The sequence below is a fragment of the Scytonema sp. PCC 10023 genome (assembly GCF_963920835.1).
Lineage (GTDB): Bacteria > Cyanobacteriota > Cyanobacteriia > Cyanobacteriales > Nostocaceae > Kalymmatonema.
The window spans coordinates 1-115,343 of record NZ_CAWUDP010000012.1 but is presented as its reverse complement, the minus strand read 5'-3'; the positions used below and the strand labels follow the sequence as shown (position 1 = coordinate 115,343).

The following is a 115,343-nucleotide window of genomic DNA, read 5'->3' as shown; positions in this document are numbered from 1 at the left end:
TTGTTAGTCATCCACCACATTGTCTGTGATGGCTGGTCAATACAAGTGCTTAACCAAGAATTAGCAGTACTGTACGAAGCTTTCTGTGCTGAAAAATCTTCCCCGCTTTCAGAACTGCCCATTCAATACGCAGACTATTCCATCTGGCAGCATCAGTGGTTGCAAGGTGAGCGAGAAAAAACTCAACTTTCTTATTGGAAGCAACAATTGGCAGATGCTCCAACCACTTCAGTGCCTACAGACCGTCAGCGTCCCCCAGTACAAAGCTTCCAAGGAGCGGCTAGCTTTTTTAAGCTATCACCACGCTTGACCCAAATGCTAAGGTCTTTAAGCAACCAGCAAGGGATCACTCTGTTTATGACCTTGTTAGCGGCATTTCAAGTACAGTTGTACCGCTATACAAGTCAAGAAGACATTTGCATTGGCTCCCCAATAGCTAATCGCAACTATGCTGAGGTTGAACGGTTAATCGGCTTTTTTGTCAATACCCTTGTACTGCGTACTGACCTTTCTGGAAACCCAAGCTTCTTGCAATTGCTGAATCGAGTGCGTGAAGTATGTGTAGGAGCTTATGCTCATGCTGACTTACCTTTTGAGCGACTGGTAGGAGAATTACACCCTGAGCGGAATCTCAGTCATACACCCTTGTTTCAAGTCATGTTTGCTTTGCAGGAAGATACCAAAAAAGATTTGGTATTACCTGGTTTAACTCTCAAATGGCTTCAAAACTATAACAAAACAGCTAAATTTGATTTAACGCTATATGTGGTAGATGCAAAGCCAGAACTTTGGGGGTGGTGGGAGTACAATACTGACTTGTTTGATGCTGCCACTATTGACCGAATGATAGGGCATTTTACTAATTTGTTAGAGGGTATTGTCAGCCATCCAGAGAAGCGTTTATCAGATTTGCCACTATTAACAGAACCTGAACGCCAGACTCTGTTAGTTAAGTGGAATGATACTGCTACTAATTACCCTCAGGATAAATGCATCCATGAATTGTTTGAAGCGCAAGTAGAAAAAACACCGGATGCTGTAGCGGTAGTTTTTGAGGAAGAACAACTTACTTATCGGGAACTGAACGTCAGAGCAAATCAACTAGCGCACCATTTGCAAGCTTTAGGTGTCAAACCAGAGGTACTCGTAGGTATTTGTGTAGATCGCTCCTTAGATATGGTCATCGGACTATTAGCCATCCTCAAAGCAGGTGGCGCATATGTACCGTTAGATGCCAGCTACCCGCAAGAGCGGTTGGCATTTATACTAAAAGATGCCCAAGTATCAGTGTTGCTGACTCAAGCCTCCCTCATGGAGGCAATGCCCCAACACACAGCCAAAGTCCTGTGTTTAGATACTGAATGGCAGCTAATTGCCCAACAAAGCCACGAAAATTTATTCTGCCAGCTAACTCCTGACAACCTGGCTTATGTCATCTATACCTCTGGTTCTACAGGCAAACCCAAAGGTGTACAAATTCCCCACGGCGCTTTGAGCAACTTCTTACAAGCTATGCGCCAAACGCCAGGGTTAACCGAGCAAGATACTTTGCTAGCAGTTACCACCATATCCTTTGATATAGCTGCGTTGGAACTGTTCCTACCGCTCATAGTAGGTGCTCGTTTGGTAGTTACCAGCCGGGAAGTAGCCTCAGACGGAGTGCAGCTGTCAGCGAAATTAACTGACTCAAAGGCTACAGTCATCCAAGCTACACCAGCTACTTGGCAGTTACTTTTGGCAGCAGGCTGGGCTGGCAATCATTCGTTAAAAGTCCTGTGTGGAGGAGAGGCTTTACCAGGGCACTTAGCAAATCAGTTACTTGACCGATGTGGCAGCTTGTGGAATATGTATGGTCCTACTGAAACCACCATTTGGTCAGCAGCCAGTCAGGTAGCAACTGTTAACAGCATTGTACCAATTAGTCAGGCGATCGCTAATACACAACTTTATATCCTAGACCAATATAATCAGTTAGTTCCTGTCGGTGTCGCAGGCGAACTGTGTATCGGTGGCAAAGGACTGGCGCGAGGTTATCTTAACCGCCCAGAATTGACCGCAGAAAAATTTATCCCCAACCCCTTTAGCGATCAATCAGCAGCCCGTCTGTACAAGACAGGAGATAAGGCACGCTACCTGCCCAATGGAGAAATTGAGTTCATTGGTAGGATTGACTACCAAGTAAAAATACGTGGTTTCCGCATCGAACTAGGAGAAATTGAAGCACTCATTAGCCAACATCCAGCAGTGCGAGCAACTGTAGTTGTTGCTTGCTCTTCACCAGCAGATGGTCAAAGTTTAGTAGCTTATGTAGTTCCACACACAGACCAAACACTAGTCATTTCTGAACTGCGGGGCTTTTTAGAGTCAAAGTTACCAAACTACATGGTGCCGACAGCTTTTGTCATCCTAGAGGCACTACCACTGACACCTAATGGTAAGGTTGATCGCAAAGCGCTGCCAACACCTAGTAAAACACAGCTACCTGAATCATCTTTTGTACCTCCTTCCACACCAATTGAGGAGATGCTAGCTACTATCTGGGCACAGGTACTTGATATAGAAAAAATCAGCATTCATGATAACTTCTTTGAAGTGGGTGGACAGTCCCTAGTAGCAACTCGTCTGATTTCTCAAATCCGACAAGTCTTTCAGGTAGAGCTTCCCTTACGTCGCGTATTTGAAAAACCAACAATAGCTGGGCTGGCTAAAGACATTGAAAAAGCTACCAAGATAAGCTTAGGAGCTGAAACAACAGACATTGAGCGAATTTCACGATCGCAAGTGTTACCCCTATCCTTTGCCCAGCAACGGTTATGGTTCATGTTTCACTTAGATCCCAACAGCTCCTTCTACAACATTCCTGCGGCTGTTCGCCTACAGGGAAAATTAAATGTAGCGGCACTACAACAAAGTTTCAACGAAATTCTGCGGCGTCACGAAGCATTGCGAACCAATTTTCAAGCAGTGGAAGGGCAAGCGATCGCAGTTATCTCGCAAGCAACACCGCTCGTATTGCCCCTACTCGATTTGAGTGAATTAGCTTCAAATCAACAGGAAGATAAAGTTAGACAATTAGCATTAGCAGAAGCACAACAACCTTTTGATCTCAACAGTGACCTCTTGCTGCGGGTGAAACTACTGCGGCTGAGTCAAGAAGAACATATAATGCTATTTACGATGCACCACATTGTCTCTGACGGTTGGTCAATCGGTGTGGTGGTGCGGGAGTTAGCGACACTTTATCAAGCCTTTTGCGATCAGCAGCTCTCACCCTTAAATGAATTGCCTGTCCAATATGTAGACTTTGCAGCTTGGCAACGACAATGGCTGCAAGGAGAAGTGCTACAGTCACAAATATCTTATTGGCGAAAGCATTTAGAAGATGCGCCAAAAGTATTGGAGTTACCCACCGACCATCCAAGACCAGCGATTCAGACGTACCGAGGTGCGACTTATTCATTTGAGCTATCTCCAGAGTTATCTGTAGCCTTGAATAAACTCAGCCAGCAGCAAGGAAGCACTTTGTTTATGACCCTGCTGGCAGCTTTCCAAACCCTGCTATGGCGCTACACCAGCAGTGAAGATATTGTAGTCGGTTCCCCCATCGCTAATCGCAATCGAGCGGAAATAGAAGGGTTAATTGGTTGTTTTGTCAATACTTTGGTTCTGCGAACTAATTTAGCGGGTAATCCTACCTTTGAGGAGCTACTCACTCGTGTGCGGGAAGTGGCATTAGGAGCTTACGCACATCAGGATGTGCCTTTTGAAGTATTGGTAGAAGAACTACAACCACAGCGAGAGTTGAGCTACACACCACTATTTCAAGTGATGTTTGTGCTTCAGAATGCACCAATGTCTGCGTTAGAACTGCCTGGTTTGACTTTAAGTTCCTTGGCAATTGACAGTGGTAGTGCCAAATTTGATTTGACCCTAGATATGGCAGAAACAGCACAGGGACTATTTGGCACTTTAGAGTACAATACCGATTTATTTGAGGCAAGCACCATCAAGCGGATGGCAGGGCATTTGCAGTCCTTGCTTCAAGAAATTGTGGCAAATCCCCACCGGAGACTTTCCGAGTTACCACTGTTAACAGAATCTGAACAACGCCAGTTGTTAGTGGAATGGAATAATACGCAAACAGAGTATCCACAAGAAAACTGCATCCACGAGTGGTTTGAAGCGCAAGTGGAGAAAACACCCGACGCAATAGCAGTGGTATTTGAAGATTCTCTGTTGACCTATTGTGAACTCAACCAACGAGCAAATCAACTTGCACACTACTTACGCACTTTGGGAGTAAAACCAGAAGTATTAGTGGGAATTTGTGTAGAGCGATCGCTCGATATGGTCATCGGGTTATTAGCCATCCTCAAAGCGGGTGGTGCATATGTACCGTTGGATCCTGGTTACCCCAAAGAACGCTTGGCTTATATGTTAGAAGACTCGCAACCAAGCGTCTTATTAACACAACAGCACCTATTAAAGAATCTACCAACCCACAAAGCTAAAGTAGTTTGTCTAGACAGCAACTGGGAAATTATCGCCCAACACAGTAGAGAAAACCCTGTTAGCCACCTCACCTGTGATAACCTCGCCTACCTCATCTACACCTCCGGCTCTACAGGGAAACCAAAAGGAGCGATGAATACCCACAAGGGAATCTGCAATCGCTTACTGTGGATGCAAGACACATACCAATTAACAGCAAGCGACCGAGTTTTACAGAAAACTCCCTTCAGTTTCGACGTGTCAGTCTGGGAATTTTTCTGGCCATTGATTACAGGTGCGCGTTTAGTAGTAGCGCAACCAGAAGGACATCGAGACCCCAACTATTTAGTCCAAGTCATTACACAGCAGCAAATAACCACCATCCATTTTGTGCCTTCAATGCTGCAAGTGTTTTTAGAAGCTGAAAATCTGGAAACTTGTAACAGTCTTGTGCGCGTGATAGTCAGTGGTGAAGCGTTACCAGTGCAACTGCAAAAACGCTTCTTTAACCGGCTCAACGCCCAACTGCACAATCTCTATGGTCCCACGGAAGCCGCCGTAGATGTCACATTTTGGGAGTGCAAAAATTCATGCAGTACCCAAGAATATAGCATCTATCAAAAGACAGTTCCGATTGGTCATCCAATTGCTAATATCCAAATTTATCTGCTTGATGAGTATTTAAATCCTGTCCCTATGGGTGTAACGGGCGAAGTATATATTGGTGGTGTAGGAGTGGGTCGAGGCTACTTAAACCGCCCTGACTTGACAGCAGAAAAATTCATACCTAATCCCTTCAGCGATAAACCAGCAGCGCGTCTGTATAAAACAGGAGATAAAGCACGTTATCTGCCGAATGGAGAGATAGAGTATATTGGTCGTACCGACCATCAGGTGAAAGTCCGTGGTTTCCGGATTGAACTGTCTGAGATTGAAGCATCTATTAGCCAACATCCAGCAGTACGAGAAACTGTAGTTGTAGTACGCTCAGATTCAGAAGATTCTCAACGAATAGTCGCCTATGTAGTCGCTTATACAGACAAAAGACTGATAATTACTGAGCTACGCAGCTTCCTAGAGTCAAAGTTGCCAAGCTACATGGTGCCAGCAACTTTTGTCACCCTTGAAGCACTACCACTCACGCCTAATGGTAAGCTTGATCGCAAAGCGCTGCCTGCACCTGATACCGCACGTCCCGAATTAGAGGCGCTTTATCAGCCACCCCAAACTGAAGTGGAAAAAACGATTGCTGATATTTGGCAAGAAGTTCTTCATGTGGAAGACGTAGGAATTCATGATAACTTCTTTGAACTCGGTGGTCATTCATTGCTTTTGCTTCAAATTCATAGCAAATTACGTGAAGTATTTAAGAGAGATTTATCTGTCCTCGACTTATTTAGATATCCGACCATAAGCTCTTTAACAGATTATTTTAATCAAGTCAAAAATCAACAACCATCTTCTTCTATGACAGAGATTGTCACTGAAAAAATTGCAGATGGTAAAGCTCAACAAAGAAAGCGTCTGCAAAAAATGAAATCTATTGAAAATATTTAAGGATTAAGTAAAATTATGAGTATTCCAGCAGCATCTACTTCTACAAATGGTTCAGAAATAGCAATTATCGGCTTAGCTGGGCGTTTTCCAGGAGCTAAAAACATTGAGGAATTTTGGGAAAATCTCCAAAATGGAATAGAATCAATTTCTTTTTTCAGTGATGAAGAACTGTTGTCGTCAGGAATAAGTTCATCTCTATTAAAAGATCCGAACTATGTAAAAGCAAATGCTATATTAGAAGACGCAGAATTATTTGATGCTTCATTTTTTGGCTTTAATCCCAGAGAAGCAGAAATCACTGATCCACAACACCGAATTTTCCTAGAGTGTGCTTGCGAAGCTCTGGAAAATGCTGGATACGATTCACAAACTTATAAAGGTGCTATTGGTGTTTATGGTGGCTCTAGTCTGAGCAGCTACTTACTTAATATTTATCTAAATCAAAATATCAGAAACTCTATTGATTCTCAGCAACTCACACTAGCAGCAAATAAAGATTTCCTAACCACGCGCGTTTCTTACAAACTTAATTTAGAAGGTCCCAGTTATGCCGTCCAAACTGCCTGCTCAACTTCATTAGTAGCTGTTCACTTAGCTTGCCAAAGTTTGCTGAATGGTGAATGTGATATGGCTTTAGCTGGTGGAGTTGCCATCAATGCGACAAGAAAAACTGGATATATGTACACAGAAGGGGGAATAGCCTCTCCTGACGGACATTGTCGCGCCTTTGATGCTAGGGCAAAGGGATCTGTGGGTGGTGAAGGTGTAGGCATTGTGGTGTTGAAGCGATTAGAAGATGCTTTGAGCGATCGCGATACAATTCATGCTGTCATCAAAGGTTCGGCTATCAATAACGATGGTTCCTTCAAAGTTAGCTACACAGCACCCCGTATCGATACCCAAGCAAAAGTCATTAGAACGGCTCAAGCAATAGCCGAAGTAGAACCTGAGACAATTACTTACATAGAAGCTCATGGTACAGGAACAGCCTTAGGAGATCCGATTGAAATTGCCGCCTTAACACAAGCTTTTCAAGCAAGTACTCAAAAGAAAGGATTCTGCGCCATTGGTTCCGTCAAAACCAACATTGGGCATTTGGACACTGCGGCTGGTGTGACGGGATTAATCAAAACCGTCCTTGCACTAAAACACAAACAAATACCTCCAAGCTTACACTTTGAGCAGCCAAATCCTGAAATTGACTTTGCCAATAGTCCTTTCTACGTCAATACCAAACTTTCTCAATGGGAAACAAATGGCACTCCCCGACGTGCAGGAGTCAGTTCCTTTGGACTTGGGGGAACCAATGCCCATGTAATTCTTGAAGAAGCCCCGGCGGAGGAGCAGGGGAGCAGGAGAGCGGGGGAGCAGGGGAGAAAATATCATCTTTTAGTTCTTTCTACCAAAACGGAATCGGCGCTAGAAAAGGCGACAACGAATTTAGCTAATTATTTCCGAGAACATCCCGATTTAGACCTCGCCGATGCAGCTTACACATTGCTCTTTGGGCGAAGAGTTTTCGAGCATCGGTGTGCAATTGTCTGTCGAAATATTCAAGATGCTGTCAACGCACTTGTTGAGCCAAAGCGAGTTCTCACCAGTACTCAGAAAGCTCAGGAACGCCCTGTTGCCTTCATGTTTTCTGGACTAGGAACTCATTACGTCAACATGGCTTTTGAGCTTTACCAAACTGAGCCAACATTTCGCGCCTGTGTTGACCAATGCTGTGAACTCCTTAAACCCCACCTTAGTCTTGATTTACGAGATGTTTTGTATCCCAAGAGAAATACTAAGGGTGTAAATCAGCAACAACAAAATACTTCCTCTGCTGGGTTCGACTTGCGAAAAATGTTAGGTCGGGAAACGGAACCAGCAGATGTAGAGACGTTGCATGCAACGTCTCTACTGAATCAAACTGTTTTTACCCAACCAGCTTTGTTCGTCATTGAATACGCTTTAGCTCAATTGTGGATGTCGTGGGGAATTCGTCCTACGGCAATGATTGGCTACAGCATTGGTGAATATGTAGCGGCGACTTTAGCGGAGGTCTTGTCTCTGGAAGACGCTTTAACTTTGGTAGCTAAAAGAGCGCAAATGATTCAAGAACTGCCAGAAGGGGCAATGCTGGCGGTTGGGCTTTCCGAGGAGGAAATACAGCCCCTCCTCAATGAAAAAATTTCCATGTCTGCAATCAACGGCTCATCCTTATGTGTGATTGCAGGTTTCACAGATGCTGTCGAGGCATTGGAACGACAATTGAGTCAAAAGGGTATAGTTGGGAAGCGTTTACAGAGTTCTCATGCTTTTCATTCTGTCATGATGGAGGCGATCGCTCCTACCTTAGACGATTTAGTCAAAACATTCAGCCTCAAACCACCGAAAATTCCGTATTTGTCCAACGTCACGGGAACTTGGATTACAGCAGAGCAAGCAACAGATCCCAGTTATTGGGTGAAGCACCTGTGCCAAACAGTACGCTTTGCTTCCGGAGTGCAACAATTATGGAAAAAAGACAATCCCATCTTACTAGAAGTTGGTCCTGGTCAAGCATTGAGTAGTTTTGCACAGCAATGTATAGAAAGTGACGATACCAAAACAGTGATGCTCTCCTCCCTGCGGCATTCCTATGAGCAGCAGTCAGATGTCGCATTTTTACTGAACACATTGGGTCGCCTTTGGCTGGCAGGGGTAAAAGTAGACTGGTTGAGTTTTTATGCGAATGAGCGACTTCATCGCATCCCTCTACCGACGTATCCTTTTGAGCGCCAACGTTACTGGATTGAGGCAAACCCTGAAGCTGCTTTGGCTACGCCCTCACAACAAACATTACATAAAAAATCAAATATTGCGGACTGGTTTTATATCCCCTCCTGGAAACGCTCTTCACACGTAACATCAAAATCAGAACAAAAGTTGTGTTGGTTAGTCTTTATTGATACTGTTGGAGTTGGTTCACAAGTTGCTAAACAGCTGGAATTACAGGGGCATGATGTCATCACTGTGACGCTTGGAGAGCAGTTTACCCAGCTAGGTGAGCGTTGTTACGCAATTAATCCACAAGCAAGCAGTGACTATGATACCTTGCTCAAAGAACTTGACTCATTGGATTTCAACCCAAATGCGATCGCCCATTTTTGGAGTCTTATCCCAAACCAACAGGGAGAATCTCCTCATCAGTTGTTTAAAGAATGTCAGAATTTAGGTTTTTATAGTCTGCTTTTCCTGGCACAGGGATTGGGAAAACAAGAAGTTACCGATAATCTCCAAATTTTGGTAGTGACCAACAATGTGCAGGAGGTAAACGGTGATGAAAAGTTGTGCCCGGAAAAAGCACCTGTTATGGGAATTTCTAAGGTGATCCCCCAGGAGTATCCCAACATCACCTGTCGTAACATTGATGTTGTCATTCCGGAATCAGGGACACCCCAAGAAAATCAACTCATAGACCAACTTTTAGCAGAACTCACTCAAACGGCATCTGAAAAGATGGTAGCCTACCGTGGCAAACACCGATGGGTGCAAACTTTTGAACCAATACAACTTGAGGAGCCAGATGAGGAAAAAATTCCCATCAGGGACGGAGGAGTATACTTAATTACTGGTGGTCTGGGAGATGTTGGCTTGGTACTGGCAGAATATCTAGCCCAAACAGCGCGTGCTAAGCTAATTCTCACAGGGCGTTCTGGTCTGCCTGCAAAACAAGAGTGGTCTCAATGGCTAGCGACTCATGATGAGAACGATGATATCAGTCGCAAAATCAAGAAAGTGCAAGCATTAGAAGCATTAGGTGCTGAGGTGCTAATTTGCCGCGCCGATGTTGCTAATCTCGAACAAATGCAAACAGTAATGACTCAAGCTTCAGAGCGCTTTGGTCAGGTTCATGGTGTCATCCATGCAGCAGGGATAAAGCTGTTTTGCAGTGTTCAACAGATAAGTAAAACTGAGTGTGAAAGTCAATTAAGCCCAACAGGCTATGGATTATTTGTATTAGAAAATATCTTACAAGGAAAAGAGCTTGATTTCTGCGTAATAATATCCTCATTAGCATCTGTTTTGGGGGTACTGGGCATGGCTGCCTATCCAGCAGCGCACATATTCACTGATGCTTTTGTACACAAACATAACCAAACAAGCCTTGTTCGCTGGTTAAGTATCAATTATGGCGATTGGATAACTCAGGAATCTTCGGAATTGGTGACCGTGCCCAAAGGTGCGGACTCAATGATGACACGACAGGAAGGTCTGGAAGCTTTTAAACGCGCCTTATCTACAGGTATGACTCAAGTAGTTACATCAACTGTAGATTTGCAAGCCAGCATTAAAAGATGGGTTAAGCTTGAATTTAGTAAAAGCTCTCAACTTCAAGAAAAAGCTAGTTCCTCTTCTTTTTACTCCAGACCCAATTTAGATAATGCCTATGTTGCTCCTAGAAATGAGGTAGAGCAAACCATTGCCAATATCTGGCAAGAGCTCCTTGGTATTAAGCAAGTAGGCATTCACGATAGCTTTTTCGAGTTGGGTGGGGATTCGGTTCTGGGCATCCAAGTGAGTGCTAGAGCTGCTAAAGCAGGTTTTCGGTTGACTCCTCAGCAATTGTTTGAGCACCAGACAATTGCCGAACTGGCAAAGGTGGTAAGCACAACCCAAGTTGTCCAGGCTGAACAAGGCTTAGTCACTGGTCCGGTACCTCTTACGCCTGCCCAGCACCAGTTCTTTGAATTGAATCAACCAGAACCGCATTACTGGAACCAGGCAGTCTTATTAGAGGTACTGCAATTTCTAGATCTAGGTTTGTTAGAGCAAGCGTTGCAGCAATTATTAATACACCACGATGCACTTCGTCTTCGGTTCACACTCTCTGAGTCTGGCTGGCAGCAGGTCAACACTAGTCCCCAAGAAGTGGTGCCGTTTATACACATAGATTTGTCGGCATTGTCATCCGAGGCTCAAATAACTGCTATGGAGGTAACGGCCGCCAAAATACAAGCCAGTTTGAACCTCTCAGAAGGACCGATTGTGCGCTTTGCCCTTTTTGAACTGGGTGCCAACAAGTCAAACCGCTTGCTAATCGTCATCCACCACTTAGGAGTAGATCCCGGCTCTTGGCGAGTCTTATTAGAAGATCTCCAGACTGCTTATCAGCAGCTCAGTCAGGGTAAGGCAATTCAGCTTCTACAAAAGACAACCTCCTTTAAGCAGTGGTCTTTCCGGTTACAGGAATACGCTCGCTCAGAAAAGTTGCACAAAGAGCAAAAATACTGGCTGAGCGAACGTCACAAGCAGGTTTCTCGTCTACCGATGGATAATCCTGAGGGTATAAACACTGTAGCATCAGATCAAATTGTATCAGTAGCGCTCAGCGAAAAAGAGACTCAAGCGCTGCTTCGGGAGGTTCCAGGAGTCTATCGAACTAATACACAAGAGGTTCTGTTGACTGCCCTTGTACAGGCTTTTACACAATGGACAAGCGTGAACTTGTTACTGGTTGATCTCGACGAAAATGGGCGAGAGGTAAGTACAAGTGGTATAAATGATGTAGATATATCAAGGACAATAGGTTGGATCACGACTACCTATCCTGTACTTTTAGATTTGGAAAAAGCTGACAATCCTGGCGATGCATTGAAAGTCGTCAAAGAACAACTTCGTTGCATTTCTAATAAAGGCATTGACTATGGAGTATTACGCTACCTCAGTCAGGATACGGTAGTGAGTGAGAAAATTCGGTCACTTCCCCAAGCAGAGGTAATGTTTCTCTACCTTGGTCAGCTTGGTAAAAGCTTGCCTCAGGATTCTTTGTTCAAATGGACGGAAGAATCACCTGGACCGACAGCTAGTCCCCAAGCAATTCGGCCTTATCTGTTACAAATAACTGCGTCGGTTACTGAAGGTCAATTGCGACTGGATTGGCACTATAGCAAGAATATCCATCAACGTAACACAATAGAAAAATTATCTAACAATTTTGTAAAAGCACTCTTATCTCTCATCGCCCATTGTCAGTCCACCGAAGCAGGAAACTACACACCTTCAGACTTTGTGGCAGCCAACATAAATCAAGAAAATTTGACTAAGTTGCTGGCTCAGGTTGGTCAATCAGGCAGGAAGAATTTCTCATGAAACAAAATAATATTGAAGATATCTACGAACTTTCACCGATGCAGCAGGGTATGCTTTTCCACAAACTTGCTGCACCCAATTCGGTGGTGTATTTCGAGCAGGTTTGCTTCACCTTGCAAACTCAGCTTGATGTCTCAGCCTTCCAGAAAGCTTGGCAGCGAGTTTTAGATCGCCATCCAATTTTGCGTACCTCCTTCTACTGGGAGGATCTTGATAAGCCCTATCAAGTAGTGTATAACCAAGTAGAGTTGCCGTGTGTATTCCAAGACTGGCGAAAATTATCCTTGCAAGAGCAACAAAAGCACCTAAAAGCTTTTTTAAAAGCAGATGGCGATCGCGGCTTTGAACTTTCCCAAGCTCCTCTCATCCGCCTAACATTGATTCAGGTAGCGGATGACACTTATGAATTTGTCTTCAGTTTTCACCACATCCTGATGGAAACGTGGTCTATCAGCTGGCTGTGGAAGGAATTTTATGAATTTTATCAAGCCTTTTGTCAAGGTAAAGATTTGTATTTAGAACGTCCGCGTCCCTACAGAGAATATATTGCTTGGCTACAACAACAAGACTTGCATAAGGCAGAAGCTTACTGGCGACAGAAGCTTAAAGGATTCACTGTACCGACACCAATTGTGGTGGGTAAGGATTCAGCTAGCTTCTTTAGTCAAGAAAAAGAATATGATAGACAACAGATTCAGGTGTCAGCATCTCTGACAGCCGCCCTAAAATCTTTTGCACGCAAGCATCAACTGACCTTAAACATCCTACTTAAAGGAGCTTGGGCTTTGCTGCTCAGCTATTACAGTGGAGAGTCAGATGTAGTTTTTGGAGCCACATCTTCAGGTCGACCTGCTGAACTGCTGGAGGCAGAGTCTATGGTCGGACTCTTTATCAACACATTGCCGCTACGAGTACAAGTGGAAAATCATGCTTTCCTTCTGCCTTGGCTAAAAAAGCTTCAAGCCCAAGAAGTTGAAATGCGTCAGTATGAATACAGTCCGCTGCTTGTGATCCAACAATGGAGTGAGATACCCCGTGGTCTGCCACTATTCGATAGCATTGTAGTTTTTGATAATGAATTGGTAGATTACAATCAAGCAGAGCTTGCTCAAAGCATAGGAGCCGTCGAATCTCAGTTATTGCGCGAATCTCGGTTATTATTTGACTGGACAAACTACCCTCTTACTGTGAAGGTAGCACCTAAATCAGATTTATTGAATTTGTCTATTTCCTATGATACCCGACGCTTTGACAGGGCTACTATTAGTCGAATATTAGGTCATTTAGAGACGTTGCTGGAAGGCATTGTTAGCAATCCACAGTATCGTTTGTTGGAGTTACCGTTGTTGACAGAGTCTGAGCGGCATCAATTGTTGGTAGAGTGGAATCAAACTCAGGTAGAGTATCCCCAACAGTGCATTCATCAGTTATTTGAAGCTCAGGTTGAGAGTACACCCGATGCTGTAGCTGTAGTATTTGAAGATGAGCAATTAACTTACTGTGAACTGAACGCCAGAGCAAATCAACTAGCACACTACCTACGAAAGCTGGGAGTAAAACCAGAGGTATTGGTGGGGATTTGTGTAGAGCGATCGCTCTCTATGATAATTGGACTATTAGCTATCCTCAAAGTAGGTGGTGCATATGTACCACTAGACCCTAGCTATCCCAAAGAACGCTTGGCTTATATGTTAGAAGACTTTCAACCAGGCGTATTGTTAACACAACAGCATTTAGTAGAAAGTCTACCATCTAACAAAGCTAAAGTCATTTGCATCGATAGCAACTGGCAACTAATCGCCGATGAAAACACAGAAAATCCTGCGTGCAACATCACAGTCGATAACCTTGCTTACGTCATCTACACCTCCGGCTCTACAGGGAAACCAAAAGGTGCAATGAACACCCATCGGGGAATCTGCAATCGCTTATTGTGGATGCAAGACGCTTACCAATTAACAGCAACAGATAGTGTTTTGCAGAAAACTCCTTTCAGTTTCGACGTGTCAGTCTGGGAATTTTTCTGGACGTTGATGACTGGTGCGCGTTTAGTTGTCGCTCAACCAGAAAGACATCAAGATCCTAACTATCTAGTCAACTTAATTTTACAGGAGCAAATTACAACCTTACATTTTGTACCATCGATGCTGCAAGCGTTTCTGGAAGCAGAAGGGTTAGAAAAATGTCAGTCTCTGGTGCGGGTGATGGCAAGTGGTGAGGCATTGCCATCTCAACTTCAACAACGCTTCTTGAATCGACTTAATGCCCAACTGCACAATCTCTATGGTCCAACAGAAGCTGCTGTAGATGTCACTTTTTGGCAGTGTAAAGATAGTGTTATCAATCAAAAGACAGTACCTATTGGTCGCCCAATTGCAAATATCCAAATTTATCTGCTTGATAAATATCTAAACCCTGTTCCTGTAGGTGTGACGGGTGAAGTTTATATTGGTGGTGTGGGAGTCGGTAGAGGTTACTTAAACCGTCCCGACTTGACAGCAGAGAAATTTATTCCCAACCCCTTTAGCAAAGAAGGTGTGCGTTTCTACAAAACAGGAGACCTAGCACGCTATCTGCCGAATGGGGAGATAGAGTACATTGGTCGCATTGACTATCAAGTAAAAGTCCGTGGTTTCCGTATTGAACTGGGAGAAATTGAAGCAATTATCAGCCAGCACCCAGCAGTACGAGAAACTGTAGTTGTAGTACTCTCAGATTCAGTAGATTCTCAACGAATAGTCGCTTATGTAGTCCCATCTGAGCAAACACTGGTCATTCCTGAACTACGGAACTTCCTGGAGTTGAAGTTACCAAACTACATGATACCAGCAACTTTTGTCACACTGGAAGCACTACCACTGACATCTAATGGTAAGGTTGATCGCAAAGCGCTGCCTGCACCTGATACTGCACGACCGGAATTAGAGGCGCTTTATCAGCCACCTCAAACTGAGGTGGAAAAAACTATTGCTGATATTTGGCAAGAAATACTCCAAGTTGAAAATGTAGGAATCCATGATAACTTCTTTGAACTCGGTGGTCATTCATTACTCTTAGTTCAAGTTCATAGTAAATTGCAAAAAACATTTCAGCGAGACTTCTCTATGATTGAAATGTTTCAGTATCCTACTATCAGCCACTTAGCTAGATATCTTAATCAGGAGTCAAGCGAGCAACAATTTATTACACAACACTCAGATCGCCCAGAAAGCAGAACAGCTTCAGTACAGCGCCGAAAACAAGTAAGAAAAGAATACCGATCAGCACAAAAAGGTGTTTCATCGACCTAAGGCGATTGTAGAAAGCAAAGTGATTCAAGGATACGAGATGACATTAAGTAAACAAGAAATGCCAAACAAAAATTACTTTCTTGAAACTGAGCAAACATTACATTACAATATTGAACAACAAGTGATGCAACTGTTTGCTACATCGAGTCAACCAACATCTCTTGAGAAAGAAATCGATGAAATTATTAATGATTTTTCTCAATCATTTTTAAGCACGTTTGATGCCAATACCAACATTGATTTAGATTCTTTGTTAGACAAATTTTCTGATAGTCAAATACCTGTTCAACCTACTGATTTTGAAAGTTATTTAAAATACTTAGGTGATCATGTTGTTGCTCATTCAATACATACATCTTCGCCACGATTTATTGGTCACATGACCTCGGCGCTTCCTTCGTTTGTGCGCCCTCTAGCTAAACTGATGACAGCAATGAATCAAAACGCTGTTAAAATAGAGACTGCTAAAGCCTTGAGCTTCTGCGAACGTGAGGCTTTAGCAATGTTACATCGACAAATTTATGATTTTCCTGATAATTTCTACACTCAACATATTCAAAACAATCAGAGTACACTAGGAATTTTAGTTTCTGGTGGTACAACAGCAAATATCACAGCACTTTGGTGTGCCCGAAATACATCATTAGGACCAAAAAATGAGTTTTTAGGCATAGAAAAAGAAGGTTTAACCGCAGCCCTAAATTTCTACGGCTACAAAGGAGCAGTTGTGATAGGCTCTGAATTGATGCACTTTTCTTTTGATAAAGCTGCGGATTTGATGGGCATTAGCACCCAGAATTTGATTAGAGTTCCCGTTGACTTGAACAATCGAGTTAACATACAGACGCTACGCCAAGTTGTTGCCCAATGCCGTAAGCAAAACCTACATATTATAGCCATTGTTGGCATTGCTGGAACCACAGATTCTGGTAGTGTTGATTCGCTAGAAAATATTGCGGATATTGCCCAAGAGAATAATATATATTTTCATGTAGATGCCGCTTGGGGTGGTCCAGTTATGTTTTCCGAAAAACATCGGCACAAGCTTGCTGGCATCGAACGAGCTGATTCAGTGACCATTGATGGACATAAACAATTATATCTACCAATGGGCATTGGTATGGTCTTCTTCCGCGACCCGCATATGGCTTCTTCAATTGAAAAACACGCAAGCTATACCATGCGTAAGGGGTCATTTGATTTAGGCAAACGTGCTTTAGAAGGTTCTCGTCCAGGCATGGCTTTATTTTTACATGCTGGTCTAAAGCTCATTGGGCTTAAGGGATATGAGTTTTTGATTGATGAAGGAATCCGGAAAACCCAATACATGGCTGCTCGTATTTCGGCGATGCCTGAATTTGAATTGCTAGCAGAACCTGATACTAATTTGCTAATTTATCGCTATATTCCAGTGGAGTTTAGAGGGCTTGTTGCTAAAAAGCAGTTGACAGAAATAGATAATGAAATCATTAATAATTTTAATGAAAAATTACAGAAGATACAGCGCCAAATTGGTCGCACTTTTATCTCACGAACGACAAAAACAATTATCAATCTGGATAAAGAAATTCCTATAATTGCCATGCGTGCAGTGATTGCTAATCCATTAACGACTGAAGAAGATATTGATGCAGTTTTAAATGATCAAATTCAAATTGCTTCGGAAATTTCAATGGAGAGCATGGAGAGCATTTCACTTTCGTAAAAAGCCCCGTAAAACCTCACGCCAACCTTACTAAGGAGAGGGAGCATAAATCTTGTTTCCCCCCTTGTTATATCAAGTCCGTCTAATTCTTATCACAATACGGTTCAATTAAGCATTATTGTAGTATCTGTAGGGTGGGCAATGTCCATTATATCTGGGTTATATCTGAGTTTTTGTGAGCATTGCCCACCCTACGTGTCTTTCTAAGTATCTTTAAAAAATCAAATAGGAATCCTATATTCTAGAAAGCTGATAATAAAGTTTTGCCTTATGGACATAGCAAATAATTTGATTAATAGCTTAAATGAACAAGACGAAATTGCTATTATTGGTATGGCAGGTCGTTTTCCTGGAGCGAATAAAGTTGATATTTTTTGGCAAAATCTGCGGGATGGCGTAGAGTCAATTTCTTTTCTCACAGATGAGGAATTAGTATCTGCTGGGGTAAATCCAGCATTGCTGAATGATCCCAGTTATGTGAAAGCAAGCGGTGTATTAGAAGATATAGAGTTATTTGACGCTTCATTTTTTAGCTTTTCTCCCAGAGAAGCGGAAATTATAGACCCACAACACCGTCTTTTTATGGAATGTGTTTGGGAAGCACTAGAAAATGCTGGCTACAATTCTGAAACTTATAGCGGTCAAATTGGTATTTTTGCGGGTGTTGCTGCAAGTACTTATCTGCTTTCAAACTTATATACCAATCAGGATTTTCTGGACTCAGTAGACAAATACCAAATTTTTATTGGGAACGACAAGGATTTCTTACCCACGCAAGTTTCTTACAAATTAAACTTGAGAGGACCAAGTATTAATGTACAGACTGCCTGCTCCACATCATTAGTGAGTGTCCATTTAGCCTGCCAAAGTTTAATGAATGGTGAAAGCGATATTGCTTTAGCAGGCGGTGTTTCTGTTGCAGTGCCACAAAAAACTGGTTACCAGTATCAACAAGGAGGAATTCTTTCTCCTGATGGTCATTGTCGAGCTTTTGACGCTCAAGCAAAAGGAACTATTGGTGGTAATGGTTTAGGTGTAGTCGTCTTGAAAAGATTAGAGGATGCCATTGCTGATGGGGACACTATTCATGCAGTCATCAAAGGTTCTGCTGTTAATAACGATGGTTCTTTAAAGATTGGATACACAGCTCCCAGTGTTGATGGTCAAAGAGAGGTGATTTTAGAAGCGATCGCTTTAGCTGGAGTAGAACCTGAGACTATCACATATATAGAAGCACATGGTACAGGAACCGAATTAGGAGACCCAATAGAAATCAAGGCTCTCACACAAGCTTTTCGCGCTAGCACAAATAAAAAAAACTTTTGCGCTATTGGTTCAGTAAAAACCAATGTTGGGCATTTGAATACAGCAGCGGGTGTGACAGGATTAATTAAAACAGTCCTTGCATTAAAACATAAACAAATTCCTCCTAGTTTGCACTTTCAGGAGCCAAATCCACAAATAGATTTCGCCAATAGTCCTTTTTATGTAAATACCACAATATCAGAATGGAAAAGTAACGGGATGCCTAAGAGAGCAGGTGTCAGTTCTTTGGGGATTGGCGGGACTAACGCCCATGTTATCTTGGAAGAGGCTCCTGTTATTGAACCTTCTGGCACTTCCCGCCCCTGGCAATTGCTTCTACTGTCAGCCAAAACCAGCACAGCCCTAGAAACTGCAACAGCGCAACTGCACACTCACCTGCAGCAACATCCCGATATTCCCCTACCTGATGTCGCCCATACGCTACAAGTGGGTCGTTGCGCTTTTGACCACCGTCGCATGGTAGTTTGTCAAGACCAAGAGGATGCAGTCAAAGCACTGACTTCCCTAGACTCGCAACGTGTTTTGACTTACTACCACAAGCCAAGCCATTGTCCAGTCATCTTCATGTTTTCAGGACAAGGGGCGCAGTATGTAAACATGGGGCGGGAACTGTATGAAGTCGAACCAACATTTAAAAAACACGTAGATACTTGTGCCGAGATTTTACAACCTCACCTCGGTCTTGATATCCGCTCCTTACTTTATCCAGACTCTCAACACACCGAAGCTGCTACCCAAAAACTACAACAAACAGCCCTCACCCAGCCAGCATTATTTGTCATTGAGTACGCCCTAGCTCAGTTACTCATAGAATGGGGAGTATGTCCAGAAGCAATGATTGGTCATAGCATTGGGGAATATGTAGCAGCAACCATTGCAGGTGTGTTCTCCCTGGAAGATGCCCTATTGATTGTGGCAACAAGAGGACAACTGATGCAACAATTACCCCCAGGGAGTATGCTTGCAGTTCCACTTCCAGAAAAAGATGTGCAGTTGCTGTTGGATGCACAGACGTTATACAAAAATTATCTAGAAATAGGAGCAATTAACAGCCCATCTTCTTGCGTCGTGTCTGGTACAAACGAGGTGATCGCAGCACTACAAAACCAATTATCTTCACAAGGAATTGAATGTCGTCTGTTACACACATCCCATGCCTTTCATTCTGTGATGATGGAACCTATTTTGGAACGATTTGTGCAGGTTGTAAAAAAAGTTAAATTGAATCCACCGCGCATTCGCTTTATTTCCAATGTCACGGGAAGTTGGATTACAGATGAACAAGCGACAAACCCCAGCTACTGGAGTCAACATTTGCGTCAAACTGTGAGATTTTCAGATGGTATATCTCAACTCTTGAGGCAGTTTGAAGGTGTTTTTCTGGAGGTGGGACCCGGACGAACTTTAAGCACATTAACCACACAACATTTAGAGAAAAATGCTAAACAGCAAGTGTTGACTTCGTTACGCCATGTTAAAGAACAGCAATCAGATGTTGCTTGGTTGTTGCAAACATTAGGTCGATTGTGGCTTTCTGGTGTAGAAATAGATTGGTCAGGATTTTATACCCACGAGCAGCGTCATCGTCTACCTTTGCCTAGCTATCCCTTTGAGCGACAAAGATACTGGATTGAACCTCAAAAGCCAGGACAAGGACAAAATGGCGATTGCCCAAGGGGCAGTGGCAAAGCCAATCGCACTCCAGCATCATTGGTTAAAAAAACTGATATAGCTGACTGGTTTTATATTCCTTTTTGGAAGCCTTCTTTACCTCCAGTACAACTCGAACATCAAGAATTAGTCTCTCAAAAATCCAGCATTCTGGTGTTTGTTGATGATTATGGTTTAGGTGTCAATTTGGTAAGACGACTAGAAAAACAAAACCAGGATGTGACTACCGTAAAAGTTGGTGAAAAGTTTGCTGTACTAGACGATTATCAATATGCTATCAATCCTGAAAATAATCAGGATTACAATGCCTTAATTAAGGAGCTTATCACACAACAAAAGTTGCCAAAAACCATTGTTCATTTGTGGGGTGTCACACCTATCAGTGACAAAGACTTAGAACTTGAAGAAGTTGAGAAAACCCAAGCTACAGGGTTTTATAGTTTGCTATTTCTTGCCCAAACTTTGGGAAGACAGGAAACTGCTGATGATTTTCAAATCACAGTCATTTCTAACAATCTACAGTCAGTGACAGGAACGGAAGTGCTTTGTCCAGAAAAAGCCACTTTGCTCGGACCAATTAAAGTTATACCCCAAGAATATTCAAATATTAATTGTCGTAGTATTGATGTTATACTTCCCCCAAGCGGAAGTTGGCAAGAACAAAAACTTGTAGAAAAATTACTGGCAGAACTGACAATTTATGATTCTGAAAAGCTAATTGCTTATCGAGGCTTGAATCGCTGGGTACAGAGTTTTGAACCAGTGCGTTTTGATAAAGCTAAAACAGAAAAACCTCGACTCAGGGAAAGAGGAGTCTATTTAATTACAGGTGGACTCGGTGGTATCGGACTTGTTTTGGCAGAATACTTGGCTCGAACTGTGCAAGCAAAACTACTGTTGGTAGGACGTTCCGCTTTGCCAAAAAAAGACGAGTGGGAACAATGGCTCGCCACTCATGATGAGACTAATAGCACTAGCCGCAAAATTTGCAAAGTCCAAGAACTTGAACAGTTGGGTGCAGAAGTTTTGGTGGTCAGTGCTGATGTGAGCAACATCGAACAAATGCAAAATGTGATTGCTCAAGCTCAAGAAGAATTTGGTCACCTAAATGGTGTGATCCATGCTGCTGGAATTCTTGAAGGCAAGTCTTTTGGAACTATTGAAAAAATAAGTAAAACTGATTGTGAGCAGCAATTTCAATCAAAAATACATGGACTCTTAGTATTAGAAAAGGTTTTGCAAAACAAAAAGCTTGATTTTTGTTTATTGCTATCTTCTTTATCGTCTGTGTTAGGAGGATTAGGATTTGTTGCCTACTCAGCAGCCAATATATTTATGGATGCTTTTGTGCATCAACATAATCAGAGCCATCCTGTCTTATGGACAAGCGTAAGCTGGGATGGTTGGCAACTTGAAAAAGAAAATAAACAAAGTACATCTGTAGGCGCAAGTGTGGCTGAATTAGCTATTCAGCCGGAAGAAGGAGTAAAAGCTTTTCAAAGGATTTTAAATTCTAGTGAATTCAATCATGTAGTTGTCTCAACTGGGGAAATTCAAGCTAGAATTGACCAATGGATTAAGCTTGAATCCTTTCAACAAGAAGCAGAAAGTCAACAAGCAAAGTTATTACTACACTCCAGACCTGATTTACAAAATCCCTACGTTACTCCCAGAAACGAAATTGAGCAAAAGCTTGCTAATATCTGGCAAGAAATTCTTGGAATAAAAAATGTAGGTCTTTATGATAATTTTTTTGAATTAGGAGGAGATTCTCTACTAATCATTCAGATTCGCAGTAAAATTCTAAAAAGATTAAACAAAAATTTATCAATCGCTGACCTATTTGAATATTCAACCATAAGTACCTTGGCTGAATATATTGGTGGAAAGCAGATTGAAGAACCAATATTTCAACAAGCTGATGAACGTGCCAGCAGAAAAGAAGCGGCTATGCAGGAAAAACGACAATTAATGAAGCAAAGGAGGAAGGTAAATGGATAATCAACAAATCCACGATTCCATTAAAGGCATAGCCGTCATTGGTATGGTTGGTCGTTTCCCAGGAGCCAAAAGTGTTGATGAATTTTGGGCGAACTTGTGCAAGGGGCAAGAGTCAATTTCTTTCTTCAGTGATGAAGAATTAAAGGCTTCAGGCGTAGACTCAGACACGCTGAGTAATCCTCATTATGTAAAAGCTGGTGCTCGATTATCAGATATTGAAATCTTTGACGCTTCTTTCTTTGACTTTTCGCCAAGGGAAGCTGAAATCATAGATCCTCAACACCGCATTCTTCTTGAATGTGCTTGGGAAGCATTGGAAAATGCTGGTTATAACCCCAGTTCAGGCAAAGGTTTGACTGGTGTTTATGTGGGAACTAATATGAGTAACTACTTTCTGAGCAATCTAAGTTCCCACCCTGAACTCATCCAATCGATGGGTCTTGCAATTATATATAACAATAGTCAAGACTTTGCAGCCACACGAGTTTCGTATAAATTGAACCTGAAGGGGCCGAGCATTAACGTTCAGACTTCCTGCTCCACATCATTGGTAGCTGTTCACTCAGCCTGTCAAGGATTGCTAAATTACGAGTGCGATATGGCTTTGGCAGGTGGTATTTGCATAGAATCTCTGCAAAAGCAAGGCTATTTCTATCAAGAAGGGAGTATTACTTCTCCTGATGGTCATTGTCGCGCCTTTGATGCCAGTTCCCAAGGAACTATTTTCGGGGATGGAGTAGGTCTTGTCGTCCTCAAGAGATTAGAGGATGCCTTAGCAGATGGTGACTGCATTCATGCAGTGATTAAAGGTTCGGCTATCAATAACGATGGTGCGGCTAAGGTGGGTTATACGGCTCCTAGTGTGAGTGGTCAAGCTGAGGTGATTGCTGAGGCTCAGGCGATCGCCTCTGTTGCTCCTGAAACCATCACTTACATCGAAACTCACGGAACCGGTACAGCCTTAGGAGACCCGATTGAAATTAGTGCCCTGAAAAAGGTGTTTGCAGCCCGCACCACACAAAAGGGATTTTGTGCGATTGCATCAGTAAAAACCAATGTTGGGCATTTGAATACAGCAGCGGGTGTGACAGGATTAATTAAAACAGTCCTTGCACTCAAACATAAACAAATACCTCCCAGCTTACACTTTGAACATCCTAATCCTGAGATAGATTTCGCCAATAGTCCCTTTTACGTTAATACTAAATTATCGGAGTGGGAAAGCAACGGTACACCTAAGAGAGCAGGTGTAAGTTCTTTTGGCATTGGCGGGACTAACGCCCATGTCATCTTAGAAGAGACTCCAGTAGAGACGCGCCATGGCTCGCCTCTACACTCGCGTCCTTGGCAATTGTTGCTGCTTTCAGCCAAAACCAGCACAGCCCTAGAAACTGCAACAGCGCAACTACGGGCTCACCTCCAGCAAAATCCCGATATTCCCCTACCTGATGTCGCCCATACCCTACAAGTGGGTCGTTGCGCTTTTGACCATCGGCGCATGGTACTTTGCCAACACCAAGAGGATGCGGTGAAAGTATTAACTTCCCTTGACCCACAACGTGTTTTGACTTACCACCGCAAGCCAAGCCATTGTCCAGTCATCTTCATGTTTTCAGGACAAGGCTCACAATATGCAAACATGGGGCGGGAACTGTATGAAGTCGAACCAACATTTAAAAAACATGTAGATACTTGTGCTGACATTCTTCAGCCTCACCTCGGTCTTGATATCCGCTCCTTACTTTATCCCAGGGAACAACAAATTGAAACTGCGTCTTCCCAATTACAACAAACAGCCCTGACACAACCAGCGTTATTTGTCATCGAGTATGCCCTAGCTCAGTTATTGATAGAATGGGGAGTACATCCAGAAGCAATGATTGGTCATAGCATTGGGGAATATGTAGCAGCAACCATTGCAGGTGTATTTTCTCTAGAAGATGCCTTAGAAATTGTGGCAACAAGAGGACAACTGATGCAACAAGTACCCCAAGGAAGTATGCTTGCAGTTCCACTTCCAGAAAAAGATGTGCAGTTGCTGTTGGATGCACAGACGTTCCATGGAACGTCTCTACAAATAGCAGTCATTAACAGCCCATGTTCTTGCGTAGTGTCTGGTACAAACGAGGCGATCGCAGCACTACAAAACCAATTCTCTTCCCAAGGGATTGAATGTCGTCTGCTACATACATCCCATGCCTTTCATTCACAGATGATGTCACCTATCTTGGAACCATTTGTGCAGGCTGTGAAAAAAGTGAAGCTCAGACCACCGCGCCTACGCTTTATTTCCAATGTCACGGGAAGTTGGATTACAGATGAACAAGCGACAAATCCCAGCTACTGGAGTCAACATTTGCGTCAAACTGTGAGATTTTCAGATGGTATATCTCAACTCTTGAGGCAGTTTGAAGGTGTTTTTCTGGAGGTGGGACCCGGACGAACTTTAAGTACATTAACGACACAGCATTTAGAGAAAAATGCTAAACAACAGGTATTAACTTCGTTACGCCATGTTAAAGAACAACAATCAGATGTTGCTTGGTTGTTACAAACATTAGGTCGATTGTGGCTTTCTGGTGTTGAAATAGATTGGTCAGGATTTTATACGAAAGAGCGGCGTCATCGTCTACCTTTGCCTACCTATCCCTTTGAGCGACAAAGATACTGGATTGATGCTAAATCCTCATCACCTTCAAGTAGTCAGCCAGCAACATTAGATAATAAACAAGATATTGCTGACTGGTTCTATATTCCTTCATGGAAACGCTCTTTGCTGCCTCATTCATCTTTTTCTCAAATAGAATTGACACAGGAACCCTGGCTGGTTTTTGTTGATGAATTTGGAGTGGGTAAAAAATTAATTAATGCATTGAAAAATCAAGGTAAAAATGTCATTATAATTAAGCAGGGAGAGCGGTTTAGTCAACTCAGTGAGGGGATTTATACAATTAATCCATGGACACCGGAAGACTATGATGCCTTGTTCCAAGAACTTATGTCATCGGGTCAACATCTCCAAAACATTGCTTATTTATGGAGCGTAAATCATCTTGGAAATCGTCCACGAGAAAATTATTTAGAATTCAACAGTTTACTGTTTTTAACACAAAGCTTTAGTAAACTGACAACTAACCAAAATTTACAGATTTGGATTATATCTAATAATACTCAACAAGTCAATGGCAATGAAAAACTAGACCCAGAGAAAGCGGTAGTCTTAGGTTTATGTAAAGTCATTCCTCAAGAGTATCCTAATATTACCTGTCGGAGTGTTGATATTAATTTAACGAATCGTCAAGATGCTGAGGATACAAAGGGAGGAGAAGGAGAGGATTACAGTATCATAATTGACCAACTTTTGGATGAGCTCACCGCTGTATCTTCAGACTTGGTCCTTGCTTATCGCGATCGCTACCGTTGGGTACAAACATTTGAGCCACTTCCCTTAGAGTCAGTCGTTGAAGAAAAAACACCGTTGAGAAAACAGGGTGTTTATCTATTTCCTGGTGGATTAGAAAGTCTTGGAGTTGTACTTGCAGAATATTTAGCAAAAACTTTACAAGCAAAACTGATATTTATTGAAGATTCTGCTTTTCCTGAAAAAGATGACTATTCACAATGGCTTGAAACTCACACCCAAGAAGATGAAGTGAGCCGCAAAATCCAAAAACTGCAAGCATTGAGTGAGTTGGGTGCAGAAATTTTGGTGGTGCGTGCAGATACAACTAACTATGAACAAATGCACCAAAGCCTTGCACCTGAAAATATTGGTCAAATTCATGGGGTTATTTATTCCAGTGGGATAAAGCGTGAAAATATATTTAGTTCCATCCCAGAAATTGATAAAATAGAATTCGAGAATTTCTTGGAGTGGCAACGCTGTAAGATTACTGTATTAGAACAAGTCTTACACAAGAGAAAGTTAGATTTATGTGTCGTCTTTTCTTCTTTATCTTCCATTTTAGGAGGATTTGGCTTAGGCTTATATGCAGCAGCGAATCATTTCATAGATACCTTTACTAATCGGCACAACCAAACCTACTCTTTGCCGTGGTACACTATAAACTGGGATAAATTACAACTGAATGTAACCCAAGAACAAAAAACATTTGGGCAAACATCTGCACTGGAATTAGCCATTACTCCAAAAGAAGCTGTAGAAGTATTTAAACGGATATTCTCTTTAAAGTCAGGAACTCAGCTTATTGTTTCTACAGTAGACATCAATGCTAGAAAGAAGCATATATTTAACTTCGACTCTTTAGCTTCAAAATCTTCCAATCAATTAGATTCATCGTCACGCCACTCCAGACCTAATCTTAGTAATTCCTATGTTGCTCCGACAAATGAGTTAGAAAAACAAGTGACGGAAATATGGCAAGAGGTACTTGGAATTGCAGAAGTTGGTATTTACGACAACTTCTATGAGTTAGGAGGAGATTCCCTCATTGCAACTCAACTCGTTTCTCGATTGCGAGCAAAATTTCCTGTAGACCTACCACTGCGCGACCTTTTATTGCAAGCCATGATACCAGTTAAACAGGCAGAAATGATTGAGCAACTTATGTTGGAAAAAATTGAAGAATTATCTGAGGAAGAGGTGGAAGCTCTTTTAAAGAATCATGCAGATATTGGTGTGGAAACATTAGAAGCTAAGGAACATTTAAAATCAATATATCAGTGAAGCATTTCTGAATCAGTATTGTTTCTATAAACAACTTGTGAGGGAAAAAATGCAAGTAATTCAATGAGAGAAATATCAACAATTTGTTGTTGGGTTTGTATACCTTTTTAAAAGGTAGTAAAAAATAACATTCTTCTTAGCTTTCTAAATTACTTAATTTGAAACCTTTACTTAGGAGTAGGAAAACAAACTTATGTTTTTAGCCACTTATCCCCCAAATTATGAGTCTTTTGCTCGGATGCAAAACGAACTCAAGACTTCAGATCAAGTTACAGTAGAATTTATAATACCCGCTTTAGAGCAATTAATGTTACGACACATCTCTAAGGAAGCGCGTATTCTTGACCTTGGTTGTGGTACTGGGCAGTTAGTACAACAACTTCATATTAGAGGGTATCAGACGACAGGACTTGATGCCTCTAAAGAACTGTTAGAGTATGCCCGAAAAAACGCACCTGAGAGTGAATTTATCCTTAGTGATGTACGTGAGTTTGAGCTACCACCCATCTTTGATGGTGTTTTTTCAAAAGATGTTTTACTCTTTATCCTAAATATTGAAGAATTGACAGCCGTCTTCCAAAACGTCTACGCAGCAATGCGAGATAATGGACTCTTCGTGTTCACAATACCACTAACAGATTGGTTACACGAAATTGCTCCACCAATTTTCGACCATGTTAATGTTAATGACAAATGTGCCTTGATTGAAATCTTCTACTATAAACCAGAAGAAATGATGTGGGAAATTAAAGTCACCGGATTTGAATTAATAGAAAATATTTGGAAGCGTTCAGATACTACTTGGCTAAGAAGAGATTTCTTTTTAACAGAAGTGCAGTCGGGTTTAGAGAAAGTCGGCTTTACAGACATTAGTCACTATAATCTCAAAGATTTTGGAGCTGACGAAAGTGCAGGTATGGCTTGCTTTGTTTGTCGAAAACCATCCCTGACACAATAGTATAATTGCAGAGTTAGTAGCTCAATCAAAATTGATGGTCTTTTATGATTGAGCTTGTCGCTTAATAAGTTTTTGTCAAATATTAGGGGTGTAAGGGGGTAAGGGGATAGGGGATGTAATTAGTGCTTGCTCGTACCACCACTAATACTAGACCACCAAATCGTAGATTTGCGAATGTCGGATGTAGCTAAAAAACTAGAAAATAGTAACTATTAATATTTTATTAGAAATGGATAAACAATACTCTAATTTATCACCTGCGAAAAAAGCACTTCTAGAAAAATGGAAGGGAGGAAAGTTTCAAGCTGACACTATTCCTAAGCGTCAAGTCTCGAGGAATATTCCCTTATCTTTTTCACAACAGAGGCTGTGGTTTATTGATCAGCTTTACCACGGGAGTTCCTTTTACAATATTCCAATTGCTTTTCATATAAAAGGACAGCTTAATATTATAGCTATTCAGCAAAGTCTGAATGAAATTCTCAAGCGACACGAAGTTTGGCGCACAAGTTTTAAGCTTGTAAATGGAGAGCCAGTACAGGATATTGCACCCCAAGTTACTTGGAATTTACCCATTATTAATCTTGAGCATTTGTCTGGTAAAGATTGGGAATCTGAGGTTAAACAACTTGTAGCGGAGGAAGCAAAAAAACCCTTTAATTTAGCTAAAGGACTTTTAGTCAGAGCAACTTTACTGCGCTTGAGTCAAGAAGAACACGTTTTGCTTGTCACCATGCACCACATTATCACGGATGGATGGTCTTGTGGTGTGTTCTTGCGGGAGTTGTCAACGCTGTATGCTGCTTTCTCTACAAATCAACCTTCTGGCTTACCAGAACTGCCCATTCAGTATGCAGATTTTGCAGTTTGGCAACGCGATCGCATCCAAGGTGAGTTCCTAGCAACCCAATTAAATTATTGGAAGCAACAACTCAAGGGTGAGCTACCTGTACTACAATTACCTACAGACCGTCCCCGACCTGCGATCGCTACTTTCACTGGTGCCAAGCAATACTTTACATTCTCAAAAGCCCTGACTGATGCACTCAGACAATTAAGCCAGCGAGAAGACACTACTCTATTTATGAGTTTGCTGGCAGCATTTAACATATTACTGTATCGATACACAGACCAAGAAGACATTTTAATTGGTTCTCCAATTGCAAACCGAAACCGAGCCGAATTAGAAGGGATGCTGGGTTTGTTTGTTAACACTTTGGTGTTACGCAATAACCTTAGTGGTAATCCCAGCTTCCGCGAACTTCTACATCGAGTACGTGAGGTAACTCTCGATGCTTATGCACATCAAGATTTACCTTTCGAGATGCTTGTAGAAGAATTGCAGCCGGAACGAGACTTAAGTCGAAACCCACTTTATGAAGTCATGTTTGCCCTGCAAAACAGCCCAGTGTCTGTGCAGGAAGTTTCTGGTTTAACTTTGCGTACTTTGGAGTTTGATAGCGGTACAGCTCAACTAGATATTTTCTTGTCGATGTCTGAATCGCAAGAGGGATTAACAGGGTGTTTGGAGTACAGCACAGATATTTTTGATTCAACAACGATTACCCAATTTATTAACAAGTTCCAGACTTTGTTGGAAAATATCGTTGCTAATCCAGAGCAGCGTATCTGTGAATTGTCACTTTTAACTGCTTCTGAACAAGAACAACTCATATTTAAGTTGAATCAAACTCTTGCAGATTATCCTCAAGATGCATCTCTGCATCAATTATTTGAGCAACAGGTTCAACTCACACCTGATTTAAACGCATTAATTCATCAGTCTGAAGAACTGACTTATCGTCAACTTAATCACAGAGTTAATCAGCTTGCACATTATTTACAAAAACAGGGTGTAACAAAAGAAACCGTGGTTGCTATATGTCTGGAACGATCCGTAGACATGGTGGTGGGAATTTTAGCTGTCCTCAAAGCTGACGGAGCCTATATTCCTCTTGACCCAAGTTATCCAGTTGAGCGTCTGAGCTTTATGCTCTCTGATTCTCAAGCATCGCTGTTAATTACCAAGCAAGAAATATTAGAAAAGCTATCATTATCTTCGGCTAAAACCGTTTGCTTAGATATCCACAAAGACAATATTGCTCAAGAAAGTCAAGAAAACCCCATTAGCACGTCAAAAGCTGATAATCTTGCCTATATTATCTACACTTCTGGCTCAACTGGAACTCCTAAAGGCGTTCTTGGCACTCATCGCGGTACAGTCAATGGCTTACACTGGTTATGGAAAACCTATCCTTTCACCCAAGGAGAAGTTTGTTGTCAGAAAACAGCTATTAGCTTTGTAGATTCTGTTTGGGAAATTTTTGCTCCTTTACTTGGGGGAATTCCTACTGTAATTATTAATAATGCAACTCTACTAGACCCGCAGTTATTTATAGAAGCTTTGGCGCATCACAAAGTAACCCGTATTATACTTGTACCCTCACTACTACGCCTACTTCTAGATAATTACAGTCATCTGACTAAGAAACTAACGCAGCTAAAACTTTGGATAACTAGCGGAGAAGCACTGTCTGTTAAGTTAGCTCAAACTTTCCGAGAATTGATACCCTCAGCAAAACTCATCAACCTTTACGGCTCATCGGAAGTTTCCGCCAACGCCACTTACTACGACACCAGTTTATTACAAAACCAAGCAAACAGTGTTCCCATCGGTCGTCCTATTAACAATACTCAGGTTTATGTATTGAACCGCCATTTACAACTAACGCCTGTAGGAGTTATCGGTGAACTTTATGTTGGTGGTGATGGATTGGCAAGAGGTTATTTACGTCGTCCTGAATTGACTCAAGAAAAATTTATTGATAACCCCTTTATTCCAGGAACTAAACTTTACAAAACAGGTGACTTAGTACGTTATCTCAATGATGGTAATCTTGAGTATTTAGGTCGCCGTGATGACCAAGTCAAAATTCGTGGCTTCCGAGTGGAATTGGGTGAAATTGCAACTGCGATCGCACAACATCCAGATGTGCAAGAATCTGTTGTCATTGTCAGCGACGATGCTCAAAAAAATCAGCGTTTGGTTGCCTATGTCGTCACAGAGAAACAGGACATAGCTGCACAACTGTTGCCCTATTTGCAACAAAAACTGCCTAATTATATGCTACCATCTGCCTTTGTGGTATTGGATGAACTCCCAATAACACCTAATGGCAAAGTAGACAAGCGTGCCCTTCCAACTGATGAAGTTATTCGCTCAAATACGACTCAATCCTTCGTCGCTCCTCGTAACTTTACAGAATTATCATTAGTAAAACTTTGGGAAAATCTGCTGAATACTAGCCCTATAGGGGTAACAGATAACTTCTTTGACTTGGGTGGACACTCATTTTTAGCTGTACGTTTAATGGCTCAACTTCAAGACCGATTTGGGCATAACCTTACCCTATCTACTCTTTTTGAAAATCCAACAATTGAAAAACTAGCGACCATTGTCAGTCAGCCATCCCGCACAAGTTCTAATTCTCCTCTAGTCGCAATTAACTCTTCTGGTTCCAAAATACCTTTCTTCTGTATGCATGGCGCTGGTGGAAATATTAGCCCATACTTTAATTTGTCCAAGAGACTTGGTGAAGATTATCCACTTTATGCTTTGGAACATACCCTAGACCAAGAGAAGCCTGAAACGTTATCAGTAGAGGAGACAGCTAACCGCTACCTGCAAGAAATTCGTAAAGTACAACCAAATGGTCCTTATCTTTTAGGAGGACATTGCTACGGCGGTGTACTAGCCTTTGAAATGGCGCAACAATTACAAAGGCAGGGGCAAAAAGTAGGTTTATTGGTTGTCATCGATGCCATATTATCAGAAACATATATTGAACCTACAGATTCTGACGATGCAAAATTTTTACTTCGTATAGCTGAATCAATGAAAACCGATAATAATATAGACTTGTCACTACCTTTTGAGGAACTTCGAGATTTGCCATTAAATGAGCAACTTAATTTGATTAATAAAAAAGCAAACTTCATCTTTAGCGATGCAGAAATTAAAGATTTTCTTCGTTATTACAAACGTTTCAAAGTTCATGTCCAAGCCATGCGAAATTATGTTCCAGAGGTTTATCCTGACTCAATGACTCTGTTCCGAGCTAACGAGGAGATTATTCATGACTTTGAAAGCCCGGAATTTCATACTGATGACCTCTTGCTAGGTTGGGGTAAATATTTTAGTCAACCGATTCAAGTCATTGAAATTCCAGGGGATCATTTCTCAATTTTCGTTGAACCGAATATTCAGGAATTAGCTAGGCATTTGAGAATTTGTATCGATAATGCGGTGTGCGATGTAAATAAATAATGGGAGTAAATAAAGACTCATGAAACTACCCCCAGGACCGAAAACACCCTCATGGCTACTAAATCTGCAATTTGAGGCTGATCCCTTTGGCTATATGGATGGTATTTCCAAACGTTATGGTGATATTGTTACTGTAATGTTGAATTCTACACCAGTAGTTTATGTCAGTAATCCTTTAGGAATAAAGGAAATTTTCACAAATACAAAGGAAATTGCAGCTAGGGGTGAGTTAAACCAAGATTTCGCTTTGATGACAGGAAATCAAGGAGTTCTTCAACTTAATGGCTTAGTTCACAAAAATCGACGTAAGCTTTTAATGCAAGGTTTTCATGGAGCGCGCATGCAAGCCTGTGGACGACGTATCTGCGAACTCACAGAAAAAATCATGAGTCAACAGGTGGTTGGAAAATCTTTTGTTGCATACCCTACCATTGAAGATATCACCTTGCGAGTGGGTGTAGAGGTCGTCTTAGGCTTACATGAAGGAGAGCTTTATAATAAAATCAAGCATCTATTTGCTTCTATAATCAAATATCCTCAATCTCCTCTATTTCAACTCGTCACAAAACTTCCCTTTGGACAACGGGATTTAGGTCGATGGAGTCCAAGAGGATATATGCTTCACCTCCGGCGAGAACTTTTTCAATTGCTGTACACTGAAGTTCAAGAACGTCGCAAGCAAGCAGGTTCCTCACACACAGACATCCTCTGCGACCTTATATTTGCTCATGATGAAACAGGTGAACCATTAAGCGATGAAGAAGTGCGCGACCTCCTATTATCGCCCATATTCGCAGCTCAAGATGCTTCAGGAACTGCTCTAGCCTGGTCATTATACTGGATTCACCGTTTGCCTGCTGTGCGATCGCGACTGCTTGAGGAACTCGATAGCCTTGGTGAAAACCCAGACCCTATGAGTATTGTCGCACTACCCTACCTAAGCGCTGTTTGTAACGAAGCTTTGCGAATTTACCCAACTCAGTTGTTTACATTTCCTAGGTTGGTAGAATCGACCGTTGAGGTGATGGGCTACGAGTTGAGTCCGGGTACAGTACTCATTGGCAATATTTATTCTACGCACCAGCGTGAAGATTTATACCCACACCCCAAAGAATTTAATCCAGAACGCTTTTTAGAAAAACAATTCTCTCCCTACGAATTTTTCCCCTTTGGCGGCGGTTCTCGTGTGTGTATTGGCGGAGCTTTTGCCTTATTTGAAATGAAGCTTGTATTAGCAACTATTCTTTCACGTTATCAATTAGAACTAGTCAGTCAGCGCCCTGAACGTCCCAAGTTTGGAGGTCTGATTTGTTACCCAGCAAGTGGTGTAAAGATGATGATGCATAGTCGGCGTCAGCATCAAGGACAATCGCAGCCATTGGTTGTGGGTTCAATTTAATCTCTAGAATTTTTTTCATTGCTTTCTGTTGATACTGGAGTAGTAATATCTATGACGCTACCCCCAAAAGTGAAAACACCCACTTGGCTGCTAAAGCTGCAGCTTAAGAATGATCCGCTTGCCTGTATGGATGCTATTTACAAACGCTACGGTGACATTGTAACTGTAATGTCTGGTTCTACACCAGTTGTTTACGTCAGCAACCCTTCAGGAATAAAGCAGATTTTCAGTAATACCAAAGAAATTACAGATTCTGGTATATTTTTCCGAGATTCGACCTTGACAGTAGGACAGCAAGGAATCCTTCAAATTGATGGCTTGGTTCACAAACATCGTCGTCCCCTTTTAATGAAGGCGTACCACGGAGAGCGGATGAACGCAAGTGGGCAACTTATTTGCAAACTAACGGAAAAAATTATTAGTCAACAAGCTATTGGAAAAACTTTCACTGCCTATGAAATTGTATTAAAAATTATCTTGCAGGTAGCGATAGAGGTTGTGATAGGCTTACGAGAAGGAGAGCGTTATGAAAAAATCAAGCGTCTATTTACCTCTTTGATTAAATATGAAGAATCTCCCCTGTTTGATCTTCTTGTTAAAGAATTTTCTTTTGCACAACTAGATTTAGGTCGATGGAGTTCGCAGGGATACCGTAATTACCTTTATAAAGAAATATTTCATTTTTTGTACAATGAAGTCCAAGAACGCCGGAAGCAAGCAGATTTTTCACGCACTGATATGCTCTCTGATCTTATATTTGCTTGTGATGAAACAGGTAAACCATTAAACGATGAAGAGGTACGTGACCTGCTATTTTTGCCTATATTTGCAAGTAGGGATGGTGCAGCACATTCGCTTACTTGGTGTTTATATTGGATTCACCGTTTAAGAGATATTCGCGAGCGACTCCTTGAAGAACTTGACAGTCTTGGTAAAAATCCAGACCCTATGAATATTGTCGCATTACCTTACCTTAGTGCTGTTTGTAACGAATCTTTACGAATTCATTCAAGTCCAATGTTTATGTTATCGAGATTAGTAGAGTCTCCGGTAGAGATGATGGGCTATGAGTTAATTCCGGGTACAGTACTCATTGGTAATATTTATTCAACACATCAACGTGAAGATTTATATCCAGAGCCAAAACAATTTAAGCCAGAGCGCTTTCTAGAAAAAAAATTCTCCCCTTATGAATTTCTACCCTTCGGTGGCGGTGCTCGTAATTGCATTGCAGCACCTTTTGCTATATTTCAAATGAAGCTTGTGTTAGCAACAATTCTTTCAAACTATAAATTAGCGCTGGTTAACAAACGACCAGAACGACAAAAGCGTTTTGATGACCAGTGTCACCCAAAGAGCGGTGTAAAGATGGTTACCTATGGTCGGCGTCAACATTAAGGGCAGTGGTAGTCAGTTATTTCTTGCTTGTTTTAGCCATTAGATTTAGTTTTTCGTTCAGTTGATACACCATATTTCTCAATTTACCCTTTTCGATATAAAAACATATTTCATTATGGAGGAAGTAGGTATGACTAAGAGTAATAAAGGCGCTGTCGTCATTACAGGAACATCCACAGGTCTCGGTCGAGCAACCGCGCTTTCACTTGACAAGCAAGGGTATCGCGTTTTTGCCGGAGTCCGCACAGAGAAAGACGCTGAGTCGCTAAAGCAGTCTGCATCTGGTGATTTAACACCCATTATCATGGACATTACAAAAGCGGAACAAATTAAATCTGCTTCGGAATTTGTTTCACTAGCGATTGGTGATGAAGGATTATTCGCATTAATTAATAATGCATATGCCGGGGTAGATGGACCATTAGAATGTATTCCGATAGATGATATCAGATGGAATTTTGAAGTAAATGTTATCGCTCAAATTGCTGTCACACAAGCATTCATACCAATGCTACGAAAAGCCAAAGGTCGAATTATCAATATCAGTGCGATTTGCGGTAGATTAGCTCTACCGTATAGAGGACTCTTATCTGCTTCAAAATTTGCGCTTGAGGCAATTACAGATTCTTTACGTATGGAATTACGTTCTAGTGGAATTGAGGTTCTTTCTATCTTACCAGCGGGAATAGTGACCCCAGAACAGGCTGACAAAGTAGAAATAGGCTACCAGAAAACATTAGCCAATATGTCACCCGAAGCGAAAGCTATATATGGCAAGAATTACAAAATATATATGCAAGCATCTGTAGAGGGAAATCGCAGCAAAGGTTTATCACCTGAAAAAGTGACAAATGTGATTTTGGAGGCTTTGGAAGCTCGCAAACCTAAAAGACAATATTTTGTCACACAATCATCATGGCAACTGAGGCTTTTTGCTCTATGTAAAAGGTTGCTTCCTTATCAGTATTTTTACGATCATTTTTATTTTGGTGAAATGCGAAAAGGAATGGGATTGGATTAATAATTTATCGTCCTTTAGTCATGATGTTCAAAAAGCTATAATTTTGGCAAAAGTTTAGAAAAATAATTGATAAAGCCTTGCTCCTTTATTCTCTAACATTAGCTTAAAATTATAGCCATCAAATATATAGTAGGTATTCTACTAAGGAAATTATGATGAGTTTGTAGTAAACACTAAAGTACTCTGGAAAGAGATAATTTTTTTGCTACAAACTATAAAAATTTTCTTGTAAAATTAATTGATTTCGTAAGCTTTTCAGCCATTATTTACACCCATACTGATAAAAGAATAATTAGTATGTAGCAGAGATAGTAAATATGCAAACTCAACATACTCACGAACTCCTCACAACAGACTGTCATTTTTGCTCATTGGTTTCTAAAGCTAATGGAGAAGACCCAATTGGTACAGCAGGTACTTACGACCATTGGTTAATTATGGAAATTCCACAACCATGGCCGCAAGAAATCTTTCAGGAAAACCCAACTATCAAATCATTGATGGGTTTATTCCAAGAGTTAATTTTTAAGCACGGGGTCAAGTTGAAACCGATGCTAATTGCTCCCGACCGAGAGTACTCTCATCCTGGCTCAACCCGTTTGTTGTACTACTATCGCCCTGCAAATTTGTTTTCTCAGTTTGAGAAACAGGAGTTTGTTGTTCCAGAAAACGAAGCCGCTGCTCTGGTGACAGCAATATTCAAGCAGTTAATGCAACAACCCAACGATTTATCGAAATTTCAACAGTATCAGCAACAAACCAGTCATATCCGCGAACTTATGGTTTGCACCCATGCTCAAGTTGACCTTGCCTGTGGTAGATTTGGAACTCCCCTATATCGTCGGTTACGCAAAGAATATGCGCCTGCTTCCAATGGAAAGTTAAGAGTGTGGCAAACAACTCACTTTGGCGGACATCAGTTTGCCCCCACTCTCACTGACTTACCCCAAGGATGTTTATGGGGACATTTAGAGCCAGATGTATTGGATTTACTGGTAAACAGAAATGGTTCAATCTCTGGTTTGCGTCAATTTTACCGAGGATGGGCGGGTTTAACCAAGTTTGAGCAAATTGTTGAGCGCGAAATTTGGATGCAGGTGGGCTGGACTTGGCTTGATTATTTGAAAGCTGGGGAAGTTTTGGCACAACAGAAAGTTAGTGAAGAAGATGATGCTAATTGGGCGGAAGTACGTATTGATTATACTGTTCCAGATGGCAGTGTATCAGGTGCCTATGAAGCCAGAGTAGAAGTCTGTGGTGAAGTCATGAGTGCATTGAACTCAGCAAAAGAGATGGAGTTAGAAGCAGTAAAGCAGTATCACGTTAGCCGTTTAGTTAAGGTTGAGTAAACAGTAACGATCCGAAAACTAAAAAATGACTTCACAAAAACAATCTCAAATCACAAATGAAATTCTTCAAGGTAATCTTGTTAAACTGATGTTCAAGTTATCAATTCCCAGTACTCTGGGGATACTGATGCTTAGTTTAAACACTTTTATTGATGCTTTATTTGCAGGACGATTCATTGGTGAAACTGCTTTTGCTGGTATCTCACTTTCACTACCACTTACAGGTATAGTAAATGGATTTGCTCTCTTAATTGGGGTAGGTTCCGCTTCCGTTCTCAGTCGAGCTATTGGTTCTGGAGATATCAAAACTCAGTCCAAAATATTTGGGACTTTAACGGTCATGAGCATTGTAATCTCCTTTTTTATCACAATTCTTGGTTACAGATTTGGTGAAGAATTAATTGTATTCATGGGAGGAAGTGGTGAAGTTGCCTCAGGAGGTGCAGAATATTTTAAGACTTATATACTGGGTTCAGTATTTTTGATAATAGCGCAAGCTTGTAGCGAAGTTATCAAATCAGAAGGAAAAATGAGACTATTTACCATATTTGGCTGTATTTTTGTCATTGTTAACATTTTCTTAAATTTCATATTTATTATTGTCTTCCATTGGGAAACACATGGAATTGCCCTCGCTACAGTTTTTGGAATGATTGTTTATAGTATTGTTAACTTAGCTTATTTCCTTGCTGGCAAAAGTTCTATTCCAGTTAAGCCTAAAAAATTAGCCATAGCAATAGATTTACTACCTGCTATTTTATCAGTAGGAATATCAGCGCTATTTTATCCTATTATGGTATTGGTTCAAGATTTTGTAGTTTTTAATTCAATTTCTTATTACGGAACAAATAATGATATTGCTTTCTTTGGAGCAACTGGAAAGGTTTCTTCACTTGTGTATATCCCCATCATTGGTTTTGCACAAGCATTACAACCTATAATTGGAATGAATTATGGTGCAAAAAATTATAGGAGGCTCAAAAAAGCATACTTAACTTTTGCAGTTTTTGCAACTCTTTTATTAATATTAATTTGGCTGCCTCTACAATTATCTCCAAGGACATTTTTGGGTTTAATTCTGCCAGGTATTAATTTTACAGAAGATGATGTACTAAATTTTAGAATTATCAGCATATTAATACCGATCTGGCCTTTAGCATTCTTTAGCAATACTCTCTTTCAATCTATAGGCAAAGGTAAAACTGTGTTAGTAGTACTTTTGTTAAGAAGTATAGTTTTAAATGTGCCAATGGTGCTATTTTTTTCTAGGATGTCAGGTGTAAGGGGCATATATTATGGAACGACTTTTGCCGATATTATATTTATGTTAATTGTATTTGTATTAACAGCTTTAGAATTTAAGTATTTCAATTCGCTCAAAGTCGAATCATACAAATAATAAAATTTTTCTAAAAATAAGCTTTCATTATTTTGAATTTTATCTTTTCATAAAAATGATGATAAATTTGCAAAAAAAGAAAATGAAAAACTTTTCAAAGAGGTGACAATATGGCAACAATGGCAAAGTATTGCAAAGCATACTCACTTAAAAAATTACGTCAATTTGACCAATGGATGGAGAATTTAGAAAATACTAGAAAAGAAAAGCAACAGCTAGATGGCAAGGAAGTTGAAGTTAAGAGGGTGTTAACGGACGATGATTTTCTATATTTACAAGAAAACTACATAGTTACAGATGGGATTTTTAAGGACGAGAATATCATTTTTGATAATGTAACACCTGAATGGAAAGAGTTTTGCCAAAAGACCCTTGCATTTGAGATTCCCGTATATGAAGCTGTACAAGTACAAGGATCGGTAAATCAAGACAAAAGTCATTCTTAATGAGGAGACAATTTTATGAACGAGTTAGTGCAACGATTGTCAGAAGGAGAATATCCAGTTGAAGCAAGTTTGAGACCAGAAAAAACAGCTACTGCATTAAAAGACTGTATTGACCGAGGATATGTTCATATCAAATTTACAAACACTAAAGGGGGTACTGATTTAGGTGTAAGACTCGATCCAGAAGCATCTAATTTTAATGAAGCTGACTTTGAGCATCAAACAGGGAAAGTTCATTTGGTTGGTAACTTAACACTAAACTATGTAAAAGTTAGATGTATTGCAGATATTGACCTGATGACTTTAAACGGTAAGGGACATTTAGAGCCAGTAGAACAATGACATTTGTCCCAGTTATTAATGGAGTGCAAATATGTATCAAGACGACAAAGAAGACACGACAATTTACAAAGTTGTAGTTAATCACGAAGAACAATATTCCATTTGGCCATTAGACCGCGAAAATCCTCTTGGTTGGAAAGATACTGGAAAAAATGGACCCAAACAAGAATGTTTAGATTACATCAAAGAAGTCTGGACTGACATGAGACCGCTTAGTCTCCGGAAAAAGATGCAGGAAACAGCTGGCAACATGCAGTAAGCAACTGTGCGTTGAAATTGTGTAGTTGGTGGGTTTTTTATGTCCACTTCACGCAGGGTCAGCGCATCTTAACAATCATTGACAAAAAGATGAGCCTTAACTTTGCTGAAAAATAAAATGCTTCTATCACTCGATAAAAGCAAACTTTTAATGGAGGAAAAGAAAAGTGACTAATTTGCAAGAATATCAAGAATACAAGGTATCTCTCCAAAATCATAGAGTAGCATTGTCTAAGTCGGATAAGGTAAAGATAAAAATATTTTTTTTGCTACTCAAATTATTAAATATTTTGTTTCCAAAAGGTCATGTCCATAGATTTGAAAAGTCTCTAAAATTTTATTTGGGGCTGATAGATATAAACATTGATGATTGGAATACACAACAAAAACCAGCGTTGTTTTTCTATCTCGGTCTTCCTTCTAAACCTTGGTATGAACCTAATGATTACGACGGTTTAAAAATAGTGAGAAATATCCTTGAAGAAGGTGCTAAAGACATAAAAAGTGAGTATTTAATGAATCTCCCTAATAAAAGTAATTTCTTAACTACAGGCTTTGAACCAAGTGATGATCCTTCAAGTTATGAAAACATTACTGACATTAAACTACCTGCCTCTTACACAAAAGATGACTGGTTAGGAGTTATATTGTGGATTGATGGTAAATTTACTCAAAAAGCCAGAGATTTATTTCCAAAAACTGTAAATATTTTGTCTAAGCTGAAATCTTTTATGGATCCTTTTGAAGAGGCTACAATTTATGTTTTAAAGCCAGGAGCTTTCTTACCTCCACACCATGATGCTGCAAATACTTATATTGGCTGTCATTTGGGATTAATAATTCCAGAAAATTGCGGATTTAGCGTTGGAAGTGAAACGCGGAGTTGGACTGAAGGGAAAACTTTATTTTTCGATCAGAGCATTGAGCATGAAGTCTGGAATAGAAGTCAGGAAGAACGAGTAGTTTTGTCACTGCAATTACGTCATCCAGAATTGTCAAAATTTGAAAATTTTTTATACGATCTTTTTCGTAAGTCGCTGTGATTTTCCTAGTTCTTCGGTTATTTTTATGCAAAACTTGGTTCAAAATCATTCAGAGGGTGTTTGAAAAGTCGGTAAGTTTGTAAAAAAACCCAATACTTCTTCTTTGACATGTTTGTGCATTTGATTGCGTACCGCCTCTTCAATTCCTGCAAAGCTTGTTAATCTTTCCGGTGATGTGTCTTCGTACAGTATTTTTGCGATCACCTGAATATGTTCTTGAAGAGCTTGCTTTTGTTCTGGTATGATGGGTAGGTAAATACACTCGTCTTACTTAGACTGGCTGATTTTTGCTCTCTTTGCAAAAAACTGGGATGCTCTCATTTCAGTTTAGAATAACAGGTACTGAAGAACCATTAATTTTTCCTCAAACTAAATAAGATTAATGTTAAAACAACTAGCTAACAGCAGTTTGCGAAATTTCTTGATTATATGGCTAGGTCAACTTGTTTCTGGAATTGGTAGTGTAACAACCGCCATTGCTTTGGAAATCTGGGCATGGTCAATTACTGGTAAAGCAACAGCTCTCACGCTAGTAGCTTTCTTTGGTTTACTTCCCAGTATTCTTATTACGCCTATTAGTGGTGTAATTGTAGACCGTTTTAATCGGAAACTATTGATGATGCTCGGTGACACTGTTGCCGTCCTCACAACAATTGTTCTCCTCTTTTTATATATCAATGAAGACTTACAAATTAGGCATCTTTATGTGGCAGCAGCTTTAGTCGGTACTTCGGGTCAATTTCAATCTCTGGCATATGACGCATCAGTTCCATTAATGATACCCAAGCAATACTATGCTCGTGCTAGTAGTCTTCAATTCTTGTACAGTCATAGTATAATTATCATCGCACCTGCTTTAGCAGGATTTTTTTATAATTTAATTGGACTAATTGGTATTTGGTTAATTGATATTTCCACTTTTTTAGTCGCCATTTTTACTCTCTTTTTTATACCGATACCCCAGCCAGTGCAAACAGAAGAAAACCAGGAAAACTTTTGGCAAGATGTCGGGTATGGATTTCGTTATTTAAATACTCATAAAAGTCTTCTTTTACTGTTAGTCGTTAACTTCTTACTTACATTTACCGATGACCTCGCAGGTTCACTTTCTCTACCAATGATTCTCGCACGCACTGGCGGTGATACTTTAGTGCTGGGTAGCATAATCACAGCAGCAGGTTGTGGTGGTGTAATAGGAGTATTAATTGTTAATAAATGGGGAGGTTTTAAAAATAAAATTAAGGTGATATTACTTGGCATTATAGGTGTCGGTTTGCCTAAAATAGTATTTGGTTTAGGTCGAACTATGTGGTTATGGATTCCTCCACAATTTTTATGTTCTTTGAGTTTTAGCATTAGTGGTAGCGTAAATAATGCGATTTGGTTGGCTAAAGTTGCTCCCAATCTACAAGGACGGGTTTTTGCTGCACGGTCTTTGCTGTTGCAATTAGCTTCAGCAGCTGCGGCTTTGATTGCCGGACCATTAGCAGATAATGTCTTTATACCTGCATTTAGTCAGGGAGGTAGCCTTGTGGGTATTTTGGGAGGTATATTTGGGACTGGTGCTGGTGCGGGAATTGCGATGTTGTACGTAATTAGCGCGGTTTGTATGTTTTTGGTCGGATTGGTTGGGTTTAATGTTCCATTGCTACGAAATTTGGAAAAGAATGTACCTGACCATGATGAGGTTGCGGTTTAGTCCATATTTGATAGTTATCGGAGATGTCTAGTAGAACAATGACATTTGTCCCAGTTATTAATGGAGTGCAAATATGTATCAAGACGACAAAGAAGACACGACAATTTACAAAGTTGTAGTTAATCACGAAGAACAATATTCCATTTGGCCATTAGACCGCGAAAATCCTCTTGGTTGGAAAGATACTGGAAAAAATGGACCCAAACAAGAATGTTTAGATTACTTCAAAGAAGTCTGGACTGACATGAGACCGCTTAGTCTCCGGAAAAAAATGCAGGAAACAGCTGGCAACATGCAGTAAGCAACTGTGCGTTGAAATTGTGTACTTAGTGGGTTTTTTATGCCTACTTCAGGTTCATACAAGCATTTTTCTGCTTCTGCAATTTCAAGTTTCTTTAGCTTAGTAACGCTTGTTAAAAATGGAGAATTTCTATGGTAGAGTCCTCAGTTTCTCAATCACGAGTATGGTTTATCACTGGTTGCTCAAGGGGCTTAGGTCGAGCATTAGCAGAAACAGTGCTTGAGCGGGGCGAGACTGTGGTGCTAACAGCACGGAATCCACAGCAGGTAGAAGATTTAGCAACAAAGTTTCCAGGTCGTACATTAGCAGTACAACTTGATGTAACGAAACCCGAAGAGGTACGGAAAGCAGTGAAACAGGCAATTGCTAACTTTGGACGCATTGATGTACTTGTCAACAATGCCGCATGTGAAGTTGCGGGGGTCATTGAAGAAGTCAGCGATGAGGCTGTTCGCCGTGAGTTTGAAACAAACTTTTTTGGTGTTTTGGAAACACTACGAGCAGTACTACCTCATATGCGGCAGCAACGTAGCGGACACATTCTTAATATTTCATCAATTGCTTGCTTTAGCGCTAATCCTGGCGGAGGAATTTATTCCAGTAGCAAATTTGCGATAGAAGGACTTTCCGGATCACTAGCCAACGAAGTTGCACCTTTCGGCATAAAAGTCACAATAGTTGAACCTGGTGCATTCCGTACAGATTTTCTCACCCGTTCTTATGTCTTAACTGAAAGCAAAATTGAAGACTATAAGCCATTAATTGATAAAATACGTCAGGCAGTGTGTGATGAAGTTGGCACCCAAGAAGGTGACCCCAAGAAAGCTGCTCTAGCAATGATTAAAGTGGTTGATAGTGATAACCCACCAATTAGATTAGCGCTAGGAGCAGATACAGTTGAAACTATTAGTTACGCATTGGAGTTTATTAAAAGAGACCTAGATGCTTGGAGGGAAGTCTCTGTAAATACTGCGTTTGAGGAAGTTGTAGCAGATAAAACTCAAGTTGCTACTTTAGGTTAGACTGCACTCAAAAATAGAGGTTTGTTGCAACAGCTGGAGATACTTAGGCTGATAGACGGGGCATATAAATTGTCGAGAGCTTAAACTCCAGCACTAACGAACCGTAAACACCCCTCCAAAAAGTGCTATTTAGAACTCGGAGTATGAAAACTATACACCAAGTTAACTCGTGGGTTACTTGTCCTAAACCCAATCCTCATGCTTCCTTGAGACTATTTTGTTTTCCTTACGCAGGTGGTAGCTCTTTAATTTTTCGTACATGGGTAAATAGTCTACCTAAAAGTCTTGAAGTTTGCCCCGTAGAACTTCCTGGACGCTTAACGCAGATGAAGTCACCTCCATTTACGCGAATGGAACCTCTAGTTAGTGCGATCGCCCCTATTCTTCTACCATATTTAGACAAACCATTCGCCTTGTTTGGTCACAGCATGGGTGCGCTTGTCAGCTTTGAACTTACCCGTTTACTCCGTAGAGAATATGATATCAGTCCAATCCATCTGTTTATATCCGGTCGTCGCGCTCCTCAAATTCCTGATCCAGATCCACCCATCCACGCTTTAAGCGAACCTGAATTCATAGAAGAGCTGCGCCGCCTCAACGGGACTCCCAAAGCAGTACTAGAGAATGCCGAACTCATGCAGTTACTGATCCCTATCCTGCGGGCAGATTTTGCCGTTCTTGAAACTTATGTTTATAGTCCTGCACCCACTTTAAATGTTCCCATCACTGCCTTTGGTGGCTTACAGGATTCAGAAGTCAGTAGCTCGGAACTCCAAGCTTGGCAAGAGCAAACAAATGCTGTTTTCTCTCGGCAGATGTTTTCTGGAGACCATTTCTTTCTGCACTCAGCGAAATCACTCCTGTTACAGTCTCTTTCTCAAGAACTAAACCGGATTACGAGTGAATTTAAGTTGTAAATCTTAATAATTCGACAAATATGTCCCAATGGTTATCAGATATCCCATGACTGGGGACAATAAAGTTGAGACAGTGTACTATACCTTAGTAGAGCAAGGCGCAGAAAAAGGGCAAGTCTTTATCAACCAAACACAGTACTTTGAAGGCGTACCTTTGGAAGTTTGGAACTTTCGTTTGGGAGGTTATCAGATTTGTCACAAGTGGCTGCAATCTCACCAAGGTTCTTACCTTTCTCATAAAGAAATTCAGCAATATCAGCGCGTTATTCTAATATTAAAAGAAATCATCGAGTTAATGGTAGAAATTGAGACAGCCATTCAATTTACCCAACAGAAGAACAGGAGAATTTTTGAAAAATTACAAGTCATAATTGCAGAACAATTAGGTATTGAGCAGAACCAAGTCAGCCTAACTTCAAGTTTTAGGAAGAACTTAGGGGCAGATTCATTAGATATGTTGGAACTGGTTGTGGTTTTGGAGAAAATTTACAACATTGAAATTAGTGATGAAATCATTAAGGAGATTTCGACTGTACAAAAACTTGTCAATTATATTAGTCAGAAAATGACTTCTTCAGAGTGTGCTTCTTAAATGTTTATTTTCTTCTTATTAGGGAGCATACCAAATGTGTAAAATTATTTTATTTTGTAGTGCGGACTGGACAGCCCGCTTCGGCAATAAACTAGGGAGCCAAATGCTTACAATACCATCTTTTTTGCAAAATTGTCAGACTTCCTCTGAATTATGAGCTATTTATATAAAACTTTAAAGCGTAAATCATTCCGACTTTTACCATTTGTACTTAGTCTTGTCTTTGCTCTAGTTCTGGGGTGCTATAGTTCTGCACAAATGGCAAAATCCACTGAGATACTGTGGGATACATATGGTATACCACATATCTATGGTAAGGATACTCAAAGTGCTTTCCAAGCATTCGGTTGGGCGCAAATGCAAAGTCACGGTAATCTGCTTTTACGTCTATACGGTCAAGCACGTGGACGTGCTGCCGAATACTGGGGAGAAAAATATTTAGAATCAGACCGTTGGGTTCAGACAATGGGAGTTCCAGAACGTGCTCGTTCTTGGTACAAGGAACAGAACCCAACTTTTCGTAACTATCTTGATGCTTTTGCTGCTGGAATTAATGCCTATGCTCAGGAGCATAGAGAAAAGCTTGACGATGAAGTAGAAGTTGTGTTGCCAGTGAAGGCAGAAGATGTTCTGGCTCATCTACATCGAGTCCTACATTTTACTTTTGTTGTTAACCCACAGCAGGTTGCAGGTGTCGCCAAGAAAGAATCAAAAGCAGGGTCTAATGGTTGGGCGATCGCACCCTCTCGTTCTGCAAGTGGCAAAGCAATGCTACTTGCGAACCCCCATTTGCCTTGGTCAGATTTATTTCTGTGGTACGAAGCTCAAGTTACCGCACCAGGTATTGATGCTTATGGAGCAGCACTCGTTGGCATTCCCGTATTGGCGATCGCCTTTAACGACAATTTGGGTTGGACTCACACTGTCAACACTTTCGATGGCTGGGATACTTATGCACTGCAATTAGTTGACAAAGGTTATCGTTTTGATGGCAAAGTTCGTCCCTTTGAGACGAGAACCCTTTCCTTGAAAGTCAAGCAAAAAGATGGCACACTGCGGACAGAACCCTTAGTCATCAAACGTTCTATTCACGGACCTGTCGTGACAGAGAAAGATGGTCAAGCTGTAGCACTACGTGTTGTTGGTCTAGATCGACCTGGTGTATTGGAGCAGTGGTGGGATATGGCGCGCTCGCAAAACCTGAAACAATTTGAAACCGCTCTCCAACGCTTGCAACTCCCGATGTTTACAGTAATGTACGCAGATAAAGACGGGCACATCATGCACCTATTCAACGGTCAAGTTCCCGTGCGACAACAAGGAGATTTTAAATACTGGCAAGGGATTATTCCTGGTGACAGTTCTAAAACACTATGGACGAAAATCCATGCCTATCAAGATTTGCCACGCATCGTTGACCCAAAAAGCGGTTGGTTGCAAAATGCCAATGACCCACCTTGGACAACAACATTTCCCACCACCATCAAACCAGATAATTACCCGCCTTACATGGCACCGCGTTTCATGGATTTCCGAGCGCAGCGTTCTGCAAGAATGCTAGATGAGGATGAAAAAATTTCTTTGAATGAAATGATTGAGTACAAACATTCAACACGCATGGAATTTGCTGACCGTATCCTGGATGATTTGATTCCAGCTGCACACAAGTCTGGAAATGAATTAGCAATTCGTGCAGCGAATGTGTTGGAAACATGGGATAAACAAGCAAATGCAGAGAGTCGGGGAGCAGTATTATTTGCTCTTTGGGCACAAGAAATGGATTTTGATACAGCCTTTAGTCAACCTTGGACAGAAGACTCACCGCGTACTACACCCGATGGATTCGCTAATCCTCAAAGTGCTGTGACGGCATTGGAAGCGGCAGCAGTTAAGGTAGAAAAGGCTTATGGTCAGCTAGATGTCCCTTGGGGAAAGGTTTTCCGGTTGAAGCATGAGAATGTGGATTTACCTGCCAATGGTGGCGATGGAGACCTTGGAATCTTCCGTGTTCTCAATTTTGCTCCTTCAGAAAAAGGACATTTCTTACCTGTCGCAGGTGATTCTTATGTTGCTGCGATTGAATTTTCTCAGCCAGTGAAGGCTATGGCACTGACTAGTTATGGTAATTCCTCTCAACCGGGTTCAGCCCATACTGTAGACCAGTTACCACTGTTTGCGCGTAAAGAGCTGCGTCCAGTTTGGCGATCGCAAGACGATATTACAGCCCATTTGGAGGAGCGCAAAGTCTTTTAAACGAGTTATCAGTCCTGACGGCGTATGGTGGGGGATGCGCGACCCGCCACCAACGCATAAAAGTCCAATTGGTAGGGGACGCGCGACCCAAGAATTTAACTGATAACTGTTTACTGTTCACTGTTCACTGTTAAAAACGAGTGCCATCTGTCTGTTAGCTTTTGATACGTGCAATCTCGGAGTACATATGATTTAATGTATCGCAGGTTGAACAAATATATTCAGCATAATGCTTCATGCGGCGTGATTCGATTTTTTACAAACTATTTCAACAATCTCCCACTTTACTATTTGAACTATTGACAAATCCGCCAGCTAATGCAGATGCTTATCGATTTGATTCGGTAGCTGTCAAAGAACCTAAGTTTGAAATTGATGGGGTATTTTTACCGCCAGAACATGAAGGCGCAGGAGTTGTATATTTCTGTGAAGTCCAATTCCAGAAAGATGAACAGCTTTACGAAAGAGTATTTGCGGAATCCTTGTTATATTTCTATCGCAATCGTGCTAGATTCAGCGACTGGCAAGCAGTGATAATTTACCCGTCACGTAGTATTGAACAAAGCGATATTAATCCTTATAGAACACTGCTCAACGGGAACCAAGTGCATCGGGTGTATTTAGATGAATTGGGGGATATTCGCCAATTACCTATATGGGTAGCACTGATGGTACTAACTACGGTAGAAGAAAGCCAAGCACCAGAAGAAGCAAGGTATTTGTTAACCAGAACTCGTCAAGAAGTCCCATCAGCAGCGAGTCGCGCCATAATAGAGGTGATCACGACAATCATGGTGTACAGGTTTGAACAGTTGAGTCGAGTGGAAGTAGAGTCTATGCTAGGAATAACGCTAAAAGAAACGAGAGTTTACCGAGAAATCAAGGAAGAAGGACGCGAAGAAGGACGCGAAGAAGGACGAGAGGTAATGGCGAATGCAATTTCTCGACAATTGACTAAGCGTCTTGGACAACTTTCTGAACAAATACGCTCATCAATTTCTAGTTTACCTCTGTCTGCTCTGGAAGATTTGAGCGAAACACTCTTAGATTTTACCTGTTTGGCTGATTTACAGGCTTGGTTGGAAGCGCGAATCAATTAATCTACTGGCTTTCAGGAGACTGACACAGCGACAGCCAGAACATGAAATCGCTTTTCATAGGACTAAACCCCAGACTGCACACGCCACAAACTGGCATAAATCCCATCAAGCGCTAGTAAATCCTCGTGCTTGCCCTGCTCAACAATTTGACCATGATCCATCACATAAATACAATGACTATGGCGAATTGTCGAAAGACGGTGAGCAATGGCTATAGTTGTGCGATTTTCGGTAATCATAGCCAAGGATTTTTGGATAGCCGCTTCAGTTTCATTATCCACCGCAGAGGTCGCCTCATCCAAAATCAGAATTGGTGGGTCTTTGAGAATAGCACGAGCGATCGCCAAGCGTTGTCTTTGTCCACCAGAAAGTTTCTGACCGCGTTCACCAACAATGGTATCGTATTCTTGCGGTAGTTGGAGAATAAATTCGTGAGCCTCGGCTAATTTGGCGGCGTGGATAATTTCTGACTGCGTAGCGTCAAAGCTGCCATAGGCAATATTTTCTGCCACCGTACCATGGAACAGAAACACATCCTGACTCACCCAACCGATACAGCGCCGCAGTTCGCCTAGTTGCAACTCTCGAATATCGATACCATCAACCAGGATTTGTCCGCCTTGGACTTCGTAAAAACGCAGCAGTAGTTTGACTAGGGTACTTTTACCAGAACCTGTTGCACCGACAATACCAATGTTTGTCCCGGATTGAATGTGCAGTGATAGATTTTTGAGGACATTGTTGCGGTCATTATAAGCAAAGGTGATATTGTCAAGATGCACTTCACCACGTACTGTTTTTAATGGTAGGGAGCGGTTCCCTGTAGGAATAGCAATCGGAGTATCCAACAATCCCATGACTCTACGGATGGAAGCCATAGCCCGCTGATACTGATCCATGATCGAACTCAAAGTGGCAAACGGCCATAGTAATTGCTGCACAATGAACACCATGAAACCATAGGTTCCCACAGTTAACTGATTATTCGCCACTGCAACACCACCAAAAAACAGCGTGGCGATGAAACCTATGACAACTACGAATCGAATCGCCGGAAAAAACGCAGCAGAAACAGCGATCGCACGGGCGTTACTGCGGCGATAAGCTTCACTTTCAGAGAGGACACGACCCCGTTCATAGGTTTCAGCAGTAAAGCTTTTAATTGTGGCAATCCCTGACAGGTTATTAGCTAAACGACTATTGATGAATCCCGCTTTGTCGCGCACATCTGCATAGCGGGGAGCGAGTCGTTTTTGGAATGCCAATGAACCCCAGAAAATGAAGGGTGTGGGTAGTATTGCCAACCATGCCACATTAGGAGCGATAAGAAGAAACGAGCCGCCTACAGCTAAAATTGTGGTGATAAATTGCAGAATGCTAGCAGCCCCAGAATCGAGAAACCGTTCTAGTTGATTGATATCATCGTTTAAAATTGACAGGAGTGTACCTGTAGAGCGTTCCTCAAAGTAGCCCAGTTCTAGTTCTTGTAAATGGCTATAGGCATCAAGGCGTAATTCGTGCTGTATGGTTTGGGCTAGGTTACGCCATAGGCGATCGTAGAGAAATTCAGATAGTGACTCTAAGCTCCAAATTAATAATGTCAATAAGGATAGTATAGCCAGTTGTCCAATGATGTTGGTGATGCCAATTTGGGCAATGATGGAATTTTCTTTTTCCACTACGATATCTACTGCAACACCAATTAAATACGATGGTGCAAGGTCGAAGATTTTATTGAGGATGGTAAAGGTGACAGCACTCCATATTTGAGAGCGGTAGTCTTTGGCGTAGTGCAACAGCCGCAATAGAGGATGGATTTTGGAAGTTGGGGAAGAGTACATGGTGATATATATTTTTTATAGCCGAATCCTGATAACTAAGGCTGAACGCAATTCTTCATCTTTTCAATTCTCAAGATTTATTGAGGGACGTTGACAGATTTTGTCATGACTTGTGTTGAGTAGTGATCAATTCTATAATGAGAATTTTATCATTTATTTTAGGTGAACTAGACCCGTAGTGCTCGCTTTTTACACCCAGCAATGTCTTCAGTCCGTCAGTATATCCCTTCTGAATACACGTTCGCTAAAGTGATCATTCTGGTGAAGCTCACATTTTTAATGATAATTATTTTTAATAAAAAAGAAAGTATTATCTTAAAAAAGTTGAAAAAAGATAGCAATAAGTATAAAGTATTATAAAAAAGACTATCAATTAAAATGTTGAAATTGCAAATCTTAAAGGAACTACAACCAGATCCCAAAAATGGACATATTTTTCAATTAACCACAAGAGAATGACAAGAGCAACCACAGCCTCACCCAGAAGTTGGAAAACACCCAAAGTATCACCTTTGGTGGGTCTGGTTTTGGGAATCATGATCCTGCTAATTTGCTTGGTATATAGTGTTACACTAGGTGCAGCAGAAATACCTCTAGACAAGATTCTGGAATCCTTTGTCACCTTTGATGATTCCTATGAACATTTAGTTATTCAGACTATAAGATTACCGCGATCGCTCATTGCTATCCTTGTAGGTTCAGCCCTTGCAGTATCTGGAGCATTAATGCAAGGTTTGACGCGCAACCCTTTAGCAGATCCAGGGATTTTGGGTATTCAATCGGGTGCAGCAGTAGCAGTAGTTGGAACAATTTTTGTTTTTGGTAGCACATCTGTTAATGATTACACAATTGCAGCATTTCTGGGTGCAGGAACCACGGCGATCTTAGTCTACTTCCTTGGTTCTCTCGGACGGGGAGGAGCTACCCCACTGAATTTGACAGTAGCAGGTGCAGCGTTAACTGCTTTCATCTCTTCTGTCACCACTGCTATCCTCATCGTCAGCCAACGAACGTTAGAAGAAATTAGATTTTGGTTAGCTGGTTCATTGGCTGGTCGCGATGTTAACATATTTTTCCAAACATTGCCTTTTGTCGTTGTGGGATTAGGAATTGCTTTTGCCCTCGCAAGACAAATGACGACCATGAGTCTTGGTGAAGATGTCGCCAAAGGCTTAGGTCAAAAAACAGCTTGGATCAAAATAATGACCGCCATCAGCGTCGTTTTACTGGCGGGAAGTTCAGTAGCTATTGCTGGACCAATCGGCTTTATTGGCTTAGTCGTTCCCCACATGGTGAAATTTTTTATAAAAGCTGATTACCGTTGGATTTTGCCTTATTCGGCAGTTTTCGGGGCAATTTTACTCTTGGTTGCAGATATTGCTGCTCGAGTGCTGCTTAAACCGCAGGAATTACCTGTGGGTGTTATGACAGCACTGATTGGCGCTCCCTTTTTTGTGTACCTGGCTAAGTCAAAGGTGAAAAAATGAAGTTGGATTGGCTAGTCATCCGTTCCGAAGCAATATCCTTCCGGATCGACCGACGTGTACCACTGATGCTGCTATGTTTAGCAGTGGTGATTGTAGTAGCAATGGTGATGAATGTAGCCAAGGGTGAATATCCCATCTCGCCCTTGGATACTGTCAAAACTGTACTAGGTATAGATACAGGCAACCCAGACCATGCCTTCGTGATTCACACCTTGCGTCTACCTCGTACTCTTGTTGCTTTTATGGTGGGAGTAGCGTTGGCAATTTCTGGAACTATCTTCCAAGGTCTCACACGCAACCCACTAGCTGATCCTGGTATTATTGGTATCAATGCCGGGGCAAGTCTGGCAGCAGTGGCAGTCATTATACTATTCCCATCAGCGCCAATTTACACCTTGCCTCTTTCAGCCTTTGCTGGTGCTATGTTGATGGCTGTTCTCATTTACTCGCTGGCTTGGAACAAAGGGAGTTCCCCTATTCTATTAATTTTGATAGGTATTGGCTTGTCTGCGATCGCCAGTGCTACAACCAGCTTATTGATTACCTTTGGGGAAATTTACAACGTCAGTGATGCTCTGGTATGGTTAGCAGGCAGTGTCTACGGGCGCAGTTGGGAGCAAGTCTTTTCTCTGTTGCCTTGGTTGGTAGTTTTTGTCCCAATGACATTGACACTAGCCAGACATTTGAACGCTCTTAACTTAGGAGATGATGTTGCCAAAGGTCTAGGGACTCGTGTGGAATGGCAACGTGGTTTACTCGTGTTAGTGGGTGTAGCGTTGGCAGGTGCATCAGTCGCCACTGCGGGAATGATTGGCTTCGTTGGGTTAATTGCACCTCATTTAGGAAGACAATTGGTAGGTCCAAACCATCAAGGGTTGGTTCCCACCTCTGCACTCTTGGGAGGAGTGATTGTTGTAGCGGCAGACTTGTTAGGAAGAACGCTATTTGCACCTATCGAACTTCCTTGTGGGGTAGTGACTGCTGCTATTGGTGCTCCTTATTTTCTATATTTGCTCATTTGTCATCGCAAAAAATAAAACTGGGAAATATAACCAATGAAAGGACTATCAACCAAAAGTCTATCTTTAGCTTACGATGGTGTATCAATTATCCGTGACTTGAATTTGGCAATCCCGACTGGACAAATAAGTGCTTTAGTTGGTGCTAATGGTTGTGGGAAATCAACTTTATTAAGAGGTCTGGCAAGATTGCTTAAGCCACATAGCGGTACGGTATATCTTGATGGAAGCTCAATTTTTAATCTTTCCACCAAAGAAGTCGCACAGCAATTAGGAATTTTACCCCAAAGCCCAGTTGCACCAGAAGGGTTAACAGTCAGAGATTTGGTTGCACAAGGACGTTACCCGTATCAAAATTGGTTACAGCAGTGGTCAGCAAAAGATGAAAAAATTGTGCAGCAGGCACTGTTGATTACAGATTTGTTCGAGTTAGCAGACAGGGCATTAGATACTTTATCTGGTGGACAACGACAAAGAGCTTGGATTGCCATGGCATTGGCGCAGGATACAGATATTTTACTTTTGGATGAGCCGACGACTTTCTTGGATTTGGCGCATCAAATAGAGGTTTTGGATTTGTTGTATGAGTTGAACCAAACTCAGGGACGAACTATTGTTATGGTGCTTCATGATTTAAATCAGGCGTGTCGTTATGCTGATTACTTAGTTGCTATCAAAGATGGTCGGATTTTTACGGCTGGGGAACCAAAGCAGGTTATGACTGAGGAAATGGTAAAAGAGGTTTTTGGCTTAGAGTGTCGTGTTGTTGCTGATCCGGTTGTGGGAACACCGATGTGTGTCCCGATAGGACGTAAGGGAGAAAGGAAATTACAAACAAAATCTTCCAATTTGTGATTTGACCTCATTGGGAGCGATCGCTTAGCAATATCGAATACAAGCGAATACGATAGTGGATTCTAACAGTAAATAATAAAGTGGGAAATAAGTTAGTATTTTGTCTACTTTTGTGGCTCTAAGAGAGTTTTTACTCAAAATAGCGTCAAAGCAAGGGATTATGGGGAGACAGCTATGAAAAATCAACTTACCAAAAGCCAGACTCATGAGCTTGAACTGTCTCCCAATAACCCAATTCTCTATGTACAAAACTTAGGTCGAAGAGTTGAGAACCACTGGATTTGGAATAACCTAAGTTTTCAACTGTTTCCAGGGGAGCGAGTAGCGGTGTTGGGTGCTTCTGGCTCTGGTAAAAGCTTACTACTACGAGCATTAGCTGGTCTAGACCCAGTACAAGCAGGGCAAATTATTTTTCAAGGACAGCCGATGAAGTCCTGGTTTATGCCCAGGTATCGTTCCCAAATCATCTACTTGCACCAGCGCCCAGCCCTTTGGGAAGGAACTGTAGAAGAAAACCTCCAAGGAGTTTATAAATTAGCAGTCCACCACCATCAGGTTTACAACCGCAAGGTGATTCTAGACTATCTCCATATTTTGCATAAAGGGGCAGATTTTCTGCAGCGTCCTATTAGAGCTATTTCTGGTGGTGAAGGGCAAATTGTCGCCTTTTTGCGAGCTTTGCAACTTTCACCCTCTATCTTATTACTAGACGAACCTACTGCTTCACTAGATACTGGAACTGCCCAAAGTTTAGAGGCTTTAGTTGCAGTTTGGCAACGTCAAGACCCACTGCGAGCCTATCTTTGGACAAGTCATGACCCTAAGCAGTTGGAACGCATTACCAACCGCCAAATTACCTTGAAGGAAAAAGATTGATGACAAGCAGTTATATCCAAATCGGTTACGGACAAGTCGCTTTGGCGACTTTGTTTATTCTCATCAACATGGGTCTTTCCTTTGGTTTGCGGTTGGGATTAGAGCAAAACCTGGGGCTAGCTGCATTTAGGATGGTAGTACAGTTGTTGCTGGTAGGGTATATATTACAGTGGGTATTTACTCTAAGTAACCCTGTATTGATTATACTTTTAGCTTTGGCTATGACGGTTATAGCTGGTGTATCTAGCGTTAACCGCACACGTAGAAGGTTTGCCAGTATTTATTGGAATAATTTTATTTCGCTTTTGAGTGGTTCGTTTTTAGTCACGGGGATAGTAGTGAGCGGTATTTTGCGCGTACAGCCTTGGTACGAGCCTCAGTATCTTATCCCGCTTTTGGGCATGGTTTTAGGTAATGCCCTCACGGGTACATCTTTGAGTTTAGATCGCTTTATGGAGGACTTGACGAGCCATCGGGAGGAAATAGAGGCGCTACTAGCTTTGGGTGCTTCTCGTTGGGAAGCCGCACATCAACCAATTAGGGAGGCTTTAAGGACAGGAATGATTCCTACCATTAATTCGATGATGGTGATGGGATTAGTTAGCCTCCCAGGAATGATGACTGGTCAAATTCTAGCTGGGGCAAATCCTAGTGATGCCATTCGCTACCAGATTGTAATTATCTTTGCACAGGCAGCAGGCACAGCGATCGCCACAATGGGCGTTGTCATCCTGGCTTTTCTAGTTCTGTTTAATCAAGATCATCAACTTGCAGAATTGTTACGTAAGCTTGATTAATTTCAATTTCACCAGGTTGGATGATTTGCAGGCTTGGTTAGCTGTAGCGGCTTGCAAATACAGGGCGAGCGCAACTAAAAGTGTCACATACCCCTCTTCTGTCACTCTCCGAAAACATGTGCCATTTCTGAATTCTAGAGCTTTTGTATAACAAGCGATTGCGCGATTCTTTTCTAATAACAAATACAAAATCAATTTTTTTCTAATAGTATAGCTTGTATTGATTGCCTCATAAGGCTTATAGCGATTGCCCTTCGGGCACTGCGCAGAGCGCAATCGCCCTCCAGTAAATTGACAGAAGAGGGTTATAGCAATAGCCACAGCGATTAGGACACAAGACGTAAGACATGCTCAATTGCATCTCGTAGACACTCAAACTGCTCAAGTTGTTTTCGGATACGGCTCTTGAGCCAAGACCAACACTGTTCAATTTTGTTCAGGTCAGGAGAGTAGGGCGGTAAATATAACAGTTGACAGCCTGCCTGCTCAATCAATTCCTGAATCCGTCCGCCTTTATGAAAGGTGGCATTGTCTAGAATCACTACTCGTCTCGATTATCCATACCTGCTTCATCAACATAGACCAGCATTTGATGTGCTATGTGAGTCAACTGTTTTTTGAATTCTTGCCTTTTGGCTTCGTCGCGTTCACGGTAGCCGTAAGTCTTTTTTTTCGTGTGAAACCAATTTTTTGTAATGCGCGTGAGATGGTGCGAGCGCTAATTGAGGTGTCCCATCTTGCTGCCATTTCAACTTGAGTCTGCTCACCATGCTTTTGGGCAAATTCACGAAATTTGTCCCAGTCTGTGATTTTATGTCCATTGCCAGGAGGTTTGTTGGGCTTGGCACAATAGTCTCCAGTTTCTGCCTTTCGCTGAGCGCCATAGGTCGATGGTGTTGCGACTGATATCAAATGCGATTGCCCAAAGGGCACTGCGCGGAGCGCGATCGCGGAGGTTGTACTCAACGCCTAAACGCATCACTGGGCGCGCTCGCACTTTTGCAAATAGTAGGACTTACGCATTTTACAAATAGGTCGTTGCTCATATCTTGCACCTACCCGTATAACCCAGGGCTTAGTCAAAACCAGTGCAATAAAGTTACATCACTTTTCTGAGCTTTTATCGGTTAAATAAGGGCTTCAGGCTTAGTACTGAGTGTGAGAATAACATCAATTTTTCTTGGTGCAAGATGTCAGGTTGTGTGTTTTTATCAAAATATGTGGTACCGATCAAGCAAAGCACTTCAGTTTTTCAACCACATAGTGATCGAGCGATGAGCGTTGTTTCTGTAGCCCCAGGCGTCCAGAAAGTGGGCAATTTGCTGGTATTCTTTCCCATGGACATCCCAAAAGTGCATGAGTTGATTTTGCTTACACCTATTAAGAATACAAAAGGAAAGCAAACAAGCTTAATTTTCGTTTAGTAAAAAGGTTTTTACCACAAAAAAAAATTTTGTCAAGTTCTAAATTCTATAATTTATGAATCCGCACAATCCAAAACGGAGTCGTGGCGTTATACTTACTCTCTTAGGCTGGGAAAAGCTATATAAGGGAAAACTCGAATGGGAATTTCGAGAAAAATCTGGTTCTAAGTACACCCTGGAAGAAATAAGTGAACGCGCTGGATTAACTCCGAATACAGTCGCGAAGGTACTGGCTCGCTCTGAAGGGGTTGACAAACAAACGCTTGTTCGTTTGTTTATAGCGTTTAATTTAGAATTGAATAAAAGCGACTATACAAAGAGCGATTCCAATTGGGAGAGACTTCAAGGCTTGAAGACCCCCAAGCGCATTGATTGGGAAGAAGAAGTTTGTGTCTCAATTTTTTATGGACGCACAACAGAACTGGCTCTCTTAGAGCAATGGCTCATCCTGGATCACTGTCGAGTTGTAGCGCTGTTGGGAATGGGGGGCATTGGTAAAACCTCTCTTGCTGCCAAGCTAGTCCATGAAATTCAGAGGCAATTTGAGTATGTTATTTGGCGATCGCTGTACAATGCCCCCCCACTTCTCGACCTCCTTGCTAACTTGATTCGATTTTTCTCTAACAAAATAATTTTAGAAGCTGACTTACCAAATAGCGTAGACGGCAGAATCTCGCAACTGATTGATTATTTGCGACAACACCGCTGTCTCATGATACTCGATAACGCTGATACCATTCTGCAAAGTGGTGCTATTGCTGGAAGCTATCGAGAAGAGTATTCGGATTATGGTCAACTCATAAAACGGGTGGGACAAACGCTTCATCAAAGCTGCTTGCTGCTGACTTCTCGGGAAAAACCGAAAGACGTAGCGTCACTCGCAGGAGAAGCACTACCTATTCGCTCGTTACAACTAAGAGGTCTCTATGAGGAGGAAGCAAAAAGAATTTTTCACTCCAAAGGTCTGTCGGTCGAAGATTCCAAAAAGAAAACGCTCTTTGAGCAGTATTCTGGTAATCCATTAGCTTTGAAGATAGTTGCGACGACTATTCAAGATGTCTTTAATGGTAATATTTCTGAATTTTTAAACCAAAAAATCGCAGTTTTTGGCGATATTAGCGCTCTTTTAGATCAGCAGTTTGAGCGCTTGTCGGATTTAGAGCGCGAGGTGATGTACTGGCTGGCAATTAATCGTGAGCCGATTACGCTCTCCCAATTGCGAGAAGATATTGTATCACTAGGAACACCACACAGATTAGTAGAGGCTTTGGAGTCTCTGGTGCGAAGAAGTCTCATTCACAAACCTAGGCCTACACAGGTAGAGAAAAGCGCCCCACTGTTCACACTAGAACCTGTCTTAATAGAATATGTGACTAACAAATTAATAAAGCAAGTTTGTGAAGAGATTGCCACAGGGGAAAGTGTGTTTCTTAGGTATTATGCTTTGAGCAAGGCTCAGTCTAAAGAATACACTAGAGTTGCTCAAATAGATTTTATCCTCAAGCCAATTATTGATGAACTGCTTACTATCTTTAAAACGCAAAAAAAACTTGAAGAACAGCTAACTCAAATTTTAGCAAAACTGCAAGAAGAATCTCCGCAGGAACCTGGCTATACAGGTGGGAATCTTTTTCACCTGTTTTGTCAGCTTCATACTAATTTAAGAGGGTATGATTTTTCTAACCTGAGCGTTTGGCAAGCAGATCTCCGCTTTGTAAATTTACCTGAAGTTAATTTCCAAAACGCTAATTTATCCAAGTCACTTTTTACTAAAAACTTTAGTAGAATTTCTGCTGTAGCATTCAGTCCCAATGGAAAAACTTTGGCAACGAGTAACGCTAATGGTAAGATTTGCTTGTGGCAAGACTTTGCTGTTGGCGACAGCCTGCCGTCAGGCATTAATGAACAACTTTTGATCTATCAAAGGCATATTGGTTGGGTTCGAGCGATCGCCTTCTGTCCGGATGGCAGTATTATAGGTAGCGGGGGTACTAACCAGAATGTGAAGTTGTGGGACACAAGCAGCGGTGAATGCCTGAAAACTTTAAGGGGACACCATAAACGGGTACAAGCCGTTGCGTTCAATTCTAAAGGTAATATTTTAGCTTGTGGCAGCGATGACCAAACGGTAAGTTTGTGGAATGTCAACACCAGTAAGTGCCACAAAATTTTGCAGGGACATACTGGTCGGGTACTGTCAGTTGTTTTCAGTCCTCAAGGTAAGACCCTAGCGAGTGCTAGTAGTGACGAAACCGTGAGGCTATGGAATATCAGCACGGGTCAATGCTACAAAATTTTGAAGGGGCATATTGGTTGGGTTTGGTCAGTCACCTTCAGTCCCGATGGCAAAACCCTTGCAAGTGGCAGTGACGACCAAAGTGTGAAATTTTGGGATGTCAGCAGCGATAAATGCCTCAGAACTTTGCGGGGACATAGTAACCGGGTAAGGTCAGTCACCTTTGCTCCTAAAGATAAAATTCTGGCTAGCGGTAGTGATGACCAAACTGTGAAGCTTTGGGATGCCAGCAGTGGTGAATGCCTCAGAACTTTGCAGGGACATACTGATAAAATCTGGTCAGTTGCTTTCAGTCCTGAAGGTAATATTCTTGCAAGTGCTAGTGATGACCAAACTGTAAGGCTTTGGGATGTCAGCACTGGTCAGACTTTGAGAATCTTGCAAGGATACAGTAACGGGGTGATGTCTGTTGCCTTTGCTCCTGGAGGTAAAACCTTTGTCAGCAGCAGTGACGACCAAACTGTACACTGTTGGGATGTCACCACTGGTCAGTGTAACAAAGCTTTTCAGGGACATGCTAACCGAGTACGAACCGTTGCCTTCAGTCCTGACGGTAACATCTTGGCGACGGGCAGTTACGACCAAGTAGTGAGGTTGTGGGATACCAGCACTAACCAAAGCTGTAAAATTTTGCAAGGACATACTGGTTGGATAAAATCAGTCGCTTTTGCTCCTGAAGGTAATATCCTAGCAAGTGGCAGTGATGACCAAACTGTAAGATTATGGGATGTTAACACTGGTGAAGTTTTGAGAACTCTGGAACATAGTCATGGGGTATGGTCAGTTGCCTTTAGTCCTGAAGGTAATATCCTGGCTAGTGGCTGTGATGACCAAACTGTGAGTTTGTGGAATGTCAGCACAGGTCAAGTTTTGAAAACCTTATCGGGACATAGCGGTTGGGTATTGTCAGTTGCTTTCAGTCCTGAAGGTAAAACTCTAGCCAGTGGCAGTAAAGATAAAACTGTGAGACTGTGGGATTTTAGCACCCACCAATGTCTCAAAACTTTCTCGGGACATACGAGTTGGATATTGTCAGTTGCCTTTAGTCCTCAAGGTAATATCCTCGCCAGTGGTAGCGTAGACCAAATGGTGAAATTGTGGGATATTAGCACAGGTCAATGTATCAAAACTTTACAGAGCCATACCCACTGGATAAGGTCAGTTGCTTTTAGTCCGGATGGTCTAACTTTACTTAGTGGCAGTGAAGATGGGACGGTTAAGTTATGGGATGTTTTGACGGGTGAGTGTCTAAAAACTTTCAGAAACGAAAGACCTTATGAGGGAATGAACATTACTGGCGTAACAGGTTTAACGGAAGCGACTATTGCTTCTCTAAAAGCTTTGGGGGCAATTAAGTACTAACGGCAGTATTCATTTTAGTACTCACTCAGCCCGCCACATCGCCTAAACCCAGATATTCCTTGCTGAGATACCGCTGCGCCATGTTCAGGAACTTGAGTTCGACTTCTCGCTGGAGATATTGATTTTTCGTCTTCGCTTGAAGCCTGTATCCCTGATTCTTCGTTTGATCTGTGTCTTATTTCTAACTCCGCTTTGTGGAAATTTCAAGGTTTCGGATAATTCATTATATAGGAATTCTTCATCATTAATTTTTGCCATGTATTTTGCCATATATAAATACACTTGATATCAACTGCTCCCGTAGATTTATCAGTCAGGTTTTTGCCCAGAAAAAATGGCAACAATTTCTTTCTGCCCACTTTTTTTGGCAAGATCTAAGGGGGTATTTCCTTTCTTGCCTTTGATGTCTAATCGGGCACCTGCATTTACCAGAAGCCTAACTCCTTCAACATTGTTTTGCCAAACCGCATCGTGTAAGGCAGTGTATCCGTTGTAAAAACCCTGAGCGTCTATATTAATACCATACTTAATCAGAATTTCCATAACCTCCGGATGCTTTAGATAAGCAGCAGCGTGGAGTGCAGTGGCTTTCATACTTGAGTCTACCGCGTGAATATCAGCACCAGAGTCAAGGAGTAGCTTCACCATTTCAGATTGACCGTTAGCAGAACTGACAATCAAGAGGCTATTTCCACTGCTGTCTGTTTGATTAACGTCTGCACCGTTTTTAATTAATTTTTTCGCCAATTCAACCTCATTATTGTTTACGGCAGCAACTAGATTAGTACTCATATCTACAGGATGTGCGGATTTATGCATTCATATGAAGAAGTTTAAGGAGCGCGGCTTTGCGATCGCAAGGGTCAATTTTTCTTTTGCAAGTTTGTATTCTTTGAGCAATGTAGAGACGTTGCATCCGAAAGTTCCACATATATGGAATCTATGGCACATTCCGGACACGCGCAAGGGACGCTATCATCAACAATCCTTAACTGAACCGTATCGCCTGATATAGCGATTTTCACCTGGATCAGAATACACGTATACGTAGGGGGCACGGCATTGCCCATACGTGTCAACTTAAGCTAAAAACTTTGTAATTACGTTACATCATGTCCTTATATTTGCCCACGATTCTCGCTTTACCCCACCCCGGTTTGTAAGAGCGCCAAAACCTCCCCTCCCCCAGGGGAAACGCATCTTGTCAACAAGAGCCTTCCAATGTCAATAGATCCCAAGATAATCGCATTAATCTCCGATTATTGACAATCATTTAAGCGATTGCCCGAAGGGCAGTGGGCTTCGCCCAATCGCCTTAACCCCAAAAAAACCAATCAAACAATAAATTCTTATTCTTTCGCCGATACACTAATTAAGGTTTTTGTCAAGACTAATTAAGATGCGTTTGCCGTGTCCCCTTCCCTTTATAAGGGGTGGGGTAAATCAACGTGGGATAAAGGTTTGAACGTGATTGTTGACACCAATGGGCAAAGAACAGCCCCTACAAACAATCTATATTACACCCAGGTAAGTCCTGAGTGCATAAGTTAATTTCACTGACACCTATTTAGAATGCAGCTATGAGGACTTATGTTCTCTAGGTTCCAAACCCTACTAAAGTTGAGGTGATTTATGTTTTATGTACTATGGCTTAAAATACAAAATATACTTTTGTTAATGTGTAAATATTAGAACAGTTGAATTGGCAGATTCCAAACTGGCGATTGCCCAACGGGCAGTGCGCTCCGCGCAATCGCATTAATACACTCCACCAAACAAACTTCATCTCACTTTTCAGTACCTGCATAAAGTGTGCATTATGTCAACTTTTTTGAGTGGGCTAATGTTCTAGGTATGGGTGCCAAAATAATCCGGCAACTTTAAATCAGTTATCAGTCCTGAGTCAGTCAGGCGGGCGCTTTGGGGGATGCGCTCACCGCCACCAACGCCTGAGGTGCTCTTGGTAGGGGACGCGCAACCACTCGTATTTAACTGAGAACTGCGGCTGGTACTGTTCACTGTTAAATGCTGTCTAAACACTTTTTAAGTGAGCGAACCATCTCTCGAATGACATCGCTCTTCGTTCGCTGCATCTTCTCACAATATTCCTCTAAAATTCTTTTCTCCTCCCGCGAAAACTGAATCGTCAAGTTAGCAGCATCTTTTCTCGGCATGGTCATTCTTTTTCAAGCATTTTTCAAGTACTATAATAATATCAGAGCAATTCGTCACTGTTTCAGAGAGTTAGACCGCACGGGGATCGGTAAGAGTGGCAGTTCCTTTGGAGTCAATAATCCAAGTCCGCCATCTTGAGATAAAAAAATATGAAACCGCAGAACCAAAAACGCAACCGTGGGCTAATACTCAGTCGTGAAGGTTGGCAGAAGCTTGAGAATGGGAAACTTGAGTGGGAATTTCAGGAAAATAATGGCACCAGGTATACGCTGGAAGAGTTAAGTGAACGCGTTGGGATCACTCCTGTCACCTTCAGGAAGGTACTGACTCGCGAAACAGGGGTTGACAAACAAACGCTTGTTCGTTTGTTTATGGCGTTTAATTTAGAATTGGATCAAAACGATTATACAAAGCCAGAGTCGGATTTAGAGAAGCAGGAAGGTTTGAAGCTCCTCAAGCGCGTTGATTTGAGAGAGGCAGTTGATGTATCTGTTTTCTATGGACGCACAGCAGAATTGGCTCTGTTGGAACAATGGCTGATGAAAGAGCAATGCCGAGTGGTGGCGTTGTTGGGAATGGGGGGAATGGGGAAAACCTCTCTGGCGACTAAGCTGGTACGTGAAATTGAGCAACGGTTTGAGTATGTGATCTGGCGATCGCTCTACAATGCCCCGCCACTTTTTGAGCTACTGGGTAACTTGATTCAATTTTTCGACAACTTGCAGGTTTTAGAAGCTGATTTACCAACCAGCGTAGAAGGCAGAATCTCGCGACTGATGGATTATTTGCAAAAACAGCGCTGTCTGATTATACTCGATAATGCTGAGACGATTCTCCAAAGTGGCGCTATTGCCGGAAGCTATCGACAAGGCTATGAGGAATATGGTCAGCTGATAAAACGGGTAGGACAAGTTCTGCACAGGAGCTGCTTGCTGCTGACTTCTCGGGAAAAACCGAAAGAGGTGGCATCACTGGAAGGACAAACATTGCCCGTTCGCTCATTACGACTAAGTGGTTTGGAGGCGGTAGATGGGCAAAAAATCTTTGGAGTCAAAGGGTTCTCTGGCTCTGAGACAGAATTGCAAACAGTGGTTGAGCGCTATGCAGGCAACGCTTTAGCCTTAAAGATAGTAGCGACGACAATTCAAGATGTCTTTGGTGGTAATGTTTCTGAATTTCTCAAACAAGACTCGTCTGTTTTTGGTGACATTCACGAGCTTTTAGACCAGCAGTTTGCGCGCTTGTCATATATAGAAAAGGATATAATCTACTGGCTGGCAATCAATCGTGAGCCAGTTTCGCTTTCAGAGTTACGAGAAGATATTATATCACCAGTACCACCACAAAAATTACTGGAAGCGCTGGAGTCTCTGCTAAGGCGATATCTAACCGAGAAGACTGCGTCTACGCTCGTTGAGAAAAGTGCAGCAACCTTCACGCTACAACCTGTAGTTATGGAGTATGTGACTCAGCGATTGGTAGAGCAGGTTTGTGGAGAGATTGAGACTCAGAATATCGATTTGTTTAGGTGTCATGCTTTGATGAAGGCGACGGCGAAAGACTATGTGAGGGAAACTCAAATTCGCCTCATCCTTAAACCAGTTATAGATGGGCTGCTCACTGTTTTTAGAAGTAAAAGAAATCTTGAAAATCAGCTAAATAAAATTTTAGTAAGGTTGCAAGAGGAATCTCCGTTAGAACAAAGTTATACGGCTGGAAATGTCTTTAATCTGCTTTGTCACTTGGAAGCAGATTTAACTGGCTATGATTTTTCAAATCTTACTGTTTGGCAAGCAGACTTGCGGAATGTGAAATTACACAATGCAAATTTTGCTCATGCCAATCTAGCTAAGTGTGTTTTTGCTGAAACTTTCGGCGGTATTCATTCTGTAGCATTTAGCCCTGATGGAAAACTCCTGGCTACGGGAGATACTAATAATGAGATTCGCCTATACCAGGTTGCGGATGGAAAACAACTGCTCACCTGCAAGGGACACACAGGCTGGGTCTGGCCCGTCACCTTTAGTCCCGATGGTTGCACGCTCGCCAGTGGTAGTCAAGACCAAACGGTAAAGCTGTGGGATGTTAGCACTGGTCAATGCCTGACCACCTTAGATGAGCATAACGGTGGGATTTGGTCAGTTGCTTTCAGTCCTGATGGTCATATGCTTGCCAGTGGAAGTGAAGACCAAACGGTAAAGCTGTGGGATACTAGCACCAGGCAATGCCTCAAAACTTTGTCGGGTCATAGCAATCGGGTTACATCAGTCGCCTTCAGTCCTGATGGTCACATACTTGCTAGTGGCAATGATGACCAAACGGTGCGGCTGTGGAATGTCAGCACTGGTCAAAGTTTCCAAACTCTGCTACATCATAATAGTACTGGGATCTGTTCAGTCGCCTTCAACCCGGATGGTCAAACTCTGGCTACTGGTTGTCGTGACAAAGTGGTGAGGCTATGGGATGTTAATAATGGTCGCTGCCTTCAGATTCTACAGGGTCATACTGACTGGGTAGCTTCAGTTGCCTTCAGTTTGGATGGTCATACACTGATCAGTGGTTCTCATGACCAAACGGTGAAGTTGTGGGATATCAGTACGGGTCGTTGCCTTACAACTCTACCAGGACATAGTACGAGGGTATGGTCGGTTGCCTTTAGTCCAGATAGTCAAACGCTGGCGAGTGGCAGTGATGATCAAACGCTTCGGCTGTGGGATGTCAGCAGTGGTCGATGCCTCAAGACCTTGCAAGGTTATTGTAATGGGATATGGTCGGTCATCTTTAGCCCTCAAGGTACTATGCTTGCAAGTGGTAGTGGTGACCAAACGGTGAAGCTGTGGGATGTTAGCACTGGTCAATGCCTCAAAAGATTGCAGGGACATGGTAATCGGGTTACATCAGTCGCCTTCAGTCCCGATGGTCATTTTCTTGCTAGTGGCAGTGAGGACCAAGCAGTGAAGCTTTGGAATGTCGGCACCGGACAATGCCTGAAAACTCTGCGCGGGCATAGTAATCGGGTCACATCAGTCGCCTTCAGTCCTCAAGGTACGATACTTGCCAGTGGCAGTGAAGACAAAACGGTGAAGCTGTGGAATGTCAGCAGTGGTCAATGCTTCAAGACCTTGCAGAAGCACACCTTGGTGGTATGGTCAGTCACCTTCAGCCCGGACAGTCAAACCCTGGCCAGTACTGGTCAAGACCAAACTATAAAGTTATGGGATGTCAGCACCGGTCGATGCCTTCGGACTCTGCATGGTCATAGTGACTTTGTATGGTCAGTCACCTTCAGTCCGGATGGTCGCACGCTCGCCAGTGGTAGCAGTGACCAAACGGTGAAGCTGTGGGATGTCAGTACCGCTCAGTGTCTTTCAACTTGGCAGGGGCATACCAGTTCCGTATACTCAGTTATTTTCAGTCCCGATGGTGGTATGCTTGTCAGTGGTAGCAGTGACCAAACGCTCAAGTTGTGGGATGCCAGCACAGGCAGATGCGTAAGAACTTTGTCGGGACATACCAAGTTAGTATGGTCAGTCGCCTTTAGTCCCGACGCTCAAAGCTTGGTCAGTAGTAGTGAAGATGAGACGATTAAGCTTTGGGATGTCTTGAAGGGTGAGTGTCTGAAGACTCTGAGAAGCTCTAGACCCTACGAGGGCATGAACATCACTGGCGTTACAAGTATAACTTCGGCGACTATTTCCACTCTGAAAGCTTTAGGGGCTGTTGAGTATAAAGATGACTAAACATAAAAGAGATAAGCACTTGCCTAAGAACTTGGACAAAAATGCTCGGCTGGAATAGTACGGCGGACGGTTTGAGCATGTGCATAACTTCAAAGAACACCAAGCAGACGTTGGGATTTTTTGCAGCCAATAGTATCACTTGATCCATGTACCACTGCATTAGGCGCTCTGCATAACCCGGTGTCTTGCTGTTGCCCTTAACTCCGGGATAGCGGTAATCCTGACTGGTTGCAGCTAGCCACGGCACACTGTTAACCTTGCCTAGTTTCTTCTGGAAGCGCCGAGCTAGACCCACCATATTCCCGCGCCAAGCTCGGCGTTCCTCACGCAGACACCGATCAAGGGTTATAGCCCCAAGAGCTGCGATCGTCATGCCCTGAGCATAGATAGGGCTAAAGGTACAGACAGCATCACCCACAACCACAAAGCCTTCCGGCTGGCGAGGTAGTCGCTCATAGTGACGCAAACGGTTTCCCTGAGCATGGTAACTAAAGATAGATGAGATTGGCTCCGCATCTTTGATGGCATTGTAGGTCATGGGACTAGCCAGACCGCGAGTAAACTCCAGGAAACCTGCTTCATTTGTAGGTGGATAGTCCGGATCTGCACCACACAAACTAACCATCCAACGGTTCCCTTCAATGGGAGAAAGCGCACTGGTACGAGTGCAAGTTGGGGGTGACGCGTGTATGTATATTCCTTTCCAATCAGCCCGGAATCCTGATGGAATCTGGTAAATGCGACTGGCATAGCCCAGAGATGCGTCTACCACAGTCTCTTCAGGAGGCATATAACCTAAAGCTTTTAGCCATTGAAAAGCTTTGGAAGCTCGCCCGCTGGCATCAACAACTAAATCGGCATACAATTGCTCTTCGTTAGTGTTCCCTCTTTCTAACTGATTACAAAAACGAACTGACACACCGATTACAGCCATACCGTCAGAATTGGGTAGCAGACCTGTAACATTGCATTCCTCAAGAAAGCTGACGTTAGCAAAAGCAGACAATCGGCGGCGGATGCTCCAGTCCAATAAATCTCGACTACACATAAGAGTGTGAAGACCCGATTGAAAGCGAGCTGCCCAGCAGCCTGCCGGAGTAAACCATGCTGTGTCTGCTCCCATATCTAAAACTGGAGCGCCAGCAGCAACTAGTTCGTCCTGGAGCCCAGGGAAAAACTCCTCCAGGATTATTCGACCGCGCATAAGGAGACCGTGAAAGTGTTGGGACTGAGGAACTCCTTTGCGAGGCATCGGTTTTTCGGGAAAGAGATCCCGCTCAATGATGGTTACTCGGTCAAAGTGGTCAGTTAAGACACGAGCTGCCAATAATCCAGCCATACTACCGCCGATAACAACGGCATGGCTACCTAAATGAGATGAGTGAGCAGTTTTAGACGACATCTTCAGCCAATCCCTTTAATACTAAATTTTCAATAATGCTTGTTTTTTTTCTTTTCTTCTTAATTGCTGTGTTCTGCACTAACAGACAACTGTTTGCGTTTCAATAGCAAAACTACACCACTAGCACCAAACGCTAACACCCCTAACACAGTGGAAGATTCGGGGACGAATGCTGGCGGCTGAAGCGCTAAAAATGCTAATTTTCCGATTAGCTTATGAGTAGCGGTCGTCGCGTGAACTTCGTCCCAAAACAAAAACTTGTCTTTGCATAGTCAACTTCTGGATATGCTTTCAATCTTAATAGATAGCCTTAACAACAAACAAGGCTCTTGTCTTTGACACCTTTCACTGCGGAGTCGGATTGCTTGAGGGGATCGGGACCTAGCGCTACATTGCCCCAGCGCATTACACTTGCAGAAGCTGCTCCGGAGCAGCCGGAGCCATAGATGAGGACTAAATCATTTTCGCGAATCTTGCCCAATTGTGCAGCGTGGTAAAGATTTGCCACAGTAAGTACTGGTCCCATGTTTGCATACTGGGGGTAGAGGTTGAGCATACGTTCTGGGTCGATGCCCAGTACGCGCGCACAGAAGCGTGCAACCCAAGCAGTAGGTGCATTGAAAAGAAAAAAATCGATTTCCTCAAGAGTTACACCAGCAGCAGCGACAGCTCCTGAAGAACATATACGGAGAAACTCCGCAGCTGTTTCGCCAAGAGCCTGTCCGCCCTTGCCCATTTGCATACGGACTTGCGGATTGCCTTGCTCGTCATTCCTGAGTTTAGCAAAGAGTACCTCAGACAATGCACCAGTATGAACAGTTTTTGTTCCAAGAATCCCCTGGTTGTGTTCTAGCGCACCAACCACGAAAGCTCCAGCACCGTCGCTAGCATACCATGAAAGGGTATCATCCTCGTCGAAAAAGCGAGAGTATGTACACGAAAGAACTACCACTATATTGCGGTACTCTCCGGATCGCACCAAGGAACAGGCAGTCTGAAGCGCAACCGGGGTACTTCCGCACGTTGCATCGAGATTCCATGCAGCACCTTGCAAACCCAGTTGACGGGCAAGGAAAGCGGCATTGCCAAATCCTATTTGTTCAGGCCAGACTGAGGCAACAATCATGAGATCAACGTCGTCAGCAGAAAGCTTTGCCGCATTGAGAGCATCTATTGCAGCACGATACTCAAGCGTCAGGGATGACTCGCCTGGTCCAAGCGCCCACCGCTCAACGCTGCCGCGAAAGGGGTCTTTAAGATAGGGCAACATCTCTAAGTCAAACTTGTTGCGAGGGATGGACTCACTGAGCGAAAACAGCTTTGCAAAACCTTTTTGTTCTGTCTGAGCAACTAGATCGGGATATTTTTTTAAGTAGTAATCATTTGTGCGTCTGATGCTCGGCAAACTTACGGCAAGCGAGCGAATACCTACTGGGAGATGCACCATATCTAATCACTTATTAATAATTTGTAGTGCCCTGTGAAATTAAACTCTGATTACGACTCTCCGAAGGTGGAATCTGGGTAAAATCGATCACCACGTCAACCACAAATGGACCAGTCGCTGTCATTGCTTTCTCTAGCGCTGCGTGAATGTCTGACTCCTTCTCAACCCGGATACCGTCTGCTCCCATGCCGCAAGCAATCTTGACAAAATCCGCTTGCGGGATCATTGCATCCACGTCCTTAAATCCCAGATACGCCATTCCCTGTTTGCACATATTGTAGTGCCCATCGTTAAGTACAATCCAAACGGCGGGAACCTGATATTTCACAGCCGTACTCACTTCGTTGTTCATTAGCATGGCACCATCCCCGACAATAGCAACAGCTTTGCCATTCCGTGCTAGGGCTGCACCCACGATGCCCGTAACAAAATGCCCCATAGACCCGAACCCATTGCTGATCCGGTAACGACCTAGTGTAGTAAATCGCAGCAAATGAATTACCCAAGCAAACGAGTTACCAGACTCCGCCATCACCACTGCATCGCTTCCCTCGACAATCACTCTTTGAATCACGTTCATAAGTACCTGGGGACGTACCGGACCACTCGCGCTGGGATTGATTACCCTGCGGTAGGGTCTCGGTAATGTCTGAATCTTTGACCTATTAAAACGCTTTGGGAAGTGCTTCAGCAATGCCTTCACAAACATTCTCACGTCGGACTGAATGGCGATCGTCTCGGCAGATGGATATGCGGTTCCTGGTACCTCCGGGTCGATGTCAATATGTACAAAACCACGCTTGGGGATCATCGTGGGATTCCATAGTGAGGTAAATTCACCAAGGCGTGTTCCGAGTACCAGCGTTCGCAGAGGACGATAATCTTGCATATACCTCAGAACCGACTCATGCCCAGCAAACCCCGTGACACCGACAAACTGAGGATGGTCTTCGGGAAAGATGCCCTTGCCACGCGGCGAACACATCACCGCCGCCCCTGTCCTCTCTGCAAGCTGGCGAATCTCCGCTGCAGCACTTTGTGCACCAAAGCCAACCCAGATGGCAAATGGTCCTTCCGACAACAACCGCGCACATTCCGCAATCGTTTCCTCACTGGCGGCTGCGGGAGCAACAGAGAGAGCCACTCCTGGCAACAATGTCTCGACTGAACTTGTTTGGATGTTAGTGGGGATACTCAGGTGTGCTACAAAACCACCCGGTCGGGCTAAGCCTAGAGCCAGTCGTCTTCTGATCTCTGGAAGTTCATCACTGCATTCGAGAGTGGTTGCGTAATGGAACAGTGTTTCTGAGGTAAAAATTCCTGCGTTGGGCATTGTGTAAGTGCTGGTTTCTTGTATAGCCCACCGTCCGCGTTGTGCTGTCGAGGTGGAAGCCGACAGGAAAATCACCTTAGCGCCCTCCCAACGTGCAGCGAATAACCCAGTTAACGCGTTCGTGATTCCCGGACCTGCTGTGGTAAAAACTACGACTGGGCGACCACTTGCAAAGTACGCCTCGGCGGCTGCAAAAGCTGCTCCCGCTTCATGACGAAAGTGCAGTACTTTGATAGAACTATGTTGCAGTGCGTGCCAAAGGGGGGCGATCGCACCACCCGAAACACCAAACGCATATTGCACTCCCATATCTTCCAGCATTTTGGCGATCGCCTCAGCCACCGAGACAGGTGCAGGTTCCTGACTTGTTTTGAGAGACACGATGTCCAACTGTGGTTTTGGCTGGATATCTGCAAAACCCTCGGGGATCAAAGATAACTCAGATGGTGAGACAATGCAATGATTGGATCTCTTATTAATCTGCGTAGTCTGAACTGGCGTAAATTCGTTCTTGGTATCAGATTTTAACTTCTTAGCTCTATTTGTGTTGGTAGGAAAAGATTTAGTGTTCATAGGAGCAAAGTAGATGCATATATGTTGACAAACGGCTCTACTTATGCAGAGGCGAGAGGAAATCTACCAGAAAGCTCTCACTTATAAGCGGTAGATAGATTGCAGACAGTATGGTTTTTCGCTATTCTGCTTATTCAACTAAAGTGATGTGTATTGCAGAATGGGTAGTGCTTGTTTTGTGGCAAAGGCAACCCAAGATGCAATGATAGATTGGTCTTGATAAAATGTTTTTCTGTTCTAAACTCTTGGCACCAACTACCCGGTGCTTGTTGCCCCACTCTACAAACTGAAGCAGGCTTTACGTCATCGCCAAGGTGGGCACAATGCGATCGGCATCAGAAACGCCCCCAACTGCCATCTTCATTCTAATTGCGTAAGATAAAGTCCAAGAAGCCCTTTGATTGTAGCGCTGGCGGCAGAACCCTGCCACGAACTGTGTCATAGATAGTAAATGAGACATTGCCCTACGGATCGTTTATACTCTGTTCTACTAACTGTCGAGCGACAAACCCAATATGTGACGGGAGGGTATCCCAAGGCAGTGTAAAAGAATTAAAAATTTCGCAGCATTGCTTACTGGTCATATCAAGCACCCTAGTCAATTTAGTTGGTAAATTGATGTCTCATGCCATTAAGTTTGCTTGCTAAACAAAACTTTAACAACTCAAGTTAACAAACTTACGAGAAAGTTAAGTTTTTTTAAATTTTTTATCTTACTTTACTAACCTGAAATTATCATGTGCAAATATACTAAAATCGCCAAATCGCCCACAAAGGTTGATACATGGTAGATAGCAAGTAAGCGGACATAATTAAACGTAGGATGTGTTAGGCGCACCCGTAACGCATCAATTCCTTGAGCAGCATGGATTACGCTATCGCGCTTCCCATCCTACTAGGATGGTTCATTTTAATTCCACAAACCTACTTAAAACAGCGAACAGTACCAGCCGCAGTAACGCCTGCTATGGTGGGGGATTTAAACCCGCCACCAACGCTTATGCCTACGGCACGTCTCTTGACGAACGGTGCTCTTGGTGGGGGACTTAAACATGCAAAGGATGAAACTGATAACTGATAACTGATAACTGGTAACTGTTAAAGCACCTCACCCACAGCTTTATGCCATAGGTTAGAAAAGTTGTGGGTGAAGTTTTGCGTGAATTGTGGGTAATTATGTGGGATGATCAACGCTTGGTAACGCTTCGCCCCCGTACAACCGGGCAACCAAGTTCTCCCCATCGGCTTCCAATCTCGCCTACTTTTCGAGTGCCGAGGTACCACTATTGCCCAAATACCAAAAACTTTAGCCTAGTAGTCCACCCACTCGGTGAACATAGAGCAAGCTGCATCGCTAAGGCGGTACAACTTTGTTCAAGTTTTAAGGAGTAGAAGGCAACTGGTATCGAGTTAAATTTAGCAAAGTTAGCCAAAAGAGGAATCTAAATTTGCTATTGGCTGAAAATCGCTTCAATTGGAACTTTGCGTAACGTACAACAAAAAAAACTTAAACTTTTTTCCCTAAGTTTTCTATCTTAACTTGCTCAAACCCAGTCTAAAGATAGACAATTATGCCAAACCAACATCACAGAAGCATCAAAACTCTGTGCTTCTACTCTATCGCCGCGCTCTATCCCCCGGTTCATGCACGGGGGTTTCTCACTCCTTTCAGTGTGTTGTGTGTCTACATTCAGGAGAACTATACTCTTGTTCGCTAAGTTTTTTCGAGTATGAGTTCCACAAATAGGACAAGTTTAACTTGTTCCGTAATAAGAAGTCATATTCGACATAAAGACTGTTATAGCATTTACAGGAAAAAATTAAAAATTTCTAAAAATTTTACTTGCCCATATTCATGTTTCCTGGGAGATTGACGAAAACTCACTTGCTCCGCTCACTCGTGCGTCTGACAACTGGCTTTGTTCGGTAACTAGCTTGAATTCACCTCCTATGCCTCCTGTCTCCAATCCTTACGGGTTTTAAGCCCGGCTTGTGGCGATTCAAGCTAAATAGAGTGTTATTTCAGCACTACAACCTTGTGCTAAGACTTTCGTAGAGACTTAAAATGACCAAACAAACTAACTACTACAATAATCTGTCTGCAGATTATTCACAGCCAAAGCTAGTTTCCAATGAACTAGCACTAAGACTGGTTGGGAACGCGGAAACATATATTTTTCTACGCGAAGATAATTTGCCTGAAATCACTCTAGAATACGGTTTAGCCCAAATAGAACAGGAAAACAAAGAATGGTGGCTAACTCACTGTGAAGCACTGCGACAAGGACGAGCAGATATTTTAGCCGATGAATATGCCAATACTCTTGTCTATTTTTGTGCTGACGGATCTTTTTATGATAGAAGCGCAGTGATAAATAGAGAAGTACATTGGTGGGCGATTCTCGCTCAACCTCGCGTAACAATGGCTTGGCCCATTGTTATGTTTCATACTGAAGCCGTCTATAGTGAGTGGAATTGTATTGATAATGTAACAAAGGAAATAATTGCAAAGGGAAACGAAACCTTGCTTCGACGTGGGCACAGAGGTGCATGCTACTTAAAAACCGAGCAACTTAGCTTTTACCGCGATGTTTATGCCTCCAATGAATTACTGCATTGGCTCAGGCGTTAACAGGAAATGTAGCAATTTATATCCACAAAGATACAGGGGGACAAGGGTGAGAAATTTTTATTTGTGGTAGCGGTGATTTTGCAAGAACCGATTGATTTAGATTCTTTGACTTGAGAAATCTTTGCGTTCTACTCAAATTCAGGTACATCTGATAGGAGAGTGCAGCGTATTTAACCCAATGGATGAGGGTAATGTTATGGACTCTAATTACTTACTTAGTGGCATCGACTCTTATAACGTTAACATAGCTATTGACACATCAATACTGTCAAACTTTGAAAAGTTTTTGCTTCAGTCCCAACCTCTGCTGAACAATGTCTTCCACTTTATTGAGAAAAACTTTCATAATTCGATTAGTCTTCGGGAGGTAGCTGAGGCAGTCGGTCGCTCCCCTGCCTACCTCACCGACCTTGTACGGCGAGAGACCGGAAAGACTGTGCTCAATTGGATTATGGAACGCCGCATGGCAGAGGCTCGCCGCTTGCTCGTTGAAACTGACCAGTCGGTGGAGCATATTACCGAAGCAGTAGGCTATTTTGATAGACGCCATTTCAGCCGCCAGTTTCTCCGGCTCCACAATGTAACCCCGCAATTGTGGCGAAGGACATATCAAAGCAAGAGTATCCAACAGAAAGCCGCAAATGTGACTGCTGCAGAAGCTCAAAGGCTACAAGCTTGTTGTCAAGAAATTGCTGCGATTCTTAACAAGAATACTGTCTCTGGTGAAGAACTTATCTTAGAAGGCGAAAATGGCTCTGTGGCAAAAATAAGCGATGGTTCGATACAGATAACCTTAGTACCAACTTCCAAATCGTTTTGAAATTATTCTCGACTTTTATTCAGGTCTTTGAGCGTTCCAGTTTAGCATTATCCAATAATCAATTTTTGAATTTGAACGGGAGCATGCCAAATGTTTAAATTTATTGTCATGCTGAATGCAGCGCCAGCGGAATGAAGCATCTCAATCAATTCAGTAGTTCGAGATTCTTCACTGCACTACGTTCCCTATGCCCAGTGGGTACGGCCACGGCTATCGCCTGCCTGTACCGTACGACCTCCGGAGGAGGCACGGCACTCGCGTAAGTCCCAAAGGGACACGCTGCGCAAACAGAATGACACGTCTGTTTTTGAAAAATTGGGATGCTCCCATGTGCTGCCCCATTTTCTCCACCAATTGCTTAACATTGGCGGTCGTTTTTTCCCAATCTGAATCGGAAATTTCAATCCCGTAGGCGAGGCAGTTTTCATCCATGCAATTTAATCTACCACCTCAGTAACCCATTTTTGACTGTAGCGTTTCAGATCTTGTGAACGGTTACAATTATATAGCAATAATGCAATACATTCTCCAGCTAAAATTAGCCCTGCTTCTCTGATTTTCTGCTTTTTTTGTAAAAAAGTTTTTCCATCCCAATTCTCTACTTCAGATAATTCTAAAACTTTGGTAACAGTTTCTTTAAAATTATCAAACGATTCGATTAAATTAAGAGTTGCAAAGTTATTTTACTTCACGGTAGGCACCCGCTCATTTCAATTCTGGGCTAGAAATCTGTTTCTCAGGGTAATTCTACCTTTTTTTGTCAACATTGTTACTAGGATATCAATACTTTGTGGAAGCGATCGCCAGTCATCGGTCTCATCCCACTTTTTTGCGTTGCTCCCTATTTCTGCCTGCCTGCACTAGCACAATAGGGTAGGACTATTCCATACCATCATGTAATCTTCGCGTTGCTAATTATCGGATTTCCCCTGGTTTTTATCACTTCGGCACCAAGCACGACCGAAAGAATACAAACTAGCTCCAAAATATCTACCCTTGCGAGTATGCTTAGCGCTCCTTAAACTTAATCATTAATAGGCTAATCCGAAAATCAACCAAGAGAACTTATCATGTATAAGTTGTACTTAAGAGTGCATATAGCTCTAATAGTCAGCCAAAAGTCAATTACCTTCCTAGTGTAAGTCCAGTCTCAATAGAGGTACAACAAGGTTTCCTGAGTAAGCGATAACAACGGAAGAGAGCATCTTACATTTTTGCACAAACATATGTCTGGATTTTCCTTGGTTCAACACTAAAACCTTATGGCAGTAGGAACAGGCTATCCTTGTTTATCTGACCTTCACGATTACATGAGTAAAGTGAAAGGCCGAGTTTTTGGTTTCAATTAAAAACCAGGGTTAACGCCCAAAATATAGGGTTGCTAATTAGCAGTATGATTCAGCATAAGTCCTGCAATTATGGCTCAAATTCTTGCTCCTTTGCCTTCTGAGCATTCCGGTCAACTTCTTTGTAGCTACGTTAATGCTACTAACCTTATTCAGGTGATTCGGATCACGAATATTCCAAATTGGTACTTTGAGCGAGTTATTTTCCCAGGACAACATCTCTTGTTTCAAACGCTGCCAAATGCTCAACTGGAAATTCATACGGGCATGATGGTCAGTGCAATTCTATCGGACAAGATCCCGTGCAATTGTCTACGTATTAACGAAGAAAATAGCTGCGGAATTGAGGTTAATGGCTAATTGACACTCTATAGTGAGAGGAATGGCAAAATGACTGCAACAACACCTAAATATCAGACGAAGTTAGCTAAAATTACGTACCAAGTAGAACCGGGAAGTACACATCCTTTGGGTTCGGCTCCGGACAAAGACGGAGTAAACTTCTCAATCTTTTCAGAGCATGCCACATCTGTCGAATTGTTGTTGTTTGATAAGCATGATGACCCAGAACCTATACAGATTATTAAATTAAATCCAAAAATAAATAAAACATTCCACTTCTGGCATGTCTATGTCAGAGGATTGAAACCCGGCGCTGCCTATGTCTATCGAGTTGACGGTCCTCAGGATTTACACGGGGCAGGATATCGTTTCAACAAAAACAAGGTACTGATTGATCCCTACGCTAAGAGCAATAGCAATGCCCTTTGGAACCGCATCGATGCTTTGGGGCCAAAAGACAACCTGACAACCTCTATGCGCAGTGTAGTCATCGATATCTCAGATTATGACTGGGAAGGTGACCGTCCCCTCAACCGACCAATGAGTGAAACCATCATTTATGAGGTGCATGTTGGCGGATTTACTAAGTCACCTTCCTCAGGCTGCAAAGACCCCGGTACCTTTTATGGAATCATCGAGAAGATCCCTTACCTGAAAGAGTTAGGAATAACAGCTGTTGAACTCCTGCCGATATTTGACTTTGATGAAAAGGACTTTATCCGAGAAGTTAACGGCAAACTACTGAAAGACTACTGGGGATACAACCCGCTCAGCTTCTTTGCTCCTGAAACCTCGTATTGTGCTTCTCCTCCTGAAAGAAGCCCCATTAGGGAGTTTCGGAATATGGTCAAGGCATTACATAAAGCTGGGATCGAGGTCATCCTGGATGTGGTCTTTAACCACACGAACGAAGGGAATCATCAGGGCCCAACCATTAACTTCAAAGGCCTTGATAATAGCGTCTACTATCACCTCGTACCCCACGACAAGCAGTACTACATGGACTACTCCGGGTGTGGGAATACCCTCAACTGCAACCACCCCATGGTGAGTAAGTTGATTGTGGATTGTCTGAAATTTTGGGTGAGAGAAATGCACGTTGATGGCTTCCGGTTTGATGAAGCTTCTATCCTAGCCCGTGGGCAGGACGGATTACCAATCGAGCAACCACCAGTACTTTGGCATATTGAAACGTCCGAAGTCCTAGCTGAGACCAAAATCATTGCTGAGGCTTGGGATGCCGGCGGACTCTATCAGATTGGTACATTCCCTGGATATCGTTACGCAGAATGGAACGGACACTTTCGAGACAACATCCGGCGCTTTGTCAAAGGAGATCCAGGACTGGTCGGCGCAGTCGCCTGGCGCCTTGCCGGAAGTGCCGACCTTTACCAAAGCAGCGGCCATTTACCGATCAACAGTATCAATTTCATCACTTGTCATGATGGGTTCACCCTCAATGATTTGGTCTCGTACAACGACAAGTACAATGAAGCCAATGGTGAAGACAATCGGGATGGCATCAATGAAAATTTGAGCTGGAATTGTGGCGTTGAAGGAGAGACTGAAGATCCAGAAATCGATGCATTGCGTCAGCGACAAATTAAAAATTTCGCAGCCATTCTCTTGCTGTCCCTGGGCGTACCAATGATTCTGGCTGGTGATGAAGTCAGACGCACGCAAAAGGGCAACAATAATGCTTACTGCCAGGATAACGAGATTAGTTGGTTTGACTGGAATCTTGTGAAGAAGAACTCGGATATATTCAGGTTCTTCAAGCTAATGATCGATTTCCGCAAGTCCTATTGTCATTCTGCCTTACATCGCCGCCATTTCTTCAGTGGCGAAGTGAATGAGCGCGGTCTAGCAGACATCTCTTGGCACAGTTGTAAGTTGTTTAACCCAGGTTGGGACGACCCTCATGCCAAAGTTCTTGCATTTACTGTAGGGGGCTTTGAAGGGTCGGTAGATATTCACGTCATGCTCAATATGTACTGGGAAGATCTCCACTTTGAACTTCCCTTTCTTCAGGATAGGGAATGGTACAAAGTTGTAGACACTGCTGAGTCTTCCCCCATGGATATTGTGGAACCCGGTCAGGAGTTTATGGTTTCAGATGATGTCTGTCTTGTTAAAGGCTATAGCGTTGTCGTTCTAATTTCCAAATAGTTTCCAAATAGCTAATTTCTACAAAAAGAGGAAATTCGATGAGTAACATGGGCTTCTCGTTTTCAGATTCGATCGCTGGTTATATTACTGATTTTGACTCACAAAAGGGAGCTTTTGGTACTTTCGACCTCAACACGTCAGATGGCAGCAAATTTGAGGTAGCATTAACCTCAATGACCTCTGCTGAACTGGTGCGCAATCTTGGAGAGCCTTACTACGATTGTACTAGCCAAATTGGATCAATGCTTGTCCCAAGTCGGTATCTCTTCGTGTATGGCATTTTCTATCCTGAGGCGGGTCAGTACAAGTTTGAAGGCAAACATATAGTCTTTCTGGGTAGAACAGAAAGTGAGTATGTTTTTGAAAAACCAAATTGGTGGGTCAACCAGATACAAAGCCTTGCCAATTTTTATCTAAAAGCGCAGTTCATTGATGGGGAAATTGATTATCGTAATTATCGCACGGAGCTAAGCTGGGTTGGTACAAAGCGAGGAACCAATCGTCAGGAAACCGACACCATTTCGCGTCTGGTTTACGGTTTCGCCACAGCCTACTTGATGACTGGGGAAGACCGTTACCTAGAGGCTGCCGAAAAAGGGACTGAATACCTGCGTGAACACATGCGTTTTCTCGATGAGGGCGAAGGAATTTGCTATTGGTATCATGCAATTGACATTCAGCCAGATGGCAGCGAGCAGAAAATATTTTCCTCAGAATTTGGGGATGATTATGATGCTATCCCAGCTTATGAGCAGATTTATGCACTGGCTGGCCTTACCCAGACCTACCGGGTAACAGGCGAGCCACGTATTATGAATGACATTGAGTTGACCATGAATCTGTTTAACAAATATTTCCTGGACAAAACGGACAAAGGGGGGTTTTTCTCACACATTGATCCGATTACCCTCAGCCCCCACTGCCAGTCTTTGAACCATAACCGCGCGAAAAAGAACTGGAACTCGGTAGGAGACCATGCCCCAGCCTATCTAATCAATCTCTGGCTGGCGACAGGTAAGGACGAATACGCCGATTTGCTTGAGTACACATTTGACACAATTGAAAAGCGTTTCCCAGATTACGATCATAGCCCGTTTGTTCAGGAACGTTTTCATGAGGATTGGAGCCACGACAAGACTTGGGGATGGCAGCAGAACCGAGCAGTTGTGGGCCACAACCTCAAAATTGTTTGGAACCTCATGCGTATGCACCACCTGAAACCAAAAGAAAAGTACGCAGCCTTGGCCGAAAAGATTGCAAGAATTATGCCTGCAGTTGGTAGCGACCAACAGCGTGGGGGGTGGTACGACGTCGTGGAACGCATACTAGAACCAGGACAAGAGGCACACCGCTTTGTATGGCATAACCGCAAGGCTTGGTGGCAGCAGGAACAGGCTATTTTAGCCTACCTGGTTCTGGCTGGCTCACTTGAAAACCCTGAGTATCAAAGGTTGGGTCGTGAATCGGCAGCTTTTTATAACTCTTACTTCCTTGATACCGAAGTTGGAGGTATCTACTTCAATGTTTTTGCCAATGGACTTCCTTACCTACTGGGAAAAACTGAGCGAGGCAAAGGCAGCCACGCGATGAGCGGTTACCACTCGTTCGAGCTGGCCTACTTGGCTTGTGTTTATACGAACCTGCTGATTACTAAACAGCCGATGGATTTATACTTCAAACCTCAGCCAGGAGGCTTTAAGGACAACATCCTCCGGGTTGGGCCAGATATTCTTCCACCTGGCAGCGTGCGCATTGGCGAAGTATGGATTAATGGGCAACTGTATTCGGATTTTAATGCCGAAAGCCTGACTGTTAAACTGCCATCCACTCAAGATGAATTGAAAGTTCGAGTGAGGCTTCTTCCCACTCAGGTATTTTTTAACGCAACATTGCTAGATGTAATTGAAGGTACTGCCAAGATATCCTTAACTGGCTTACTGGATGCAAGTGCTGTACAACTGCTTCAAGAAGAGTTGCAGAAAGCAACGCAAAAGCCAATCAAACGCCTCGTCTTGTTGCTACAAAACCTGGAATGTATAACCAGTGCTGGTCTGCGGGCCCTCATTTTCACTAAGCAAAAGCTGGGTGCCAATGTTGAAATCTATGTAGTTGGTGCACCTGACCATGTGTTGCATTTCCTCAAGATGAGTGCATTCTGCGAGGGCGTCACCGTGTTGGATAACTATGAGAGTGTCGAGATGGCAACTGTATAGGTTCTATTGCAATTCTTAAATGAAGTGCATCTAAATTAAAGGAGTCAGGAGTCAGAATATTGAGAATTCTTAACTCCTGACTTTTGTCTTCTGACTCCTCAAGTTTGAACGTATTGCAGGCAATTGAGAAGCGCTATATTGCAAGAACTTTTTAAGGAACGATTGTGGCTAACCCTGTACTAGCTAAACCTGTACTGCTTACGATAGACGACGACCCTGAAGTTCTGCGGTCAGTAGAGCGTGACCTCCGAACCGAGTACGGCACGCGCTTCCGGGTACTGCGAGCGGACTCAGGTGCAACAGCCTTGAAGGTGCTACAAAAGCTGAAACTACGCAATCTGCCAGTAGCGCTGTTGCTGGTAGACCAGCGGATGCCGCAGATGAGTGGCGTGGAGTTCCTTGAACAAGCAATGGAACTTTTCTCCGACGCTAAACAGGTCTTACTGACGGCGTATGCTGACACCGATGCTGCTATCCGTGCCATTAACACTGTGAAAATTGATTACTACCTGTTGAAGCCATGGGACCCCCCTGAAGAGCGCTTGTACCCCGTTCTGAATGATTTGCTCGATGACTGGCTCTCATCGTTCCGTCCCCCATTTACAGGGATTCGCGTCATTGGCAACCGCTGGTCGCCTAAGTCACATCAAACCAAAGACTTCTTGGGCCGCAATCAAGTGCCCTATCAGTGGTTGGACATCGAGACAGATGAAGAGGCGCGCCGCCTAGTTACATACGCCGAATGTGATAATATGCAACACCTGCCGCTTGTACTCTTTCCTGACGGTTCGCGTCTGATACAGCCGACGAACGTCCAAATTGCTGAGAAAATTGGGCTGAGGACGCAGGCTGAAAGACCGTTCTACGACCTGGTCATCGTGGGCGCTGGACCCGCTGGCCTGGCAGCAGCGGTCTATGGGGCATCTGAAGGGCTAAGCACGGTGATGATTGAACGAGAGGCTCCAGGGGGGCAGGCGGGGTCGAGTTCCCGCATCGAAAACTACTTGGGCTTTCCAGTTGGACTTAGTGGAGGGGACTTGGCTAGGCGTGCCGTGGCTCAGGCTAAACGGTTTGGCGTGGAGATCCTCACACCTCAGGAGGCGACTGGTGTTCGCGTGGAGGGCCCCTATCGGATTGTCACCCTGGCGGATGGGAGCGAGATCAGCTGTCACGCGCTGATGATTGCGATCGGCGTGACGTGGCGGAAGCTCAACATGCCCGGCATTGAGCGGCTGACTGGGGCTGGCGTGTACTACGATGCAGCGCAGACCGAAGCGATCGCCTGTAGCGGTGAAGAGGTCTATATCGTCGGTGGGGCGAACTCGTCTGGACAGGCGGCGATGTACTTTTCTAAGTACGCCCGCAAAGTAACCATTCTAGTGCGCGGCGACTCCCTCGCTAAAAGCATGTCACAGTACTTGATTGAGCAGATTTCGGCGACAGACAACATCATAGTAAAGGTGCATTCCAGTGTCGTCGAGGTCAAAGGTGAGACTAGCTTGGAGGCGATCGCTATCGCTAATATCGTCACTGGCGAGAAGCAAACTGTTCCCGCAACTTCGCTGTTTATCTTTATCGGTGCGCTGCCGCGTACCGATTGGTTGGATGGCGTTGTGGAGCGAGATGAACAAGGGTTTATCCTGTCTGGACCTGACTTAATGCGTGAACGCCGTTGCCCGCGAGGCTGGTTCCTGGATCGTGACCCCTTTTTACTTGAGACGAGTGTACCCGGCATCTTCGTCGCTGGAGATGTGCGTTATGGGTCGGTAAAGCGAGTCGCTTCCGGGGTGGGCGAAGGTGCGATCGCCGTTCAGTTCATCCATCAATATCTTAGCAAGGTGTAATTATGTTGGACGCTTTGCGCTCTTGTTCGCTCTTTGCACAATTGACAGATGAGCAATTGCAATGGTTGTCTGAACACGGTCACGAACTCTGGCTAGTTCCAGGAGAATACTTATCCCTTGAGGGAGAACCGTTAGACAATTTTTATGTGCTGATAGAAGGCGAGATTGAGCTAACAAAAAAGGTTGGCAATGTGGAAAGGTATGTGATGACCTTTGGTCCTGGAACATATACGGGTCATGAGTTGATTTTATTAAACAGACCCTATATTGCCAATGCGCAGGCCGTCAAAGCAAGCTATCTGTTGAAATGGGACACAAAAACTTTCTGGGAAATGCTCACAATCTGTCCTTCGATTACACGTGACCTTCTGAGCATTACAGCGCAACGGGTGCAAATCCTGGAGACAACGTCACGGCACCACGAAAAGCTAATTGCACTCGGCACCTTAGCTGCTGGTCTTGCCCACGAGCTGAATAACCCAGTTACAGCGGTCTCCCGAAGTGCCTCGCACTTGCAGGAGATATTTCAACAGTTGCTATCCTTTGCACTCAAGCTTAATCAAAAGCAGATGACACAAGAGCAGCTTTTGTTTCTTGACAACTTGCTGCGCAACGCGATCGCACGTCCCGAAACATCATCCCACCTAGATCCACTGACGCAGATCGACCGGGAGGAGGAGGTCACAGCCTGGTTGGACTCACACAACGTGGCTGATAGCTGGAAAATCGCCCCCACCTTAGTCTGGGCAGGATTGGACACTCAATCGCTGAATACCATTGTGGAGCAGTTGACCACTGAATCTGAATTGCTCGGCAAAGTGCTAACTTGGCTCGAGGCAACGCTGACAGGGGTTGAGCTGTTGGACGAGATCGACAAAAGCTCGGGGCGCATCTCTGAACTGGTCAAAGCAATCAAAGAGTATTCGTATATGGACCAGGCTCCGATGCAGGAGGTGGATGTACACCACGGTCTCGAAAATACGCTGACTATTCTGGGTCATAAGCTCAAGTGCGGTATAACTGTAAGGCGCGATTATGATCGGAGCTTGCCACTCATCTGTGCCTATGGTAGTGAACTCAACCAAGTGTGGACCAACCTGATTGACAATGCCATCGATGCAATGGGTGGACAGGGACAAATCTGCATTCGCACAGCACGAGAGAATAACTGCTGCATACTGGTGGAGATTACCGACAACGGTCCAGGCATTTTGCCAGAGATTCAAGGGCGCATTTTCGAGCCGTTCTTTACTACTAAGGGGGTGGGTAAGGGAACCGGCTTAGGTCTGGTCATTAGCTACAGGATTGTTGAGAAGCATAAAGGCGAAATCTACTTGTTTTCCGAATCAGGAAACACCCGCTTTCAGATTATTTTACCCATTTTAGCGGACAAGGATATCTTTCTAAAACAATCAGCAAAGCGCACTTAAGGATCACCTGATACAATGTAAATGCCCTTTGCAAGCATTATTGGAATCTGCCAGAGAGCAAAGAGGCATTTATTGTTTATTTAATATATTACCACAAATAGAGGTTTTTCTGTGACGCGGAACTTTTCTAGGATCATTTTAAGTCGGGAATTGTGACCAGGATATTGTCAAATTAACTGAAGGCTCGCAATATACAGCACAAGAAAACAACCACAACATGTAGCAAGCAAAACTATGGATATTGCAGAACTGACAGCAGCCCTCAAGGAATTGAGAAATGAAGCGCTCTCCGAACTAACCAGACACAGGGATACGACTAAAGACATTTGGGATTTTTCTGCCGAGATCCTAGAAGTTATTGAGAAATGGTATGCAATGGGACATCAAGTGATAGTCGAAGCTTTCCCTACAATTCACCTTGAGATTGAGTTCACTCACAAGCAAGCCCATCAAATCTTACGTAACTATAGGACCTTGACTGAAGGTCTGCTCACAGAATTTAAAAAGGCGATGGAACTGGCAGCCCAAAACTACTGATTGGGCATGAGCAGAGAGTCTAAAAAACTAGGGGAGATTCTGAGAACTGTGGGTAAATATTTGTCTCTAGGTATGATACGATGTAGTCAATCTAATTCATAATTAATAATTACCAATTGATAATTAGAACCCCATGCATAAATGCCGGGGCTTGAAGTCAGGAATAAATTGATTTTTATCCATCAATAAATTGAGGGGCTTGTACCAAAAATTATGAATTATGAATTCATAATTATTTGGTCAGTGCTTTGAGGTCTTGCTCTAGATGGATCAGACACTTCTGTTTTGCTGCTGCTTGGGGATCATAGGCACTAAAACAATCACTACCTTCTTCAAAAATAGTTAATTCTTTTGGCTGGCACTGCTTAACTTGAATACGAATTTCTTCATATCCCTCCTGTTGTAGATCCTCAACGTAGCCAGGTAGAAACCATTGAGCTTCCTGCAGACTTAAAAAAGGTCCAAAGTAGTAGGTACAGCAGGGCTGCTTAGTGGTAATTTCCACCCACAAGGCAAATTCCAAATGCTCATCTTTAAAGGTTGTTGTCAAATTCATCGGGTGTTCCCGGGAGTTCAAGGTATAACTATAAAGTGAGGTAAGTAGGTCGGTCTAAATAAACGTCTAGTGTGGAGTTAGGGAATGGGCTATGGGTTTTCTTCCATTGCGTATTGCCCCGTAGCTCTTGCCTATTGCCTTATATCGGGAGTGCAGTTTTTTTGTGCCTACCCACTCAGGGACTTTTTTTAAGTCTTTGATCATTAAGTTTAAGGAACGCGAAACATGACCGCAAGAGCCGATCTTTCGGAACAAGTTTGCATTGTTTCGGTTTTCCAAACGGTTTTTTCTCGCGGTAGGTGTAGGCAATCAAACCCCCGATCAGGTTGACTATGAAGTTAAACACACGCTCGTTGTCGGGAATGCGAGTGGCTGAGCAATGTTCGTAAACTGGTTGCTGGTCGTTGACTATCTTAACAAATGATCACAATGAATCGCCAGATGAAGCTAGCTCGGCATCAAGTAGACAAGTAAAACCGAAACAATGCAAACTTGCTCCGAAAAATCGACCCTTGTGGTCGTGTTTCGCGTTCCTTAAACTTAATGATTAAAGACTTAAGAAAAAGTCACTCTTCTTTTCCAGTTAAAAATCTAGTGTTCTTGAGGAAATTTAACCAATGAAATACAAAAATGCAGTTTTGGATGACAAAGAACTTCAAGAGGGTTTAAAAGGTATCAACCCGAAGTTTGGTGACTTTGTTACGAGGATAGCAGGTGAAGCATGGGGCAGGCCATTAATTGATCAAAAGACCAAAGCTCTAATCACCATTGCAGTTGATGTTGTGAATCAGGACCATACAGGTCCCGGCAATCCTTTTGCAGCACATGTGAATATGGCTCTCAAGCAAGGAGCCACGAGGGCGGAAATCGAGGAGGTACTTTTGTTCATGTGCGTTTATGCAGGATTCAATAAAGCAGCAGGTTGCTTCGGTGCCCTGAATGAAATTCTAGGTTCTCAACCTTAAAATTATACAGAATTAATCGCCTAAATTTGAGGATGCGCAAATGCGGTTCACTTTAACTCTCCGGGCTGTCCGCGTAGCTTAATTTCTTTATTCTGATGCAAACAAAGAGGTATTGGACAAATGATATTAGCAATGAAGAAGACCGATTATGCAATCCGCGATCAAAAAGGCAAAGCAGTATTCTACGTTCTTTTGTGGAAAAAGAAGGGAATAACGTTAGATAATTTCGATGACTACTGGAGAGATGTTCATGGTCCAGTCTGCGCCCGACTACCAGGTCAGCACCAATACTGGCAGTTCCACTTAGCTCATAATGAGGGTGACCTGCTGCCAGCTATTGATGGCATCGAGTACAACACTCAGCCAGAAGATCAGTTCGATGGCATTGCCCAATTAACCTTTGAGACAGAAGAAGAGCGTCAGACATGGTTCCAAGCTGCTGCCATTCTGATGGATGACGAACACAACTTATTTAGCAAGGCAATTGGATACAACACTACCCCTGGCAATTCCAAAACCTACGTTGATGGCATCGAAAGGGGTGATCCAAACGGAAAACTGGGTATCCTGAAGTTCCACGTCATGGTTAAGAAATCTGATGCTGTGAGTGTGGACGAGTTTCGCAAATATATGGCAGACAGCTTTGCTCCTGCTGTTGTCAACAGCAACTCAGTTCTCAAGTTCCGATTGCATCTGTTTGAGGAAGTAGACAATTCACGTCCAGATGCTGCGGGAGTAATTCATTATGAACCACAAGAGAAACAGTATCAAGCAGCTTTTGAAATTGCTTTCTCGAATCCTCTGGAAATGGGAAAGTTCTTTGCATCAAAAGAGTACGCTCAAGCTGTAAAAAATCAGTCCAAGTATGTCCAACAAATCAACGCTTTTCCCGAGCGATCTGCTTACACTTTTGTCTACGACGGGCAGATGACTCTAGCCGGTCAGCGGAGTTCTACAGTAGCAGAACTGATCACAAACATCGGAGCAACCAATCAACTCAAGGAGGACATATCATCTCTCATGGTAGCTCAAAATCTTATGGTTTCAAACTCGAATGGTTCCTTGAACAATGGTTCCTCTAATGGTTATGGTAATGATTTGCAAAACACTACAAATACTTCCCTAAAAACGCGAACTAATTACTACAAAGATTTGGCAGCTGATTATTCTAAGCCAGGGCTCGTTACTCCGTATGTAGCGAAAAAACTCATTGAGGATGCCGAAAAGTTCGTGGCGATTAAAGAACAGAGGCTGCCACAAATAGATTTTTATTACACACTGGAACAGATTGAAGAAGAGAACAAGGAATGGTGGCCCACTCATTGCGAGGCCTTGAGACAGGGAAGAGGCGATATTTTAACTGGCGAATATCGTGATGATCTCGTTTATTTCTGTCAGGATGGTCCGTATTATGGCTTGGAACAACAAAAAGCGCGAGAGCAACACTGGTGGGCATTAATTGCTCAACCAGGAGTAACCATGTGCTGGCCCACCGTCATGTTTCATGGTGAAATTGTTTACTTTGAATGGAAGTGTGTGGACGATCAGACAAACGAAACAATTGCTAAGGGAAATGTAACCTGGGTTCGACGTGGTCATCGAGGTGCATGCTACCTCAAAACCGAGCAGCTGACCTTCTACCGTGATGTTTTTGCCCCTAATGAGCTACTGAAGTTGATCGCCACAGTCTAAGATGACAGATGATAGGGGATATGAGAATGCAGTTCTCGATGACAAAGAACTTCAAGAGGGTTTAAAAGTTATCAACCCGAAGTTTGGTGACTTTGTTACGCGGGTAGCAGGTGAAGCATGGGGTCTGCCGTTAATTGACCAAAAGACTAAGGCCCTAATCGCGATCGCAGTTGATGTTGTAAATCAGAATCATACAGGTCCTGGCAATCCTTTTCCAGCACATGTCAATATGGCTCTCAAGCAAGGAGCCACTCGGGCGGAAATCGACGAACTTCTTTTATTCATGTGCGTTTACGCGGGATTCAATAAGGTCGCAGGTTGCTTCGGCACACTTAATAAAATTTTTGAGCAAAGTGGTGTTGTCCAAATGATATCAGCAACGAGAAAGGTCGATTATGCATGGCGCGATCAAAAGGGAAAGGTAGTATTTTACGTTCTTTTGTGGAAAAAGAAGGGAATAACGTTAGAGCTTTTCGATAACTACTGGAGAAATGTTCATGGCCCAGTCTGTGCCCGACTACCAGGTCAGCACCAATATTGGCAGTTCCACTTAGCACATAATGAAGGTGACCTATTGCCAGCTATTGATGGCATCGAGTACAACACTCAGCCAGAAGATCAGTTCGATGGCATTGCCCAATTAACCTTTGAGACAGAAGAAGAGCGTCAAACATGGTTTAATGCTGCTGCAATGTTAATAGATGACGAACATAACTTATTTAGTAAAGCGATTCGATACAACACTAGCACTGGCAATTCCAAAACCTATGTTGATAGCATCGAAAATGGTGACCCCAACGGAGATCTGGGTATCCTGAAGTTCCACGTCATGGTTCAGAAATCTAATGCCGTGAGTGTGGACGAGTTTCGCAAATATATGACAGACAACTTTGCTCCTGCTGTTGTCAAAAGTAACTCAGTTCTCAAGTTCCGACTGCATCTGCTTGAGGAAGTAGACAATTCACGTCCTGATACCGCCGGAGTATCACATTATGAACCACCAGAGAAGCAGTATCAAGCAGCTTTTGAAATTGCTTTTTCAAATCCTCTAGAAATGGAAAAGTTTTTTGCATCAATTGAGTATGCGGCAGCAGTAAAAGACCAGGTTAAGTATGTCAAACAAATCAATCCATTTCCCGAGCGATCTGCTTACACTTTTGTCTACAACGGTCAGATGACTCTAGCGGGTCAACGGAGTTCTAGGGTGGCAGAGCTAATCGCGAATATCGGAGCAACTAATCAACTAAAAGAGGACATAGTTTTTCTCATGAACAGCAAGCAGAAGCAAGACATAGTTTCTCTCATGAACGGCAAGCAGGATATTAATTCTGGGTTAGGTCATTACCTGCAAGGAGTGCAACACTTCGGGATAACAGTTGATGATATGCCAAAAGCCATCGAATTTTACACAGAGGTGTTAGGGGGGAAAATAGCCATTGGTGGAGATAGTTTCGTTGGCGAAGTGCTCCACAATACTCTCTTTCAAAAAGAGGATATTGATGCGAATGAACTAGGTGTTAACCCTAAAACTCTTGGTGTTCCCAACCTAAGAGATGCTTCAGAAGCGGCGTTGGACGTTAGGTTCATTTCATTTGGCAACACCTGTGTTGAACTCATCCATTTTAGAGATGCGGCGTTATCAATGAGTGCACCTAATATTTTTGGAAGAATTCCTTCCGGCGTTGGTCACGTGAACGCGCCGCACCTCTCTTTTCATGTAAAAGATGATGTGGATCTCAATCTGTTTGCCAACATTTTGGAAGAAGAGTGTCAAAAGCGGGGAATGACTAACGTTGTATGTAATCGAGTCATTCATGTTAAATCAGAAGAGGAAAGGAAAAAGGTTGCACTTAAGTATAATGCCAACAAATTTTGGAATGAATCAGAATATTTTATTGAAGGCTACTCAGATTTAGAGTTCGGTGATTTTCATGGATGGTCATTGTTTTACTGTAAAGGGCCAAATGGCGAACAGCTGGAATTTAACCAAGTGACTCGTACAGCAAAATCACGTTTTAAAAAAGCACAGGAGGAGTATAACAAAGCGAACGGGACAAATTTCCGTTGGACTTTAGATACTGTAATAGAATCCACAACGACAAAGCAGAAATTAGATTCCCAAATAGAATCCACAACCAGAGATAACAGAGAAACTACGGGAGAAAGGTTTTCAGGAAAACTGATAGACATCGTTAAGCGTATGTTCAAAGCAGGCGAATCGATGAATGTGGAAAACTTCGTCAAGTTTTACACTGATGACGCCCTGTATCAGTTCAGTAACTTCCCGGTCGTGTACGGACCGCAAGGCATCCGCGACGCTTCAGTTGACTTCCTCAAGAACGTTGAACAAGTGTACCACCACATGAAGAATATGTGGGAAGTGGGAGACACAGTAGTTGCCGAAATGGAAGTAACCTACATCCGTTATGACGGCAAGGTGCTTACACTTCCCTGCTGCGACACCATTCGATTTAAGGGCGACAAGGTTCAGGAATTGCGGATCTACATGGACATATCTGTGGTGTTCGCCTGAAAACCTAAGAGGCTCAACGAACCCCAATTGCACGCTTCAATTTGGTTGGAGTATGCAAGCCCCTGATTGTCCTACCTCAAACCTTGATGGTCTACATCCGGCAGAAGTACAAAGTTAATAGATGGGGAAGGGTGGAGTCTGTTGTCTGTTCTAGAAACCATTAGTTAACTGAAGGTCATTGAAAAGCTATGCTGTACTCCACATTTAGCACTTCTGTTAATACCACGACGGAAAGAGTATGGAATTTTTTGTTGGATAAAATGGAAAGACCGCAACAATATATTCCATATGAAGTTGAGGAATTTAAAATCTGGGAAAGGTATGACGATGGAATTCTACGCGAAATTAAAACGTCTGAAATGCATATGACAGAAAGAACCACCGTGGACAAACAAGCAGGAAAAATAACGTTCACTCTAGTGGAGCACCCGCTTTTCACTGGTCAGATCATTAACCAGGTAACCTCACCTGTAGATGACAATCCTGGGTCTTTTCCGATACTTACTTACACTTTTGACATAAAGCCTACTACCGAGAAAGCGGAAGAAAAAGAAGAAGCCCAGTGGTTTATTCGAGCTGCCCAACCCGAAATGATCAAGGAGGCTGTCCTTCATATGAAAAGTATCATAGAAGACCCAAACACAAAGCCGGGAAAATCAATGTCAGAAAGTTTTACAGGAGAAAAGATAGACATCGTCAAGCATATGTTCAAAGCAGGCGAGTCGATGAATGTGGAAAACTTCGTCAAGTTCTACACCGATGACGCCCTCTACCAGTTCAGCAACTTTCCGGTCGTGTACGGACCGCAAGGCATCCGCGACGCTTCAGTTGACTTCCTCAAGAACGTTGAACAAGTGTACCACCACATGAAGAATATGTGGGAAGTGGGAGACACAGTGGTTGCCGAAATGGAAGTAACCTACATCCGTTATGACGGCAAGGTGTTTACACTTCCCTGCTGCGACACCATTCGATTTAAGGGCGACAAGGTTCAGGAATTGCGGATCTACATGGACATATCTGCTGTGTTCGTCTAAAGACATAGGTATGTACATATGACATATCCTTGTCAACTCTCTAGCGATGCTTGTCGTTCGCGAAGTCTGCTCTGTGTCCTAGCGAATGTTTCACTTAATTACCCAGCACTATTGGTGCGGCGATCGCTACACTTTTGGCTGAGTCACTTAAGCAGTTTTAGACAAACCATACGGAATTAGGAAAACATGGCAAGTGGATCATCCAATATCAAAGGAAAAATAGGTGTACTCATTGAAGATCACTTTGACGACTTTGAGTTCCAAGCTTTCAATAATTTCTTCCCAGCGAATGGATATGAGGTAGAATACATATCCCATCTTTGGAATCAAGTGCAAGTGACGTTCAAGGGGAATGAATTGACACAAGAGGTCACGGTTACCGTAGAAGTGAACGATGTGGAGCCTACCAATTATGTAGCCATTATTCTCATCGGTGCATATGCCATGGATCGTCTTCGGTATGAAGCGCATCCTAAAGAGGACCAACCGAACCAATCTCCTGCCGTTAGATTTCTCCGAAAAGCTGTAAAGGCGATGGATGAGAGCCAATTAAAGATTGGAACTATCTGCCATAGCCTTTGGCTGTTTTGTGCTGCACCAGAACTACTGAAGAATCGCAAGGTTACGTGTGCTCATAACCTTATTTACGACGTCCAAAATGCGGGAGCAATCGTCGTTTTCGATGGCGATGGCACTAAGAAAGTACATATCGACAACAACCTCATAACCGGAAAACATCCCGACGTGGTGGACGAATTTATGAATGTTTTCTTAGAGGGAATTAACAAGCAGGCACTGAAAAAAGTTAGCGTCTAACAATTTGTACTCAGCAAGTGACTACGCTTTTTAAGTAGGCAAAGGGAAAATAGAGAACTCCACGTGGATTTTTAGTTACAAGGAAACTTATCTATGGTTGCTGTGAAAAGGCTATCGATGGCGATTACTGGAGCAGTGATTTCCAGTTTCTGTTTGGGTCGGGAAGCCGCACAGGCCTTACATACGGTAGCTTTACCTTCAGAACTCCATGAACATTCACAAACCTATAAGGGAGCAATTCAGTCAAAAATTTATGAGGGAGCAATTCAGGATGTCCTAGTGGTGCCACCGGACGCAGCAGGTCGTCCGGCTTACTACGCGTCAGGCAACCTGTATACCTTTTTAGCAAGTGGCGAAGAAACCGGTGGGCAGTTTGCGCTATTGGATTTCTTGGTTTCACCGCTGCCGTCTACAGATGCCGTGCTTCCTGCACTGCACTTCCACACCCGGGAAGCTGAGTCGTTCTACATCCTGGAGGGGGATTTAACAGTCTTTATGGAATCGGAGGACAATAGTATGGTTGTACCCGCAGGGAGCTTTGTTTACCTTCCTAAAGGCAGACCCCACGCATTTACAAACAGGGGGACGACGCCGGTGAGGACGCTGTCACTCCTTACTCCTGCAGGATTCGAGGAAGTTTTTCAAGAAGTGGGAACTTTAGTGACGGACAAGTCTGTTCCGGTACCCGCCTTCACTAACGAAGATTTGGAAAAATATTTAGCAATTGCTCCCAAGTACGGTATATGCATAATCAGCAGCAGTTGTGAGGATGTTCTGCTAAATGCATTAAAAGGAGAAGAACTTCTGGATTTCTTCACAGTACCACCGGACGCATCAAATCGTGAGTCGATCTCGATAGGGGGTGGCCTGTATACCTCTTTAGCCACTACTGAAGAGACTGGCGGGGAGTTCGCGCTATTCAATGCTTTGCTTCCACCGCAGGCTAAGTTTGAATCACTGCCGATCAACACTCAACGCCAAGCGTTATATATCCTGGATGGGGAGTTGTCGCTCCAAGTAGAGGATCAAACAATGGTTGCGACCTCCGGAACATTTGTTTACCTTCCTGATGACGAACCATACGCATTTCAAAACCTTGGGACAACCCCAGTGAGGACGCTAGTGTTCGCTACCTCCCCGAAACCTATCCCCGAACCCTCTTCTAGATTGGGTTTATTAGGATTTGGTGCTTTCGTTGGTGCAACCTTAGTGCTGAAACGCAAAATAAAAACCACAAATCAGCCAATTTTTGAAACCTAAAGGGTAGAGTGTTAATTCAATACGGTTCGGATAAGATAATTGACCTACCTAAAATCTTTGTAGAGACGCGAAATTTGGCGTCTCTACATACCTGCAATCCTTACCAAAAATTTTAACCAAACAGTATTGGGTGTTGATTCTAGGGGCTAACCCAGGAGCTTTTTTCGTGCAGGATATATGTTATGGCAAAGACGAGGTCAACAAAGCATCGAAGGTGACGACCCAACCTCACAGCCACAAAAGTGGCATGAACTTTTTTCCGGAAAGTCCCTACAGAATCAACATTCTAGCTAGAGGAGCCAAACAACGTCGAGAGGGCCAGTCTTGGGTTGTTTCAGTGCCGTTAACTTAGCCGACCTGATCAACCGCATTCTATTAAACGACTTAGCCTGAGGATATTAAGTGATGCGAAACCTTTCCAAAAGTGGTTTTCTGCTGACAGTCGTTGCAGTACTAAGCCTGACTAGCTTGAAAGCCGAAGCAGCATTGCTTGTCGCTGGACGTGGTAATAAAAGTGTTCTGCGCTACGACGAGCAAACAGGTGCCTTCATTGATACTTTTATTCCTGCTGGTAGTGGTGGGCTCAAGGGACCTTCAAGCTTGGCCTTTGGACAAGACAACAACCTCTACGTCAGCGATTATTTCAATAGCAGTGTTCTACGCTACAATGGAGAAACAGGTGCCTTCATTGACGTTTTTGTTCCCTCTAGCAGTGGTGGAATTGCCAGCCCCGAAAGCATAGTCTTTGGACCAGACAACAACCTCTACGTCAGCGGTCTCGAAGGCAGCGGCGTTCGGCGCTACGACGGGAAGACAGGTGCCTTCATTGATGCTGTCGTTGCCGAAGTTCCCTCTACTGGGAATAAGCTAAGCTCCCCGAATTTTACCTTTGCACAAGATAACGACATCTACATCAGTGGTGTCCTTCCTAGTAGCGGTGTACTAGGCTACGATAACCAAACCGACACCACGGATGTCTTTATTCCTCCTAATAACGCGCCAGAAATTCCCGGAGGCTTGACCTTCGGGCCAGATAACAACCTCTACGTCAACGACTTCATTCCCAATGCTAGTATCCGTCGCTATGATGGAGAGACAGGTGCCTTCATTGATACTTTTGTTTCCGCTGGTAGCGGTGGGCTAAGCCAAGCCTCACGCTTGACCTTCAGACCAGACAACAACCTCTACGTCACTAGCTTCGGCAGCAACAGTGTCCTACGCTACAATGCACAGACAGGCGCTTTCATTGACGCTTTCGTTCCCTCTGGTAGTGGTGGGCTGCGCGACCCCATAGGCTTGGTTTTCACTCCGACCTCTGTCCCTGAACCCTCTTCTTGGTTGGGTATAATGGGGTTCGCTGCTTCCGTTGGTGTTAGTTTGGTGCTGAAAAGCAAACAGAAAAAACAGCAATCAGCCAATTTTTAGGAGGTTCTTGTTGCGCCATGGTTCTTATCGACCACCAGACCGGGATCGTATCAGCCAACCTACTGAACTAATGACGTTAAAGAACAACATTTGACGTTAAAGAACAACATTACTTGGTCTGCTCAAGGCTGCAAAAGCCTTCTTCATGACTAGATTAAAACCGTACGGAAGGAGAAAATTATGGATAGCTCACGATTCGCAGAACGCTTGATTCTAGTGACTGGGGCGACGGGCAATCAGGGGGGCGCAGTGGCACGCCACCTCCTCCACCGAGGCTTCCGAGTCCGCGCACTTACCCGTGATCTGGACAAGCCAGCAGCGCGGGCACTGACCGAGCAGGGTGCCGAGGTCGTGCAAGGTGACTTGGATGATCGTGCATCCCTCAAGCGCGCGCTTGAGGAGGCCTACGGGGTGTTCTCGGTGCAGAACTTCTTCCAGGCGGGATACGAGGGAGAAATTCGACAGGGCATCACGCTGGCGGACGCAGCTAAGTCGGCGGGTGTGCGGCACTTCGTGTACAGTTCGGTCGGCAGTGCCGACCGCAAGACAGGAATCCCACACTTTGAGAGCAAGTGGCAGATCGAGGAACACGTGCGCCAAATCGGCCTTCCCCACACCGTGTTCAGGCCAGTCGCCTTTTACTACAGCATAACTGGTCCAGATAACCGCAAGTCCGTCCTCGACGGCACTTGGGCCATGCCGCTTAGCCCCGATACACGGCTACAGATGCTGTCCGAAGAAGATTACGCCGTCTTCGTCGCTATGGCCCTGGAACACCCGGACCCATGGCTTGGGCGTACAATCGACGTAGCAAGCGACGAACTGACAATGCTTCAGATGGCTGAGACGTTCAGTCGCGTGATTGGGCGATCGGTGCGCTACGTCCAGACGCCGTGGAATGCGTTCCGTCAAGCCGCAGGCGAGGAGTTTACCACCATGGTGAGGTGGATGGAGGATGTGGGCTACGACGCCAACCTCGCGGCGCTACGAAAGGAGTACTCCAAGCTTACCACCCTTGAACAGTACCTCCGCAGCCATGGTTGGGAGAGCGTTGAGACTTCCGTAGTGAATTAACCCGGAGTGTTCACAATACTGTTCAGGTAAGGCAGACCTAACCTTCTTCAACCCCCCTTCCCTTGCGGGGAAAGGGGGAGCCAGACTCCCCTCTCTTCGTAGAAGAGGGGCTGGGGGAGAGGTTAACAGAACTGTATTGGAAATGGGCACTCGCGATCAGGTGGGCGCGTTCATAGCCTAGCTGCGATTTACTCCGTTCCCGGTGCCAAGATTACCTATCCCCCTCTCCCCTGCTTCCCCTCCTACCTCACAAGTATTGTTTAAGTGGGAAGGGAGTAAGTGGTTAGAGCGACAGCTTTATGCTTCAAGTATTGCAGTAGCAAATCAATAGATAATTTCAGCATTTCCACAGACGACTGAGTGCAAAAGCGTCTAACGGTGTGGTCAAGCTAAGTAGTGCCTCAAGCGTGTATTTTACCCAAGGAGCTTATGGTTAAATCTGTACTAGTTAGGGTAGACAACGACCCCCTAGTACTGCAAACCGTTGAGCGCAACTTATGCCACCAGTACGGCAGTCGCCTCCGGGTACTGGAAGCGACTGCCGTACTGGCTTTGGGAACGCTGCAACAGGTAAAATTGTGCAACGAGCCAATCAATTTATAGAACGACTAGTCAAACCAAGGTAGTGGTTCTTTTCATTCCACACAGCAAGCGCGGATATTGAGGGTTACGAAACGATGCACATAATGCAACAGAACCACAAACAGTACCAAGGAGATGACTCGATGAAAAAGTTGGCAGCGAAAATAGCTTTGATCACTGGTGGAAGTTCCGGCATCGGTCGGGCCACCGCGGTAGCCTTTGCCGAGCAAGGTGCCACGGTCATCATCGCCGGTCGGCGGGTCGAAGAAGGCTCAGAGACTGTGCGTCTGGTCAAACAAGCTGGCGGTGACGGTCTGTTCGTCAAGACCGACGTTACCAAGGTTACCGACATCAACGTGTTAGTCAACAAGACCGTCGAGACCTATGGTCGCCTCGATTACGCTTTCAACAACGCCGGAGTTGAAGGCACGATAGCCCCAATCACCGAACAAACCGAGGAGGATTTTGAACAGGTGTTCGGCAGCAACGTCAAAGGGGTTTGGCTGTGCATGAAATATGAGATCGAGCAGATGCTCAAACAGGGAGGCGGTGCCATTGTCAACATGGCCTCGGTCGCGGGGTTCGTTGGTTCTCCCAACATGTCTATTTACAGTGCCAGCAAACATGCCGTGCTGGGACTGACCAAAGCGGCCGCGCTCGAAGTCGCCAAGTCCGGCATTCGCGTCAACGCAGTCAGCCCAGGTGGGGTTGAAACCGACATGCAGGAGCGCATTACAGGCGGCGATGAAGGAGCCAAAGCGCAAACCGCCGCGATGCACCCTATCGGGCGCATTGCCAGACCGGAGGAAATTGCCGCTGCCGTGGTGTGGCTCTGCTCGGACGCGGCGTCGTTCGTCACCGGTCAGTCCCTGAATGTGGACGGCGGCGCGACCGTGTAGTAGCCGAGGTTGCCGCCGCGCCCATCGACGTTTTCCGGGAAAGAAAGAGACTATGAAAGAAGAACAGTTCAACATCCACTCGCAGTTTTCCGTTCAGAAGTTGTCGCGGCGTCAAGTGCTTAGACGACTCGGCGGTCTTGGTCTAGTGATCGCAGGCGGCGGGGTGAGCGTGGGTCTGTCCTCTGTAACCAAGGCAGCAACCAGTACGCCAACAGGTGCGACCGAGATTTATCGCTTCAAGGTGGGAAACTTCGACTGTGTGGCCATTGACGACGGCTACAGCATTCTCCCCGCCAGCTTTTACGCCGCCAACGCGCCAATAGAACAGGTTGAGCAGTTGCTCAGCGCCAACGGACTGCCATCGGATCAAGTCACCAACCGATCAATCTGCTTAGTCATTGACACTGGTAAGAACGTGGTGCTGGTAGACACGGGCTTCGGCTCCATCGTTGTGCCCGGTTTCGCTGGACCCACTGGGGGCAAGCTACAACAGAACTTGCAGGCTGCGGGGATCAGGCGCGAGGACATCGACACGGTCATGATCACGCACGCGCACCCAGACCATATTGGGGGAGTACTCGACGACACAGGCAAGCTGGCCTTCCCCAACGCCCGCTACGTCTTTTGGCGAACCGAGTGGGACTTCTGGACCTCGGAGCCAAGTCTGTCGGAACTGGGGACGGGCGACGCTGCCGAGGCTAATAAGGAGTTCTTTCTCACAAACGTGCGCAAGAGACTCCCGTCGCTTCGAGGTCACCTCAGGCTCCTCCACCGTGAGGTAGAGGTCGTGCCCGGTATCCGGGCTATCGCGGCACCTGGGCACACTCCGGGACACATGGCGATCGCTGTGTCCTCGGGCAGCGAGCGGTTGCTGCACGTGGGCGACGCGCCAGGTCACTACATCCTTTCCCTGGAGCATCCCGACTGGTATCTGGGCGTCGATCTAGACCCTCAACAGGCCCTTAGAACTAGACGCCAGCTTTTCGACCAAGCCGCTACCGACCGCTCTATGGTGTTCGCCTACCACTTCCCCTTTCCGGGCTTGGGGTACGTTACTAAAAGCACGACAGAGGACAAGTGGGAGTGGGAGGCACTGGGCTACTCAGTTCCCGGAAGTTTAAGCAGATAAATTCTTTTAGCTAAGTGTGATTTCCAGGGCTAACATAACCTACTACACGAGGGTTTTTAGTTGCCATAGCTGTTGTTGGGTTAGGTGTGCACTAAATGCATACCTTGAAACGGGTATACCACTCATCAGTAATGTGTGCTATTGTTCTTTTCCCATGCCAGCACCACTAACCAAGATGGTGAAAATCCCTCGTGTTTTGTTGGAACGCTTAATTGATACTTTGGGCTACGCCGCTTAAATGGATAAAGTCGAGCTAAGGCACAAGCAGGCTTTTAACAATCGAAAGAATCCAAACTTGCTCTGAAAAATTAACCCTTGCGGTGGTTTTTTGCTCTCCCTAAACTTAACTTTAGTACCCAAATAAAAATCATAGGACTCACGCATTGACAAAGAAAATAAAACATGTAACAACCCAGGATAAGCAATAAGCAATAGCATTCAATTTCCCAATGAACTGAATGCTATCACCGAGCGGTGAAGCAAGTATGTGGAATTTCGCGGTTTAGGGTAAGAACAAGCAAGAGCTATTAAAAGTCACATTTTTTGTTCAATCCAAGCATTTACCCAGTTAGAGTTGATGCGAGTTGAGGAACTGATTTAAATTATCAAGCTATAAAGATGAGAGCAACTTCATGAAATCATCTAGAGTAAGTAGTCAAGGTAAGAGCAGTAAGAAAGTCTATAAAATTCCTACGACAGAGGGAACAAGCAATCAGTCCTATAGGTGGTAAGTGCTTGGGCTAGTCAGGATTGTTTTGTCTTGAAACCAGTGAAAGTTGCCGATAAATTGAATGAAATCACAGCAATTCCTGCGCTACTAGATTTACTTGACCTTACAGGATGCATCATTACAATTGATGCAATGGGTACACAAACTGCTTTTTAAGGCTCAAATTTATAACGCATTCGTCAAATTACGTCCTAGCACTTAAAGCCAACTATCCTACACTCTATAAACAGATGAAAATCTTGGGTTTGAGCAAGCTCAAACCCAAGATCTCGAGGGTACTGAGATTAGCTATAATGAACAGTTGAAAAGGCTCATCATCGCGTGGAAAAGTGTCAGGTATAATGCGATGAATAATCGTTACATGCTCACGATTCTTGCTGCTTGTTTATCCCAACATAATTATGCATCTTTATCCGCTTGCCAATAGCATTTGAGATGCGCTTACCTTAAAGAATATGGGTTGCTATTGCAACCTAGTAAAAAGACTTAGTTTCTGCTACAACAAAATCAAAGAAGTTTGTGCAAGATCGTCTTAACATATACACCTAAAAAGAAAATAGCAATGTTAAAAAGAAGGCAATTTATAACGGCAGGTGTAGGGTGTGGAGCCGTATTTCTTGCTTCTGCAATACTTAAGGCAAAGAGAACTAATGCAGAATCGCCGCAGATCGCAAAATTTACCGAGCCTCTGCCTACCCCGTTTGCGGGTTCGCCACCTAGCACCTTGACGATAGCACCAGGTTTACACTCATTCCACAGCAGCCTAGAGCCAGGTCCCACATGGGGCTACGGCGGTTTTCCAATCCTCGGTCCTACTATTGAGGTCACCAGAGGCACGCCACTGAGCATCAAGGTGGTGAATAACCTTGGAACTCACCCACTGCTGGCGGCGGTTGATACCGAGTTACATGGTGTGAAGGAGTCCGACAAAACTAGCCCTCGGGTATCGTTACACCTGCACGGCAGCAACACCGAACCACAAAGCGACGGTTACCCGATAGACACGTTCATGCCGGGACAGTCCCAAGTTTACAACTTCAGTAACGATCAGGAAGCAGCGACGCTGTGGTATCACGACCACGCCCTTGGTATCACTGGCTTGAACGTGTTGACCGGGCTTGCTGGGTTATACCTAATCAGAGACATTGACGATCCCGCTGGTGGCGATGGACCGCTCGGTTTACCCGCTGGGGCTCCTTATGAGGTGCCGCTCGTACTGCAAGACCGGATACTCAACCCCGATGGTTCCATCTTCCACCCTCCTCAGGGAAAGCCCCCCGATTGGTTAGCGGAGTATGTCGCCCCCATCGCCACCATCAACGGCAAGGCGTGGCCGAACCTCAATGTCGATCGCACCCTGTACCGATTCCGGATCGTCAACGGCTCAAGCGCCCGATTCTACAACCTCAAACTCTCGTCGAAGCAGCCAATTATTCAAATCGGTACCGACCAAGGGATGCTCAATGCTCCAGTGTCACTATCCAGTCTGCTGCTCTCTCCCGGTGAGCGGGCTGACGTGCTGATTGACTTCTCCAATAGTCTGCAGGGAGACAAGATCGTCTTGGAAAACGACGCTGTTTCGCCATATCCGTTTGGTAGGAGCAACGCCTTTATAATTAATCCCGAACTGCCCGAACTCATGCAGTTCACGGTGAAAGCGGGCGCTGCCACTCCTAAGGCAGTTCCTAAGACACTGCGATTACATAAACCACTCATAAAGCCAATTGCTACTCCACCGATACGGCAGCGATTCCTGACGCTGGTGGAGATTGACGACCCAACCGGGCGACCGCTTGTGCTGCTGCTCAACAACGTCTACTGGGATGAGGCGCTTCAAAACCCGGAATTTATGGAGCGACCAAAGGTGGACACCGTGGAGCAGTGGAACATTATCAACCTTCAGCCGGTCGCCCACCCGATGCACCTGCACCTGGTTCCGTTCCAGATCCTCAACCGACAAAAGATCGATACAGTCAAGTACTGGAAGGCATACCTTGCTACTGGTCAGCGCGAGGTAATCATAGAACACGCAGTTGGTGGGATGACGGTACCAACTGGCTACCCGCCGCCAGACCCCACCCCCTTTGCCAGCGGTCCGGCGCGATCGCCAGCGCCTTTCGAGACTGGGTGGAAGGATACGGTGCTCGTCAACCCAGGCGAGGTCGTTCGCCTTATCGTGCCGTTCGGTGCCCAAGCAGCGGAGAACCTGCCCTTCGGTAACTCGTTCACCGGACTCTACGTATGGCACTGCCACATGCTTGGACATGAGGACAACGAGATGATGCTGCCCTATGAGGTAGTATCGTAGTCCCCAATACGGTTCAGTTAATTTCAGTAGACCGAAAAGTTTTAGAATGTGACGAAAAAATGCGGCTTTCAGCCGACGTTTTTGGAACTGGCAAGAGCGATCACAAGCGATCGCAGGAGAGCCAATCTACAACTCTATAACTCGAAAAGCAGATTCTACCGGAATTTTGGCTGATTGTATACACTCGCTCAAATCAACGGCTGGTAAGTCTTTGGAAAAGTTTTCGGTCTACTGAATTTCTCCCGCCACCCCTCTCATACAATGATAGAGGCAAGCAGAGGGAGCAGGAGGAGTTTTTCTTCCCCAGCTAAGCCTGCCTCCCTTGCTGATCCGTACCGTATTGCTATAGCCCCTACCAAAAGTAGCTCAGCACAACAAATGACCAGCTAAGTTGGTAGGCAGAACAGAACTTCTGCAAATAGTATTTATTCCCAGCTAACTCTCATGAAAGTACTTTCCTTTCCGCTCGCTTTTCCCGTTGAAGCTCAACCTGTTTCTGTAGTAGTTGAAAGTGAAAATAATCACTCTTTTGATACCAGACAATTCCTCCTATCTGCTACCAATACTGTAGATGGACAAATTTACCCCGGAAACGTTGACTCTTACACCTTTCCAGGTCTTAATGCTGGAGAATTATTTAACGTCCAGGTAAATTCAAACACAGTGGATCCGCTTCTGGGGTTACTTGATGATTCTGGTAAACCTCAACTGATAAACGATGACAGATCTGACTTGAGTATTTTACCCGAACTAACTGGAATAGTACCAACAAGTGGCAAGCTGACTTTTGGAGTGTCTGGCTTGAGGGATATCAATCTTACAGGTGAACACTTTGAATCTGGTTCCTATACACTGTCATTGAAGACATTTCCTCTCCCCAAACCCTCTACTAACGCAACGCTCATCAACGGTAGCTTTGAAACAAGTGATTTTATTGCATGGACAACACTAGGCGAAAACACTATCGAAACGTCAGCCTTCGGCAGTAGTCCAACTCAGGGAACTTTCCAAGCTTTACTGTCAACAGGGGGTGTCTCATTTGCTAACCCAATTATAGAACAATTCTTAGGGTTAAAAGCTGAAAGCCTAGATAATCTTGTGCCCTTTCCAATAGATCCCCCTCCAACTCTTGTCTTCACCGAACAACCCGCTCAAGGTTCTGCTATTCAACAAACATTTACAGCGGAGGCTGGAGACATTTTGGCTTTTGATTGGAATTTCTTCACGAATGAGTTACCAACCGCTTTGGGTCCTTCTTTATCAGATTTCTCTTTCGTCTCAATTAGTTCCCCGTTAGACTCAATTAGCTACTTAGAAGAACTGGCTGATGTTACCACCTTCCCATCATTAGTAACTTCACCGACACAGTTTTTGAGAGAAACTGGTTTTCACACTTTTTCCTTCACGATACCGACAACCGGAACATACACTTTGGGACTCGGAGTTACAAATAAGTTTGATAACTTTACCGATTCTGGATTATTGGTTGACAATGTTACACTCACCTCCGTCACCGAATCCACTTCTGTGTTAGCTTGAGCCTACAAAAGTCCAACACTAAGCATGACCAAAAGAATACAAACTTGCTCCGAAAGATAGACCCTAGCGCCGTTGCACCTGCGCTCTCTAAACTTAATCATTGATATTCCAGTAATCAAACAAAAAGCGAGCTGAGTTGATGATTCGTTTTTAGGAGAAACACACTCAAAAACGCGCACGAGGTGCGGATTTTCGGCAAAGCCTACGTACTTAGAGGGCTTTGGCGATCGGGAAAATGATTCTAGAAAACCTTGCAAGCCACCGTCACCTGTATAAAACACATGACTGTCTTCATTGCAATGTATAAGTCCATAAGTCCTAGTAAACTTAAAGTTTGTCTTTATATCATTTTAAATGTTAAAAGTCAATAATTTACTCATAATAAAGTTGCTAGGTATAGCTTTTCTAGCCTCTTTCCTGACCAGCGCTTGCAAAGGAGGTGAAACTTCCGCTAAGGCGATTGCAGCGCCTGCGATTCCTGTAAAGTTGCAGGCGCTAAAATCCAGCCAATTTATAAACAGTTCTGAGTTTGTGGGATCACTAGAAGCCACAAAGAGAGTTGACCTAAAGCCGGAGATCGAGGGTCGGATTACTGAGATTCGCGTTTCAAATGGAGATCGCGTTAGTAAGGGGACACCGATTGCACAACTTCGTTCCGATCAAACTCAAGCTCAATACGCAAGTGCTATTGCCAGAGCCAACTCTACTAGGGCAGCTAGCGAAACTGCCCAGGCGAGGCTCCGAGCCGCACGCGCAGACCAGGTCAGAGCTGCGTCGGAAGTAGAACTCCAGAAAGTACAGTTCCAGCGAACTGAGCGACTTGTCAATGAAGGGGTACAGCCTAGGCAGGAATTGGACATTGCCCGGAGAAACCTGAATACAGGGGTTGCCTCCCTTCGCGCCGCCGAGGAACAGGTAGGAGCTGCAAGATCGAGTTTAAATCAGGCGAATGCCGACCTCAAGCAGGCTCAGGCAGAGGCAGCTGCTGCAAATGTCTCTCTCCAGTACAAACAGGTGGTTGCCCCCATCACAGGTGTAATTGGCGACTTCTCAGTCAAGATCGGAGACTACGTTAACACTGGTCAAACTCTAACCAGCATTACCGAAAATGAGTCTCTAGAACTGCGGATTTCGGTTCCCATAAACCGTTCATCACAACTGCGACCGGGACTGTCGGTCGAGCTAGTTGACCCCAATACAAATAAGCGCCTAGCCACAGGCAGTATCAACTTTATCTCCCCTCAGGTAAACTCTGGCAACCAGGCTATCTTAACTAAGGCACGCTTTCCTAACCAAAATAACAGCTTACGCGATCAGCAATTTGTCAAAGCAAAAGTTATTTGGAGCAAAAGTCCGGGGATTTTGATCCCCACGGTGGCAGTGTCTACCATCGGTGAGCAGAACTTTGTCTTTGTAGCGCAGAAAGGGCAAAAACCAGTTGTTCGGCAAACACCTGTTCAACTGGGAAACATCCAAGGTCAGAGTTACCAGGTGCTCAATGGGGTCAAGCCAGGAGAAGAGATTGCTGTAACGCAAATTCTTAACTTGAAAAACGGCACTCCCATTAAGCCTGAATCCTAAATAATTAGGTCTCTACTTAGGCTTGCGGCAATAGCTCTCTTACTACCCCGAACGATTAACACGATCTCCTGAACTATGCTGCTAAGTATTGCTGACACTTTCATCAAGCGACCAGTCTTAACTACAGTTTGCACTGTACTTATTCTTTTGATAGGAGGAATTGCCACGCCTCTGCTTCCCCTGGATAAGCTACCGGAAATGGCACTGAAGCAGGTCACTGTAACTGCGAACTATCTCGGTACCGATGCCAAAACAGCGGAAGAAAACGTCACCACCGTGCTCGAGCGGCAAATCAACGGCACGGAGCAGGTCGTGTACATGTCCTCTCAGACGACAAATAATGGTGACACAACCATTAACGTCTCCTTCCCGACGGAGATGGACAGAAATACTGCCCAAGTTCTCGTCCAAAATAATGTGGCGATCGCTCAATCTAATCTACCCGAGGAAGTCAGCCGAACTGGTGTTATTACCCAAAAACAGTCCCCGACCATTACCCTAGCTTACGCCTTCTATCCCGAAAAGGATAATAACGGTAAATTTATATACGATAACGTATTTATCAGCAACTACGTTGACCGACAAGTCCTCGATGAGATCAAACGGATCGAGGGCGTGGGTTCCGCCACAATTGTTGGGGAACGTAAATATGCCATGCGTATTTGGCTCGACCCCAATGCCCTCGCCGCTAGGAATTTGACGGCTCAGGATGTGATCAATGCTATCTCAGAACAGAATATCCAGGTAGGAGCAGGGAGAATTGGTCAGCAGCCCACCCCATCCGAGCAGCAGTATGAAATTGCCCTGCGAGCCAACGGTCGATTTACCACTCCCGCAGAAGCTGAAGACATCGTGGTGAAAGTGGGTGAGAATAACACGCTGACCAGGGTTAAAGATGTCGGTCGAGCAGAAGTGGGGGCGCAAGACTACAGCACCATTAATCTGTTTGATGGCTTACCATCAGTCATTCTTTTATCCTACCAACTTCCCGGCACTAATGCCTGGAATACAGCCAAATTGATCAAAGCCAAAATGGCTGAGCTAGAAGCGAATTTTCCTCCAGGATTGAAAACGGCAGTCGCTTTAGACAACACTTTGTTCGTGGCAGCTTCTCTCGACGAAGCTTTCAAAACCCTGATGGAGGCGATCGCTCTGGTGTTCTTAGTGATCTTCATCTTCTTGCAAGACTGGCGCACCACCATCATTCCTGCTATTGCCATTCCCGTTTCATTAATTGGGGCGATGGCGTGTGCCTACGCGTTGGGATTTACCCTCAATCAGTTAACCCTGTTTGGCATTATCTTAGCAACAGGTTTGGTGGTGGATGATGGAATTGTGGTGGTGGAGGCGATCGCAGCCAAGCTCTCTCAGGGGATGAGACCACTTCAGGCAGCCCTAGATGCTATGGAGGAACTGACAGGGGCAGTCATCGCCACGTCAGTTGTACTCATGGCGGTATTTATCCCCGTTACCTTCTTTCCAGGCACCACAGGAATCGTCTACAAGCAATTCGCCCTAATCATCGTTTTCTCCATCGCTATTTCCACCTTCAACGCTCTGAGCTTCTCCCCCAGTATGTCAGCCATCATCATGCGGCGGCAGCAGGAAGTGCACGGTCCGTTGGGCTGGTTTTTTCGTTGGTTTAATCGGATTTTCGACTGGTTCAAGGCGCTATACGTCAAGACAGTGAAATTTCTGATCAGGATTCGGCTGCTCGTCATTCCAGTTTTTGTCGCGGGTTTGGTAGCGACGGGCTGGATCTACCAAATAACTCCCCAGGGCTTTATCCCTGAGGAGGATCAGGGCTATTTGTTTGCGATTGTCGAAGCCCCAGCGGGAGTTTCCCTGAACTACACCTTCGATCTGGTCAACTCAGATCTTGCACCAATAAAAATTGATTTAATTTAATTACTCCGTATTAAATTAAAAGCCTTAATTTAGCGATAAAAACCGATAAAAATCAGGTAGCCTTATCGCGCATCTTTTTAGCTTATACGGTTTTTTACGGTTAGGTGCAAGATCTGAGTCAAGCGGATTACTGAGGAAGTGGCGTTGCCGATTCCCGAAGTTGAGCATGTTAATGGTCTCGTTGGCTTTGGGTTTGAGGGGAATGGCAGCAACAAAGCAATCTTGTTCGTCAAGCTCAAAGACTGGGAAGAGCGCCCTGATGGCGATAAGTCAGTCTTTGGGATTGTACAACAGCTCAACCAGAGGTTGCGAGAAAAAATCCCAGAAGCCAGGGCATTCGCGGTGAATGCACCGCCAGTGGATGGATTAGGTAGTACAGGTGGCTTTGAGTTCTATGTCCAAAACAAACAAGCTCTTCCCATTACAGCGCTAATTGACAATACGCAAAAGGTGATAGAGGCAGCCCAGAAGCGACCGGAATTGGCGGGTGTCTTTACCCAATTCACCTTCAATACCCCGATGATGCAGCTTTCCATCGACCGCAACCAAGCCAAGGCGCAGAACATCCAGATCAATGATATTTTCAGTACCTTGCAGACCTACCTAGGCGCAAGCTTTGTCAACCAATACGTTCTCGGTGGACGACTTTATCGGGTATATGCTCAGGCAGAAGGGACGGTGCGATCCAATCCTGAGGATATTGGTCGCTTGTATGTGCGCTCCCAAAATGGCAATCTAGTCCAACTGAACACTGTAGTGCAAGTAGAAAAATTTAGCTATCCTCTTATTGTAACTCACTACAACGTCTACCCAGCGATCAAAATCCAAGGGGCTCCAGCGCCAGGCTACAGTACAGCACAAGCCATGAAAGCTATGTCAGAGGTTGCCGACAAAGTGTTGCCACCCGGATTTGGCTACGCTTGGACAGGGACTGCTTTCCAGGAGCAATCCTCTGGCGGTGCAGCGCCAATCATTTTTGGCTTAGCTTTTGTCATAGTCTTTCTGGTGCTGGCAGCTCAGTACGAAAGCTACGTTGACCCCACCATCATCATGCTCACGGTACCCCTAGCAATCTTGGGCGCTCTTGGTGCGATTATGTTTCGGGCAAATGTTTTCCAAGCTGGTGGGGTTTGGCCAGTGCTTAACGATAACATCTATGCCCAGGTAGCTTTGGTCATGCTAATTGGTTTGGCGAGCAAGAACGCGATTCTGATTGTGGAATTTGCCAACCAATCGGTGGAGATAGGCATGAGCATTACCCAGGCGGCGGTTCGAGCCGCCGAGGAACGCTTACGACCGATTCTGATGACTGCCTTTGCCGGTCTGGTCGGTTTCTGGCCCTTGGTGATTGCTAAAGGAGCTGGGACAATGAGTCGTTGGTCTCTAGGGACAGCACTCTTTGGCGGCTACCTCATTTCGACTATCTTGAGTCTGTTTTTAGTGCCAGTTCTGTACGTCGTGATTAAGAACCTAGAAGAGCGTTTCTTGAAACCGGGCAAGCCTGGTAAGTCAGGCTTGCCTGAGCAGCCTGAGCAGCCTCAGGTTCAAGAGGAGAAGGAGCAGGCCATCTCCAGATTTAATTCTTCTCAAAATGGTAAAATGCCTTGAGAAGACAGAAAGAAGAAGGCAGAGGGCAGAAGGTAATCCCCATAAATAAATTTAGGGGATTCAATAAGGACGCCGTATTTCTTGCGCTGTGCATCTCGAAATACATCTATCTTTTTTCTTTTTTTCATCGATTTGGGGGCTTTAAACCCTGTGGTAGAAGGCAAAATATATTTTCTTCCTTTTTCCTTCTGCCTCCTGCCCTCTGCGTTTCTTCGGTAAAGAGAACCCTGTAGTAACTGTTTCTACTACTAATAGTACTTGAAGGAAGTTCTGGTAGTTCTTAAGAAAGTATACTAGGAGCTTACACTCATGTCGTCAGGGGGGAGTGTACTCCACTAAGCCACACACAGGTTATGTGCAAAACCTGGGCTATTCTTTTCGGATGCAGACAGAATAATCGCCCTCTAAGTTTACCTAAGAGTTGCCATAGCCCCAGAAAGCTTATGCCATAACAGCACACAAGAAGTTCAACGTCTGTTTATAGAGGTAACAGAAATGTTTAGCAAATGGAATTTCGACGATTGGATTAACCACGTCTTGTTTGGTGTCACTATTGTGTATTTGTTTTACTCTTTCTTCTTGCACCACTAGTCCTAATCTAGGGAAACCATGAACATTAGGCTAATTATCTTCTCAGGGATTATGACTGCTCTTATCGGCGCGGTTATAGGTTTAGCTGCCACCAAGATGGGTCAACGTAACTTTAATCAACTTGAATACGAAGGTCAGTACTACCAAAACTTACATAAAAAATATGCCTTGATTGGTGCATGTCTAGGATTCACTCTGGGCGTTGGGCAAGAATGCATCCGAGAACTGAAGGCTGAAAGAAATAGAGATATAGGGCAGCAAGACAAGTAGAAATCAATTAGCTTCTTGCCCAGACTACTCCAAATTACTCAACCACGTCATCTTCTATTTATTTGATTTGTCCAAAATGCCGCTTAAACTTAAATACAGCTTACTTTGCTTACTGGTTGTAGCCATTGCCACGCTTACCACGACTTATTGGCACTTAGCCATGACCGGGATAACAACATTTTTATTAGCTTACTTCTCGAAAGGCATAAGGCGCTATCGCTAGGGCTTTAACGTGCTCAGCGTCATTACACATACTGTTGATATTTTACACCTCCCACGACCAAAAGAATAGAAACTTGCAAAAGAAAGATTAACCCTAGCGTCCTTGCAGCTGCACTCTTTAAAATTAATCATGCATAATTTCAATGCGTAAGTCCTAGTATTCCAACTCATACTGAAGTCGCCCCTGCATTGGAAAAGCCTATGAACAGTTTGTGCATAAGGTGATAACAACAGCAGGTATGTTTGTTTCAGGAGTAGCCATCCACTTTTCCTTATGAGGAACCCAATGTCTAATGAAGTGCATGAATCTGAAATCATTACTGGTTCAGCCGGGCTAGAAGTGCAGCTACAGCAATTCAATCAGCTTTTATCAAGCCTCACCGAGCGAGTTGCTCGGTCGGAGGAGAATCTCATACTAGTTGCAGACGTCTACAAATACAAAAAGCTGCGAGATTTGTTAGCGGCAGGGGACTTGCGAGAAGCGGACTGGGAAACCATTTGGGTAATCCTAGCGATAACAGGACAGCCAGATGTGGAATCTATCACCCCTGAGGACATGAAGCGGTTTCCTTGTGATGAACTTCGCGTGATTGACAGCGTCTGGACAATCTATAGCAAGGGTCGCTTTGGCTTCAGCGTGCAGATGCAGATTTATCAAAGTGTGGGTGGTTCTCTCGGTACCACCATCTCTCAAGATAATTCAGTTATTGAACAATTCGGCGATCGCGTAGGCTGGCGCGTGGACGGCAAATGGCAAAAGTGTGATGACCTAGACTACACCCTTGCTGCTCCGATAGGCTGTCATCCTTCGCAATGGTGGAATTCCCCCTTTGGTTCAAAAATGACGAACTATTTCTTCAATCGACTGCTCATGTGTGGTCTTTAAGTCGGCAAAACGGTCATAAGTCAGAATTTCTTACATGGAAGAAAATATATTATCCCTCCTTTTATGGGGACTGAAGGGATCTTGCGATCAGCACAACCCGCGAACCAGTCGTCTCAAAATCAAGGTTTACGACTTATGAATGACTCCACTAACCCAACTTTAATTCTAGGTGGTGGCTTTACTGGGCTGTTTACTGCCCTGCATCTGCGCCATCAACCCTGCTCTGTGCTGACCATCCTCATCGACAAAGAAGAGCGTTTTATCTTTAAGCCCTTGCTCTACGAGTTCCTCAGCCGATTTGCTGCCTTACTGGTACACCCAATTGGGAGGCAACTCTCAAGAAATTCGGGTGGTGCTGCTCAATCGGAGCAAAGAGATCCTGCAAGGGGACATGAATAGTCACCTTCGCGAAACCGCCCAGACTGCCCTTGAAAAGCGCACTGTGCCAATTGAGTTGTTGATGGAAAACGACGTAACAGCCGCTCAAGCTAACTTTGTAGAGTTCAAGCGTCACAGCCAGCCTGAGGTGCTCCCAGCTGCGACAATCGTCTGGACGGCTAATACTGCAACTCATCCTCTAATTAAAGCCCTGCCCGTAACTGAGGAGTACCGGGACAAACACGGTCGGCTACAGGTCACCCCAATGTTACAACTGCCCGACTTTGCAGAAGTGTTTGCAGGCGGAGATTGTGCGGTGGATATGGAAAATCCCCTGCCTGCCACAGCACAAGTTGCCTATCAGCAAGGAGCCATAATTGCCCGTAACCTAAAGGCCATTTCGGAAGGTCGCTCGTTAAGTCCCGCTCACATTCGTTTGCGCGGGACACTCCTCAAACTGGGATTGGCAGAGAGTGCCGCTGAAATATTTGATCGCTTTGAAGTCAAGGGCAAACTTGGTCACCTGATCCGCGTAGCCACCTATTTAGAGTTATTACCGACTCCAGTTCATGATTTTAAAGCTACTACTGAATGGCTGACCGATGAGGTCTTCCACCTCATAAAGCCTATTAAAAGGGTTCAATCGTTTCATTAACGGGGTGACTCTAGCTCTCGGCAGGTCGGTACTTTAAACACCTTTATCAAAGCAGCACGTAACAGAGCTATCTTTGCTTCAAAAATCGCAACCCTAAGCTGAAAAACGCCTGCTATGAAGAAATCTATGTTGATGCAGCAAATTAAATCCTACTTACTCACTCTTAAGCAGTGGTATTTAGAAACACCAGAGCGATCGCTAGACGAAGCGTACAAAACGGCCTTACTGATTAAGGCGATGGAAGACAAAAATTTCAATGGTAAGAAAATAGCGGCTGAATCCGCCAGTTACGGAGACAGCGTTATAACTTATTTTCAGTCAGAACTTAAAAAATACTTAAAAACTACCCGGATGAGACTGGCAGAATTTGAGGCGAGTCGTTCAGTGGTTAGTACTTTTCATCAAAAAATTCCCCAAATAGTAAAACATAATACCACAAATTATGCCAAAGATTCCTTGGCTATTCAACTAAGAAATAACCCAGACTTGATTTTAGAGAAGTTAAGATTTATTGATTCGGTTCTAGCAAAGTACAGAGCTTATGAAGAACCTTCATTTTCTTTATTTACAGATGCTCAAGTTATCCAAACTGAGCCTAATATAACCGTTGTGAATCAGTCAAAAACACCGATTGATAAATTAGATAAGAAAGAGGTGAATAAGGCTGAAGAAACGAGTGTAGTACCAAGATCTATTTTAAGTACACTCAATCGTATAAGATCTGAATGCGATCCAAAATCAGAGCAAGAACTTGTCAAAAAATTTCGCATTTCTCGAAGAAAAACCTTGATATCCATCAGGTTTATTATCATGCTGATTATAGTACCTCTTTTAACTTATTATTTATCAAAGCAATTAATAGTAGAACCAATTATTAACAAATTTATAATTACCGAGGAGACAACGGTATTCCTAAATCATGAAATGGAAGAAAAAGCGCTTGTAGAAATGCAAAGGTTTGAAGAAAAAATCAAGTTTGAAAACTTCATGGTTTCGTCGGCCGAAATTTCTCCAGAAAAAATAGAAAACCAGATGAGAGAGAAAGTACGTGAGATTGCTCAGGAATTTCGAGTTGAAAGTTCCAATGCGATCAAAAATATTTTTGCAGATTTACTGTCTGTGGGTGCTTTTAGCTGGCTCATCATTGTTAGCAAGCGAGAAATTGCGGTGTTAAAGGATTTTATCGATCAGATCGTGTACGGACTCAGTGATAGTGCAAAGGCGTTTATTATTATTTTGTTTACTGATATGTTTGTAGGGTTCCACTCACCCCATGGCTGGGAAGTTATTCTAGAAGGCGTATTGCGACATTTCGGTCTACCAGAGAATCACAACTTTATTTCTTTATTTATTGCAACAATTCCAGTGATTTTAGATAGCATATTCAAATATTGGATCTTCCGTTACTTGAATCGAATCTCGCCTTCAGCCGTCGCCACCTACCGCAATATGAATGAATAGTTTTGAGTTTTGAATACTAAATGCTATTGCCCACTAATGTAGCAGACAAATAAAGTAAATGTATTTTTCTGTATTGGGAGGAATTGATAAATGTCAATGAAGGGAATAATTAGAGGTTTAAGTGAGTTTCATAAAAACTATTTCTGCTCACATCAGGAGTTGTTCGCACGGCTTTCTCAGAGCCAAACGCCTGAAGTGCTCTTCATCACCTGTTCCGACTCCCGGATTGACCCGAATCTGCTAACTCAAACCCAGCCGGGTGAACTGTTCATCATTCGCAATGTTGGTAATATCATTCCAACCTATGGAACAATCAATAGCGGTGAAGGTGCAGCCATCGAATATGCTGTTCATACTTTGGGGGTCAAGGATATTATTATCTGCGGCCATTCCCACTGCGGAGCCATGAAGGGACTGTTGCAGTTGGGCAATCTTGTTGAAGAAATGCCTTTGGTTTACGAATGGTTAAAGCATCATGCAGAGGGTACTCGCCGCCTTGTTCAGGAGAACTACAAGGAGTACTCTGGTGAGGAACTTTTAAACGTCACAATTGAGGAGAACATCCTGACCCAGGTACAAAACCTGGAGACCTACCCAATCATCCGCTCCAAACTTCACAGTGGCCAACTTTACCTTCACGCCTGGGTTTATGAGATTGAGACTGGAAAAGTTTTCGCTTACAACGCTAGCCTTGGCAAATTTGTACCTCTTGAGGATCTGTTTCCTGTTCCTAACCCTCTAGCCGCGATGCACCCAAGATAATGGAAGTATTGGAGTTCTAATAGATGAGCCGCTCAAATGCTACTAATGCACTGCAACGGTGCAAACAGTTTCTCAGCAAGGCAAAGAATTCGTTTAGAGGAAAGTATCACCTCTACAGTGGCGAACAACTGCATTGGGTTCAAGTAGTTTTACGACTTGAAAGTTCAGTTATTTCAGTCATTCTTCCCTGGGTAATCTTTTGTGGTATATATGGTTTTTTAGTATCATTACTCTACTATTTTGGGTTTTCCATAGCATTCGCCTCTGGGAATCGTGTCCTTACCAATGCTGTCTTGAGTTTCAATGTTGGCTTGACTTTGTTATTGGTTTTCCGGACGAATACAGCTCATGAGCGATTTTGGGAAGGCCGTAAACTATGGGGAGCTTTAGTCAATACAGTCCGTAATTTGAGTCGTGGGATTTACATAGTAGTTAAAGAGCAATCACCGAAGGATAGAGTAGAAAAAGAGGCAATACTTCGGCTAGTAGTTACTTTTGCGATCGCAATGAAGTTACATCTAAGGTCAGAGCCTTTGGACGAGCAGTTAGAGTCATTAATGTCCTCTCTTCAGTATTCCAAGCTCCAAGAAACAAATCATTCCCCACTACAAATTGCTTTCTGGATTGGGGATTATTTGCAGCATCAGCATGACCGTAATTGTCTAAATATCTATCAGCTGACCGCCTTACATAAGTTGCTGGATGATATGGTAGATATTTTGGGTGGTTGCGAACGCATTTTGAAAACACCACTGCCCTTGATATATGCTATTAAACTTAGGCAATTGGTGGTAATTTATTGCCTAATATTGCCTCTTGAACTAGTCAGTGGTTTAACTTGGTGGACAGGCATAATAATGGCTTTTGTGAGTTTTACATTATTGAGTATTGAACAAATTGGCTCTGAAATCGAAGAACCTTTTGGGCACGATCCAAATGATCTACCCTTGAATGTGATTTGCAACACAATGCTACGCAATGTTGAAGAGTTAATCAGGCTTGCTCCTAGCAACACTCGTGACTGGCAACTCTCAGCCCCACACATCATAAACAACCCCCAGCAACTAGGCTCCTAACAATCAAAAGAATCCAATTTTACTCCGAAAGATTAACCCTTGTGACCGTGTTTTGACAAAACGATATTTTTTTATGACTACCAACAACTGTACGTTCGCTCATTTTGTCAGGGTGAGAGGAATTAATGCCTTACTGTCCAAGGAAAAAACCATTATCTGGATCTGATGGTGGTCATGCCGTGTAATACTTAGGAAAGGACAAATGAGATTAACGGTGTATTACGCGGTACGAGGGAAATCAAATCTACCGTGTAATACATGCAAGCACAGAGAATTTACAAAAAAAAAGACTGTGATAGCACAAGCTTTCGGTGTAATACACGGTTAGGGCTGATATTGAAATGGGACATTCAATTCTGTGTATTCTTGTCAATTCGTGCTGATTTTACAGGGATAAGGCGTAATTATGTCGAGTATTGCACTGCATCTACCTGATAAAGGGACTCAGGCATGTTCATTAAGGAAAGAATTTGTTTTTGCAGCATGGACAGGGGAGTGATGAAAATAGTAGAATCAGGTAGCAGATAACCCACATTCCGCAGGTGCGATCGTAAATACTGTATTTTTGAAAATGACCTAAATGCTGTATTTTAGAAGCATGACAGCATCACCACTAGATATTAGGGTACAAGATATTGACCACTGCGGCATAGTCGCTGGCATATGTGATGAGATAAACCTAGTAGAACAAATCAATCGGCTGTTGGGAACTCACTCCTAAGAAACACATTCGGTAGCAGCAGATTGAGCAACTAAATCAAAGCCCAA

The 115,343-nt window shown here is 43.7% G+C and carries 74 protein-coding genes and 5 pseudogenes (1 of these 79 running past the window's edge); 67 read left to right on the top strand and 12 right to left on the bottom strand.

The annotated features are described in order from the left end of the window. From ACM0OZ_RS10015 to ACM0OZ_RS09935, 17 genes are all read left to right on the top strand, one after another. Nucleotides 1–6,048: the 3' portion of an amino acid adenylation domain-containing protein gene (locus ACM0OZ_RS10015; protein ID WP_414582651.1), read on the top strand. Its footprint begins 528 nt before the window's first position; only the last 6,048 of its 6,576 coding nucleotides appear in the window; its start codon lies off the left edge, out of view; its stop codon occupies nt 6,046–6,048. A 15-nt stretch (nt 6,049–6,063) separates the two neighbouring features. After that, nucleotides 6,064–12,168, top strand: a complete 6,105-nt coding sequence (locus ACM0OZ_RS10010; RefSeq protein ID WP_414582650.1) for an SDR family NAD(P)-dependent oxidoreductase — start codon at nt 6,064–6,066, stop codon at nt 12,166–12,168. Continuing rightward, complete coding sequence (locus ACM0OZ_RS10005) at nt 12,165–15,458, top strand: amino acid adenylation domain-containing protein (RefSeq protein ID WP_414582649.1); 3,294 nt, start codon at nt 12,165–12,167, stop codon at nt 15,456–15,458. Before ACM0OZ_RS10010 ends, ACM0OZ_RS10005 begins: the two co-directional genes overlap by 4 nt. After that, nucleotides 15,442–17,163: a pyridoxal-dependent aspartate 1-decarboxylase PanP gene (gene panP, locus ACM0OZ_RS10000; RefSeq protein WP_414582648.1), complete on the top strand. Its 1,722-nt coding sequence runs from the start codon at nt 15,442–15,444 to the stop codon at nt 17,161–17,163. Before ACM0OZ_RS10005 ends, panP begins: the two co-directional genes overlap by 17 nt. A gap of 270 nt (nt 17,164–17,433) precedes the next feature. Then, on the top strand, nt 17,434–22,161 hold the full coding sequence (locus ACM0OZ_RS09995) for an SDR family NAD(P)-dependent oxidoreductase (protein ID WP_414582647.1): 4,728 nt from the start codon (nt 17,434–17,436) through the stop codon (nt 22,159–22,161). Next, nucleotides 22,154–26,848, top strand: a complete 4,695-nt coding sequence (locus ACM0OZ_RS09990) for a beta-ketoacyl synthase N-terminal-like domain-containing protein (RefSeq protein ID WP_414582646.1) — start codon at nt 22,154–22,156, stop codon at nt 26,846–26,848. The genes ACM0OZ_RS09995 and ACM0OZ_RS09990 overlap by 8 nt, the downstream gene beginning before the upstream one ends. Before the next feature lie 193 nt (nt 26,849–27,041). Then, nucleotides 27,042–27,806 carry a class I SAM-dependent methyltransferase gene (locus tag ACM0OZ_RS09985; protein ID WP_414582645.1) on the top strand — a complete coding sequence of 255 codons (765 nt, stop codon included), beginning with the start codon at nt 27,042–27,044 and terminating at the stop codon, nt 27,804–27,806. A gap of 229 nt (nt 27,807–28,035) precedes the next feature. Beyond that, nucleotides 28,036–32,133, top strand: coding sequence for a non-ribosomal peptide synthetase (locus ACM0OZ_RS09980; RefSeq protein ID WP_414582644.1), 4,098 nt, complete (start codon nt 28,036–28,038; stop codon nt 32,131–32,133). 19 nt (nt 32,134–32,152) lie between these two features. Further along, complete coding sequence (locus ACM0OZ_RS09975; protein ID WP_414582643.1) at nt 32,153–33,532, top strand: cytochrome P450; 1,380 nt, start codon at nt 32,153–32,155, stop codon at nt 33,530–33,532. A gap of 51 nt (nt 33,533–33,583) precedes the next feature. Continuing rightward, nucleotides 33,584–34,930, top strand: a complete 1,347-nt coding sequence (locus tag ACM0OZ_RS09970; protein ID WP_414582642.1) for a cytochrome P450 — start codon at nt 33,584–33,586, stop codon at nt 34,928–34,930. A gap of 130 nt (nt 34,931–35,060) precedes the next feature. Continuing rightward, entirely contained in the window at nt 35,061–35,951 is an 891-nt protein-coding gene (locus ACM0OZ_RS09965; protein WP_414582641.1) for an SDR family NAD(P)-dependent oxidoreductase, read from the top strand. Between the two features lie 317 nt (nt 35,952–36,268). After that, nucleotides 36,269–37,300 (top strand): sucrase ferredoxin, encoded by a 1,032-nt coding sequence (locus tag ACM0OZ_RS09960; RefSeq protein WP_414582640.1) that lies wholly within the window; start codon nt 36,269–36,271, stop codon nt 37,298–37,300. Between the two features lie 25 nt (nt 37,301–37,325). Further along, nucleotides 37,326–38,699 carry an MATE family efflux transporter gene (locus ACM0OZ_RS09955; RefSeq protein ID WP_414582639.1) on the top strand — a complete coding sequence of 458 codons (1,374 nt, stop codon included), beginning with the start codon at nt 37,326–37,328 and terminating at the stop codon, nt 38,697–38,699. Between the two features lie 110 nt (nt 38,700–38,809). Continuing rightward, a complete protein-coding gene (locus tag ACM0OZ_RS09950; RefSeq protein WP_414582638.1) occupies nt 38,810–39,145 on the top strand; it encodes a hypothetical protein in 336 nt (111 codons plus the stop codon). Between the two features lie 15 nt (nt 39,146–39,160). Next, nucleotides 39,161–39,487 carry an MbtH domain protein gene (locus ACM0OZ_RS09945; protein ID WP_414582637.1) on the top strand — a complete coding sequence of 109 codons (327 nt, stop codon included), beginning with the start codon at nt 39,161–39,163 and terminating at the stop codon, nt 39,485–39,487. Nucleotides 39,488–39,518: 31 nt separating this feature from the next. Continuing rightward, nucleotides 39,519–39,746, top strand: a complete 228-nt coding sequence (locus ACM0OZ_RS09940) for an MbtH family protein (RefSeq protein ID WP_414582636.1) — start codon at nt 39,519–39,521, stop codon at nt 39,744–39,746. A 166-nt stretch (nt 39,747–39,912) separates the two neighbouring features. Then, a complete protein-coding gene (locus ACM0OZ_RS09935; RefSeq protein WP_414582635.1) occupies nt 39,913–40,788 on the top strand; it encodes an aspartyl/asparaginyl beta-hydroxylase domain-containing protein in 876 nt (291 codons plus the stop codon). A gap of 57 nt (nt 40,789–40,845) precedes the next feature. Here ACM0OZ_RS09935 and ACM0OZ_RS09930 read toward each other — a convergent pair. Next, nucleotides 40,846–41,034, bottom strand: a pseudogene (locus ACM0OZ_RS09930) (ISKra4 family transposase); the annotation flags it as partial. A gap of 136 nt (nt 41,035–41,170) precedes the next feature. On the opposite strand from ACM0OZ_RS09930, the gene ACM0OZ_RS09925 reads away from it, so the two are divergent. The 7 genes from ACM0OZ_RS09925 to ACM0OZ_RS09895 all read left to right on the top strand — a co-directional run bounded on the left by ACM0OZ_RS09925 (nt 41,171) and on the right by ACM0OZ_RS09895 (nt 48,672). Further along, complete coding sequence (locus ACM0OZ_RS09925) at nt 41,171–42,487, top strand: MFS transporter (protein WP_414582634.1); 1,317 nt, start codon at nt 41,171–41,173, stop codon at nt 42,485–42,487. 73 nt (nt 42,488–42,560) lie between these two features. Beyond that, complete coding sequence (locus ACM0OZ_RS09920; RefSeq protein ID WP_414582632.1) at nt 42,561–42,788, top strand: MbtH family protein; 228 nt, start codon at nt 42,561–42,563, stop codon at nt 42,786–42,788. 131 nt (nt 42,789–42,919) lie between these two features. Beyond that, nucleotides 42,920–43,810 carry an oxidoreductase gene (locus ACM0OZ_RS09915; protein WP_414582630.1) on the top strand — a complete coding sequence of 297 codons (891 nt, stop codon included), beginning with the start codon at nt 42,920–42,922 and terminating at the stop codon, nt 43,808–43,810. Nucleotides 43,811–43,953: 143 nt separating this feature from the next. Further along, on the top strand, nt 43,954–44,727 hold the full coding sequence (locus ACM0OZ_RS09910; RefSeq protein ID WP_414582629.1) for a thioesterase II family protein: 774 nt from the start codon (nt 43,954–43,956) through the stop codon (nt 44,725–44,727). A gap of 28 nt (nt 44,728–44,755) precedes the next feature. After that, nucleotides 44,756–45,319: an acyl carrier protein gene (acpP, locus tag ACM0OZ_RS09905; RefSeq protein ID WP_414582628.1), complete on the top strand. Its 564-nt coding sequence runs from the start codon at nt 44,756–44,758 to the stop codon at nt 45,317–45,319. A 153-nt stretch (nt 45,320–45,472) separates the two neighbouring features. Continuing rightward, entirely contained in the window at nt 45,473–47,572 is a 2,100-nt protein-coding gene (locus tag ACM0OZ_RS09900; protein ID WP_414582627.1) for an acylase, read from the top strand. A 236-nt stretch (nt 47,573–47,808) separates the two neighbouring features. Continuing rightward, on the top strand, nt 47,809–48,672 hold the full coding sequence (locus ACM0OZ_RS09895) for an Rpn family recombination-promoting nuclease/putative transposase (protein WP_414582626.1): 864 nt from the start codon (nt 47,809–47,811) through the stop codon (nt 48,670–48,672). A 62-nt stretch (nt 48,673–48,734) separates the two neighbouring features. On the opposite strand, the gene ACM0OZ_RS09890 is transcribed toward ACM0OZ_RS09895, so the two are convergent. After that, on the bottom strand, nt 48,735–50,513 hold the full coding sequence (locus ACM0OZ_RS09890) for an ABC transporter ATP-binding protein (protein ID WP_414582625.1): 1,779 nt from the start codon (nt 50,511–50,513) through the stop codon (nt 48,735–48,737). 455 nt (nt 50,514–50,968) lie between these two features. Here ACM0OZ_RS09890 and ACM0OZ_RS09885 point away from each other — a divergent pair, with 455 nt between their 5' ends. From ACM0OZ_RS09885 to ACM0OZ_RS09865, 5 genes are all read left to right on the top strand, one after another. Continuing rightward, entirely contained in the window at nt 50,969–52,000 is a 1,032-nt protein-coding gene (locus ACM0OZ_RS09885) for a FecCD family ABC transporter permease (RefSeq protein ID WP_414582624.1), read from the top strand. Continuing rightward, nucleotides 51,997–53,037 (top strand): FecCD family ABC transporter permease, encoded by a 1,041-nt coding sequence (locus ACM0OZ_RS09880; RefSeq protein WP_414582623.1) that lies wholly within the window; start codon nt 51,997–51,999, stop codon nt 53,035–53,037. Before ACM0OZ_RS09885 ends, ACM0OZ_RS09880 begins: the two co-directional genes overlap by 4 nt. An 18-nt stretch (nt 53,038–53,055) precedes the next feature. Further along, on the top strand, nt 53,056–53,874 hold the full coding sequence (locus ACM0OZ_RS09875; RefSeq protein ID WP_414582622.1) for an ABC transporter ATP-binding protein: 819 nt from the start codon (nt 53,056–53,058) through the stop codon (nt 53,872–53,874). A gap of 174 nt (nt 53,875–54,048) precedes the next feature. Next, nucleotides 54,049–54,750 carry an ATP-binding cassette domain-containing protein gene (locus ACM0OZ_RS09870; protein ID WP_414582621.1) on the top strand — a complete coding sequence of 234 codons (702 nt, stop codon included), beginning with the start codon at nt 54,049–54,051 and terminating at the stop codon, nt 54,748–54,750. Further along, nucleotides 54,750–55,547 (top strand): ABC transporter permease, encoded by a 798-nt coding sequence (locus tag ACM0OZ_RS09865; RefSeq protein WP_414582620.1) that lies wholly within the window; start codon nt 54,750–54,752, stop codon nt 55,545–55,547. Before ACM0OZ_RS09870 ends, ACM0OZ_RS09865 begins: the two co-directional genes overlap by 1 nt. 326 nt (nt 55,548–55,873) lie before the next feature. On the opposite strand, the pseudogene ACM0OZ_RS09860 reads toward ACM0OZ_RS09865, so the two are convergent. Next, nucleotides 55,874–56,330: pseudogene (locus ACM0OZ_RS09860) on the bottom strand (transposase); the annotation flags it as partial. Between the two features lie 696 nt (nt 56,331–57,026). Between ACM0OZ_RS09860 and ACM0OZ_RS09855 the strand changes: the two are divergent. Next, entirely contained in the window at nt 57,027–60,629 is a 3,603-nt protein-coding gene (locus tag ACM0OZ_RS09855; RefSeq protein ID WP_414582619.1) for an NB-ARC domain-containing protein, read from the top strand. A gap of 309 nt (nt 60,630–60,938) precedes the next feature. Here ACM0OZ_RS09855 and ACM0OZ_RS09850 read toward each other — a convergent pair whose 3' ends face one another. Then, on the bottom strand, nt 60,939–61,421 hold the full coding sequence (locus ACM0OZ_RS09850) for an ankyrin repeat domain-containing protein (protein WP_414582618.1): 483 nt from the start codon (nt 61,419–61,421) through the stop codon (nt 60,939–60,941). Nucleotides 61,422–61,452: 31 nt separating this feature from the next. Between ACM0OZ_RS09850 and ACM0OZ_RS09845 the strand changes: the two genes are divergently transcribed. Further along, complete coding sequence (locus ACM0OZ_RS09845) at nt 61,453–61,644, top strand: hypothetical protein (RefSeq protein ID WP_414582617.1); 192 nt, start codon at nt 61,453–61,455, stop codon at nt 61,642–61,644. 833 nt (nt 61,645–62,477) lie between these two features. Here the strand turns inward: ACM0OZ_RS09845 and ACM0OZ_RS09840 are convergent. Together ACM0OZ_RS09840 and ACM0OZ_RS09835 are read right to left on the bottom strand one after the other, a co-directional pair. Then, nucleotides 62,478–62,648, bottom strand: coding sequence for a hypothetical protein (locus ACM0OZ_RS09840; RefSeq protein WP_414582616.1), 171 nt, complete (start codon nt 62,646–62,648; stop codon nt 62,478–62,480). A gap of 2 nt (nt 62,649–62,650) precedes the next feature. Next, nucleotides 62,651–62,803: a ribbon-helix-helix protein, CopG family gene (locus ACM0OZ_RS09835; protein WP_414582615.1), complete on the bottom strand. Its 153-nt coding sequence runs from the start codon at nt 62,801–62,803 to the stop codon at nt 62,651–62,653. Nucleotides 62,804–62,953: 150 nt separating this feature from the next. Here ACM0OZ_RS09835 and ACM0OZ_RS09830 point away from each other — a divergent pair, with 150 nt between their 5' ends. Next, on the top strand, nt 62,954–66,544 hold the full coding sequence (locus ACM0OZ_RS09830; protein WP_414582614.1) for an NB-ARC domain-containing protein: 3,591 nt from the start codon (nt 62,954–62,956) through the stop codon (nt 66,542–66,544). Here ACM0OZ_RS09830 and ACM0OZ_RS09825 read toward each other — a convergent pair. The 5 genes from ACM0OZ_RS09825 to ACM0OZ_RS09805 all read right to left on the bottom strand — a co-directional run bounded on the left by ACM0OZ_RS09825 (nt 66,495) and on the right by ACM0OZ_RS09805 (nt 71,759). Then, nucleotides 66,495–67,946, bottom strand: coding sequence for an FAD-dependent oxidoreductase (locus ACM0OZ_RS09825; RefSeq protein ID WP_414582613.1), 1,452 nt, complete (start codon nt 67,944–67,946; stop codon nt 66,495–66,497). The genes ACM0OZ_RS09830 and ACM0OZ_RS09825 overlap by 50 nt on opposite strands. 59 nt (nt 67,947–68,005) lie before the next feature. Further along, nucleotides 68,006–68,200, bottom strand: a complete 195-nt coding sequence (locus tag ACM0OZ_RS09820; RefSeq protein ID WP_414582612.1) for a PEP-CTERM sorting domain-containing protein — start codon at nt 68,198–68,200, stop codon at nt 68,006–68,008. Nucleotides 68,201–68,256: 56 nt separating this feature from the next. After that, entirely contained in the window at nt 68,257–69,393 is a 1,137-nt protein-coding gene (locus tag ACM0OZ_RS09815; RefSeq protein WP_414582611.1) for a 3-oxoacyl-ACP synthase III family protein, read from the bottom strand. A 13-nt stretch (nt 69,394–69,406) separates the two neighbouring features. After that, the gene (locus ACM0OZ_RS09810; RefSeq protein WP_414582609.1) at nt 69,407–71,299 is read right to left on the bottom strand and encodes a ScyA-related TPP-binding enzyme; all 1,893 of its coding nucleotides are present in this window, start codon (nt 71,297–71,299) and stop codon (nt 69,407–69,409) included. Between the two features lie 298 nt (nt 71,300–71,597). After that, nucleotides 71,598–71,759, bottom strand: a complete 162-nt coding sequence (locus ACM0OZ_RS09805; RefSeq protein WP_414582608.1) for a hypothetical protein — start codon at nt 71,757–71,759, stop codon at nt 71,598–71,600. 405 nt (nt 71,760–72,164) lie between these two features. On the opposite strand from ACM0OZ_RS09805, the gene ACM0OZ_RS09800 reads away from it, so the two are divergent. From ACM0OZ_RS09800 to ACM0OZ_RS09760, 9 genes and pseudogenes are all read left to right on the top strand, one after another. Further along, a complete protein-coding gene (locus ACM0OZ_RS09800; RefSeq protein WP_414582607.1) occupies nt 72,165–72,377 on the top strand; it encodes a hypothetical protein in 213 nt (70 codons plus the stop codon). A 987-nt stretch (nt 72,378–73,364) separates the two neighbouring features. Beyond that, nucleotides 73,365–73,931 (top strand): hypothetical protein, encoded by a 567-nt coding sequence (locus ACM0OZ_RS09795; RefSeq protein WP_414582606.1) that lies wholly within the window; start codon nt 73,365–73,367, stop codon nt 73,929–73,931. 196 nt (nt 73,932–74,127) lie between these two features. Beyond that, nucleotides 74,128–74,751, top strand: a complete 624-nt coding sequence (locus ACM0OZ_RS09790) for a helix-turn-helix domain-containing protein (RefSeq protein ID WP_414582605.1) — start codon at nt 74,128–74,130, stop codon at nt 74,749–74,751. Between the two features lie 1,418 nt (nt 74,752–76,169). After that, a pseudogene (locus tag ACM0OZ_RS09785) lies at nt 76,170–76,445 on the top strand (DUF1830 domain-containing protein); the annotation flags it as partial. Nucleotides 76,446–76,487: 42 nt separating this feature from the next. Then, nucleotides 76,488–78,608 (top strand): glycogen debranching protein GlgX, encoded by a 2,121-nt coding sequence (gene glgX / locus ACM0OZ_RS09780; protein WP_414582604.1) that lies wholly within the window; start codon nt 76,488–76,490, stop codon nt 78,606–78,608. A 38-nt stretch (nt 78,609–78,646) separates the two neighbouring features. Beyond that, nucleotides 78,647–80,821: an AGE family epimerase/isomerase gene (locus ACM0OZ_RS09775; RefSeq protein ID WP_414582603.1), complete on the top strand. Its 2,175-nt coding sequence runs from the start codon at nt 78,647–78,649 to the stop codon at nt 80,819–80,821. A gap of 164 nt (nt 80,822–80,985) precedes the next feature. After that, entirely contained in the window at nt 80,986–82,665 is a 1,680-nt protein-coding gene (locus ACM0OZ_RS09770; RefSeq protein ID WP_414582602.1) for an FAD-dependent oxidoreductase, read from the top strand. Nucleotides 82,666–82,667: 2 nt separating this feature from the next. Further along, nucleotides 82,668–84,095 carry an ATP-binding protein gene (locus tag ACM0OZ_RS09765; protein ID WP_414582601.1) on the top strand — a complete coding sequence of 476 codons (1,428 nt, stop codon included), beginning with the start codon at nt 82,668–82,670 and terminating at the stop codon, nt 84,093–84,095. Between the two features lie 234 nt (nt 84,096–84,329). Then, nucleotides 84,330–84,632: a hypothetical protein gene (locus ACM0OZ_RS09760; RefSeq protein ID WP_414582600.1), complete on the top strand. Its 303-nt coding sequence runs from the start codon at nt 84,330–84,332 to the stop codon at nt 84,630–84,632. Between the two features lie 232 nt (nt 84,633–84,864). Here ACM0OZ_RS09760 and ACM0OZ_RS09755 read toward each other — a convergent pair whose 3' ends face one another. Further along, nucleotides 84,865–85,188 carry a DUF1816 domain-containing protein gene (locus ACM0OZ_RS09755; protein WP_414582598.1) on the bottom strand — a complete coding sequence of 108 codons (324 nt, stop codon included), beginning with the start codon at nt 85,186–85,188 and terminating at the stop codon, nt 84,865–84,867. A 617-nt stretch (nt 85,189–85,805) separates the two neighbouring features. Here ACM0OZ_RS09755 and ACM0OZ_RS09750 point away from each other — a divergent pair. The 26 genes and pseudogenes from ACM0OZ_RS09750 to ACM0OZ_RS09625 all read left to right on the top strand — a co-directional run. Then, nucleotides 85,806–86,153, top strand: a complete 348-nt coding sequence (locus ACM0OZ_RS09750; protein ID WP_414582597.1) for a carboxymuconolactone decarboxylase family protein — start codon at nt 85,806–85,808, stop codon at nt 86,151–86,153. Nucleotides 86,154–86,273: 120 nt separating this feature from the next. Further along, nucleotides 86,274–87,845: an EthD domain-containing protein gene (locus ACM0OZ_RS09745; protein WP_414582596.1), complete on the top strand. Its 1,572-nt coding sequence runs from the start codon at nt 86,274–86,276 to the stop codon at nt 87,843–87,845. A 1-nt stretch (nt 87,846) separates the two neighbouring features. After that, complete coding sequence (locus ACM0OZ_RS09740) at nt 87,847–90,378, top strand: EthD domain-containing protein (protein ID WP_414582595.1); 2,532 nt, start codon at nt 87,847–87,849, stop codon at nt 90,376–90,378. 188 nt (nt 90,379–90,566) lie between these two features. Next, complete coding sequence (locus ACM0OZ_RS09735; protein WP_414582594.1) at nt 90,567–91,415, top strand: AtaL-like protein; 849 nt, start codon at nt 90,567–90,569, stop codon at nt 91,413–91,415. Between the two features lie 186 nt (nt 91,416–91,601). Continuing rightward, entirely contained in the window at nt 91,602–92,231 is a 630-nt protein-coding gene (locus tag ACM0OZ_RS09730) for a DJ-1/PfpI family protein (RefSeq protein WP_414582593.1), read from the top strand. Nucleotides 92,232–92,333: 102 nt separating this feature from the next. Beyond that, nucleotides 92,334–93,491, top strand: coding sequence for a cupin domain-containing protein (locus ACM0OZ_RS09725; protein ID WP_414582592.1), 1,158 nt, complete (start codon nt 92,334–92,336; stop codon nt 93,489–93,491). Between the two features lie 405 nt (nt 93,492–93,896). Next, nucleotides 93,897–94,916, top strand: a complete 1,020-nt coding sequence (locus ACM0OZ_RS09720) for a hypothetical protein (protein ID WP_414582591.1) — start codon at nt 93,897–93,899, stop codon at nt 94,914–94,916. 180 nt (nt 94,917–95,096) lie between these two features. Beyond that, nucleotides 95,097–95,990, top strand: a complete 894-nt coding sequence (locus tag ACM0OZ_RS09715) for an NmrA/HSCARG family protein (RefSeq protein WP_414582590.1) — start codon at nt 95,097–95,099, stop codon at nt 95,988–95,990. A gap of 429 nt (nt 95,991–96,419) precedes the next feature. Next, nucleotides 96,420–96,593, top strand: a complete 174-nt coding sequence (locus ACM0OZ_RS09710) for a hypothetical protein (protein WP_414582589.1) — start codon at nt 96,420–96,422, stop codon at nt 96,591–96,593. A gap of 122 nt (nt 96,594–96,715) precedes the next feature. After that, entirely contained in the window at nt 96,716–97,471 is a 756-nt protein-coding gene (locus ACM0OZ_RS09705; RefSeq protein WP_414582588.1) for an SDR family oxidoreductase, read from the top strand. A 52-nt stretch (nt 97,472–97,523) separates the two neighbouring features. Beyond that, nucleotides 97,524–98,600, top strand: coding sequence for an MBL fold metallo-hydrolase (locus ACM0OZ_RS09700; protein ID WP_414582587.1), 1,077 nt, complete (start codon nt 97,524–97,526; stop codon nt 98,598–98,600). Nucleotides 98,601–99,056: 456 nt separating this feature from the next. Next, nucleotides 99,057–99,198 (top strand): annotated as a pseudogene (locus ACM0OZ_RS09695) (IS701 family transposase); the annotation flags it as partial. Nucleotides 99,199–99,324: 126 nt separating this feature from the next. Next, on the top strand, nt 99,325–99,486 hold the full coding sequence (locus tag ACM0OZ_RS09690) for a hypothetical protein (RefSeq protein WP_414582586.1): 162 nt from the start codon (nt 99,325–99,327) through the stop codon (nt 99,484–99,486). A 406-nt stretch (nt 99,487–99,892) separates the two neighbouring features. After that, entirely contained in the window at nt 99,893–101,638 is a 1,746-nt protein-coding gene (locus ACM0OZ_RS09685; RefSeq protein WP_414582680.1) for a multicopper oxidase family protein, read from the top strand. 444 nt (nt 101,639–102,082) lie between these two features. Continuing rightward, complete coding sequence (locus ACM0OZ_RS09680; protein WP_414582585.1) at nt 102,083–103,177, top strand: hypothetical protein; 1,095 nt, start codon at nt 102,083–102,085, stop codon at nt 103,175–103,177. Between the two features lie 354 nt (nt 103,178–103,531). Further along, nucleotides 103,532–104,758, top strand: coding sequence for an efflux RND transporter periplasmic adaptor subunit (locus tag ACM0OZ_RS09675; protein ID WP_414582584.1), 1,227 nt, complete (start codon nt 103,532–103,534; stop codon nt 104,756–104,758). 75 nt (nt 104,759–104,833) lie between these two features. After that, a complete protein-coding gene (locus tag ACM0OZ_RS09670) occupies nt 104,834–106,666 on the top strand; it encodes an efflux RND transporter permease subunit (RefSeq protein ID WP_414582583.1) in 1,833 nt (610 codons plus the stop codon). A gap of 144 nt (nt 106,667–106,810) precedes the next feature. Then, nucleotides 106,811–108,274 (top strand): efflux RND transporter permease subunit, encoded by a 1,464-nt coding sequence (locus ACM0OZ_RS09665; protein WP_414582582.1) that lies wholly within the window; start codon nt 106,811–106,813, stop codon nt 108,272–108,274. Between the two features lie 609 nt (nt 108,275–108,883). After that, a complete protein-coding gene (locus ACM0OZ_RS09660) occupies nt 108,884–109,135 on the top strand; it encodes a hypothetical protein (RefSeq protein WP_414582581.1) in 252 nt (83 codons plus the stop codon). Between the two features lie 508 nt (nt 109,136–109,643). Next, nucleotides 109,644–110,243: a GUN4 domain-containing protein gene (locus ACM0OZ_RS09655; protein ID WP_414582580.1), complete on the top strand. Its 600-nt coding sequence runs from the start codon at nt 109,644–109,646 to the stop codon at nt 110,241–110,243. A gap of 135 nt (nt 110,244–110,378) precedes the next feature. Continuing rightward, a complete protein-coding gene (locus tag ACM0OZ_RS09650) occupies nt 110,379–110,642 on the top strand; it encodes a hypothetical protein (protein ID WP_414582579.1) in 264 nt (87 codons plus the stop codon). Next, nucleotides 110,635–111,276 (top strand): FAD-dependent oxidoreductase, encoded by a 642-nt coding sequence (locus tag ACM0OZ_RS09645; RefSeq protein ID WP_414582578.1) that lies wholly within the window; start codon nt 110,635–110,637, stop codon nt 111,274–111,276. The genes ACM0OZ_RS09650 and ACM0OZ_RS09645 overlap by 8 nt, the downstream gene beginning before the upstream one ends. A gap of 114 nt (nt 111,277–111,390) precedes the next feature. After that, nucleotides 111,391–112,737, top strand: coding sequence for a proton extrusion protein PcxA (locus tag ACM0OZ_RS09640; RefSeq protein WP_414582577.1), 1,347 nt, complete (start codon nt 111,391–111,393; stop codon nt 112,735–112,737). Nucleotides 112,738–112,827: 90 nt separating this feature from the next. Then, nucleotides 112,828–113,499 carry a carbonic anhydrase gene (locus ACM0OZ_RS09635; protein WP_414582575.1) on the top strand — a complete coding sequence of 224 codons (672 nt, stop codon included), beginning with the start codon at nt 112,828–112,830 and terminating at the stop codon, nt 113,497–113,499. Nucleotides 113,500–113,522: 23 nt separating this feature from the next. Next, nucleotides 113,523–114,575 carry a bestrophin family protein gene (locus ACM0OZ_RS09630; protein ID WP_414582574.1) on the top strand — a complete coding sequence of 351 codons (1,053 nt, stop codon included), beginning with the start codon at nt 113,523–113,525 and terminating at the stop codon, nt 114,573–114,575. Nucleotides 114,576–115,173: 598 nt separating this feature from the next. Next, nucleotides 115,174–115,290: pseudogene (locus ACM0OZ_RS09625) on the top strand (DUF4277 domain-containing protein); the annotation flags it as partial. Nucleotides 115,291–115,343 lie beyond the last annotated feature (53 nt).

Excerpts from the sequence above, each read along its gene's own strand:
- ACM0OZ_RS10010 (WP_414582650.1), top strand. The coding sequence starts at position 6,064 with ATGAGTATTCCAGCAGCATCTACTTCTACAAATGGTTCAGAAATAGCA.
- ACM0OZ_RS10005 (WP_414582649.1), top strand. The coding sequence starts at position 12,165 with ATGAAACAAAATAATATTGAAGATATCTACGAACTTTCACCGATGCAG.
- ACM0OZ_RS09995 (WP_414582647.1), top strand. The coding sequence starts at position 17,434 with ATGGACATAGCAAATAATTTGATTAATAGCTTAAATGAACAAGACGAA.
- ACM0OZ_RS09990 (WP_414582646.1), top strand. The coding sequence starts at position 22,154 with ATGGATAATCAACAAATCCACGATTCCATTAAAGGCATAGCCGTCATT.
- ACM0OZ_RS09985 (WP_414582645.1), top strand. The coding sequence starts at position 27,042 with ATGTTTTTAGCCACTTATCCCCCAAATTATGAGTCTTTTGCTCGGATG.
- ACM0OZ_RS09980 (WP_414582644.1), top strand. The coding sequence starts at position 28,036 with ATGGATAAACAATACTCTAATTTATCACCTGCGAAAAAAGCACTTCTA.
- ACM0OZ_RS09975 (WP_414582643.1), top strand. The coding sequence starts at position 32,153 with ATGAAACTACCCCCAGGACCGAAAACACCCTCATGGCTACTAAATCTG.
- ACM0OZ_RS09970 (WP_414582642.1), top strand. The coding sequence starts at position 33,584 with ATGACGCTACCCCCAAAAGTGAAAACACCCACTTGGCTGCTAAAGCTG.
- ACM0OZ_RS09965 (WP_414582641.1), top strand. The coding sequence starts at position 35,061 with ATGACTAAGAGTAATAAAGGCGCTGTCGTCATTACAGGAACATCCACA.
- ACM0OZ_RS09960 (WP_414582640.1), top strand. The coding sequence starts at position 36,269 with ATGCAAACTCAACATACTCACGAACTCCTCACAACAGACTGTCATTTT.
- ACM0OZ_RS09955 (WP_414582639.1), top strand. The coding sequence starts at position 37,326 with ATGACTTCACAAAAACAATCTCAAATCACAAATGAAATTCTTCAAGGT.
- ACM0OZ_RS09950 (WP_414582638.1), top strand. The coding sequence starts at position 38,810 with ATGGCAACAATGGCAAAGTATTGCAAAGCATACTCACTTAAAAAATTA.
- ACM0OZ_RS09945 (WP_414582637.1), top strand. The coding sequence starts at position 39,161 with ATGAACGAGTTAGTGCAACGATTGTCAGAAGGAGAATATCCAGTTGAA.
- ACM0OZ_RS09940 (WP_414582636.1), top strand. The coding sequence starts at position 39,519 with ATGTATCAAGACGACAAAGAAGACACGACAATTTACAAAGTTGTAGTT.
- ACM0OZ_RS09925 (WP_414582634.1), top strand. The coding sequence starts at position 41,171 with ATGTTAAAACAACTAGCTAACAGCAGTTTGCGAAATTTCTTGATTATA.
- ACM0OZ_RS09920 (WP_414582632.1), top strand. The coding sequence starts at position 42,561 with ATGTATCAAGACGACAAAGAAGACACGACAATTTACAAAGTTGTAGTT.
- ACM0OZ_RS09915 (WP_414582630.1), top strand. The coding sequence starts at position 42,920 with ATGGTAGAGTCCTCAGTTTCTCAATCACGAGTATGGTTTATCACTGGT.
- ACM0OZ_RS09910 (WP_414582629.1), top strand. The coding sequence starts at position 43,954 with ATGAAAACTATACACCAAGTTAACTCGTGGGTTACTTGTCCTAAACCC.
- acpP (WP_414582628.1), top strand. The coding sequence starts at position 44,756 with ATGGTTATCAGATATCCCATGACTGGGGACAATAAAGTTGAGACAGTG.
- ACM0OZ_RS09900 (WP_414582627.1), top strand. The coding sequence starts at position 45,473 with ATGAGCTATTTATATAAAACTTTAAAGCGTAAATCATTCCGACTTTTA.
- ACM0OZ_RS09895 (WP_414582626.1), top strand. The coding sequence starts at position 47,809 with ATGCGGCGTGATTCGATTTTTTACAAACTATTTCAACAATCTCCCACT.
- ACM0OZ_RS09890 (WP_414582625.1), bottom strand. The coding sequence starts at position 50,513 with ATGTACTCTTCCCCAACTTCCAAAATCCATCCTCTATTGCGGCTGTTG.
- ACM0OZ_RS09885 (WP_414582624.1), top strand. The coding sequence starts at position 50,969 with ATGACAAGAGCAACCACAGCCTCACCCAGAAGTTGGAAAACACCCAAA.
- ACM0OZ_RS09880 (WP_414582623.1), top strand. The coding sequence starts at position 51,997 with ATGAAGTTGGATTGGCTAGTCATCCGTTCCGAAGCAATATCCTTCCGG.
- ACM0OZ_RS09875 (WP_414582622.1), top strand. The coding sequence starts at position 53,056 with ATGAAAGGACTATCAACCAAAAGTCTATCTTTAGCTTACGATGGTGTA.
- ACM0OZ_RS09870 (WP_414582621.1), top strand. The coding sequence starts at position 54,049 with ATGAAAAATCAACTTACCAAAAGCCAGACTCATGAGCTTGAACTGTCT.
- ACM0OZ_RS09865 (WP_414582620.1), top strand. The coding sequence starts at position 54,750 with ATGACAAGCAGTTATATCCAAATCGGTTACGGACAAGTCGCTTTGGCG.
- ACM0OZ_RS09855 (WP_414582619.1), top strand. The coding sequence starts at position 57,027 with ATGAATCCGCACAATCCAAAACGGAGTCGTGGCGTTATACTTACTCTC.
- ACM0OZ_RS09850 (WP_414582618.1), bottom strand. The coding sequence starts at position 61,421 with ATGAGTACTAATCTAGTTGCTGCCGTAAACAATAATGAGGTTGAATTG.
- ACM0OZ_RS09845 (WP_414582617.1), top strand. The coding sequence starts at position 61,453 with ATGAAGAAGTTTAAGGAGCGCGGCTTTGCGATCGCAAGGGTCAATTTT.
- ACM0OZ_RS09835 (WP_414582615.1), bottom strand. The coding sequence starts at position 62,803 with ATGCCGAGAAAAGATGCTGCTAACTTGACGATTCAGTTTTCGCGGGAG.
- ACM0OZ_RS09830 (WP_414582614.1), top strand. The coding sequence starts at position 62,954 with ATGAAACCGCAGAACCAAAAACGCAACCGTGGGCTAATACTCAGTCGT.
- ACM0OZ_RS09825 (WP_414582613.1), bottom strand. The coding sequence starts at position 67,946 with ATGTCGTCTAAAACTGCTCACTCATCTCATTTAGGTAGCCATGCCGTT.
- ACM0OZ_RS09815 (WP_414582611.1), bottom strand. The coding sequence starts at position 69,393 with ATGGTGCATCTCCCAGTAGGTATTCGCTCGCTTGCCGTAAGTTTGCCG.
- ACM0OZ_RS09810 (WP_414582609.1), bottom strand. The coding sequence starts at position 71,299 with ATGAACACTAAATCTTTTCCTACCAACACAAATAGAGCTAAGAAGTTA.
- ACM0OZ_RS09805 (WP_414582608.1), bottom strand. The coding sequence starts at position 71,759 with ATGTCTCATTTACTATCTATGACACAGTTCGTGGCAGGGTTCTGCCGC.
- ACM0OZ_RS09800 (WP_414582607.1), top strand. The coding sequence starts at position 72,165 with ATGGATTACGCTATCGCGCTTCCCATCCTACTAGGATGGTTCATTTTA.
- ACM0OZ_RS09795 (WP_414582606.1), top strand. The coding sequence starts at position 73,365 with ATGACCAAACAAACTAACTACTACAATAATCTGTCTGCAGATTATTCA.
- ACM0OZ_RS09790 (WP_414582605.1), top strand. The coding sequence starts at position 74,128 with ATGGACTCTAATTACTTACTTAGTGGCATCGACTCTTATAACGTTAAC.
- glgX (WP_414582604.1), top strand. The coding sequence starts at position 76,488 with ATGACTGCAACAACACCTAAATATCAGACGAAGTTAGCTAAAATTACG.
- ACM0OZ_RS09775 (WP_414582603.1), top strand. The coding sequence starts at position 78,647 with ATGAGTAACATGGGCTTCTCGTTTTCAGATTCGATCGCTGGTTATATT.
- ACM0OZ_RS09765 (WP_414582601.1), top strand. The coding sequence starts at position 82,668 with ATGTTGGACGCTTTGCGCTCTTGTTCGCTCTTTGCACAATTGACAGAT.
- ACM0OZ_RS09760 (WP_414582600.1), top strand. The coding sequence starts at position 84,330 with ATGGATATTGCAGAACTGACAGCAGCCCTCAAGGAATTGAGAAATGAA.
- ACM0OZ_RS09755 (WP_414582598.1), bottom strand. The coding sequence starts at position 85,188 with ATGAATTTGACAACAACCTTTAAAGATGAGCATTTGGAATTTGCCTTG.
- ACM0OZ_RS09750 (WP_414582597.1), top strand. The coding sequence starts at position 85,806 with ATGAAATACAAAAATGCAGTTTTGGATGACAAAGAACTTCAAGAGGGT.
- ACM0OZ_RS09745 (WP_414582596.1), top strand. The coding sequence starts at position 86,274 with ATGATATTAGCAATGAAGAAGACCGATTATGCAATCCGCGATCAAAAA.
- ACM0OZ_RS09740 (WP_414582595.1), top strand. The coding sequence starts at position 87,847 with ATGACAGATGATAGGGGATATGAGAATGCAGTTCTCGATGACAAAGAA.
- ACM0OZ_RS09735 (WP_414582594.1), top strand. The coding sequence starts at position 90,567 with ATGCTGTACTCCACATTTAGCACTTCTGTTAATACCACGACGGAAAGA.
- ACM0OZ_RS09730 (WP_414582593.1), top strand. The coding sequence starts at position 91,602 with ATGGCAAGTGGATCATCCAATATCAAAGGAAAAATAGGTGTACTCATT.
- ACM0OZ_RS09720 (WP_414582591.1), top strand. The coding sequence starts at position 93,897 with ATGCGAAACCTTTCCAAAAGTGGTTTTCTGCTGACAGTCGTTGCAGTA.
- ACM0OZ_RS09715 (WP_414582590.1), top strand. The coding sequence starts at position 95,097 with ATGGATAGCTCACGATTCGCAGAACGCTTGATTCTAGTGACTGGGGCG.
- ACM0OZ_RS09710 (WP_414582589.1), top strand. The coding sequence starts at position 96,420 with ATGGTTAAATCTGTACTAGTTAGGGTAGACAACGACCCCCTAGTACTG.
- ACM0OZ_RS09705 (WP_414582588.1), top strand. The coding sequence starts at position 96,716 with ATGAAAAAGTTGGCAGCGAAAATAGCTTTGATCACTGGTGGAAGTTCC.
- ACM0OZ_RS09700 (WP_414582587.1), top strand. The coding sequence starts at position 97,524 with ATGAAAGAAGAACAGTTCAACATCCACTCGCAGTTTTCCGTTCAGAAG.
- ACM0OZ_RS09685 (WP_414582680.1), top strand. The coding sequence starts at position 99,893 with ATGTTAAAAAGAAGGCAATTTATAACGGCAGGTGTAGGGTGTGGAGCC.
- ACM0OZ_RS09680 (WP_414582585.1), top strand. The coding sequence starts at position 102,083 with ATGAAAGTACTTTCCTTTCCGCTCGCTTTTCCCGTTGAAGCTCAACCT.
- ACM0OZ_RS09675 (WP_414582584.1), top strand. The coding sequence starts at position 103,532 with ATGTTAAAAGTCAATAATTTACTCATAATAAAGTTGCTAGGTATAGCT.
- ACM0OZ_RS09670 (WP_414582583.1), top strand. The coding sequence starts at position 104,834 with ATGCTGCTAAGTATTGCTGACACTTTCATCAAGCGACCAGTCTTAACT.
- ACM0OZ_RS09660 (WP_414582581.1), top strand. The coding sequence starts at position 108,884 with ATGAACATTAGGCTAATTATCTTCTCAGGGATTATGACTGCTCTTATC.
- ACM0OZ_RS09655 (WP_414582580.1), top strand. The coding sequence starts at position 109,644 with ATGTCTAATGAAGTGCATGAATCTGAAATCATTACTGGTTCAGCCGGG.
- ACM0OZ_RS09650 (WP_414582579.1), top strand. The coding sequence starts at position 110,379 with ATGAATGACTCCACTAACCCAACTTTAATTCTAGGTGGTGGCTTTACT.
- ACM0OZ_RS09645 (WP_414582578.1), top strand. The coding sequence starts at position 110,635 with ATGAATAGTCACCTTCGCGAAACCGCCCAGACTGCCCTTGAAAAGCGC.
- ACM0OZ_RS09640 (WP_414582577.1), top strand. The coding sequence starts at position 111,391 with ATGAAGAAATCTATGTTGATGCAGCAAATTAAATCCTACTTACTCACT.
- ACM0OZ_RS09635 (WP_414582575.1), top strand. The coding sequence starts at position 112,828 with ATGTCAATGAAGGGAATAATTAGAGGTTTAAGTGAGTTTCATAAAAAC.
- ACM0OZ_RS09630 (WP_414582574.1), top strand. The coding sequence starts at position 113,523 with ATGAGCCGCTCAAATGCTACTAATGCACTGCAACGGTGCAAACAGTTT.